Annotated in this window: 96 protein-coding genes, 3 pseudogenes and 1 riboswitch (2 of these 100 only partly in view); of the genes and pseudogenes, 41 read left to right on the top strand and 58 right to left on the bottom strand. The window is 70.0% G+C overall.

What is annotated here, in order from left to right:
* From ACWDEX_RS03980 to ACWDEX_RS03965, 4 genes are all read right to left on the bottom strand, one after another.
* Positions 1-137: the beginning of an NAD+ synthase gene (locus ACWDEX_RS03980; protein ID WP_450461582.1), read on the bottom strand. 1618 nt of this gene lie to the left of the window's left edge; only the first 137 of its 1755 coding nucleotides appear in the window; it begins with the start codon at positions 135-137; its stop codon lies off the left edge, out of view.
* A 144-nt stretch (positions 138-281) separates the two neighbouring features.
* Positions 282-2213 (bottom strand): S53 family peptidase, encoded by a 1932-nt coding sequence (locus ACWDEX_RS03975; protein ID WP_450461581.1) that lies wholly within the window; start codon positions 2211-2213, stop codon positions 282-284.
* A gap of 296 nt (positions 2214-2509) precedes the next feature.
* Entirely contained in the window at positions 2510-3133 is a 624-nt protein-coding gene (locus ACWDEX_RS03970; RefSeq protein ID WP_450461580.1) for a DUF305 domain-containing protein, read from the bottom strand.
* The gene (locus ACWDEX_RS03965) at positions 3130-3816 is read right to left on the bottom strand and encodes a DUF3105 domain-containing protein (protein WP_450461579.1); all 687 of its coding nucleotides are present in this window, start codon (positions 3814-3816) and stop codon (positions 3130-3132) included. Before ACWDEX_RS03965 ends, ACWDEX_RS03970 begins: the two co-directional genes overlap by 4 nt.
* Positions 3817-4013: 197 nt before the next feature.
* Between ACWDEX_RS03965 and ACWDEX_RS03960 the strand changes: the two genes are divergently transcribed.
* Positions 4014-4454: an RrF2 family transcriptional regulator gene (locus ACWDEX_RS03960; RefSeq protein ID WP_450461578.1), complete on the top strand. Its 441-nt coding sequence runs from the start codon at positions 4014-4016 to the stop codon at positions 4452-4454.
* Positions 4455-4577: 123 nt separating this feature from the next.
* Here the strand turns inward: ACWDEX_RS03960 and ACWDEX_RS03955 are convergent, their stop codons facing one another.
* Positions 4578-5756 carry a globin domain-containing protein gene (locus ACWDEX_RS03955; protein WP_450461577.1) on the bottom strand — a complete coding sequence of 393 codons (1179 nt, stop codon included), beginning with the start codon at positions 5754-5756 and terminating at the stop codon, positions 4578-4580.
* Between the two features lie 340 nt (positions 5757-6096).
* Here ACWDEX_RS03955 and ACWDEX_RS03950 point away from each other — a divergent pair, with 340 nt between their 5' ends.
* Positions 6097-7458: a glutamine synthetase family protein gene (locus tag ACWDEX_RS03950; protein WP_450461576.1), complete on the top strand. Its 1362-nt coding sequence runs from the start codon at positions 6097-6099 to the stop codon at positions 7456-7458.
* 206 nt (positions 7459-7664) lie between these two features.
* On the opposite strand, the gene ACWDEX_RS03945 is transcribed toward ACWDEX_RS03950, so the two are convergent.
* Complete coding sequence (locus tag ACWDEX_RS03945) at positions 7665-7994, bottom strand: hypothetical protein (RefSeq protein WP_450461575.1); 330 nt, start codon at positions 7992-7994, stop codon at positions 7665-7667.
* Between the two features lie 8 nt (positions 7995-8002).
* Positions 8003-8147, bottom strand: a pseudogene (locus tag ACWDEX_RS03940) (peptidoglycan-binding protein); the annotation flags it as partial.
* Between the two features lie 402 nt (positions 8148-8549).
* On the opposite strand from ACWDEX_RS03940, the gene ACWDEX_RS03935 reads away from it, so the two are divergent.
* Positions 8550-11549, top strand: a complete 3000-nt coding sequence (locus ACWDEX_RS03935) for a bifunctional [glutamine synthetase] adenylyltransferase/[glutamine synthetase]-adenylyl-L-tyrosine phosphorylase (RefSeq protein ID WP_450461574.1) — start codon at positions 8550-8552, stop codon at positions 11547-11549.
* Between the two features lie 40 nt (positions 11550-11589).
* On the opposite strand, the gene ACWDEX_RS03930 is transcribed toward ACWDEX_RS03935, so the two are convergent.
* Together ACWDEX_RS03930 and ACWDEX_RS03925 are read right to left on the bottom strand one after the other, a co-directional pair.
* A complete protein-coding gene (locus ACWDEX_RS03930; RefSeq protein WP_450461573.1) occupies positions 11590-12462 on the bottom strand; it encodes a phosphatase PAP2 family protein in 873 nt (290 codons plus the stop codon).
* Positions 12463-12570: 108 nt separating this feature from the next.
* A complete protein-coding gene (locus tag ACWDEX_RS03925; protein WP_450461572.1) occupies positions 12571-13605 on the bottom strand; it encodes a LacI family DNA-binding transcriptional regulator in 1035 nt (344 codons plus the stop codon).
* A gap of 455 nt (positions 13606-14060) precedes the next feature.
* Here ACWDEX_RS03925 and ACWDEX_RS03920 point away from each other — a divergent pair, with 455 nt between their 5' ends.
* From ACWDEX_RS03920 to ACWDEX_RS03905, 4 genes are all read left to right on the top strand, one after another.
* Positions 14061-15335, top strand: a complete 1275-nt coding sequence (locus ACWDEX_RS03920; protein ID WP_450461571.1) for an extracellular solute-binding protein — start codon at positions 14061-14063, stop codon at positions 15333-15335.
* A gap of 110 nt (positions 15336-15445) precedes the next feature.
* Positions 15446-16450, top strand: coding sequence for a carbohydrate ABC transporter permease (locus tag ACWDEX_RS03915; protein ID WP_450461570.1), 1005 nt, complete (start codon positions 15446-15448; stop codon positions 16448-16450).
* A gap of 13 nt (positions 16451-16463) precedes the next feature.
* On the top strand, positions 16464-17372 hold the full coding sequence (locus ACWDEX_RS03910) for a sugar ABC transporter permease (RefSeq protein ID WP_450461569.1): 909 nt from the start codon (positions 16464-16466) through the stop codon (positions 17370-17372).
* 205 nt (positions 17373-17577) lie between these two features.
* A complete protein-coding gene (locus ACWDEX_RS03905; protein ID WP_450461568.1) occupies positions 17578-19242 on the top strand; it encodes a glycoside hydrolase family 13 protein in 1665 nt (554 codons plus the stop codon).
* 249 nt (positions 19243-19491) lie between these two features.
* Here ACWDEX_RS03905 and ACWDEX_RS03900 read toward each other — a convergent pair whose 3' ends face one another.
* Positions 19492-20712: a serine/threonine-protein kinase gene (locus tag ACWDEX_RS03900; protein ID WP_450461567.1), complete on the bottom strand. Its 1221-nt coding sequence runs from the start codon at positions 20710-20712 to the stop codon at positions 19492-19494.
* Between the two features lie 277 nt (positions 20713-20989).
* Between ACWDEX_RS03900 and ACWDEX_RS03895 the strand changes: the two genes are divergently transcribed.
* The 4 genes and pseudogenes from ACWDEX_RS03895 (at position 20990) to pulA (ending at position 29425) form a co-directional block, all read left to right on the top strand.
* Positions 20990-21886, top strand: a complete 897-nt coding sequence (locus ACWDEX_RS03895) for an aminoglycoside phosphotransferase family protein (protein WP_450461566.1) — start codon at positions 20990-20992, stop codon at positions 21884-21886.
* A gap of 183 nt (positions 21887-22069) precedes the next feature.
* A pseudogene (locus ACWDEX_RS03890) lies at positions 22070-22225 on the top strand (ATP-binding protein); the annotation flags it as partial.
* Between the two features lie 224 nt (positions 22226-22449).
* Positions 22450-23832: an alpha-amylase gene (locus tag ACWDEX_RS03885; protein WP_450461565.1), complete on the top strand. Its 1383-nt coding sequence runs from the start codon at positions 22450-22452 to the stop codon at positions 23830-23832.
* 181 nt (positions 23833-24013) lie between these two features.
* Complete coding sequence (gene pulA / locus ACWDEX_RS03880) at positions 24014-29425, top strand: pullulanase-type alpha-1,6-glucosidase (protein WP_450461564.1); 5412 nt, start codon at positions 24014-24016, stop codon at positions 29423-29425.
* 66 nt (positions 29426-29491) lie between these two features.
* Here the strand turns inward: pulA and ACWDEX_RS03875 are convergent, their stop codons facing one another.
* The 5 genes from ACWDEX_RS03875 to ACWDEX_RS03855 all read right to left on the bottom strand — a co-directional run bounded on the left by ACWDEX_RS03875 (position 29492) and on the right by ACWDEX_RS03855 (position 34824).
* Positions 29492-30208 carry a TetR/AcrR family transcriptional regulator gene (locus ACWDEX_RS03875; protein WP_450461563.1) on the bottom strand — a complete coding sequence of 239 codons (717 nt, stop codon included), beginning with the start codon at positions 30206-30208 and terminating at the stop codon, positions 29492-29494.
* 56 nt (positions 30209-30264) lie between these two features.
* Entirely contained in the window at positions 30265-31314 is a 1050-nt protein-coding gene (locus ACWDEX_RS03870; RefSeq protein WP_450461562.1) for a PDR/VanB family oxidoreductase, read from the bottom strand.
* Positions 31314-32192, bottom strand: a complete 879-nt coding sequence (locus tag ACWDEX_RS03865; protein ID WP_450461561.1) for a metal-dependent hydrolase — start codon at positions 32190-32192, stop codon at positions 31314-31316. Before ACWDEX_RS03865 ends, ACWDEX_RS03870 begins: the two co-directional genes overlap by 1 nt.
* A 98-nt stretch (positions 32193-32290) precedes the next feature.
* Positions 32291-34216 (bottom strand): hypothetical protein, encoded by a 1926-nt coding sequence (locus ACWDEX_RS03860; RefSeq protein WP_450461560.1) that lies wholly within the window; start codon positions 34214-34216, stop codon positions 32291-32293.
* A gap of 80 nt (positions 34217-34296) precedes the next feature.
* Entirely contained in the window at positions 34297-34824 is a 528-nt protein-coding gene (locus tag ACWDEX_RS03855) for a tetratricopeptide repeat protein (protein WP_450461559.1), read from the bottom strand.
* A gap of 433 nt (positions 34825-35257) precedes the next feature.
* Between ACWDEX_RS03855 and ACWDEX_RS03850 the strand changes: the two genes are divergently transcribed.
* Positions 35258-35749, top strand: coding sequence for a hypothetical protein (locus tag ACWDEX_RS03850; RefSeq protein ID WP_450461558.1), 492 nt, complete (start codon positions 35258-35260; stop codon positions 35747-35749).
* 67 nt (positions 35750-35816) lie between these two features.
* Here ACWDEX_RS03850 and ACWDEX_RS03845 read toward each other — a convergent pair whose 3' ends face one another.
* From ACWDEX_RS03845 to ACWDEX_RS03810, 8 genes and pseudogenes are all read right to left on the bottom strand, one after another.
* The gene (locus ACWDEX_RS03845; protein WP_450461557.1) at positions 35817-37259 is read right to left on the bottom strand and encodes a DUF1996 domain-containing protein; all 1443 of its coding nucleotides are present in this window, start codon (positions 37257-37259) and stop codon (positions 35817-35819) included.
* A gap of 155 nt (positions 37260-37414) precedes the next feature.
* Positions 37415-39394, bottom strand: coding sequence for an NHL repeat-containing protein (locus ACWDEX_RS03840; protein WP_450461556.1), 1980 nt, complete (start codon positions 39392-39394; stop codon positions 37415-37417).
* A gap of 157 nt (positions 39395-39551) precedes the next feature.
* Positions 39552-40040 carry a hypothetical protein gene (locus ACWDEX_RS03835; RefSeq protein ID WP_450461554.1) on the bottom strand — a complete coding sequence of 163 codons (489 nt, stop codon included), beginning with the start codon at positions 40038-40040 and terminating at the stop codon, positions 39552-39554.
* Positions 40041-40360: 320 nt separating this feature from the next.
* Complete coding sequence (locus tag ACWDEX_RS03830; protein ID WP_450461553.1) at positions 40361-41659, bottom strand: lanthionine synthetase LanC family protein; 1299 nt, start codon at positions 41657-41659, stop codon at positions 40361-40363.
* A gap of 189 nt (positions 41660-41848) precedes the next feature.
* Positions 41849-42292, bottom strand: a pseudogene (locus tag ACWDEX_RS03825) (SAM-dependent methyltransferase); the annotation flags it as partial.
* A 150-nt stretch (positions 42293-42442) separates the two neighbouring features.
* Positions 42443-43453, bottom strand: coding sequence for an SDR family oxidoreductase (locus tag ACWDEX_RS03820; RefSeq protein ID WP_450461551.1), 1011 nt, complete (start codon positions 43451-43453; stop codon positions 42443-42445).
* Positions 43454-43652: 199 nt separating this feature from the next.
* On the bottom strand, positions 43653-44681 hold the full coding sequence (gene glnII / locus ACWDEX_RS03815) for a glutamine synthetase (protein WP_450461550.1): 1029 nt from the start codon (positions 44679-44681) through the stop codon (positions 43653-43655).
* A 151-nt stretch (positions 44682-44832) separates the two neighbouring features.
* Entirely contained in the window at positions 44833-45315 is a 483-nt protein-coding gene (locus tag ACWDEX_RS03810) for a MarR family transcriptional regulator (protein WP_450461549.1), read from the bottom strand.
* Between the two features lie 74 nt (positions 45316-45389).
* On the opposite strand from ACWDEX_RS03810, the gene ACWDEX_RS03805 reads away from it, so the two are divergent.
* The gene (locus tag ACWDEX_RS03805) at positions 45390-46256 is read left to right on the top strand and encodes an alpha/beta fold hydrolase (RefSeq protein WP_450461548.1); all 867 of its coding nucleotides are present in this window, start codon (positions 45390-45392) and stop codon (positions 46254-46256) included.
* 24 nt (positions 46257-46280) lie between these two features.
* On the opposite strand, the gene ACWDEX_RS03800 is transcribed toward ACWDEX_RS03805, so the two are convergent.
* A complete protein-coding gene (locus ACWDEX_RS03800; protein ID WP_450461547.1) occupies positions 46281-46640 on the bottom strand; it encodes an arsenate reductase family protein in 360 nt (119 codons plus the stop codon).
* Positions 46641-46805: 165 nt separating this feature from the next.
* Between ACWDEX_RS03800 and ACWDEX_RS03795 the strand changes: the two genes are divergently transcribed.
* Complete coding sequence (locus ACWDEX_RS03795; protein WP_450461545.1) at positions 46806-47114, top strand: hypothetical protein; 309 nt, start codon at positions 46806-46808, stop codon at positions 47112-47114.
* 84 nt (positions 47115-47198) lie between these two features.
* On the opposite strand, the gene ACWDEX_RS03790 is transcribed toward ACWDEX_RS03795, so the two are convergent.
* Positions 47199-47819, bottom strand: a complete 621-nt coding sequence (locus ACWDEX_RS03790; RefSeq protein WP_450461544.1) for a DUF1269 domain-containing protein — start codon at positions 47817-47819, stop codon at positions 47199-47201.
* Between the two features lie 280 nt (positions 47820-48099).
* Here ACWDEX_RS03790 and ACWDEX_RS03785 point away from each other — a divergent pair, with 280 nt between their 5' ends.
* Positions 48100-48384: a hypothetical protein gene (locus ACWDEX_RS03785; protein ID WP_450461543.1), complete on the top strand. Its 285-nt coding sequence runs from the start codon at positions 48100-48102 to the stop codon at positions 48382-48384.
* A 15-nt stretch (positions 48385-48399) separates the two neighbouring features.
* On the opposite strand, the gene pspAB is transcribed toward ACWDEX_RS03785, so the two are convergent.
* The 3 genes from pspAB to glnA all read right to left on the bottom strand — a co-directional run bounded on the left by pspAB (position 48400) and on the right by glnA (position 51543).
* Entirely contained in the window at positions 48400-48984 is a 585-nt protein-coding gene (gene pspAB / locus ACWDEX_RS03780) for a PspA-associated protein PspAB (RefSeq protein WP_450461542.1), read from the bottom strand.
* Positions 48985-48990: 6 nt separating this feature from the next.
* Positions 48991-49911 (bottom strand): zinc metalloprotease HtpX, encoded by a 921-nt coding sequence (gene htpX, locus ACWDEX_RS03775; RefSeq protein ID WP_450461541.1) that lies wholly within the window; start codon positions 49909-49911, stop codon positions 48991-48993.
* A 222-nt stretch (positions 49912-50133) separates the two neighbouring features.
* A complete protein-coding gene (glnA, locus tag ACWDEX_RS03770) occupies positions 50134-51543 on the bottom strand; it encodes a type I glutamate--ammonia ligase (RefSeq protein ID WP_450461540.1) in 1410 nt (469 codons plus the stop codon).
* A gap of 199 nt (positions 51544-51742) precedes the next feature.
* On the opposite strand from glnA, the gene ACWDEX_RS03765 reads away from it, so the two are divergent.
* Positions 51743-52210 carry an RDD family protein gene (locus ACWDEX_RS03765; RefSeq protein ID WP_450461539.1) on the top strand — a complete coding sequence of 156 codons (468 nt, stop codon included), beginning with the start codon at positions 51743-51745 and terminating at the stop codon, positions 52208-52210.
* Between the two features lie 105 nt (positions 52211-52315).
* On the opposite strand, the gene ACWDEX_RS03760 is transcribed toward ACWDEX_RS03765, so the two are convergent.
* The 4 genes from ACWDEX_RS03760 to lipB all read right to left on the bottom strand — a co-directional run bounded on the left by ACWDEX_RS03760 (position 52316) and on the right by lipB (position 55606).
* On the bottom strand, positions 52316-53017 hold the full coding sequence (locus tag ACWDEX_RS03760; RefSeq protein WP_450461538.1) for a DUF4191 domain-containing protein: 702 nt from the start codon (positions 53015-53017) through the stop codon (positions 52316-52318).
* A gap of 207 nt (positions 53018-53224) precedes the next feature.
* Positions 53225-53419, bottom strand: a complete 195-nt coding sequence (locus ACWDEX_RS03755) for an SCO2195 family GlnR-regulated protein (RefSeq protein ID WP_450461537.1) — start codon at positions 53417-53419, stop codon at positions 53225-53227.
* Between the two features lie 270 nt (positions 53420-53689).
* Positions 53690-54670, bottom strand: coding sequence for a lipoyl synthase (lipA, locus tag ACWDEX_RS03750; protein ID WP_450461536.1), 981 nt, complete (start codon positions 54668-54670; stop codon positions 53690-53692).
* A 138-nt stretch (positions 54671-54808) separates the two neighbouring features.
* Complete coding sequence (gene lipB / locus ACWDEX_RS03745) at positions 54809-55606, bottom strand: lipoyl(octanoyl) transferase LipB (RefSeq protein WP_450461535.1); 798 nt, start codon at positions 55604-55606, stop codon at positions 54809-54811.
* Between the two features lie 295 nt (positions 55607-55901).
* On the opposite strand from lipB, the gene ACWDEX_RS03740 reads away from it, so the two are divergent.
* Positions 55902-57377, top strand: coding sequence for a regulator (locus ACWDEX_RS03740; RefSeq protein ID WP_450461533.1), 1476 nt, complete (start codon positions 55902-55904; stop codon positions 57375-57377).
* Positions 57378-57574: 197 nt separating this feature from the next.
* Here ACWDEX_RS03740 and ACWDEX_RS03735 read toward each other — a convergent pair whose 3' ends face one another.
* Both ACWDEX_RS03735 and ACWDEX_RS03730 read right to left on the bottom strand, forming a co-directional pair.
* Positions 57575-59008 (bottom strand): NAD(P)/FAD-dependent oxidoreductase, encoded by a 1434-nt coding sequence (locus ACWDEX_RS03735; protein WP_450461532.1) that lies wholly within the window; start codon positions 59006-59008, stop codon positions 57575-57577.
* Positions 59009-59166: 158 nt separating this feature from the next.
* On the bottom strand, positions 59167-60069 hold the full coding sequence (locus tag ACWDEX_RS03730; protein WP_450461531.1) for a TIGR01777 family oxidoreductase: 903 nt from the start codon (positions 60067-60069) through the stop codon (positions 59167-59169).
* Positions 60070-60140: 71 nt separating this feature from the next.
* On the opposite strand from ACWDEX_RS03730, the gene ACWDEX_RS03725 reads away from it, so the two are divergent.
* Complete coding sequence (locus ACWDEX_RS03725) at positions 60141-60629, top strand: N-acetyltransferase family protein (protein ID WP_450461530.1); 489 nt, start codon at positions 60141-60143, stop codon at positions 60627-60629.
* Positions 60630-60660: 31 nt separating this feature from the next.
* Here ACWDEX_RS03725 and ACWDEX_RS03720 read toward each other — a convergent pair whose 3' ends face one another.
* Complete coding sequence (locus ACWDEX_RS03720) at positions 60661-61845, bottom strand: MarP family serine protease (RefSeq protein WP_450461529.1); 1185 nt, start codon at positions 61843-61845, stop codon at positions 60661-60663.
* Between the two features lie 209 nt (positions 61846-62054).
* On the opposite strand from ACWDEX_RS03720, the gene ACWDEX_RS03715 reads away from it, so the two are divergent.
* On the top strand, positions 62055-62861 hold the full coding sequence (locus tag ACWDEX_RS03715) for a peptidoglycan recognition protein family protein (RefSeq protein ID WP_450461528.1): 807 nt from the start codon (positions 62055-62057) through the stop codon (positions 62859-62861).
* Between the two features lie 153 nt (positions 62862-63014).
* Here ACWDEX_RS03715 and ACWDEX_RS03710 read toward each other — a convergent pair whose 3' ends face one another.
* The 11 genes from ACWDEX_RS03710 to cobT all read right to left on the bottom strand — a co-directional run bounded on the left by ACWDEX_RS03710 (position 63015) and on the right by cobT (position 78743).
* Positions 63015-63989, bottom strand: coding sequence for a helix-turn-helix transcriptional regulator (locus ACWDEX_RS03710; protein ID WP_450461527.1), 975 nt, complete (start codon positions 63987-63989; stop codon positions 63015-63017).
* A 92-nt stretch (positions 63990-64081) separates the two neighbouring features.
* Positions 64082-66823: a pyruvate dehydrogenase (acetyl-transferring), homodimeric type gene (gene aceE / locus ACWDEX_RS03705; protein ID WP_450461526.1), complete on the bottom strand. Its 2742-nt coding sequence runs from the start codon at positions 66821-66823 to the stop codon at positions 64082-64084.
* A gap of 270 nt (positions 66824-67093) precedes the next feature.
* Positions 67094-67717, bottom strand: coding sequence for a GntR family transcriptional regulator (locus ACWDEX_RS03700; protein WP_450461525.1), 624 nt, complete (start codon positions 67715-67717; stop codon positions 67094-67096).
* A gap of 260 nt (positions 67718-67977) precedes the next feature.
* A complete protein-coding gene (gene sucB, locus ACWDEX_RS03695; RefSeq protein WP_450461524.1) occupies positions 67978-69780 on the bottom strand; it encodes a 2-oxoglutarate dehydrogenase, E2 component, dihydrolipoamide succinyltransferase in 1803 nt (600 codons plus the stop codon).
* 62 nt (positions 69781-69842) lie between these two features.
* A complete protein-coding gene (gene lpdA, locus ACWDEX_RS03690) occupies positions 69843-71231 on the bottom strand; it encodes a dihydrolipoyl dehydrogenase (RefSeq protein WP_450461523.1) in 1389 nt (462 codons plus the stop codon).
* A gap of 299 nt (positions 71232-71530) precedes the next feature.
* Entirely contained in the window at positions 71531-73060 is a 1530-nt protein-coding gene (locus ACWDEX_RS03685; RefSeq protein ID WP_450461522.1) for a leucyl aminopeptidase, read from the bottom strand.
* A 311-nt stretch (positions 73061-73371) separates the two neighbouring features.
* Positions 73372-73977 (bottom strand): RDD family protein, encoded by a 606-nt coding sequence (locus tag ACWDEX_RS03680; protein ID WP_450461521.1) that lies wholly within the window; start codon positions 73975-73977, stop codon positions 73372-73374.
* Positions 73978-74016: 39 nt separating this feature from the next.
* Entirely contained in the window at positions 74017-74799 is a 783-nt protein-coding gene (locus ACWDEX_RS03675; RefSeq protein WP_450461520.1) for an adenosylcobinamide-GDP ribazoletransferase, read from the bottom strand.
* Positions 74800-74957: 158 nt separating this feature from the next.
* Positions 74958-75659, bottom strand: a complete 702-nt coding sequence (locus tag ACWDEX_RS03670) for a hypothetical protein (RefSeq protein WP_450461519.1) — start codon at positions 75657-75659, stop codon at positions 74958-74960.
* A 10-nt stretch (positions 75660-75669) separates the two neighbouring features.
* Positions 75670-77481, bottom strand: coding sequence for a phosphatidylglycerol lysyltransferase domain-containing protein (locus ACWDEX_RS03665; protein WP_450461518.1), 1812 nt, complete (start codon positions 77479-77481; stop codon positions 75670-75672).
* A gap of 122 nt (positions 77482-77603) precedes the next feature.
* On the bottom strand, positions 77604-78743 hold the full coding sequence (cobT, locus tag ACWDEX_RS03660; RefSeq protein WP_450461517.1) for a nicotinate-nucleotide--dimethylbenzimidazole phosphoribosyltransferase: 1140 nt from the start codon (positions 78741-78743) through the stop codon (positions 77604-77606).
* A 176-nt stretch (positions 78744-78919) separates the two neighbouring features.
* Between cobT and ACWDEX_RS03655 the strand changes: the two genes are divergently transcribed.
* Positions 78920-79987 (top strand): class I SAM-dependent methyltransferase, encoded by a 1068-nt coding sequence (locus ACWDEX_RS03655; protein ID WP_450461515.1) that lies wholly within the window; start codon positions 78920-78922, stop codon positions 79985-79987.
* Between the two features lie 106 nt (positions 79988-80093).
* Here the strand turns inward: ACWDEX_RS03655 and ACWDEX_RS03650 are convergent, their stop codons facing one another.
* Together ACWDEX_RS03650 and ACWDEX_RS03645 are read right to left on the bottom strand one after the other, a co-directional pair.
* Positions 80094-80543, bottom strand: coding sequence for a hypothetical protein (locus tag ACWDEX_RS03650; protein ID WP_450461514.1), 450 nt, complete (start codon positions 80541-80543; stop codon positions 80094-80096).
* A 298-nt stretch (positions 80544-80841) separates the two neighbouring features.
* Entirely contained in the window at positions 80842-82041 is a 1200-nt protein-coding gene (locus ACWDEX_RS03645) for a bifunctional adenosylcobinamide kinase/adenosylcobinamide-phosphate guanylyltransferase (protein ID WP_450461512.1), read from the bottom strand.
* A gap of 160 nt (positions 82042-82201) precedes the next feature.
* On the opposite strand from ACWDEX_RS03645, the gene ACWDEX_RS03640 reads away from it, so the two are divergent.
* Complete coding sequence (locus tag ACWDEX_RS03640; RefSeq protein WP_450461511.1) at positions 82202-82414, top strand: hypothetical protein; 213 nt, start codon at positions 82202-82204, stop codon at positions 82412-82414.
* Between the two features lie 51 nt (positions 82415-82465).
* On the opposite strand, the gene ACWDEX_RS03635 is transcribed toward ACWDEX_RS03640, so the two are convergent.
* The 3 genes from ACWDEX_RS03635 to ACWDEX_RS03625 all read right to left on the bottom strand — a co-directional run bounded on the left by ACWDEX_RS03635 (position 82466) and on the right by ACWDEX_RS03625 (position 85022).
* Positions 82466-83536, bottom strand: a complete 1071-nt coding sequence (locus tag ACWDEX_RS03635; RefSeq protein WP_450461509.1) for a S1C family serine protease — start codon at positions 83534-83536, stop codon at positions 82466-82468.
* Positions 83537-83607: 71 nt separating this feature from the next.
* A complete protein-coding gene (locus ACWDEX_RS03630; RefSeq protein ID WP_450461508.1) occupies positions 83608-84309 on the bottom strand; it encodes a class I SAM-dependent methyltransferase in 702 nt (233 codons plus the stop codon).
* An 83-nt stretch (positions 84310-84392) separates the two neighbouring features.
* Positions 84393-85022, bottom strand: a complete 630-nt coding sequence (locus tag ACWDEX_RS03625) for a DUF3043 domain-containing protein (protein WP_450461507.1) — start codon at positions 85020-85022, stop codon at positions 84393-84395.
* Positions 85023-85310: 288 nt separating this feature from the next.
* Here ACWDEX_RS03625 and ACWDEX_RS03620 point away from each other — a divergent pair, with 288 nt between their 5' ends.
* The 5 genes from ACWDEX_RS03620 (at position 85311) to ACWDEX_RS03600 (ending at position 91914) form a co-directional block, all read left to right on the top strand.
* Positions 85311-86105: a PspA/IM30 family protein gene (locus tag ACWDEX_RS03620; protein ID WP_450461506.1), complete on the top strand. Its 795-nt coding sequence runs from the start codon at positions 85311-85313 to the stop codon at positions 86103-86105.
* Positions 86106-86145: 40 nt separating this feature from the next.
* Positions 86146-86424, top strand: coding sequence for a PspA-associated protein PspAA (pspAA, locus tag ACWDEX_RS03615; protein WP_450461505.1), 279 nt, complete (start codon positions 86146-86148; stop codon positions 86422-86424).
* A gap of 127 nt (positions 86425-86551) precedes the next feature.
* Positions 86552-87781 carry a sensor histidine kinase gene (locus ACWDEX_RS03610; protein WP_450461504.1) on the top strand — a complete coding sequence of 410 codons (1230 nt, stop codon included), beginning with the start codon at positions 86552-86554 and terminating at the stop codon, positions 87779-87781.
* 22 nt (positions 87782-87803) lie between these two features.
* Positions 87804-88484, top strand: coding sequence for a response regulator (locus tag ACWDEX_RS03605; protein WP_450461503.1), 681 nt, complete (start codon positions 87804-87806; stop codon positions 88482-88484).
* A 304-nt stretch (positions 88485-88788) separates the two neighbouring features.
* A complete protein-coding gene (locus ACWDEX_RS03600; RefSeq protein WP_450461502.1) occupies positions 88789-91914 on the top strand; it encodes an efflux RND transporter permease subunit in 3126 nt (1041 codons plus the stop codon).
* Between the two features lie 70 nt (positions 91915-91984).
* On the opposite strand, the gene ACWDEX_RS03595 is transcribed toward ACWDEX_RS03600, so the two are convergent.
* Positions 91985-92563, bottom strand: a complete 579-nt coding sequence (locus ACWDEX_RS03595; RefSeq protein WP_450461500.1) for a Uma2 family endonuclease — start codon at positions 92561-92563, stop codon at positions 91985-91987.
* A gap of 173 nt (positions 92564-92736) precedes the next feature.
* Positions 92737-93921, bottom strand: a complete 1185-nt coding sequence (nadA, locus tag ACWDEX_RS03590; RefSeq protein ID WP_450461499.1) for a quinolinate synthase NadA — start codon at positions 93919-93921, stop codon at positions 92737-92739.
* A gap of 313 nt (positions 93922-94234) precedes the next feature.
* Here nadA and ACWDEX_RS03585 point away from each other — a divergent pair, with 313 nt between their 5' ends.
* Positions 94235-94591, top strand: coding sequence for an iron-sulfur cluster assembly accessory protein (locus tag ACWDEX_RS03585; RefSeq protein WP_252422055.1), 357 nt, complete (start codon positions 94235-94237; stop codon positions 94589-94591).
* Between the two features lie 69 nt (positions 94592-94660).
* Here ACWDEX_RS03585 and ACWDEX_RS03580 read toward each other — a convergent pair whose 3' ends face one another.
* Positions 94661-96181 carry a hypothetical protein gene (locus ACWDEX_RS03580; protein ID WP_450461498.1) on the bottom strand — a complete coding sequence of 507 codons (1521 nt, stop codon included), beginning with the start codon at positions 96179-96181 and terminating at the stop codon, positions 94661-94663.
* 298 nt (positions 96182-96479) lie between these two features.
* Here ACWDEX_RS03580 and ACWDEX_RS03575 point away from each other — a divergent pair, with 298 nt between their 5' ends.
* The gene (locus ACWDEX_RS03575; protein ID WP_450461497.1) at positions 96480-97454 is read left to right on the top strand and encodes a carbohydrate kinase family protein; all 975 of its coding nucleotides are present in this window, start codon (positions 96480-96482) and stop codon (positions 97452-97454) included.
* Between the two features lie 66 nt (positions 97455-97520).
* Here the strand turns inward: ACWDEX_RS03575 and ACWDEX_RS03570 are convergent, their stop codons facing one another.
* Positions 97521-98897 carry an aminotransferase class V-fold PLP-dependent enzyme gene (locus ACWDEX_RS03570; RefSeq protein WP_450461496.1) on the bottom strand — a complete coding sequence of 459 codons (1377 nt, stop codon included), beginning with the start codon at positions 98895-98897 and terminating at the stop codon, positions 97521-97523.
* Positions 98898-99188: 291 nt separating this feature from the next.
* On the opposite strand from ACWDEX_RS03570, the gene ctaC reads away from it, so the two are divergent.
* The 4 genes from ctaC (at position 99189) to ACWDEX_RS03550 (ending at position 103717) form a co-directional block, all read left to right on the top strand.
* Positions 99189-100148, top strand: coding sequence for an aa3-type cytochrome oxidase subunit II (ctaC, locus tag ACWDEX_RS03565; RefSeq protein WP_450461495.1), 960 nt, complete (start codon positions 99189-99191; stop codon positions 100146-100148).
* A complete protein-coding gene (gene ctaD, locus ACWDEX_RS03560; protein WP_450461494.1) occupies positions 100145-101881 on the top strand; it encodes an aa3-type cytochrome oxidase subunit I in 1737 nt (578 codons plus the stop codon). The genes ctaC and ctaD overlap by 4 nt, the downstream gene beginning before the upstream one ends.
* Complete coding sequence (locus tag ACWDEX_RS03555; protein WP_450461493.1) at positions 101878-102276, top strand: cytochrome c oxidase subunit 4; 399 nt, start codon at positions 101878-101880, stop codon at positions 102274-102276. Before ctaD ends, ACWDEX_RS03555 begins: the two co-directional genes overlap by 4 nt.
* A 130-nt stretch (positions 102277-102406) precedes the next feature.
* Entirely contained in the window at positions 102407-103717 is a 1311-nt protein-coding gene (locus ACWDEX_RS03550) for an Ig-like domain-containing protein (RefSeq protein ID WP_450461491.1), read from the top strand.
* A gap of 46 nt (positions 103718-103763) precedes the next feature.
* Here ACWDEX_RS03550 and ACWDEX_RS03545 read toward each other — a convergent pair whose 3' ends face one another.
* Entirely contained in the window at positions 103764-104165 is a 402-nt protein-coding gene (locus tag ACWDEX_RS03545) for a hypothetical protein (RefSeq protein WP_450461490.1), read from the bottom strand.
* A gap of 179 nt (positions 104166-104344) precedes the next feature.
* On the opposite strand from ACWDEX_RS03545, the gene ctaE reads away from it, so the two are divergent.
* From ctaE to ACWDEX_RS03515, 6 genes are all read left to right on the top strand, one after another.
* Positions 104345-104965, top strand: a complete 621-nt coding sequence (ctaE, locus tag ACWDEX_RS03540) for an aa3-type cytochrome oxidase subunit III (protein WP_450461488.1) — start codon at positions 104345-104347, stop codon at positions 104963-104965.
* A gap of 88 nt (positions 104966-105053) precedes the next feature.
* Complete coding sequence (gene qcrC, locus ACWDEX_RS03535; RefSeq protein ID WP_450461486.1) at positions 105054-105866, top strand: cytochrome bc1 complex diheme cytochrome c subunit; 813 nt, start codon at positions 105054-105056, stop codon at positions 105864-105866.
* Positions 105863-106915: a cytochrome bc1 complex Rieske iron-sulfur subunit gene (gene qcrA / locus ACWDEX_RS03530; RefSeq protein WP_450461484.1), complete on the top strand. Its 1053-nt coding sequence runs from the start codon at positions 105863-105865 to the stop codon at positions 106913-106915. The genes qcrC and qcrA overlap by 4 nt, the downstream gene beginning before the upstream one ends.
* Complete coding sequence (gene qcrB, locus ACWDEX_RS03525; protein ID WP_450461482.1) at positions 106912-108549, top strand: cytochrome bc1 complex cytochrome b subunit; 1638 nt, start codon at positions 106912-106914, stop codon at positions 108547-108549. Before qcrA ends, qcrB begins: the two co-directional genes overlap by 4 nt.
* Positions 108550-108681: 132 nt before the next feature.
* Positions 108682-109746: an anthranilate phosphoribosyltransferase gene (trpD, locus tag ACWDEX_RS03520; protein ID WP_450461481.1), complete on the top strand. Its 1065-nt coding sequence runs from the start codon at positions 108682-108684 to the stop codon at positions 109744-109746.
* A gap of 137 nt (positions 109747-109883) precedes the next feature.
* Positions 109884-110000, top strand: a riboswitch (SAM riboswitch).
* Between the two features lie 187 nt (positions 110001-110187).
* Positions 110188-111642: an aminotransferase class V-fold PLP-dependent enzyme gene (locus ACWDEX_RS03515; protein WP_450461480.1), complete on the top strand. Its 1455-nt coding sequence runs from the start codon at positions 110188-110190 to the stop codon at positions 111640-111642.
* A gap of 136 nt (positions 111643-111778) precedes the next feature.
* Here ACWDEX_RS03515 and ACWDEX_RS03510 read toward each other — a convergent pair whose 3' ends face one another.
* Both ACWDEX_RS03510 and ACWDEX_RS03505 read right to left on the bottom strand, forming a co-directional pair.
* Positions 111779-112060: an Lrp/AsnC family transcriptional regulator gene (locus ACWDEX_RS03510; RefSeq protein ID WP_450461479.1), complete on the bottom strand. Its 282-nt coding sequence runs from the start codon at positions 112058-112060 to the stop codon at positions 111779-111781.
* Positions 112057-112788 (bottom strand): rhomboid family intramembrane serine protease, encoded by a 732-nt coding sequence (locus tag ACWDEX_RS03505; protein WP_450461478.1) that lies wholly within the window; start codon positions 112786-112788, stop codon positions 112057-112059. Before ACWDEX_RS03505 ends, ACWDEX_RS03510 begins: the two co-directional genes overlap by 4 nt.
* A 156-nt stretch (positions 112789-112944) precedes the next feature.
* Between ACWDEX_RS03505 and ACWDEX_RS03500 the strand changes: the two genes are divergently transcribed.
* The 3 genes from ACWDEX_RS03500 to ACWDEX_RS03490 all read left to right on the top strand — a co-directional run.
* Positions 112945-113184 carry a hypothetical protein gene (locus ACWDEX_RS03500; RefSeq protein WP_450461477.1) on the top strand — a complete coding sequence of 80 codons (240 nt, stop codon included), beginning with the start codon at positions 112945-112947 and terminating at the stop codon, positions 113182-113184.
* Between the two features lie 35 nt (positions 113185-113219).
* Positions 113220-114563 carry an NYN domain-containing protein gene (locus ACWDEX_RS03495; RefSeq protein WP_450461476.1) on the top strand — a complete coding sequence of 448 codons (1344 nt, stop codon included), beginning with the start codon at positions 113220-113222 and terminating at the stop codon, positions 114561-114563.
* Positions 114564-114903: 340 nt separating this feature from the next.
* Positions 114904-115343 carry the 5' portion of an NlpC/P60 family protein gene (locus tag ACWDEX_RS03490; protein ID WP_450461475.1) on the top strand. Its footprint extends 619 nt past the window's final position, so only the first 440 of its 1059 coding nucleotides appear in the window; it begins with the start codon at positions 114904-114906; the stop codon falls past the right edge of the window.

Here is a 115343-nt window from a genome sequence, read left to right as displayed (position 1 = left end):
GCCATCTCGGGGAACGCCACCAGATGCGCTCCCTGCTCGGCGGAGTGCCGGGTCCAACGGACGATCGCCTCGGCGTTTGCGGCGAGATCACCGACCGTCGAGTCGATCTGATTCAGGGCGAGGCGTAGTTGAGGCACGCGCCCCAGTCTAGACGCCAGTAATCGTCAGAGCGACACAATGGGGGTGTGGGCCGCCCCACGTGCGCCACCCCCATGACGAGGGCGCCCGCCCCCCGATGACGAGGGACGGGCGCCACGCGGCACACCGCGGTGAGCCGGTGGTCAGTGGCGGCGCCACGACTCGACGTAGCCGGAAGCGGGCGAGCCCACACCGGTGACGTTGTCATAGCCGCGGACGGCCTTCAGGGAGCTGTCCTGGCCAAGGGCGCGCACCGAGGTGAGCAGACCGTCGGATGCGTCGAAGGCGTTGACGAAGTCCACGCGGGCGACCGCGAGCTGCTTGCCGGTCGGCTGGTCCACCACGTCGTGGTAGACCTTCGAGCCGTAGCGGTCGTAGATCGCCGGGTTGGCGAAGCCGATCGCCTTGCCGCGCTCCTGCTGGGCGAGCGCCTGGACGGCCGCGATCACCGGAGCGGCGAGCGAGGTGCCGCCGATGCGGTACTCCGAGTACTGCTGGGACCCGTCCGGGAAGGTCTGCGTCTGGCCGACCTTGAATCCGGTGTTCGGGTCGGCGATGGCCGCGATGTCCGGGAGGACGCGGTTGCCGGCCCGGCTGTACGCCGTGGCGAGCGAGTTCGGCACGACGCCCTTCTGGTAGAAGGGCTGCGGCACGACCCTGCTGGTGCCGCCGCCCGCGCCCGAGTTGAACTGGAAGTTGGTCCAGCTCTTGCCGTTCGCGGCCAGCGTCGCCTTCTGGGTGCCCCAGCCGGTCTCCCACAGATACGTGTCGTCCTTGCCGACCGCCAGCGAGGTGCCGCCGACCGCCGTCACCCAGGCGGAGTTGGCCGGGGTGTCGACCTGCTTCGTCCCGGTGTTGGCGAGCTCGTCGCCGTCGTCACCGGAGGAGAAGTAGAAGCCGATGCCCTGGACGGCGCCGAGCTGGAAGATCTGGTCGTAAGCCGCGGCCACGTCCGGGGTCTCGTTGGCCTCGATGTCGCCCCACGAGTTGGAGACGATGTCCGCCAGATGCCCGTCGACGATCTTGCTCAGCGAGTCGATCAGGGCGTCGTCGTAGCAGGAGGCGGCGCCGACGTACACGATGTTCGCCTTGGGGGCGACCGCGTGCACGGCCTCGACGTCGAGGGTCTCCTCGCCGTACCAGCCGGCCGCCCCGCACTCCTCGGTGTCCGTGTAGTCGCTCGGCAGCACCTGGGTGAGCTGCCCCTTCGCGTAGCCCGCGTCACCGTGGCGGGCGGCGTAGGTGGCCGCGTCCTTGGCGATGGTCGGGGAGGCGTACGCGTCGGTGATCGCGACGGTCACGCCCTTGCCGGTCGCCTGGCCCGCGCCGTACGCGGCGCGCAGCTGCTTGCCGGTGTAGCCCTCGACCGCGTACGGGACCTGCTGGCCGTAGGCCTTGGGCAGCGTGGTGGCCATGTTCGAGCCGTGGTACGACGAGAACGGGCCCGAGTTGCGGAACACGTCGTCCGGCGGAGGCAGCGTGTCCTTGTGGCTCGCCTTGTGCGGGGCGTTGTCCAGGCCGGTGACGGTGAGGACCGCGCCGTCGAGCGCGGCGGGAACCGACGCCGTCCGCGCCGGGGCGCGGTAAGTGCGCTTGCCTTTGGCGTAGTTGTGCAGTCGGGCGCCGAACGCCTTCTCGACGGCGGCCGCGTCACCGGTGACGGTGAGGTAGTGCGCCGTGGTGTCGGTGACCTTCAGACCGGACGCCGTCAGCCAGTTGGTCACCGCGGCGATCTGCGCCTTCGTGGCCCCGAAGCGGGCCTGCGCGTCCTTGGCGCTCAAGTACTTGCCGTACATCGGCGACTTCGGGTCCGATACGGCCTTCGCGAAGGCGGTCAGCCCCGCCGCGTCGCGACCGGCCAGGTAGACCCGGGCGGTGACCTTGGTGCTGTCGCTCGTGGCGCCCCTGTCCGCCTGGGCTGTCGCCCACGCGGGCTTGGTGCCCGCGAGCGTGGCCCGGCCGGGGTTGTCCGCGGCGTGCGCCGCGGGTATGCCGAGCGCCAGTGCGCCGGCGAGCAGCGGCAGTGCCGCCGCCAAGCTCACCCCGGCGCGCGCCTTGGCGCGATTGGATCTCATAAAACCCCCTGCGATGCGGTTCGTCGCATGTAGTGGTCCGTCGGTGATCCGCGGAGAACGCCGCACGCTGAAGGCGCGGTGAATGGATCACGCGGTGGGGCCACTCTTGCGATGAACAGTTCATGTCAGGGGAATGGAAAGGCCAAGGAAACCTCAAGTAGCCACCCTCAGAGGCGGTTTGGGGCGCTTTCGATGGTTCCCTGATTATTGCGAGATGGTTGCGATCGGCGTGATGCGCTTGCGCCTGCGGTGATCAGGCACCGAGCGCGCGGCGCGGGGCGCGCCTGGCTGCACGGCTAGCCACGCGGCTTCGCGCCCCGCTCCTTGAGCATGGTGGTCATCAGCTCGATCTCCGACCGCTGTGCGTCGACCATGCCCTGCGCGAGTCTCTTCTCCACGCCGACCGTGCACTTGGCGACGCAACCCTCGGCCATGTGGACGCCGCCCTTGTGATGGTCGGTCATCAGCTGCAGGTAGAGGATCTCGGCCTGCCTGCCGTTCAGCGTGTCCAGCTTCTTCAGTTCGGTGTTGGTGGCCATGCCGGGCATCAGCGCACCGTCCTTGCCGGACGCCATGCCGCCCATGCCCATCCATGTCATCGGCGGGTCGGAGGACACCTTCGGCAGGTTCCACAGATCGAGCCAGCCCAGCAGCATGCCGCGCTGGTTGGCCTGCGTCTGCGCGATGTCGTACGCGAGCCGACGCACCTCCTCGTTCCTGGTGCGGTCGCGCACGATGAACGACATCTCGACGGCCTGCTGGTGGTGGACCGCCATGTCCCGGGCGAAGCCGGCGTCCGCGGGGCCGGCGAGGGGGGCTTGAGGTGTGGATCCGGCGTCCTCGGCGAGTGCGTAGGTGATCGTCCCGGCCGCGACGAGCGTTGCCGCCGCGGTTCCGGCGATCCAGCCGATGTGCCTCACCGGGGCATTCCTCCGGTGCACGCGGCGCCCGGCTCGGGCGTCTGGGGGCCCTGGACGAACCGGGCGAAGAACGCGTCGACGTTCGGGTCGCTCGCGCTCTTCACCGTGCGCTGGTGGGCCCAGGCGGAGAGCATGAGCGGGTCCTTCTGGTCCTTGACGGGACTCATCAGCGTGTACGGGGTATTCCTGACCTTGGTCGCGAGCGCGTCGACGTCCGCCTTGGACGCCTTGCTGTTGTAGGTGACCCAGACCGCGCCGTGCTCCAGCGAGTGCACGGCGTGCACGTTCGGGACCGGCTTGGTGTAGACATCGCCGTTGCAGTTCTGCCACACCGGGTGGTGATCGCCGCCGACCGGGGGCTCCATGGAGTACGTCACCGCGTCGGTGGTGTGGGTGCGGCCCAGCGTGCCCTTCCAGGTCTTCACGCCGTCGGTCCCGGTGACGAAGCCGCCCGGGCTCTTCGAATGGCTCGCCTTCGAGTCGCTCGCAGCGGCGGCCTTACCGCCGGACTGCGAGTCGATGAGGATGACGCCACCGACGGACAGACCGGCGACGACGACCACCGCGGATCCGATCGTGAGGATCCGGTTACGGCGAGCGCGGGCGCGCTCGGCATGGCGCATCTGTTCCACGTGCGCCTTGCGATCGGTGGAGCCGTTCCCGGTCTGGTGGGCGCTAGCCATTGGAGAGTCCTTCGGGGGAGGGGCGTGGAATGGACCGTGCGCGCGAAGCGTTCGTTCGGGGAGGGTGGGGGACAGGCGGGCCCGCTGATGGTAGTGGCAGGGAAGGTGCACTGTGGCGAGGGACACAGGAACGGCCGAAGGAGCGGCTTTCCTGCCGATAATTTGAACCACAGATGCGCATTATTTAGGCTGAAGCTATGCGGCTGCTGCGTTCCACCGATATCGCGCTGCGCGTCCTGATGCGACTCGCTGTCGCGGACGGCTCGACCCCCACGACCCGTGAGGTCGCGGAGCACATGGACGTGCCGTACACGCATGCCGCGAAAATCGTCGCCGAACTCCGGCACAGGGGACTGCTCGAGGCCCGGCGTGGCCGGGGCGGCGGGCTGGCGCTCACCGAGGCGGGTCGCACGGCGTCGATCGGTGCGATCGTGCGCGCCTTTGAGGGAAACGGCGACGTCGTCGACTGCGAGGGGGGCCCTACGCCCTGCCCGCTCAACTCCGCGTGCCGGCTGCGTGGCGCGCTGCGGCAGGCGCAGGAGGCGTTCTTCGCCTCGCTGGACCCGCTGACGATCGACGACGTGGCGGCGCCGCCGACCGGTCCGCTGCTACTGGAGATCTCGCGTAGGCGTCCTTGACCGGTTCGGCCCGGTGGTGATGCGCCAAAAGGCAACGTTCGGCTCGTCGCGGCGCCCGGCACACCCTTTCGGTGTGCCGGGCGCCGCGGCTTGACCGGCGAACGTTGCTTTTTGGGCTTTGGCTCAGGCGAGCCAGAGGTCCGGCCCGAAGACCTCGTAGTGGATGTCGGCGGGCGCCACGCCCTTCTCGATGAGCTGGGCGCGCACCGCCCGCATGAAGGGCAGCGGACCGCACAGGTACGCGCGCGTGCCCGACGCGATCGGCATGGTGGTCAGGTCGACGCGGCCGGAGTGCGCGGACTCGGGGGCGTCCTGCTCGTACCAGAAGTGCACGTCGGCGTCCGGCAGCTTGCCCGCGAAGGCCTCGTGGTCGCCGCGCAGGGCGTGCGTGGCGGGGGAGCGGTCGGCGTGGACGACCGTGACCGGGGAGCGGTGGCCGGCGTCGGCGAGCTGCTCCAGCATGGCGATCATCGGGGTCACACCGATGCCGGCGGAGGCGAGCAGCACGGGCGCGTCGGTGGCCTCCAGGACGAGGTCGCCGTACGGGGCGGAGAGCTGCAGGGTGTCGCCCTCGTGCACGTGTGCGTGCAGGTGGTTGGAGACCTCGCCGTCGGGGGCCGGGGCGTCACCGAGCACCCGCTTGACCGCGAACTGCCGCTCCGGCGAGCCGGGGGCCGCGGTCAGGCTGTACTGGCGGATCTGCCGGGCGCCGTCCGCGAGGTGGACGCCGACCGAGACGTACTGGCCCGCGCGGTAGCCGGGCACCGGCTCGTCGTCCACGGGGCGCAGCTTGAAGGTGGCCACGTCGGCGGTCTCGTCGATCCGCTCGACGACCTTCCACTCGCGCCAGTCCGTCTGCTCGCTCTGCTCGTACAGTCGCTTCTCGATGGCTATGAGGGCGTTGGCCATCAGCCAGTACACCTCGGTCCACGCCTCGGCGACCTCGGGGGTGACCGCTTCGCCGAGCACTTCGGCGATGGCGGCGAACAGGTGCTCGTAGACGATCGGGTACTGCTCAGGGGTGACGTGCAGCGAGGCGTGCTTGTGGGCGATGCGGTTCAGCATCACGTCGGGGCGCTCGTCGGGGTGGTTCACCAGGTAGGTCGCGAAGGCGGCGATGGAACCGGCGAGCGCCTGCTGCTGGGCGCCGGAGGCCTGGTTGCCACGGTTGAACAGGTCGCGCAGCAGCTCGGGGTGGGCGGCGAACATCTTGCCGTAGAAGCTCTTGGTGATCTCGCCGATGGCCGCGCCGACGGCGGGGAGAGTGGCGCGGACGGTGGCCGCGGACTGCTCGGACAGCATCGTGACTCCTGGGTGACTCAGTCGGACGTCTGAGCGAGACGCTATTGAAAGTGGCATTTGAGATGCAAATTAAACGGGGGTGTTGTCGCTCACGCGGGAAAGGTGCCGTCAGGCCCTTGCCAGAACGCGGTCGACCGTTACGGGAACGGGTGGGAGGGGGCAAGATGGGCGACAGGGCACCACACCCGCCGCAGGCGGGCGTTCGGCCGGGGCTCGCTCGGGCGGTCGTGGTCCGCACCGCACGTGAAACGCTGTGTGGTGTGATGCCCAGGTGCCCGACCGCCTCCCGCGACGACGGCGGACGCAGGCGGTCTGACCAGCAAGGATGGGGAAGCGGAAGATGGACAAGCAGCAGGAGTTCGTGCTTCGGACGTTGGAGGAGCGCGACATCCGGTTCGTACGCCTGTGGTTCACGGACGTGCTGGGCTTTCTCAAGTCGGTGGCCGTGGCGCCGGCCGAGCTGGAGCAGGCCTTCGACGAGGGCATCGGCTTCGACGGCTCCGCCATCGAGGGCTTCGCCCGGGTCTACGAGTCCGACATGATCGCCAAGCCGGACCCCTCGACCTTCCAGGTCCTGCCGTGGCGTGCCGAGGCCCCGGGCGCGGCCCGGATGTTCTGCGACATCCTCATGCCCGACGGCTCCCCATCCTTCGCCGATCCGAGGTATGTACTCAGGCGAGCCCTCGCCCGCGCCTCCGATCTGGGCTTCACCTTCTACACCCACCCGGAGATCGAGTTCTTCCTGCTGAAGAACAGGCCCCTCGACGGCACCCCGCCGATCCCGGCCGACAACTCCGGCTACTTCGACTACACACCGCAGAACGTCGGCCAGGACTTCCGCCGCCAGGCGATCACGATGCTGGAGTCGATGGGCATCTCCGTCGAGTTCTCCCACCACGAGGGCGCTCCGGGCCAGCAGGAGATCGACCTGCGCTACGCAGACGCGCTCTCCACGGCCGACAACATCATGACCTTCCGCCTGATCATGAAGCAGGTCGCGCTGGAGCAGGGCGTGCAGGCGACGTTCATGCCGAAGCCGTTCTCGGAGCACCCGGGCAGCGGTATGCACACGCATCTGTCCCTGTTCGAGGGCGACCGGAACGCGTTCTACGAGTCCGGTGCCGAGTACCAGTTGTCGAAGGTCGGCCGCTCCTTCATCGCGGGCCTGCTCAGGCACGCGGCGGAGATCTCGGCGGTCACCAACCAGTGGGTCAACTCCTACAAGCGCATCTGGGGCGGCTCCGAGCGCACCGCGGGCGCGGGCGGAGAGGCGCCGTCGTACATCTGCTGGGGTCACAACAACCGCTCCGCTCTGGTCCGTGTCCCGATGTACAAGCCGGGCAAGACGGGCTCGGCGCGTGTCGAGGTCCGCTCGCTCGACACGGGCGCGAACCCGTACCTGGCCTACGCGGTCCTGCTGGCCGCCGGCCTGAAGGGCATCGAGGAGGGCTACGAACTCCCGCCGGGCGCCGAGGACGACGTGTGGGCCCTGACGAACGCCGAGCGCCGCGCGATGGGCATCGAGCCGCTGCCGCAGAACCTGGGCGAGGCTCTTGGCCTGATGGAGCGCAGCGACCTGGTCGCCGAGACGCTCGGCGAGCACGTCTTCGACTTCTTCCTGCGGAACAAGCAGGCGGAGTGGCACGAGTACCGGTCCGAGGTGACGGCGTTCGAGCTGCGGAAGAACCTGCCGGTGCTGTAGACGCGGTCCGGAGCAGAGGTTCCGCTGCTTCGACGGCAGGGGCCGACGGGTGTGGACCCGTCGGCCGCCTGCCGACGCCCGAATCAGTGCCCCTCGCCGAGCGCCGGCGACATGCCGGTGAGCGCGGCCCGAGGTCGAGCCCGCGCTCACCATGCTCCAGTCGGTCCGTACTGCGCGTCGGTCAGCCGGACCTGCTCGTCATGCGCTCATGCCTGCTGGGCTACCCGGCGGTGATGGCCGTCGTGCTCGTCGCAACGGTCCCCGCCGTAGGACTTCCCGTGGCTGCCGTGATGCTTGCGGCAGTGCTCCTTCTCCTTCTCCTTTTCCTTCTCTTGCTTCTTCTCCACCTTCACGGTGATGGTGGCCGTGGCCTTGTTGCTGGTGACCTGGTTGCCCTGCGGGTCGGGTGCCGTCGCCTGCGCCGTGTTGGTGACCTCGCAGCGCATGACCTCATGCTTGCCGTTGCCGTGGTCTCCGCCGCGCTCCTTGACCTGCTTGCACGGGGTGACGGTGTTGGTGATGTGCCCCGCGTTCACGTCGGCGGCTCGTACAGTGCCTGACCGCGGGTGACCGTGGTGCCCTCCCGTGGCCGGGACCGTCACTGTGCCCGCGACCGCCGCCTTCACCGCACGACGCTGCGCGAAATCGATTTTTCCGTCGACCGTCTTCGACTGCACGAGGTCGGCCCGTGTGATCGTGGTGGTGGCCGCACTTCTGGCGACTCGAGTTCGACCCGGCCCCCATGCTCGTCGTCTACGAACTGGAAGCCGGCCGCTATGTGGAGCGGACAACCGCCCATTACCGACCCTCTGCTGACCGCTCCGACGTAGCCTCGCCGGCGCCACCAGTTCCGCTGCGACCGAATGCCTGGCCGCTGTAGAGCCCGATCTCGACCGCATGAGTTTCCGGCCTCGCCAGGTCCCACACCTTCTTCGGGTATCCGACCCGCTTCAGGTCCTCCTTCATGGCCGAGAGCAGCGAGGTGCTCCCGGTGCGGCCAAGGTGAAGGACAGGGCCCCGCGGCCGGGACCCGGGCCCGTCCCTCCGGATACGCTCTGGCCAGGACATGTGCGATTCGGCGGGAGGCCGCGATGACGGTGCCAGGGCGCAGGAGCAGCACCTTCACACGGCTGCTGCGGCACGGGTTCACCGCACCCTCCGCCGCCGAGCGGCTCCTGGAGAGCGTCGAGCTGGCGCCGGTGAGGTCCGACCCCGTGCTGCTCGACGCCCTGGGCGCGACCGCCGACCCCGATCTGGCGCTTCACGGCCTGGTCCGGCTCCTCGAGGCGCAGCCCGATCCCACCGCCCGGCGCGAGCTGCTCGACACGCTGATCTCGGCCAAGCCGCTGCGGGACCGGCTGCTCGGGGTCCTCGGCGCCTCCGCCGCGCTCGCCGACCACCTCGCCCGCCACCCCGGCGACTGGCAGGCGCTGGTCAACTACGAGCTACAGGACCTGCACCCCGGGGTGGAGGAGTTCGAGCGGCAACTCGCCGACGCCGCCGACCCCGTCTCGTTGCGCGTCGCCTACCGCCGCTGTCTGCTGTCGATCGCCGCACGCGACGTGTGCGGCACCATCGACGTCGCCCAGACGGCCGCCGAACTGGCCGACCTCGCCACCGCCACCCTGCGCGCCGCCCTCGCCATCGCCTGCGCCGCGGCCCCCGACGACGCCGTGCGCTGCCGGCTCGCGGTGATCGCCATGGGCAAGTGCGGCGGCCACGAGCTGAACTACGTCTCCGACGTGGACGTCATCTTCGTCGGCGAGGCCGCGAACGGCACCGACGAGAGCGAGGCCGTGCAGGCCGCGACCCGGCTCGCCTCGCACATGATGCGGATCTGCTCCGAGTCGACGGTCGAGGGCACCATCTGGCCGGTGGACGCCAACCTACGGCCCGAGGGCCGCAACGGCCCCCTGGTGCGCACCCTGAGCAGTCACCTCGCGTACTACCAGCGCTGGGCCAAGACCTGGGAGTTCCAGGCCCTGCTCAAGGCGCGCCCGGTGGCCGGCGACAGCGAACTGGGCGAGAAGTACGTCGCCACCCTCGCCCCCCTCGTCTGGCAGGCCGCCGAACGCGAGAACTTCGTCGCCGACGTGCAGGAGATGCGCCGCCGGGTCGTCGCGAACATCCCCGTGGGCGAGATCGAGCGGGAACTGAAGCTCGGGCCGGGGGGCCTGCGGGACGTCGAGTTCGCCGTGCAACTGCTCCAGTTGGTCCACGGCCGCTCCGACGTCTCGCTGCGCAGCGGCACCACACTGGACGCGCTGAAGGCGCTGGCGGCCGGCGGCTACATCGGGCGCGTCGACGCCGTGCAACTCGAGGACGCCTACCGTTTCCTGCGCGCCATGGAGCACCGCCTCCAGCTCTACCAGTTGCGCCGCACCCACCTCGTCCCCAAGAACGAGGCCGACCTGCGCCGCCTCGGCCGCTCCCTGGGCCTGCGCCCCGACCCGATCGGCGAGCTCACCCTCGAGTGGCGGCGGCACACCGGCGCCGTACGCCGCCTGCACGAGAAGCTCTTCTACCGCCCCCTGCTCGACGCCGTCGCCCAACTCGCGCCAGGCGAAGCCCGGTTGAGCACGGAAGCAGCCCGCGAACGCATGATCGCCCTTGGCTACGCGGACCCGGCGGCCGCCCTGCGCCACCTGGAGGCGCTGGCCTCCGGCGTCACCCGCAGGGCCGCCATCCAGCGCACTCTGCTGCCGGTGCTGCTCGGCTGGTTCGCCGACTCCGCCGACCCGGACGCGGGCCTGCTCGCCTTCCGCAAGGTCTCGGACGCGCTCGGCAAGACCCCCTGGTACCTGCGGTTGCTGCGAGACGAGGGCGCCGCGGCCGAGAACCTCGCCCGCGTGCTGTCCGCGGGCCGACTCGCTCCCGACCTGCTGATGCGCGCACCCGAGGCGGTGGCCCTGCTCGGCGACGGCGACGGCGGCGGGCTCGAACCGCGCGGGCGCGCCCACCTGGAGCAGGAGATCCTCGCCGCGGTCGGGCGCGCCGACAACGCCGAGCAGGCGGTCACGGTGGCGCGCGGCGTGCGAAGGCGCGAGCTGTTCCGTACGGCCGCCGCGGACATCGTCGGCAGTTACGACAACACCGTGGACGCGGCGGCCCGGCCGGACCAGGGCGCGCTGGTGGACCTGGTCGGCGGCGCTGTCTCGGACCTGACGGCGGCGACGCTGGCGGGCACGCTCCGCGCGGTCGTCCGCGAGGGCTGGGGAGACGTCCTGCCCACCCGGTTCGCGGTCATCGGCATGGGCCGCTTCGGCGGCCATGAACTCGGCTACGGCTCGGACGCGGACGTGGTGTTCGTCCACGAGCCGAGGGAGGGCGTCGACGAGCGGGAGGCGGCCGAGGCCGCCAACAAGGTGGTCGCGGAAATGCGCCGGCTGCTCCAGATCACGAGCGCCGACCCGCCGCTGCTGATCGACGCCGACCTGCGGCCGGAGGGCAAGTCGGGGCCGCTGGTGCGCACCCTGACGTCGTACGCGGCCTACTACCGGCGCTGGTCGCTGGTCTGGGAGTCACAGGCGCTGCTGCGGGCCGAGCCGGTCGCCGGGGACGAGGACCTGGGCCGCCGTTTCATCGAGCTGATCGACCCGCTGCGCTACCCGATGGAGGGTCTCGGCGACGACGCCGTGCGCGAGATCCGGCGGCTGAAGGCCCGCATGGAGTCGGAACGGCTACCGAGGGGCGCCGACAAGACACTTCACACGAAGCTGGGCCGGGGCGGCCTGTCGGACGTCGAATGGACGGTGCAGCTCCTGCAACTGCGGCACGGCTGGGCGGAACCGGGCCTGCGCACCACCCGCACCCGCACCGCCCTCGCAGCCGCGTGCGCCGCCGGGCTGATCCCGGCCGAGGAGGCGGCGATCCTGGACGAGGCCTGGGTCCTGGCGACGCGGGTGCGCAACGCCGTGATGCTGGTACGAGGGCGGGCAGGCGACACGTTTCCGTCCCAGAGCAGGGAACTCGCCGCGGTGGGCCGCTGTCTGGGCTACGGGCCCGGCCATGTGGGGGACATGCTCGAGGACTACCGGCGTACGACGCGCAGGGCCCGGGCGGTTGTGGAGGAGCTCTTCTACGGGGCCTGACCACGGGCTGAGGCCGACGACGGCACGGGGGCGCCGTCCCTCACACCTTCGCGGGCAGCAACGCCGGCGCGCCCGGCCCCGTCACCCACCGCGGCAGGGTGTACGGCAGGGCTCCGTACCACAGTCGCGACGCGGTGAAGCCGAACGTCAGGCACACCATGCCGCCCACCGCGTCCAGCCAGAAGTGGTTGGCGGTCGCGACGATCACCGCGAGGGTCGTCGCCGGGTACAGCACACCCAGTACCCGTACCCACGGCACCTTCGCCAGCGCGTAGATCATCAGGCCGCACCACAACGACCACCCGATATGCATCGAGGGCATCGCCGCGTACTGGTTCGACATGTGCTTCAGGTCGCCCGACGCCATCGAGCCCCAGGTCTGGTGCACCACCACCGTGTCGATGAAGTCGGTGCCGGTCATCAGGCGCGGTGGCGCGAGCGGGAAGAAGTAGTAGCCGAGCAGCGCCACCGCCGTCGTGGCGAACAGGGCCAGTCTCGCCGCCGTGTAACGGCCCGGATGGCTGCGGTACAGCCACACCAGCACACCCAACGTCACCACGAAGTGCAGTGTCGCGTAGTAGTAGTTCATTCCGACGATCAGCCAAGTGGCCGAGTTCAGGGCGCGGTTGACCGAGTCCTCGACGGCGATCCCCAGATGGTGCTCCAACCGCCACAGCCAGTCCGCGTTGTTCAGCGCCTCGGTCTTCTGCTCCGGCACCGCGTTTCGGATCAGCGAGTAGGTCCAGTAACTCACCGCGATCAGCAGGATTTCGAACCAGAAGCGCGGACGGCGAGGGATGCGCAGCCGGCGCAAGAGGCTCTGCCGCGCGCGCTCCTGCGCTGCCTTGTCCGTGACGGGTTGTGGAGCGGCCTGCCCCTGGCCCCCCAGTGTCGGCGCGGTCCTTTCAACCATAGGCACAGAGTCTGCCAGATGCGGCATTCGCCACCGTTCATCCCTCGGAACGGTTCCGGCGGCATGTTCTCCACCCTGCGACCCCCCGCGCAGCCGGGGAACTACTGCCTAGGTACGACTCCGGGCCCCAGGCGCCGATGCGGTCGAACCCCGCACCACCAGCTCCGGCATGAACACGAATTCGCTGTGCGGCGCGGGCGTCCCGCCGATCTCCTCCAGCAGCGTGCGCACGGCCGCCTGCCCCATCGCCGGCACCGGCTTGCGGATCGTCGTCAGCGGCGGGTCCGTGAAGGCGATGAGCGGGGAGTCGTCGAAGCCCACCACCGAGATGTCCGTGGGGACTTCCAGGCCCCGCTGCCGCGCCGCGCGTATCGCCCCCAGCGCCATCATGTCGCTCGCGCACACCACCGCCGTGCAGTCCCGGTCGATGAGCGCGGACGCCGCCGCCTGGCCGCCCTCCAGCGTGTACAGCGAGTGCTGGACCAGCCGTGCCTCGACATCCTCGGCACTCAGCCCGAGCTGCTCCTGCATCGCGCGTACGAAACCCTCGATCTTCCGCTGCACCGGCACGAACCGCTTCGGCCCGAGGGCCAGACCGATCCGGGTGTGCCCCAGGGACACCAGATGCGTGACCGCCAGTGTCATCGCGGCGCGGTCGTCGGGGGAGATGAACGGCGCCTGCACCTTCGGGGAGAACCCGTCCACCAGTACGAAGGGCACACCTTGGGCCCGCAGCCGCTCATAGCGCTGCATGTCGGCCGTGGTGTCCGCGTGCAGCCCGGAGACGTAGATGATGCCCGCGACCCCGCGGTCCACCAGCATCTCGGTCAGCTCGTCCTCCGTGGAGCCGCCCGGCGTCTGGGTCGCCAGCACCGGGGTGTACCCCTGCCGCGTCAGCGCCTGACCGATGACCTGGGCGAGGGCCGGGAAGATCGGGTTCTCCAGCTCCGGGGTGATCAGGCCCACCAGTCCCTCGCTGCGCTGGCGCAGACGGACCGGACGCTCGTAGCCCAGGACGTCGAGGGCGGCCAGGACGGACTGGCGGGTGGTCGCGGCGACGCCCGGCTTCCCGTTCAGGACGCGGCTGACAGTCGCTTCGCTGACCCCCGCTTGGGCTGCGATGTCGGCAAGCCGTGTGGTCACGGCACCGGACTGTACCGGCCGCCTCTCCGCTTGCCCACCAGACGGTCGCCGGGCCCGCCCGGTCGAACGGCCCGTTGCGGGTTGCTGCGTCATCGCGCTCCCTGGTGTTCTGGTCGGTATTCGGTTTGCAACGGGATGATTCCCCCGCCCGGCGCATGTGGCAAGAGCTTGCAGAGTCTTGCACAAGGGCCGAACGCCCCCCAGAGCAGCCCCGAGGTCAAGGCTACGGCCCCTTTCGACCAGGTCACAGGCGGGTAACTGTCATGACTTCTTGCACTTTTTTTCTGCAAGACCTTTCGCAATGGTTGCATCGCTGTTACGTTCACGTCGCCCGGCGGCCTCCCTCGCTCTCGGCTTCGCTCGAGCGGGGCACCGGCGCAGTCGGCAAGTCGGCAGAGGACGGCGGAGCGAACCGTCTCCTCGCCCCCACGGGCTTTCACCCTCAAGGAGAACTCATGCGGCGTGGCATAGCGGCCACCGCGCTGGTGGCGTCCGTCGCCCTCACGGCGACGGCCTGCGGCAGTGACAGCGGCAGCGACAAGTCGGACGGCCCGGTCACCATCACCTGGTGGGACACCTCCAACGCCACCAATGAGGCGCCGACGTACAAGGCACTGGTCAAGGACTTCGAGGCGGCCAACCCGAAGATCAAGGTCAAGTACGTCGACGTCACCTTCGACCAGGCGCAGAACAAGTTCGACACCGCCGCCGGCTCCAAGGGCGCCCCCGACGTGCTGCGCTCCGAGGTCGGCTGGACCCCCGCCTTCGCGAAGAAGGGCTACTTCCTGCCGCTGGACGGCACCGAGGCCCTCAAGGACCAGGCCAAGTTCCAGCCCAGCCTGATCAAGCAGGCCCAGTACGAGGGCAAGACCTACGGCGTGCCGCTGGTCACCGACACCCTCGCGCTGGTCTACAACAAGAAGCTCTTCAAGCAGGCCGGCATCACCAAGGCGCCCACCACCTGGGACGAGCTGAAGTCCGCCGCCGCGAAGATCAAGGACAAGACCGGCGCCGACGGCTACTGGGGCTCCGCCACCCAGGCCTACTACGCGCAGACCTTCCTCTACGGCGAGGGCACCGACACCGTCGACGCCACCGCCAAGAAGATCACCGTGAACTCGCCCGCCGCGAAGAAGGCGTACGGCACCTGGCTGAGCACGTTCTCCGGCAAGGGCCTGCACAAGGCCGACACCACCGCCGAGGCCTACGGCCACATCATGGACTCGTTCGTCAACGGCAAGGTCGCCGCGATCATCCAGGGCCCCTGGGAGATCACGAACTTCTACAAGGGCGACGCCTTCAAGGACAAGTCCAACCTCGGCATCGCGACCGTCCCGGCCGGTTCCACCGGCAAGGCGGGCGCGCCGACCGGCGGTCACAACCTCTCCGTGTACGCCGGTTCGGACAAGGCCCACCAGGAAGCGGCGCTGAAGTTCGTGAACTTCATGACCTCCGCCAAGACCCAGGAGGCCATCGCCCTGAAGAACTCCACGCTGCCCACGCGTGACGACGCCTACACCGACAAGGTCAAGGCCGACCCGGGCATCGCCGGCTACCAGGGCGTGCTCTCCGCCGCCCAGCCGCGCCCGGAGCTGCCCGAGTACAGCTCGCTGTGGGGCCCGCTCGACACCGAGCTGACCAAGGTCGCGGGCGGCAAGGAGTCGCTGGACAAGGGCCTGAGCAACGCGGAGATCGCGATCACCAAGCTGGTCCCGGACTTCAGCAAGTAAGTCCCGTGTGGCCGTCGGATCCTCCAGCAAGGGGGGAAGGATCCGGCGGCCACCGGCCTGTGCCCAGGCCCCCTCCTTGATCCGTAGATCTTGACGAAGGTTGTCGAACCATGACAGTCGCCATCGACCGCGCGACCGGCAAACGCCGAGGTGACCGCGCGCCGCGGCCCGGCCTGGGCCGGCGTCTGAAGCAGAGTTACCAGAAGCACTGGTACGCGTACGCGATGATCGCGCCCGTGGTGATCGTGCTCGGCGTCCTCGTGCTCTACCCCCTGGTGTACGGCCTCTACCTGACCCTCACCGACGCCAACAGCCTCAACACCGCCCGCACGATCGGCGTCAACCACATCGACGCCACGTACCAGTTCGTCGGCCTGGACAACTACAAGGACATCCTCTTCGGGCCGACCTCCTACGATCGCTTCTGGTCGCACTTCATCTGGACGATCGTGTGGACGGCCGTCTGTGTCGCCCTGCACTACTCCATCGGGCTCGGCCTCGCGCTGCTGCTCAACCAGAAGTTCCGCGGGCGCGTCTTCTACCGCATGGTGCTGGTCCTGCCCTGGGCCGTGCCCACCTTCGTCACCGTCTTCGGCTGGCGCTTCATGCTCGCCGACGGCGGCATCATCAACTCCGCCCTCGACTGGCTGCACCTGCCGACGCCGGCGTGGCTGGAGGACACCTTCTGGCAGCGGTTCTCCGCGATCATGGTGAACACCTGGTGCGGTGTGCCGTTCATGATGCTCTCCCTGCTCGGCGGCCTCCAGGCCATCGACACCTCGCTGTACGAGGCGGCCGAGATGGACGGCGCGAGCGCCTTGCAGCGCTTCCGCTACGTCACCCTGCCCGGCCTGCGGGCGGTCAGCTCCACCGTGGTGCTCCTCGGCGTCATCTGGACCTTCAACCAGTTCGCCATCATCTTCCTGTTGTTCGGCAAGACCGCCCCGGACGCCCAGATCCTCGTCACCTGGGCGTACTTCCTGGGCTTCGGACAGCAGCCGCGTGACTTCGCGCAGTCCGCGGCCTACGGCATCCTGCTACTGGCCATCCTGATCGTCTTCACCTCCTTCTACCGCCGCTGGCTGAACCGCAATGACCAGCAGCTCGCGATCTGAGGCAGGAGTTCCCATGAGTACCACCACTGTCGAGACCTCCGCCGAGGAGACAGGACCGACTCCCGCGGCCACCCCGCGCCGCAGGCGTGGCCGCAGTGAGAACGGCCCCCTCGCCACCCTCGCCTCGCACGCCCTGCTGATCGTGGCGAGCCTGATCGCGTTCCTCCCGATCGCCTGGCTGATCTTCCTGTCCCTCGGCCCGGACAAGGACGACTATCTGCACCCCGGGCAGATCTGGCACAAGATGACGTTCGACAACTACTCGTTCGTCCTCCAGCACACCGCCTTCTTCGACTGGCTGAAGAGCTCGCTCATCGTCACCCTGGGCGCCACCGCCATCGGTGTACTCCTCGCCGCCACCAGCGGCTACGCCGTCTCCCGCATGCGCTTCCCCGGCTACCGGAAGTTCATGTGGGTGCTGCTGGTCACCCAGATGTTCCCGGTCGCCGTTCTGATGGTGCCGATGTACCAGATCCTGTCGGACCTGGACCTCATCGACACCTACCTCGGCCTGATCCTCGTCTACTTCACGACGGTCGTGCCCTACAGCGCCTGGCTGCTCAAGGGCTACTTCGACACGATCCCCTTCGAGATCGACGAGGCCGGGCGCGTCGACGGGCTCACCCCGTTCGGTACCTTCCTGCGGCTGATCCTGCCGCTGGCCAGGCCCGGTCTCGCGGTCGCCGCCTTCTACAGCTTCCTCACCGCCTTCGGCGAGGTCGCCTTCGCCTCGACGTTCATGCTGTCCGACGACAAGTACACCTTCGCCGTCGGCCTGCAGAGCTTCATCAGCGAGCACGACGCGCAGCGCAACCTCATGGCCGCCACCGCGGTGCTGATCGCGATACCCGCCTCGCTGTTCTTCTACCTCGTGCAGAAGAACCTGGTGACCGGCCTCACCGCGGGCGGCACGAAGGGCTGACTCCTTCGTCGTACAGAGCTCCCGTGCGCCGTTGCCGCGCGAGTGGCGGCGGTGCCATTCTCGGAGCCCTTCAAGCAGGCTCCCCAGACCCTGCCGGCACCGTGGCCGCCTCGTCACCCGCAGCCGTACCCGACGCCAACGACCCGACAGCATCCCCGCTCCCGGCATCGTCCGGGCGGGGGACCCCCATCGCAGCAAGGACGCCATGAGCCAGCACTCCGCCGACCCGGCCCCGAACACCGCCCTCGCCACCGTCGCCGCCCACCGCGACTGGTGGCGGGACGCGGTGATCTACCAGGTCTATCCGCGCAGCTTCGCCGACAGCAACGGCGACGGCATGGGCGACCTGGAGGGCGTACGGTCCCGACTTCCCCATCTGCGCGACCTCGGCGTGGACGCCGTATGGATCAGCCCCTTCTACGCCTCGCCGCAGGCCGACGCCGGCTACGACGTGGCCGACTACCGCGCCGTGGACCCCATGTTCGGCAACCTCATGGACGCCGACGCGCTGATCCGCGAGGCCCACGAACAGGGCTTGAGGATCATCGTCGACCTGGTCCCCAACCATTCCTCCGACCAGCACGAGTGGTTCAAGCGGGCGCTCGCGGACGGTCCGGGCTCGCCCCTGCGAGAGCGCTACCACTTCCGGCCGGGCAAGGGCGAGATGGGCGAACTCCCGCCGAACGACTGGGAGTCCATCTTCGGCGGCCCGGCCTGGACCAGGGTCCCGGACGGCGAGTGGTACCTCCACCTCTTCGCTCCGGAGCAGCCCGACTTCAACTGGAACCACCCGGCCGTCGGCGACGAGTTCCGCTCGATCCTCCGCTTCTGGCTCGACATGGGCGTCGACGGCTTCCGTATCGACGTCGCCCACGGCCTGGTGAAGGCAGAGGGCCTGCCGGACCTCGGCGCCCATGACCAGCTCAGGCTCCTGGGCAACGATGTCATGCCGTTCTTCGACCAGGACGGCGTGCACGCCATCTACCGTCAGTGGCGCACCATCCTCGACGAGTACGCGGGAGAGAGGATCTTCGTCGCCGAGGCCTGGACCCCGACGGTCGAGCGCACCGCCAACTACGTCCGCCCCGACGAACTGCACCAGGCGTTCAACTTCCAGTATCTGGGCACCCATTGGGACGCTGCCGAGCTGCGTTCCGTCATCGACCGCACCCTCGACGTGATGCGCCCGGTCGGCGCCCCCGCGACCTGGGTGCTGTCCAACCACGATGTGACCCGGCACGCCACCCGCTTCGCCCACGCCCGCGCCCTCGGCACCCAGATCCGTGAGGCCGGCGACCGGGAGCTGGGCCTGCGCCGCGCCCGCGCGGCCACCCTGCTCATGCTGGCCCTGCCGGGATCGGCGTACCTGTACCAGGGTGAGGAGCTGGGCCTGCCCGACGTCGTGGACCTCCCCGACGAGGTCCGCCAGGACCCCGCCTTCTTCCGGGGTGCGGGCCAGGACGGCTTCCGTGACGGCTGCCGGGTGCCGATCCCGTGGACGCGAGCCGGGTCGTCGTACGGCTTCGGTAACGGTGGTAGCTGGCTGCCGCAGCCCGAGGGCTGGGGCGAGCTGAGCGTCGAGGCCCAGCAGGGCGCGCCGGGCTCCACCCTGGAGTTGTACCGCACGGCGCTCACGACCCGCCGGGACCACCCCGATCTCGGCGCCGGCGAGGCCGTGGAGTGGCTGACGGCCCCCGAGGGCGTCCTGGCGTTCCGCCGCGGCGAGTTCGTGTGCGTCGCGAACACCACGGGCGAGACGGTGACGATCCCGTCGTACGGCCGTGTCCTGGTCGCCAGCACGGAGGTGAAGGTCGCGGGCAGCGAGGCCGAGCTTCCTGCGGACACGACGGTGTGGTGGACCACCGGCTGACGCCACACGCGCGCTTCTCAGCGATGTCAGGGGCCCGCCGTCCGTGGGGGACGGCGGGCCCCGGCGTCTTTACCGGAAGACTTGCGGCCATCTATGGGATCGATCGTAGGTAGGGTCTCGCTTTATGCGGCTCCGCTACAACTACCGGGCCTACGGCCGGCGACCGGGAGCTGGGCCTGCGCCGCGCCCGCCCCTCGAAGGGTCACCCGACCCAGGTCGGAATCCCTGGACTTTAGGCCAGGGAGCACGTCAACCACGGCGGGTCTTGAAGTCGCGGTAGCAGTACGCTGCGATGCTCAGGAAGATCGCCGTGTTGAACAGCGGCAAGTTGTGGGCGAGTGTGGGCCCCGCTCCCAGGGTCACCCCCAGCACGAAGCCAGCGGCGTTGCAGGCCGCGAACACATAACCCACACCTCGGGTGACGCCTTTGGAGTGCGGCGTCAGTACTGCCGTGCATACGAGAAGGCCCACCATGAGAACGCGTACAAGCCAGATCGAGAAGAGCCAGCCCGTATTGGTCTCGGGGCGCGTGTACCAGAAGTCGGACGACACGTTGATGAGCACGAATACGGCCGCCGGCGGGCCGAACCGCTCCCACTGGGCCCAGGGTCCCGGAGCCTTCTGAGCCTTCTGAGCCTTCTGAGCCTTCTGAGCCGGCCTTGGCCGCGATGGTTCGGCCAGGGAGGGCACGTGGGACAACAGCGATCGCCCCAGCAGTTCCCGGCATTCGGCGGCGGCGGGGCGCTCACTCGGATCCAGGGCGGTCATTCGATCGAGCAGTGCGCGGAGGTCGGGAGGGAGGGCGGCCCGGTCAGGGGCAGGGAGCTGCGCGGCGGGGCCACGCTTGCCGGTGACCTTCTCGATCATGACCAAGCCCAGCGCGTAGACGTCGGAGGGGGCTGAGGCCGGTGCTCCCGCGAGCTGTTCCGGGGCCATATAGGCAAGGGTTCCAGGGGAAACGGTGGCAGTGACCGTGGTGAGGTTGGAGAACTCCCGGGCAATTCCCAGGTCCATCAGCACGGCCTTCCCGTCCGCGCAGATCATGATGTTCGCGGGCTTGATGTCCCGGTGCACAATGCCCTTCTCGTGCATGTGCGCGAGCGCCTCCGCCAGGCTTGCCCCCGTCCGGACGACCGATTCCGTCGATTCCACGGAGGAGCTCTTCTGCCAGGTCGCGCCGTGCAGCAGTTCCATGACTAGGTAGGGCACCGCGTGGCCGTCGTCGGTGACTGTTCCGGCGTCGTGGACGGTGACGACGCCGGGATGATGCAGCCGGGCGAGTTTGCGGGCCTCGGCGGTGAAACGGGCCACCGACTGCGGGTCATCGGCGAGCGAGGTGGCGAACTTGACCGCCACCTCACGTTCGAGAGTCAGATCCGTCGCCTTCCAGACCTGCCCGAAGCCCCCCGCGCCGAGCAGGTGCTGCAACCGGTAGCGGTCCTGGATGGTTGTGTCAGCGCGCACAGTCACCCCTGAAGTCCTCACTGTCGTGTTCTCAGATCATGACGGCTCCGACAGCCCCGCACAGTGCCTTCCCCGTTTCCCAGGTGGTCGCTCATGCAACAGTCCGGGGTGGTGAGCGACGACTTCAAGCACGTGGACGGGGAAGAGGCTGGGGCGGCTTCGGCAGGCGCGCGCGTGACGGAGGAGTTCCAGTCGAGAAAACCGATCGACAGACACGTCCAGGGGGCACTGTCATGGCTCCGACTGCCCGCCGCATGGAGCGGGCCCACCGCAGGAGTTGCTCTTGTCAACTGGTACCGCGGACCCCCGCCCCACGATCGATGCCGCACTGGCCAGGCGCCTGGTCGATACGCAGTTCCCGCAGTGGGCCGAGTTGCCTCTGAGGCTGTTCGAACCGGCCGGTTCGGACCACGTGATCTACCAACTGGGCGAGGACCTGTCCGTTCGGCTGCCCCGCCATGCAGGGGCCATCAGGCAGGCCATGAAGGAGTCCGAGTGGCTTCCCAGGCTCGCCCCGCACCTGCCATTGGCCATCCCAGTACCGGTGGGGGTGGGTGAGCCCGACTTCGGCTATCCGTGGCCGTGGGCGGTGTCCCGCTGGCTGGACGGCGAGGTGGCGACTACGGAGGCCCTGGCCGACTCGTCCCGGGCTGCCGTCCAACTGGCGGAGTTCCTCACTGCTCTTCAGGAATTCGTGCCTGAGGGTTTCCCCGTCGAGGACGCTAGCGAGGACCTCACCGGTCGGCCGCTGGCCGACCGGGACCGCGCGACGTGGGCCGCCATCGCGGACGTCGCCGGTACGTTCGACGCAGCGGCCATGACCGAACTGTGGGACGCGGCGCTGAGCGCCCCCGGATGGGATCGCCCTCCGGTCTGGTTCCACGGCGACTTCCACACCGGCAACCTGCTGACCGTCGACGGCTGCCTCAGCGCGGTCATCGACTTCGGCGAGCACGGTATCGGCGACCCGGCCTGCGACCTGACCATCGCCTTCACCTTGATGTCTGCCGGGAGCCGGGCTGCGTTCCGCGCCACGCTCGGCGTCGACGACGCCACCTGGGCCCGGGGCCGCGGCTGGGCCCTGGCCACGGGCCTGAACGCCTACACCTCCTACGCCGACGTCAACCCGCGGGTCGCCGCGCAGACCACTCGTCAGATCACTGAGGCTCTGATCGGCTGATCAACCGATTCCAGAACATGTGGCGCCCCGGGGGGAGGGGGTATCAGCTGGAAAGTGTGACAGATCCGGCAGAAGTGTCACGCTTTCGGAGCGTCGGTAGTCGACCGGGCGGCTGGCGGCCAAGGATCTTGACAACGATGGGGAGTCAGAACAGAGGACGGCTAACTCCAGGCCTGGGAGCGCGAGCCCCCCGTGCCGCTGGAGCAGCTCGGCGACATGGAGGAGGGGCGAGGGCTGGCACTGGTCCGGGCCTGCGCCGACGTGTGGGGCTGGCAGCCGCTGTCGCGCGACGGTAACCGAGGCAAGGTCGTATGGTGCGAACTGGCCGCAGTGGCCTGATCGGTCTTCTGACGACGGGGCCGCACGCCCCAACCGCCCGCGATGCGGCCCCCATTGGACATATGCGGCAGGAGTATGTCCGGGGGTTGACCCCCGAACTCAGGGGCTCGTACGGTCTGCTCCACTGCAAGCTCCTGAAAGTTTGCAGCAATTTCCTTCACGGGGTCCCAGCGCCCCGGCAGGCCCCCCACAGCAGATCCTTCAACAGAGAAGGAACCCCCCACATGGCCAAGAGAACCCTCTCCGGCGCCCGCGCCCTCGCGGCGGCCGCGACGGTCGCCCTCGCCGTCCCCGCCGGAACCGCACACGCCGCCCCACCCGGCACCAAGGACGTCACCGCGGTCCTCTTCGAGTGGAACTTCGCCTCGGTCGCCAAGGAGTGCACCAACACCCTCGGCCCGGCGGGCTACGGCTACGTCCAGGTGTCCCCGCCCGCCGAGCACATACAGGGCTCCCAGTGGTGGACGTCGTACCAGCCGGTCAGCTACAAGATCGCGGGCCGTCTCGGTGACCGCACGGCCTTCCAGAACATGGTCAACACCTGCCACGCGGCGGGTGTGAAGGTCGTCGCCGACACGGTCATCAACCATATGTCGGCCGGTAGCGGCACCGGCACGGGCGGCTCGTCGTACACCAAGTACAACTACCCGGGCCTGTACTCGTCCGCCGACTTCGACGACTGCACCGCCCAGGTCACCAACTACCAGGACCGCTGGAACGTCCAGCACTGCGAACTGGTGGGCCTCGCCGATCTGGACACGGGCGAGGAGTACGTCCGCAAGGCGATCGCCGGGTACATGAACGACCTGCTCACCCTGGGTGTCGACGGCTTCCGTATCGACGCCGCCAAGCACATCCCGGCGGCCGACCTGGCCAACATCAAGTCGAGGCTTACCAAGCCGTCCGCGTACTGGAAGCAAGAGGTCATCTACGGCGCGGGGGAGGCCGTCCAGCCGACCGAGTACACCGGTAACGGAGACGTCCAGGAGTTCCGCTACGCCTACGACCTCAAACGGGTCTTCAACAGCGAGAAGCTGGCCTACCTCACCAACTTCGGCGAGCCCTGGGGCTACTTGAACGGCGCGGGCGCGGGCGTCTTCGTCGACAACCACGACACCGAGCGCAACGGCTCGACCCTGAACTACAAGAACGGCGCCAACTACACCCTGGCGAACGTCTTCATGCTGGCCTGGCCCTATGGCGCTCCCGACATCAACTCCGGCTACGAGTGGTCAAATGTGGACGCGGGGCCGCCGAACGGCGGCCAGGTGAGCGCCTGCTGGCAGAACGGCTGGAAGTGCCAGCACGCCTGGCCGGAGATCAAGTCGATGGTCGCCTTCCGTAACGCCACCCGCGGCGCGGCGGTCACCAAGTGGTGGGACAACGGCAACAACCTCATCGCGTTCGGCCGCGGCAGCAAGGGCTACGTGGTGATCAACCACGAGAGCACGACAGCCGACCGGTCGTACGAGACATCGCTGCCCGCCGGCACCTACTGTGATGTGCAGGGCAACAGGACCGTGACGGTTGACAGCAGCGGCTGGTTCCAGGCGTCGCTCGCCCCGAACACCGCTCTCGCTCTGTACGCGGGCAAATCGAGCTGCTGACCGACCACTTCAGGCTCGACCACGCAGCTGCTGAAAGCTCTTGCTCTGTCTTTCACACCTCTTGCTGCAAGCCTTTCCTCGACGGTACGGTCGCGCGGGCGCCCGGCGACCGTACCGTCCCGCGGCGAGGGGTCGGACCCACGCGACCCCAACGAGCCGTCACCGCAAGGAGTTCTCGCCCGTGATACCGAGACCGCCCGCGCCCCAGGCGCGTCGCACCCCGTATCGAAGAAGGGTCGCGGCCACCGTCACCGCCGCGCTCACCGTCGCGCTCCTGCAGCCCTTCGCCGCGCGGGCCGCGACGCCGCCCGCGCCCCCGTCCGACGCGCAACTCGTGGCGCAGCCCGCCCGGCACGACGCCACCCGCGATCAGTTCTACTTCGTGCTGCCGGATCGTTTCGCCAACGGCGACACCTCCAACGACCGCGGCGGCCTGACCGGTTCACGCCTGGCCACCGGCTACGACCCCACCGACAAGGGCTTCTACCAGGGCGGTGACCTCAAGGGCCTGACGGACCGGCTCGACTACATCAAGGGCCTCGGTACCACCGCCATCTGGATGGCCCCGATCTTCAAGAACCGGCCCGTCCAGGGCACCGGCGCCGACGCTTCCGCCGGCTACCACGGTTACTGGATCACCGACTTCACTCAGGTCGACCCCCACTTCGGCACCAACAAGGACCTCCAGACCCTCATCTCGAAGGCGCACGCCAAGGGCATGAAGGTCTTCTTCGACGTCATCACCAACCACACCGCCGATGTCGTCGACTACCAGGAGAAGTCCTACGACTACCTCTCCAAGGGCGCGTTTCCGTACCTGACGAAGGACGGCCGGCCCTTCGACGACGCCGACTACGCCGACGGCACCAAGCGCTTCGCGGCGGTGGACGCCTCCTCCTTCCCGCGTACCCCCGTCGTGCCGCCCGCGCTGAAGAACGCCAAGGTCCCCGCCTGGCTCAACGACCCGACGATGTACCACAACCGTGGGGATTCCACGTTCGCCGGCGAGTCCTCCGCGTACGGCGACTTCTCCGGCCTTGATGACCTGTGGACCGAGCGTCCCGAGGTCGTCGCGGGCATGGAGAAGATCTACGAGCGCTGGGTGCGGGACTTCGGCGTCGACGGCTTCCGGATCGACACCGTGAAGCACGTGAACATGGAGTTCTGGACGCAGTGGGCGACCGCGCTGGACGCCTACGCCGCCAAGCAGGGCCGCAAGGACTTCTTCATGTTCGGCGAGGTCTACTCCTCCGACACCTCGGCCACCTCGCCGTACGTCACCCAGGGCCGCCTCGACGCCACCCTCGACTTCCCCTTCCAGGAGGCGGCCCGCCAGTACGCCTCCCAGGGCGGCGACGCCCGGAAGCTGGCCTCCGTCTTCGGTGACGACTACCGGTACACGACCGACAAGGCCAACGCGTACGAACAGGTCACCTTCCTCGGCAACCACGACATGGGCCGCATCGGGACCTTCCTGAAGCAGGACAACCCGAAGGCGACCGACGCCGAACTGCTGAAGAAGGACAGGTTCGCCAACGAGCTGATGTTCCTCAGTCGCGGCAACCCGGTCGTCTACTACGGCGACGAGCAGGGCTTCACCGGCTCCGGCGGCGACAAGGACGCCCGGCAGACGATGTTCGCCTCCAAGGTCGCGGACTACCTGGACGACGACGAGATCGGCACCGACCGCACCCACGCCAGCGACTCCTACGACACGAGAGCGCCGCTCTACCAGCAGATCAGTGCTCTCGCCAAGTTGCGCAAGGACAACCCCGCCCTCGCCGACGGCGTCCAGACCGAGCGGTACGCGGCCGACGGCGCGGGCGTCTACGCCTTCTCCCGCACCGGCACCGACGCGACCGAGTACCTCGTCGCGTTCAACAACGCGGACGAGGAGAAGACGGCGACCTTCGCGACCGGATCGGCACGGATGACCTTCCGCGGCCTGTACGGCACCGACGCATCCGTCACGAGCACAGCCGACAAGCAGGTCACGGTCACCGTCCCGGCCCGGTCCGCCGTCGTCCTCAAGGCCGAAGGCAAGCTCGACGCACCCGCCGCCAAGCCGACGCTCACCCTGAAGACCCCGGAGGCGGGCGCCACCGGCACCGTGGAGGTCTCCGCGGACGTCGAGGGCGGACAGCTGAACCGTGTCGTCTTCGCAGCCCAGGTCGGCAACGGCCCGTGGCGCATCCTCGGCTCCGCCGACCACGCCCCGTACAAGGTCACCGAGACCATCGGCAAGGACGTACCGGCCGGAACGGCCCTGCGCTACAAGGCGGTCGTGATCGACTCGGCCGGCCGGACCGCGAGCGCCACGGCCGCCACCACCGGCACCCCGCCCGCGCCCGAGGTCCCCACCGCCTCCTCCCGCGACTACGCGATCGTCCACTACAAGCGAGCCGACGGCGAGTACGGCGACTGGGGCCTGTACGCCTGGGGCGACCTCGCCGACGGCGAGTCGACGACCTGGCCGGACAGCCACCCGTTCACCGGCCGGGACGCGTACGGCGCCTTCGCCTACGTCAAGCTCAAGCCCGGCGCCTCCAACGTCGGCTTCCTCGTGATCGACAAGGACGGCACCAAGGACGTATCCGCCGACCGCACCATCGACGTCACCAAGACCGGCGAGGTGTGGGTCGAGCAGGGCAAGGAGGCCGTCCTCACCGAGAGGCCGGCGGCCGACTACCCGGCGCAGGACAAGACCAAGGCGGTCATCCACTACAAGCGCGCCGACGGTGACTACGACGGCTGGGGCCTGCACGTGTGGACCGGCGCCGCGAACCCCACCGACTGGTCGAAGCCGTTGCGGCCGACGCGGACCGACGCCTACGGCGCGGTCTTCGAGGTACCGCTCACCGACGGTGCCACCAGCCTCAGCTACATCGTCCACAAGGGCGACGACAAGGACCTCCCCACCGACCAGTCCCTCGACCTCAAGGCCAACGGCCACGAGGTGTGGCTGCTCAGTGGCCAGGAGAAGTACCTGCTTCCGCAGCCCGCGGGCAGCGCCGCCGCCCTGGACCTGACCACCTCCAAGGCGGTCTGGATCGACCGGAACACCCTCGCCTGGAACGGCGTCGAGGGTGCCGCCTCCACCCAGCTCGTGTACTCCCCGGGCGGTTCGATCACCGTCAAGGACTCCACGCTCACCAGCGACGACGAGCGCTGGCTGCGGCTGACGAAGACGACCTTGACCGACGCCCAGAAGGCGAAGTTCCCCCACCTGAAGGACTACACCGCCTGGTCCGTCGACCCGCGCGACCGCGACCGGGTGCGCGAGGCCCTGAGCGGCCAGATCGTCGCCTCCCAGCGGGCCGCGAACGGCGCCGTGCTCGCGGCGACGGGTGTCCAGATCGCCGGTGTGCTGGACGACGTGTACGACGCCACGAAGGCCGACCTCGGGCCGACCTTCCGGGGCGGCCGTCCCACGCTGGCCGTGTGGGCGCCGACCGCGCAGAGCGTCTCACTGGAGCTGGACGGTTCCACGGTCGCCATGAAGCGCGACGCCACCACCGGCGTCTGGTCCGTCACCGGCCCGGCGTCCTGGAAGAACAAGCCCTACCGGTACATCGTGAAGGTGTGGGCGCCCAGCGTCCGCAAGCTCGTCACCAACAAGGTCACCGACCCGTACTCCCTGGCGCTGACCACCGACTCCGAGCGCAGCCTGGTCGTCGACCTGAAGGACAAGTCCCTGGCCCCGAGCGGCTGGTCGACGCTGACCAAGCCCAAGGCCGTGCCGCTCAGGGACGCCCAGATCCAGGAGCTGCACATCCGGGACTTCTCCGTCGCGGACACGACCGTGCCGGCCAAGGACCGGGGCACGTACCTCGCCTTCACCGACAAGAACAGCGACGGCTCCGAGCACCTGCGTGAGCTGGCGAAGGCGGGCACCTCCTACGTGCACCTGCTGCCCGCGTTCGACATCGCGACGATCCCCGAGAAGAAGTCCGAGCAGGCCACCCCCGACTGCGACCTCGCGTCCTACCCGGCCGACTCCGACCGGCAGCAGGAGTGTGTCGCCGCCAGCGCCGCGAAGGACGCCTACAACTGGGGCTACGACCCGTACCACTACACCGTCCCCGAAGGCTCCTACGCCACCGACCCGAACGGCACCCGTCGCACCGTCGAGTTCCGCGACATGGTCAAGGCGCTGAACGAGGACGGCCTGCGGGTCGTCATGGACGTCGTCTACAACCACACGGCGGCCGCCGGGCAGGCGGACACCAGCGTTCTGGACCAGGTCGTGCCGGGTTACTATCAGCGTCTGCTCGCCGACGGCTCGGTGGCCAACAGCACCTGCTGCGCGAACACCGCGCCCGAGAACGCGATGATGGGCAAGCTGGTCGTGGACTCGATCGTCACCTGGGCCAAGGAGTACAAGGTCGACGGCTTCCGCTTCGACCTCATGGGCCACCACCCGAAGGCCAACATCCTCGCGGTCCGCAAGGCCCTGGACGCGCTGACCCTCAAGAAGGACGGCGTCGACGGCAAGAAGATCATCTTGTACGGCGAGGGCTGGAACTTCGGCGAGGTCGCGAACGACGCCCGCTTCGAACAGGCCACTCAGCAGAACATGGCCGGCACCGGCATCGCGACCTTCTCCGACCGCGCCCGCGACGCCGTACGCGGCGGCGGCCCCTTCGACGACGACCCGGGCGTCCAGGGCTTCGCCTCCGGCCTGTACACCGACCCCAACCCCGCCGCGGACAACGGGACGAAGGCCGAGCAGAAGGCCCGCCTGCTGCACTACCAGGACCTCGTCAAGGTCGGCCTCACCGGCAACCTCGCCGCCTACCGCTTCACCGACACCGGCGGCAAGAAGGTCACCGGCGCCGAGGTCGACTACAACGGAGCACCCGCGGGCTACGCGGACGCACCCGGTGACGCGCTCGCCTACGCCGACGCGCACGACAACGAGTCGCTGTTCGACGCGCTCGCCTACAAGCTGCCGAAGGACACCTCGGCGGCCGACCGGGCCCGTATGCAGGTCCTCGCCATGGCCACGGCCGGCCTCTCACAGGGCCCGTCGCTCTCCCAGGCCGGCTCCGACCTGCTGCGCTCCAAGTCCCTGGACCGCAATTCCTACGACAGCGGCGACTGGTTCAACGCCATCCACTGGGACTGCCGGGACGGCAACGGCTTCGGGCGCGGACTGCCGATGGCAGCCGACAACAAGTCCAAGTGGGACTACGCCAAGCCCCTGCTGGGCTCCGTCAAGGTGGGCTGTGACCAGATCGACGGCGCCTCGGCCGCGTACCGGGACCTGCTGAAGATCCGTACGACCGAGCCCGCCTTCTCCCTCGACACCACCGGCAAGGTGCAGTCGCAGCTCTCCTTCCCGCTCTCCGGGAAGGACGAGACCCCCGGTGTGATCACCATGGAGCTGGGCGACCTGGTCGTCGTCTTCAACGCGACGCCAGACAGCAGGCAGCAGACAGTCGCCTCCCTCGCCGGGAAGCACTACGCACTGCACCCGGTGCAGTCCGCCGGTGCGGACCCCGTCGTCAAGACGTCCTCGTACGCGGCGGAATCCGGCACGTTCACCGTGCCCGGCCGCACCGTGGCGGTCTTCTCCCGGGGCATGCGCTGACGCGGTGACGGGGCGGGCGGGCCCGGGACTCCGGGTCCGCCCCACCCTTCCCGTGCGCCGACCGGTTCAGGACGCGAGGGCGACGAGCCGGGTGACCAGGTCGGCGAAGGGCCCGTCGTTCGGCTCGTCCCGCAGGACGCCGCGCAGCAGCGCCGCCATCTCGTCGTCGTACGCGGCGCTGACCGCTACCAGCGCCCCGAAGTCATGCACGAGCTGTACCTCCAGCTCACCGCGCGGCACCCGCCGGCCGTCCAGCCAGATCAGCGCCGTCGACTCGACCAGCGAGATCCACGAGCGGATCACCAGCTCCAGTCGCGCCGGCGGATTCTGGACCCTCAGATGCGCGAGGATCTGGACGTACGCGGCCTGCCGCACCGAGTCGATCAGTACGGTCGTTCGCGACAGCGCGTCCTTGGCGCGGGCGCTGCCCGCGGAGACGGCGGGGCCGCCGCGCATCAGCGCCGCGAAACCGGGCCCGTGGTCATCGACGAAGTCGAAGAAGCGGCGCATCACCCGCAGCAGCCGTGCCCCCAGCGGGCCTTCCTCCGGCTCCACGAACCGCGCCGCGAGATCTTCCGAAGCACGCTTCAACGCCGCCTCGTACAGGCTTAGTTTCCCGGGAAAGTAGTGATAGAGCAGCGGCCGCGAGATACCCGCGGCCGACGCTATCTCGTCGATGGAGACCTCGTCGGGAGAGCGCCGGCTGAACAGGTCGAGCGCGACACCGATCAACTGCTGCCGCCGCTCATCGACTCCCATTCTGCGGCGCACCCCGGTAGTCATACGAACACCTTACCGATGGGATCCTGCCTGGAGCGGGACGGACCGGTTACGGCTGTTCACATGTCGAGGACGATGCGCTCACCCAGCGCCCGTGACACACAGATCAGCATCGAGTCACCGCGCTCCGTGTCCGTGAGCAGTTCGTCCCGGTGGTCGACGTCCCCCTCCAGCACCCGCTGCCGACAGGTCCCGCAGAAGCCCTGCTCGCAGGAGTACACGGTGCCCGGGAGCTCCGCGCGGACGGCGGCGAGCACGGAGGAGTCGGCCGGCACCTTCACCATCCGTCCGCTGCGCCGCAGTTCGACCTCGAAGCAGCGTTCGCCGTCTGCCGTGGCACGCGGCGCGAACCGTTCCATGTGAAGGGTGGCCCCCTCGGGGAGACGGGCCTCCACCGCCGTCATCAGTCCCTCGGGACCGCAGCAGTACACGGCCGCGCCCGCGGGCACGTCGGCGAACAGCGCGTCCAGGTCGGGGCGTCCGTCCTCGTCCTCGGCGACGACCGTGACCCGGTCACCTCCCAGCTTCTCGATCTCGTCCAGGAACGGCATCGAGGCGCGGCTGCGCCCGCAGTACAGCAGCCGCCGGTGCGCGGTGGGCGGAAGACCGCGCAACATGGGCAGGATCGGGGTGATACCGATACCACCGGCCACGAACACGTACGCGGGCGCCGCCACGAGCGGGAACCGGTTGCGCGGCCCGCGCACCTCCACCTCCGTCCCCTCGCGCAGTTGCTCGTGCACCTCGCGCGACCCGCCGCGCCCGTCCTCGACGAGCCGGGTCGCCACGGTGTACGAGGAGGTGTCCGCGGTGTCCCCGCACAGCGAGTACTGCCGTATGAGCCCCGAGGGCAGCACCAGGTCGATGTGCGCGCCCGGCTCCCAACGCGGCAACTCCCGTCCAGTCAGGCGCAGTCGTACGACACCGTCGGCGACGTTCTCGTGCCGGGCGACCCGTAGCCGCAGCGCGCGGGTGCGCGGCCGGCCGGAGATCGGCTCCTCCAGCGCGGGCAGCGGCCACAGCGGCGACACCTGGATCCGGCGGCGCAGCGCCCTGCGGACGAGCAGCGCGGCACCCGTGACGGCCGCGACCGTCCGCAGCCGGGGCATCACGCCATCCCCTTCTCGGCGGCGATCGCGGCGGGGGAGGAGGCGAGATAGGCGACGGCCTGCGCGGTGCAGCCCTCCTGCGAGGGATGGTACGAACGGCTCAGGTAGCGGGGTACGGATCTGACGATGGCGCCGGTCGACGGCAGCACGCCCTCCCGGCCCCGCCGGTGGAACTCCCGGAAAGTGGCCCGGCCCGCGACGAGCGTCGGGTCGTTCTCCATGAAGAACCGCGTCCCGCGCTGCCACAGGAACACCAGTGCGGCGAACGCGGCCGCCCAGGTCCGCGCCCGCCGCCGGTAGTCGCCGTCCAGGTGCATGAACAACTCGTAGGCCACCGACCGGTGTTCGACCTCCTCGGCGCCGTGCCAGCGCAGCAGGTCCAGCATGGTGGGATCGGCGCCGCGGCGGTCCAGCTCGTCGGCGTTCAGCACCCAGTCGCCGAGGAACGCGGTGTAGTGCTCGATGGCCGCGATGAGTGCCACCCGCTCCATCAGCCACCATCTGCGGGCCCGGCCCGGCGGCAGGGTCCGGTCGCCGAGAAGCTTCTCGAAGAACCAGTCGACCTGGGCGGTGTACGGGGTCGGGTCGAGGCCGAGCTCCCTCAGATGCGGCAGCACCTCGTCATGGGCCTGCGAGTGCACGGCCTCCTGGCCGATGAACCCGATGACGTCCTCACGGAGCCGCTCGTCCCGGATGTCCGGCAGCACCTGTTTGTAGACGTGCACGAACCAGCGCTCACCGGCGGGCAGCAGCAGATGCAGCACGTTGATGGTGTGCGAGGTGAACGGGTCCTCGGGGACCCAGTGCAAGGGGGTGCCCTCCCAGGAGAAGGACACTCTCCGCGCTTTGAGCGCCACCCGGGCCTGGTTATTAGACATGGCGTCAATGTACTGACGGGTAAGCCCGGGCAGAACCCCTCGGGTCGCTTTTTCCCGCGCGACAGCGCCCTGCCGCGACGGTGCGACGCTGCCGCGCCCTAACGCAGCCCGCTGACCGTCTTCCCGTTCGTCAGCGTCCCGGTCAACGCGGCCTGCGCACCGTGCTTCGTCCGCACCGCCAGCAGGTTGCCCCGCGCCGACCCGCTCACCCCGCCGGTAGCCCTGATCGACGCGGTGTCCTCGCTCCCGGCGGCGAGCAGGTACCAGCTCCCCGCCGCCGACTTCCACAGCACGCCCGCCAGCGCGTGCGGATCCTTGGCGCCGCACGCGGGAACGCCCTCGGCCTTCGCCGCCACCGCTCCGTACGCCCCGCCCGGTGTGTGGACCTGCGCCAGCACCCGAGGCCCGTCGCCCCGCCAGGTGTCGGCCCGTGTGCACACCCACGCCGCGGACCCCGAATCGTCAGGCAGCGGCTGCCGTGCGTACTCCCACGCGTTCACGGACCGGACTCCCTGCGACCGCACCGCCGCGAGCGAGCACGCGAACGGCGACCAGGTGCGCAGTGCCACCGCTCCGGACACCTCCCGCGGCGCGGTCGGCCGCCCCACGGTCAGGTGCGCCGGCGTCAGCTCCCCGAGGTCGGTCAGCAGCCGCGTCCCAAAGCCGTCGGTCAGCTCCAGCACGTGCCACGACGCGCATGAGCCGGTCTGCTGCGCCGGGCTGGCCAGGGGTGTGGTCACGCCGTCGGTCAGACCCAGGTCCATCGTCCCGGACGCGGGTTTCATCAGGTCCCGCTCGGTCGCCTTGGTCACCCAAGGGGCGGTCAGATAACGGACGTTGCCGTCGGCGCGGCCCAGCACCACCGCGTCCGCCTCGGCGCCGGTGGCCGCGTCGACCCGGGCGAGGTCGAGTGCGGCCCCGTCCGTGCCGTTCCTCGGCTCGGCGTAGCGCGCGACCCGCAGACCGTCGTAGAAGATCACCACACGCGCGGAGTCGACCTCACCCGCGTACAGCAGCTGCGGCGGTCCGGCCGGACCGCCCGAGGGCGTGCCGGGGGTCACCGAGACCTGGACGGATGCGCCCGGCCGCGCCCACACGGCGAGCGCTCGCCGCAGCAACGCCCTGTCGCCGGTGAGGGTGCCGCGTGCGGGCCACACGGACAGGTCGGTACGGGCCGCCGTCCTCCACGCGAGGGCCGGCACCCTGGTCACCTTCGCCGGATCCAGGGCGGCCTGCGCGGCCGGGTTCTGCGCGTACGAGGGGGCTGCCGCGCCGTCCGGGCCCCAGCCACCGCCCGGCAGCGTGAGCAGCGCGCCGCACACCGCGACGGCCGCCGCGGCGGCGAGGGCGGCCTTCGTGTGCTGTCTGCGCCGCCTCAGATCGGTGGGCCGTGCCTGCAGTGCACACGGGTCGAACCCGGGGGAGCCGAGCAGTGCGTCGTGCGCCGGTACCCGCGCGGCCGCGCGGACGGCCGCCGCCGGGTCCGCGACACCCGCCGCCGCGAGCACCTTGCGCACACCGTCCTCGGACAGCTTCTCCAGGCCCCGCAGCACATAGGCGGCGCGGGCCGGAGCGGGGAGTGCGGACAGCCACTGGTCCAGGACGAGTTCCTCGGCGCTGCCCGAGCGGGGGAAGAGCCGCATACCCCACACCTGGGGGAGCAGCGGCGGTAGCTGGGACCGCTTCGGCCAGGCGGCACGCCCCAGCGGACGGGCCGCCTCCAGCGCCGAACGCACCACCCGGAGGCGAACGAAGGAGTAAGCCGGGTCGCCGTTGCGGGCCTCCCCGCCCCCGGCCTGGGCAGGGATCACGGGCGCGGAGGCACGCCCGCGCGGCAGCGCCCGCTGGGTGAGGGCGTGCGCGCTCAGTACCCGCCGGTCGCGACCGAGGCCCGAAGGCAGCACCAGATAGGCGAGCCGGACAAGCCGCGGGTAGTGCTCGACGAGCGCGGCCTGAGCCTGCTCGATGTCGACGAGCGGTCGGGAGTGCGAGGTTCGGCGCGGGGCGACATGCTGTGGCTGCACGTCCAGCCAAACGAACGAGGCCGACGTTGGTCACCTGGACCCGGCCGGAGGGGGTGCGGTGCGGACGGCCCGCCGAAGGATCAGTCCTCCGGCTCGACCAGCAACCGCGCGTAGTTCGCCATCGACCGCTGGTAGCGCGGCAGATGGGGGGCGAGCGCACCGAGGACGAGGGACAGCCCCTCGCGGTCGCGGCCCAGGCTGGACAGGCAGAGGGCCAGGCAGGCGCGTACCGCGTCGTCCAACTCGTCCGATGGAGCGTCGAGTTCGGGAGTGAGCAGCTTGACGCCCTCCTCCGCCTGGCCGATGTTCCGCAGGGAGCTGGAAAGCTGGATCTTCGCCCGGCGCCCCCGGTAGCCGTCGAGGCCGCGCGCCAGCGCCTCCCGGTACAGGGGCACCGCCTTGTCCGAGTGGCCCGTGGAGTCCCAGGCGCAGGCACGCTCGAAGGGGCCGAGCGGGCTGTCGTCGGGCAGCTCGGCGACGAGGGCGTCGATCACCGCCCGGAAGTCCGCCTCTCCCGCGGCCACGTCGCCGGTGGATGCCGTCCCGACGTGGTCGTCGAAAGCCGCCCAGGCGGCGGTCACGCGATCCTCCCAGTCCCCGGTGCTCACGCGTCCCCCTTCGTTCCGGATCCTTGACGCGGCCCACCTTCGCACAGGTGTGCGCGCCAGGGCGGGAATTTTCACGATCTTGGCGGGGACCCGTAGTGCCCTTGAGCACAGGACGCACCGGAGCCGTACGGAAGGGCAAGGCCCTTTAGGGCCTGTTCTGAGTTGCCCGCCTGCGCCGTGACGCCTGGCACGGCACTCCCCCAAGCTCTTCGAGCAGGGGGGACCCTCACGCCGCGTTGTCGGGATCGCTTCCGCGTACGCCCAGTACGCGGGCGACCCTCCGCCTTGCGAGGCTCCCCCACTGCCTGAACGGCGTGGGAGGTGCCCCCAGCACCAGACGCCGCGACGCCCGCCCTCCGGGCGAACGACGGGCAACTCAGAACAGGCCCCTAGCGGGATCCCAGCGGCCCGGCCGCCACGACCGGAGGAACACATGAGGTGGACACGCGAGAAGCCGGTGCCCCGGCAGACGACGTCAGCCACGTCGTCTGCCGGGGCACTGACGGTCGGCGCGGTCGTCGTCCTGCTGGCACTGACCGGCTGCGGCGGACCGCACGACGCCCACGACACAGTCCCGGCGGCCGCGACCGGCAGCCTGGAGGACCTGGCGGCGGACGTGAACTGCGAGCCGAGTGTCCAGACCGACGCCGACGAGATCCGCCAGGGCGTCTGTGAGAACGCCGACGGCCGGTTCGTCCTCGCGACCTTCGCCACCGACCGCGGCCAGCGCGAGTGGCTGGGCGAGGCCAAGGACTACGGCGGTTGCTATCTCGTCGGCGCCAGATGGGTCGCCGTCGGGGAGCGGACGGTGGTCACGGCGCTGCGCGGCCGGCTCGGCGGGACCATCGAGGAGGGGGCCTCGCACCACTCGGGCACGAGCGGTGGTGGGGGGCGGGAGGCCACACACTCCGGTCACGGCGGCTGACCGCGCAGGTTCTGGGAGCCGAAGGCCGGCGGGGGGGGGGAGTGCCACCGCCGGCCTTCTCCACGGCTCACCGGCAGGTGCGGCCGGTGTTGACGCAGTTGACGACCTTGTTCATCAGGTTCACGGACATGACGTTGATGAAGTCGTCATGGTCGGTACTCGCCTTGTGGAGCTGCTCGGGGAAGCCGTCCACCGCGTAGGCGTTCTTCACCCGGCCGTTCCGGACGGTCGGCCGCGGCACGCTGTACACCAGGCGCATCGTCAACTGTGGGATCGCCCGGAAACCGCCTGGACAGGTGCCGTCCGCGTCGGCGAAGGCCACGTGCGTACGGTGGTTGGCGCTGTCGATGTTCTGGCCGTCCCAGCAGCTCTGGAAGGCGAACGTACGGACAACCTGGCTGCCTTGCGGGCAGATCGGGTACTGCTCCGTGAGCTGCACCTTGTTCTCGAAGCCGGTGCAGCTCCAGTGCGCGTTGGCGTTCCCCGGGCCGTTGGTGAGGGCCTTGGCGTCACCGGTGATGATGCGCAGGAACCGCGGCATCGCCACGACCTTGCTCGTCGGGCTGCCGACGAACGTGATCCGCGCCTGCCTGGCCGTCAGGATCCGGCCGACGTTGCCTTCCTTGCCACCGCCGTCGTCGTTCTGGTCGAAGTCCCGCGTGCCGTCCTGGGCGCGCAGCACCGGCCAGTAGTACGACGACTTGTCCTGCTGGTTCTGGCAACTGGTCCGGGCCGCCGCGAACGTGTTGTTGTCCGCGAAGGCGTCGTTCGACTGGTTGCCGACGTAGTCGTGCAGGTGGTGTGCGCCGTTCCGCACGCCCGGCGCCACGATCACGTTGTCGGTGTTGTGGTTCTTGTTGGCGTTCACACCGCACGCGGTGACGAACGTCCCGGTCGACGCGTTGCCGGTCCTGCGCGGTTTCGCCGGGACGTTCGGCCGGATCTTGGTGATGTCCACGAAGTCCGCCGCGGTCGGGCCGTTGCCGACCTGACCGCGGCCGTCGCGCCCACCCGCCGGGAGCTGGGCCTGCTGCGCGGTGGTTCCGGTGCAGGCGGCGAGGCTGTCGAGCGAGGAGGGGGCGGCGGTGCCCGCACGCCGGAAGTCGGTCTTGATCCGGCCGATGGCCTCCATCCGCTGGTCCTTGAGCGGGCCGAGAACGGTGTCCGGGACGAAGCTCGCGTCGCCGGCCTGCGCCTCGCGTGTCGAGGCCAGCCGGGCGTACGCCTCGGTGAGCTGCTGGTCGAGGGCCGCCAACTCCGTTTCGACGTCCGGCTTTGCGGCGCTCGGCACGTCGGTGAGCTGCTGACCGACGTCCGGGCAGGTGATGGTGGCCACCTGGGCACCGGCGGACTCGGCGCTGTTCCGCGTTGCGTTCGTCGCGCTTGTCTCGTCCGCCGAGGCGTAGTAGTTCGCCCAGATCAGCCCGCCCCCGCCGAGCGCCAGGGCGGCCGATGCGGCAACGGCCCTGACGGCCCACGACGTCCGGCGTTTTCGTGTGGTGCGTCCCATTGGATTGGAACCTCTCTGACTACCTTTCGGGCCGGAGGCGCCCGACAGGGATGAAGCGGCTCCCTCCTATACGGGTGGGGCTCGTGGGGTGTTCAGCACCAGGGCACGCCGGAACCGACAGGGCCGCCACACTTGCCGCAACCAGCCGCCGCGGTCTACTCGGGGCACGAATTCGGAGCCGCTGATGAAGGTCGTGTCGGTAGGGGGGTGAGAGGGGTGCAGACCGGGGCGGCGGCGCCGATGAGTTCCACAAGACCCACGCCGCCAGTGGGCGGGAGGATCCTCGACCAGTTGTTGGCCAGCCAGGCGTTGCCGGAGGAGTCGATCTGTACCGCCGTGAGGTGCTGGATGGCCTTGTTCTGGAAGCCTTGTTCGGGGGACAGGACGGTGCCGGCGGAAGAACCGCGCGGGCAGGCGGCGGAGTTCACGCCGCACAGGAGTGACACGGACGAGTTGCCGAAGCCGGCGACCCATACGCGGTCCTGACCGTCGATGGCGACAGACCAGGGAAAGATTCTCTTGAGCAGCCGGTAGACGCCCGCCACGGTTCCGTCGGGGCGGATCCGGGTGACCGCGCTGCTGAAGAAGTTGACGGTCCAGGCGTTGCCCTTCGAATCCAGGGCGAGCCCGATAGGCGCCTGGAGCGAGCTGTCGTGGATGGAGGTGAGCGGTTTGAAGTCGGGGCCGATGACGGTGACGCTTCCGCCGACCTGGCCAGGCCGCCGCGCTTCGAGGATCTCGGAGAAGGCCATGTGGCTGTTGGTGACCCAGGCCCGGCCCTTGCCGTCGATCTGGATGGCGAACGGGTGGTTGAAGCTCTTGTCTTTGATCGTGACGGCCTTCGAGGGGTCACCGTGCGGGTAGACGACGACGCTGCCCGCGCCGGCGGCGCCTTTGAGGCCGTAGGAGTTGGCGATCCATACGTTGCCTCGCTGGTCGACAGCGACACCCTGCGGTTTGACGAGGCCACCGTTCTTCCAGCCGGAGGGCTGTGACAGCGGAACGCCGGCGGCCGAGTACTTCGACATCGCGTTGCCGCCGTAACTGGGCGCCCAGACCGAGCCCTCGTGGTCGATTGCGAGGCCCCACGCTCCGCCCTTCATACCGCCGCCGCTGATGGGGCTGCCCAGGGTCGGCCGGCCGGCCGGGTCGAGGACGGTGACGAACGGACTGGGGTCTCGCGTTCCGGGCAGCCAGTTGTTGGTCGCCCACACGTTGCCCTTCGCGTCGAACGCGATGCGGCCCGGCGCGTAGAGGCCCGCAGCGGTATGGCGCACCGCCAGCATCCATCCGGCGGGAGCCGCGGGGAGCGCGGGGGTGAAGACCGTCGCCGTACGCGACAGGGTGAAGAGACCGGCTGGGGACAGCGTCGGGTTGTGGGCCAGGTTGAGAACCGCCTGCACCGTGTCAGTGGGCCGGGTGCCGCCGCGTGGTGTCGCCAGCCGGAGCAGTTCGTCGCAGCGCCGGGTGTCCGTCAGGCAGAGGGAGACGAGGTTGGCGAGCGAGTTCAGCGTGGCGAGGGTCTCGCTGTTGGCGTTGTCGCCCGTGACTGCCCTTCCCGGCTTGCCGGTGACCGGATCAGCGAGGTTGAAGGATGTCGCGGCGGCGTTCTGCAACCCGGGACCGGTACCGGCAATGCCGCGCCGGTCGCTGAACTGGGCGAGGGCGTACGTGGTGGCGACGGTGGTCAGTTCGTTGACGGTCACGGTGTTCTCGGTCCGCTGAGGTACACCGCCGCCCGCACCGACCCCCACGACCGAGCGCAGCCGGAATCGCCCCTGCGCCGACGTTGCCTCGACGTACAGCACTCCGTCGGCGGGCTTGGCGTAGGAGAGCCGGAAGGAGCCGTGTGTGTCGGTCGTGGCCCGGCCCAGCACCCTGGCGCCGGACGGTGCCCCGGCAAAGAGCGTGACCTGGGCTCCGCGCAGCGGCTTCCCCGCCCCGGTGGCTGTCCCCTGCAAGGCGTTCGTCCCCGCACCGACCGCCGATGCCGGGACGTCGACTGTCCCGAGGACGATGGCGGCCGAGGCCGCTGTGGCGATGAACGAAGCCAGTGGCAGGCTTCCGGCCCACGTCGGCGCGTGGCGCCTCTTTGGGGCGACGAGTCTGCGAGCACGTATGTCTGAGCTGGTCATGGCTTTCGGACCCTTCACTGTGCACAGTCGGACCGGTGGTGCTGGGGAGAGGGATCTTCCTGGCCGTCGAGAGTTTCGCGAGCACGTGCGCAGGCTGGTCATGTGCTCTGCGCGGGGCGGTTCCGGGGTAGGCCCAGGACAAGCAGCAGGAGACCGATCAACCTGGCTGCCCTGATGCGGCTCCCTCGGCTTCGACCGGACCGCCCTGGCTTTCGGGCACCCGCAGCGTGAACCAGCCAACTCTGGCTCCGAACAGCCAGACCACGCCCAGATACAGTCCCGGCTCGACTTCACGAATCTCGTCGCGGACCCCGCGAGCGACCAGAGAGGTCTTGGAGTAGTCGATGACGATGCAGTCCTGGTCGTCCATCAGGCTCTGCCCGATGTAGACCTGCGCCACGATGGCGAGCACGTCAAACGCGGTCATCCGATTGCTCAGATAACCCTCCTGGTCGAAGACCTTCCCTCGCCAGACGGTCAGGCGTATCAGCCGAGCGAGCGGCTGGGCCACCCAGCCGCCTCCCCACCGCACGATGCCCGTGCCCTCCATCGGACCCTTCGGAATGTCACCATGCGGACTGCTGCGGAACAGCTCTACCAGCCCGGCATCGCCGGTCTTGAGCAGATCCGTCTCGCGGAGTGCCATGGTCGTCCTCCTGGCGGTCATGAGAACCATCGCTGAACACGCGATGCGGCCGGCAAGACTCACCCTTGATACTTCCGAGAAGAAACGCCACAGCTGCTGGGCCGAATGGCTACCTCCGGCCGTCTGCGGGTCGTCCAAGGCCGCTCACCGGTGGCCAACGACGACCGATGACGACCACTCGGGCACACCGTAGCGCTACCCCGACCAGCGAAATCCCAGCTCCCCAAGGCCCACGGCAAGCCCCAGGGCAAGAAGAAGCAAGCCGAGCTGCAGAAGCCCTCCGTCTGCGCTTTCGCAGACAGGCGCGCACACCCGATCCATCACGACACGGCGTCGACGCCACAGTGGCGGACCGTTGCCTGAGCGGGCACCGGAAGCTGGTCCGGCCAGGCGAACGCGTACCGGGGATCGCCCCCGCGGCTCAGCCGTACGAAGCGCAGGAGTTCGCGGACGATGCCCGCGTTACCCATCGCCCAGCCGGTGCACGGTTCGAGATCGCTCGGGGTGGACCGGTGCTCGAAGTTCGACCAGCGAGCTCCGTCACTGTCCCGGATCGCACGGTCGGTGAGGTCGGCGACGAGGACGGAGGCGAAGTCATACGGGTCCCGCTGTTCGGCGATCCGGTCACAGGCCAGGGCGAGGACTCCCGCGGTGCCACAGCAGCGGCCGTTGTTGTCCCAGAAGCCGGGGCGCAGCCGCTGGGGCAGGCCGGAACGGGTGACCGTATGCCAGCAGCGGTCGGCGAGGGCGGACCAGACGGGGTCGGCCGTGACGTCCCGAAGCAGCCGGAAGACCTGGGCGTCACCGGCCGGGCCGTGGCACCAGCCGTAGCTGATGGGCTCGATCACATCGGGGCGGTACTGGGGGGTGGAGTGCGGCACCAGGAAGCCCTCCGGCCCCGCTTCGTCACGCGCCACGACGTCCGCAGCACCGGCCAGCGCCAGTTCGACCAGATCCGCACGTCCGGTGGCCCTGCCGACCCGGGCAAGCGCCAGGACGATGCCGAGCGTGCCGTGCGAGATGTGGTGCAGACGGGAGTCGACGCCCGTGCGAAAGGCCCAGTGGACACCCGTCGGGGTCTGCTCCGCCGTCCGCAGATACGGCTCCACGGCGAGGACGGCCAGTTCGGCGTCGCCGGCCAGGAGTGCCCCGAGGCCGATCCCCGCGTTGCCGCCCATCAGCTCGAACAGTTCGCCCCAGCGCGTGCCGTCGAAGCGTGACCGCACTAGGTCCAACGCGCGGTCGGCGGCCGCGCCGGCGGCCGTGTCGCCGAGCTCTTCGTGAAGGGTCCGCAGGACGAGCGCCATGCCGATGCGGCCGAAGTACAGGGAGTCGTCGTCGATGCCGTCGACGGACTCCACGAGGCTGCGGGCCGCGCGCAGGGCGGCGTCGGCGTAGGAGTCGTCTGCGAAGTGCCGCCACGCCTCCAGGAGCACGGGGACGTTCCCGGCCGTACCGTCGTAGAGCATTGGGCTGAGCTCGTCGTCCGAGGGCCTGGTCGTCCAGGCAAGGCCTCCTCCAGAGGTTTCTCGCGCCGCCTCGGTCAGCCACCGCAGCCCGTCCACCGCGAGTCCCTCGACCTCGTCCACCGCCACGGCCGTGGCTCCTGCTGCCGTCATGGGCCCACTCTTGCATGATCTTCCGGACCCGCCCAGAGGGCGATTGCGCTCCGCTCAGGTGACTCTTTGCCCTTCGAGCCCCCACCTGCGATTTTCCATAGGCAGGGGCTCTTCGGCGCCGGGTGCCTGGTGCGGGGCGCAGGGTGCCGGGCCTCGCGACAGGGCGAACGGTGCCTGATGCGGCACCAGTCAGACGCGGCGCCCCACAACCCGTGCGAAGCCCAGCGCGCGGCCCTCATCGGCGCGCAGCAGCTGCACCGATTCGCGGGCCATGTGTGCCATCCATTCGTACGGGCTCTCCTCGGCGCACACCTCGCTCCACAGCAGCCAGTCGCGCCAGCCGTCGGGCTGCCAGTCGGCGGCCTCCACCTGCACGGCTTTGCTGCGCGTCCAGTTGCGCCGCCACCAGGCGGGGGAGTGGAACGCCCAGAAGTCCGGCTCCCAGTACGGCTTCAGGTGCTCCGGGGGCTCGGTGCCCTCCGGTTCCTCCCGCAGCGCGGGAACGACGACACCGATGCGCCCGCCCGGCTTCAGTAACTGGGCGACGGTGGGCAGGTAGAGGTCGTTCGTGCCGAAATACTGGTAGGCGTCGATGCTCACGATCACGTCGAACGTGCCCTTTCCGAACGGCAGAACGCAACGCACCTGCTCGAGTCGGGGGGCGATACGCCCGGCTGCGGACTGCGGGACGCTACCAGCCGCCCCGCCCGCTCCGCATCCGTTTTCCCGGCCTTCCGAGGCGGAGCCACTCAGTGGCCTGACCGCCTCCTTCGGGCCCGGCGGTCAAAGCCCGAGCACCTTCGCCTCCACCGCGGAATCGAGGCCCATCGCGAACCGGCCGGGCCGCTGCCGCACCGGCGCGACCCCGCCGATGCCCTGCAGCCACGCCCAGGTGTCGCGCACGGTCTCCTCGACCGGCCGGCACCGCAGCCCGTCCCGCACCGCCCGGGACACGTCGATGCTGTGCAGGGCCGCCTCCTCCTCGCTGCCGGGCGGCACCCACACCGGGAGCTGCGTCCACGGCTGGATCCCGGCGTCGAGGATCACCTCGGGCGCCGTCCACCGCAGCTCCGCATCGCTCCCGGTGACCCGGACACACTCCTCCAGCAGCGCTCCCATCGTGGTGTGCCCGCGCGGGGAGACGAGGTTGTACGGCCCGCTCAGCTCCCGCTCCGCCGCCCCGAGGATCCACTCGGCGAGATCGCGGGCGTCGACGTACTGGACGGGCAGGTCCCGCGGTCCCGGCGCCAGGACCGGGCCCCCGCGAGCGATCCGGTTCAGCCACCACGGCAGCCGCCCGATGTTCTCGTACGGGCCGAGGATCAGCCCGCACCGCACGAGCACCGAGCGGTCCGCGCCGAAGGCGTCCATCGCGGCCAGCTCGCCGCCCCGCTTGTCCCGGCCGTAGTCGATCTGCTCCGCGTCCGGCGATGCCCCCTCCACGAGGGGCGCGTCCTCGTCGTAGCCGGGGTCCGGTGCCCACGCGTACACCGAGCAGGTCGACACGTACACATACCGCGCCGCGCGTCCGGCCAGCAGCCGCGCGGTGTCCCGGACCGCCCGCGGTGCCCCGGACCAGGTGTCGACGACGACGTCCCACTCTTCTCCGGCCGCGTCCTCCGCAAGCGCAGCGAGACCGTCGGGCGCGGTGCGGTCGCCCAGCAACTTCCGTACCCCGGGCGGTGCTTCGTGGTGACCGCGGTGGAAGACGGTCACCTCCCAGCCCCGCCCGAGCGCCGCCTCCACGACGGCCCGCCCCACGAACTCCGTACCGCCCAGCACCAGAAGTCTCATACCGGCCACTGTGCCCGCACGGAGCGCGGGGCGGAAGACGGATCTGCCGACAGAGAAGTCCGGAACGGTGCCACCACGTCAACGGCCCGCGCACGGCGCGTACTTGTAGCCTGCGAGGCGTCCCGTCCAAATCGCCTTGCAGACACCGCGAGGGGGCGCCCACCCAAGCGGTGGGCGCCCCCTCGCGAAGCGAGCGAGATCAGACCTGGCCGGCCTTCTCCAGCGCGGCGCAGCACGTGTCGGTGAGCAGGCGCGTGACCACGTACGGGTCGACGTTGGCGTTCGGGCGGCGGTCCTCGATGTAGCCCTTGCGGTCCCTTTCGACCTGCCACGGGATGCGGACCGAGGCACCGCGGTCGGCGACGCCGTACGAGTACTCGTCCCACGGGGCGGTCTCGTGCAGACCCGTCAGGCGGTCGTCGATGCCAGCGCCGTAGTTCTTGACGTGGTCCAGCGGCTTGGAACCCTCGCCGAGCGACTCGCACGCGGTGATGATCGCGTCGTAGCCCTCGCGCATCGCCTTGGTGGAGAAGTTGGTGTGCGCACCGGCGCCGTTCCAGTCACCCTTGACCGGCTTCGGGTCGAGGGTGGCGGAGACGTTGAAGTCCTCGGCGGTGCGGTACAGCAGCCAACGGGCGACCCAGAGCTGGTCGGAGACCTCCAGCGGGGACAGCGGACCGACCTGGAACTCCCACTGGCCGGGCATGACCTCGGCGTTGATGCCGGAGATGCCGAGGCCGGCCTTCAGGCAGTTGTCCAGGTGCGCCTCGACGACGTCCCGGCCGAAGATCTCGTCGGCGCCGACACCGCAGTAGTAGCCGCCCTGCGGGGCGGGGAAGCCGCCCTCGGGGAAGCCGAGCGGACGCGTGCCGTCGAAGAAGGTGTACTCCTGCTCGATACCGAAGATCGGCTGCTGTGCGGCGAACTTCTCCGCGACCTCGGCGAGCGCGGCACGCGTGTTGGACCTGTGCGGGGTCATGTCCGTGTTGAGGACCTCGCACAGCACCAGGATGTCGCCGCCCCCGCGGATCGGGTCGGGGCAGGAGAAGACCGGCTTGAGCACGAGGTCCGAGAAGCGGCCCTCGGCCTGGTTGGTGGAGGACCCGTCGAAGCCCCACAGCGGCAGCTGCGTACCCTCGGCGGCGCCTGCCAGGATCTTCGTCTTGGAACGAAGCTTGGCCGTCGGCTCGCTGCCGTCGATCCAGATGTACTCAGCCTTGAAGGTCACAGGTCTCATCCTTCGGGGGTGGGGCTCGACCGCGAGGTCGCGCTGCCGCGGGTGCGCGGCGGGGGTGCTGCCCTGCAGCCTGCCAACCGGCGATTTCCCGACCATTGCCCAAATGTGAACCCCGTGTTACGTGCGGCTTGTGTGCCGGGAATCACATGGTGGCCGGGGGGTGTCGCTCGGAGTCCGTCACAGCCTCGCGCACCCCGCTGAGAAACCTCCGCACCGCCGCCAGTTCCCGCTCGTCGTACGCCCTGAGCAGGTCCACCGTCCGCCCGATCAACGGCCCGAAGAACTCCCACCCCAGTTCCACCGCCCGCTCGTCCACCTCGACGAGCACCCTTCGCCGGTCACGCCCGTCCCGTACCCGTCGCACGTGTCCGAGCCGTTCGAGACGGTCGATCAGGGCCGTGGTCCCGGCGGAATTGAGGCCGAGGAGCGCGCCGAGGCGCCCCGCGGTCATGTCCTCCCCGGCGCGGGAGGCGTCCATGAGGGCGATCAGGGCGCGGACGTCCGTCGGGTGCATGCCGTTCCGGTCCGCGAACCGGCCGCTGTGCAGACCGAGTTCGACGGTCACCGCACGCAGGAGATGGACGATCTCCAACTCCGGTGCCGGTTCTGCTGCCTGCTCTGCCATATCCACCACCGCATCCTCGAGGTCCTGGTATATCTCGCTGGACAAGTATCTCGCTCAGCGAGAGGGTGAAGCTCATGGAGCCCTACACGTCCAAGGCGCACGACCAGGCGGACTTCCACGCGGCGTACGACAAGGTCCTGGGGAAGTGGCCCGCGGACACCGAACAGGGCACCGTTCCCACGCCCTTCGGCACGACATGCGTGACCAGTTGCGGCCCGCTGGACGGCCCGCCGCTCATCCTCCTGTCCGGTGGCGGCACGCCTTCGGTCTCCTGGTACGCCAACGCGACCGACCTCTCCCGCACCCACCGGATCCACGCCGTCGATCTGCCCGGCCAACCCGGCCGCAGTGTCCCGGACCGCCACCGCCCCCTGCGTACCGTCTCCGACCTGATGTCCTGGCTCGACGCGGTCCTCGACGGCCTGGGCATCGACTCGACCGCACTGGCCGGCCACTCCTACGGCGGTTGGATCGCCCTCCACTACGCGCTGCACGCGCCCGCCCGGATCACCCGCCTCGCCCTGCTCGACCCGACCCAGTGCTTCGCCGGATACCGGGCCTGGTACCTCCTGCACGCCCTGCCGATGCTGCTGCGCCCCGCCGCGCGTCGTATCCGTGCCTTCCTGGAATGGGAGGCGGGCGGGGCGGCACTGGACGGGGACTCGCTGCGGCTCCAGGAGGCGACGGCCGACTTCCCCACGGCAAAACCGGTCACCGGGCCACGCCCGAGTCCCGTAGCGCTGCGCTCGCTGCCCGTGCCGGTCCTGCTGCTCGTGGCCGCGAACAGCAAAACCCACGACAGTCGCCAAGTGGCCTCTCGCGCGGCCGAGTTGCTGCCGCGGGTGGAGACCGCCGTCCTGCCGGACATCTCGCACCACGCCCTCCCGCACACAAACCCGGCGGTCACGAACCGCCGCCTCTCGGAATTCCTGAGCGGCTGAGCGCACACCGTCGAGATATGTGACTTACCGGGTCAGAGCGTCCCGTACCGCCTCGTCCGTACGCGCGACGACGGCCGTACCGTCGTCGGCGGTGATGATCGGCCGCTGGATGAGCCGGGGGTGCTCGGCGAGCGCACGCACCCAGCGGTCCCGCGTCGCGGCGTCCCGCGCCCACTCCTTCATGCCGAGGTCCTTGGCGAGGTCCTCCTGGGTGCGCGTGATGTCCCACGGTTCGAGGCCGAGCCGGCCAAGGACGTCCCGGAGCTCGTCCTCGTTCGGTACGTCCTCCAGATAGCGGCGCACGGTGTAGTCGGCGCCTTCGGCATCGAGCAGCGTGAGGGCACTGCGGCACTTGGAACAGGCGGGATTGATCCAGATCTCCATGGCCTCACACGGTAGCCGAAACACCGTGGCCCACTCTCGACACGACCCCGCCCAAAGCCCTTGTGGCCAGCGGCTTTTGTCAGTGCCCGGCAGTAAACTAGAAGCAGTGTTCGAGGGAGTTGCCGGGATTTCCGGCGGCTCCCTGACCGCGACAGGAGGATGCCTGTGCCCGCTGCCGCAACCAAGCCGAAACCGACCCAGTCCACCGCCCGGCGACCGGTCCCGCTCGACCTGCCCTACGCGCCGGTGACAAAGCGCCCGCTCCCGCCGGGGCGGTCGCGCGAGTGGTACATCACCCACAACCGGCGCCTCAAGGCGATGCGTCTGGCCATCGCCCTGCTCGACTCCGGGGTCTACGTTCCGAACCAGGCCAGCAACGAGATGATCCACATCACGGCGCAGCTGATCGGGGTGCATCCGCCGTCGGACACGACGTGCCACATGGTACGCGCGCTGATCCGATACAGCCGCTGAGCCATGACGTCGGGCGCCCTCTCGCTGCGAGAGGGCGCCCGGCGTCGGCACGTCTCCGCCGATCAGGCGTGACGTGGCCGTGCTTCAGGACGCGGGCGTGCCGCTTCCGGTCTCCGGTTCGGTGGCAGGTGTGCCGCCTTCGGTCTCCGGCGCGGTGACGGGCGTTCCGCCTCCGGTCTCCGGGGCGGCGGCCGGCGTGCCACCTCCAGCTCCCGGCCTCTGGGTCGCCGCGATCGCCTCGCGCAACGCGTCCTCGTCCGCCTGACTGAGCGACGTCTGCACCAAGTGGCCACCGTACTCGGCGATCTGGGGAAAGACCTTGTCGGTGGCGGCCGTCTTGAACAGGGCGAAGAGAGCGGCGGCGCCCGGTCGCAGGTTGCGGCTGAGATTTCGCATGAAGTCGTCGTTGATGCCCGTGTCGGTGAGCGAGCCGCCGGCGGCACCGGCCGCCGCGCCCACCGCCGCTCCGAGCAGCGGCTGCAGGAACAGCAGCCCGATCACCCCACCCCAGAGCGCGCCCCCGGCCGCGCCGACGGCCGTGTTGCTGACCGCCTGGTGCAGCTTGATCTTGCCGTCCTCGCGCCGCTCGACGACCACCGCGTCCTCCAGGTCGACGAGATGCTCCCTGGACAGCTCGAACAGCTTCTCGCGCACCTGGTTCGCGGTGGCGAGCTCGTTGTAGGCGACGACGAAGAGATTGCTCATCGTCGGACCCCCTTACTGCGATCCGTACACCATTGCGGTTTTCGTGCTGTTTCGTTCGACTCTAGGTCCGGGGAAAAGGAGATGCACGCCGGGTGACGGCCTCCTTACGCTGGACACGCGATCCGGAACCCCACCACCGGGTTCCGCTGGGCCGGAATCACCCGGTGGACTCGCCGGGGCCACCCTTCACGCACCGACGGCGACAGCCAACGGCTCGCCGTTCGCACGCCTCCGACACACCCACCCGCTCATCCACTCACCCACGCCAAGGAGGACCGTTATGGGCACCATCGTCCTTGCCGCAGGCGTCGTCCTCGTCGTCCTGGGGATCAGCAACCACATCTGGTGGCTCGCCGCCGTCGCCCTGCTCTACCTGTACGCGCGCTACGGACGCAGTTCGTTCTCGGCGTCCCGGCCGGGCACGGGATCCGCCGCGGGCTCCCCGGGGGTCACCACCTACCAGCAGTACCGCGACCGCCGTGACCAGCAGGCCAAGTGGGAGCGCCGCTACCGCCGCGAGCGCCCCTTCGAGGCCCGCCGCCAGCAGCGGGAGAAGAACGGTTGACGGGAGCGCGCCCGCTCACAGACCGGGCGCGCCCCAGATCGGGAACCAGCGGCCGAGGTCCTGCTCGATCCGCAGGTCGTCGGCGAGCGCGGCCTTGATCTGCAGCTCCAGCGCGTTGTCGCGCCGTTCGCCCCGCCCGGCGAGCGGCGAGAACGGGTACCAGGTACCGCGTTTGTACAGATACACCATGCCGAGCCGTCGCCCGCCCGTGTCCTCGAAGCCGGCCACCGAACACAGCAGCTGTGGGCCGAAGCCGTTGATCTCCATCGCGCTGTTCACCGCGTGCAGATCGTTGACCAGGGCGGACAGCTGGTCGGGGGTGCGGTGCGACACCAGCCAGGAGTAGCCGTAGTCGTCCCGCCGCAGTTCGACGGGCGGTCCGTCGCGGTCGCTGTCCGCGTCGAGGAGCGCCTGGACCTCGCGGTGGGTCTGGGCGAAGGCACCGCCCTCGACCGTGGCGAAGCAGACCGCGCCGTTCCCCGTGGGGGTGAACCCGGCGGCGGCCTCGAGCGTGATGGCCGCCGACGGCAGGGCGAAGAGCTGGTCGAGGTCGGGTGCCACCGGCTTCGTACGGCCGAGCAGGATGTCCAGGAGTCCCATCGGTCCTCAGCCCGCCTTCCCCGGCTTCGCCGCCTCGCCCAGCTCCGCGGTGATGCCGGCGAGTTGCTGCAGCCGCTGCTCCAGGGTCGGGTGCGTCGAGAAGAAGCGGGAGAGGCCCGGCTCGGCGCCGAAGGCGGGGGTGAAGTAGAAGGCGTTGAACGCCTGTGCCGTGCGCAGGTCCTTTGACGGGATGCGGGCGATGTCCCCGGTGAGTTTCGTCAGCGCGGAGGCAAGTGCCGAGGGGCGCCCGGTGAGATGGGCGGCGGCGCGGTCGGCGGCCAGCTCGCGGTACCGGGACAGAGCCCGGATCAGGAGGAAGCTGAGGGCGTAGACGAGCGCCGAGACCCCCATGACGGCGCCCAGGACGGCGACGGTGTTCTGATCCCTGCGCCCCCGCCCGAAGAGCTCCGAGTAGAACGCGAACCGCACGACCAGCCCCGCGATCACCCCGAGGAACGACGCCACGGTGATCACGGCGACGTCCTTGTGCGCCACGTGCGACAACTCGTGCGCCAGCACACCCTCCAGCTCGTCGGGCTCCAGGCGGTGCAGCAGCCCGCTGGTCACGCACACCACCGCATGGTCGGGGTTGCGTCCGGTCGCGAACGCGTTCGGCATGTCAAGACCGGAGACGGCGACGAGCGGCTTGGGCATGTCGGCAACGGCACAGAGCCGGTCGACGACGCCGTGCAACTGCGGATACTCCTCCCGCTCCACGACCCGCCCGTGCATGGCGTACAAAGCGATCCGGTCGGAGAACCAGTACTGAGCACCGAGCACCGCCGCCGCGATCACGACGACCAGCACCCAGGACTTCAGCAACGCGATCAACGCGGCGACGAACGCCACGTACAGCAATCCGAGCAGAAACAGCGTGACCGTCATCCGTACGGTCAGCCGCCGATCGCTCCGGAACCGGCTCTGCATTCTGCATCACCCCGCAGTACCCCGTCGTCCAGGCGCGTCTCAGACTCCATTGTGCGCCCGGCGCCGCCCATGGACCGGTCCGGAAAGGCCCCACGGCAGGCAAAGAGTCACTGTGGGAAAGAGTCACTGTGGGAAGGGAACGACGGGAGCCCCGTCACCACCCGGGGGGCGGGGACGGGGCTCCATAGGGGTACTACGGGACGGGCAGGCTCACACTCGAACTCACACGTCGAAGTAGAGCTCGAACTCGTGCGGGTGCGGGCGCAGCTGCAGCGGCGCGATCTCGTTGGCGCGCTTGTAGTCGATCCACGTCTCGATCAGATCCGGCGTGAACACGTCGCCCTGGAGGAGGAACTCGTGGTCGGCCTCCAGTCGGTCGAGGACGGCGTCGAGGGAGGTCGGGACCTGCGGGACGCCCGCGTGCTCCTCGGGAGCCAGCTCGTAGAGGTCCTTGTCGATCGGCTCGGCCGGCTCGATCTTGTTCTTGATGCCGTCCAGGCCGGCCAGCAGCAGTGCCGAGAAGGCCAGGTACGGGTTGCCGGAGGCGTCCGGCGCGCGGAACTCCACGCGCTTGGCCTTCGGGTTGGCCCCAGTGATCGGGATACGCATCGCGGCCGATCGGTTGCGCTGTGAGTACACCAGGTTCACCGGCGCCTCGAAGCCCGGCACCAGACGGTGGTACGAGTTCACCGTCGGGTTGGTGAAGGCCAGCAGCGACGGGGCGTGCTTGAGGATGCCGCCGATGTAGTAGCGGGCCATGTCCGACAGGCCCGCGTAACCGGCCTCGTCGTAGAACAGCGGGTCGCCGTTGGTCCACAGCGACTGGTGGACGTGCATGCCCGAGCCGTTGTCGCCGAAGATCGGCTTCGGCATGAAGGTGGCCGTCTTGCCGTTGCGCCAGGCGACGTTCTTCACGATGTACTTGAAGAGCTGGAGGTCGTCGGCGGCGGCGAGCAGCGTGTTGAACTTGTAGTTGATCTCGGCCTGGCCGGCGGTGCCCACCTCGTGGTGCTGGCGCTCGACCTTCAGACCCGCCCGGTCCAGCTCCAGGGAGATCTCCGCCCGCAGGTCGGCGAAGTGGTCGACCGGCGGGACCGGGAAGTAGCCGCCCTTGTAGCGGACCTTGTAACCGCGGTTGTCCTCCAGCGCGCCGGTGTTCCAGGCACCGGCCTCGGAGTCGATGTGGTAAAAGGACTCGTTCTCGGCGGTCCGGAAGCGGACGCTGTCGAAGACGTAGAACTCGGCTTCGGGGCCGAAGTACGCGGTGTCGGCGATACCGGTGGAGGCGAGGTAGGCCTCGGCCTTCTTCGCCACGTTCCGCGGGTCGCGGGAGTACTGCTCGCCGGTGATCGGGTCGTGGATGAAGAAGTTGATGTTCAGCGTCTTGTCACGGCGGAAGGGGTCGACCTGGGCGGTCGACAGGTCCGCGCGCAGCGCCATGTCGGACTCGTGGATGGCCTGGAAGCCGCGGATCGAGGATCCGTCGAAGGCGAGCTCGTCGTCCGGGTCGAACGCCTCTGCCGGCACCGTGAAGTGCTGCATCACGCCCGGCAGGTCGCAGAAACGGACATCGATGAACTTGACGTCCTCGTCCGCGATGAACTTCTTGGCCTCGTCGGCGTTCTGGAACATCCGGCTCCTCCTACTCCCGGTCGTGACCGGCCGGGTTGGTAGTTCGTTCGTGCGGCCGTGGCGGTGGCACACGCTGGGGCCGACGATAGGGACGGGGGATTTCTCCAGCGTGACCCATTTGTTTCTCTCAGGTTAACCAGCCAGATCCCTGGTGACCCCACGTGCATGCCTGCCAAATCGGGCGCAGTACCGTGGACGGGTGGACAACAGGCAAGCAGTTGGATCGTGGCTCTCCGGGCCCCGCGCGGCCATGGAAGAAGCCGGGGCGGACCTTGGATACCGAGGTGAGCAACTCGGTCTGCCGGAGCAGGGCCCGGGCTCGATCGCCCGCCCCGGCCGACGCCTCGGTGCCCTCGCCGTGGACTGGGGCCTGTGCCTCCTGATCGCATACGGCCTGATCGCCGACAGCTACAACGAGGCGGCTCAGATCTGGGCGCCGCTCATCCTCTTCGCGTTGATCGTTCTCACCGTAGGGTCCATCGGGTTCACCCCGGGCAAGCGGCTCTTCGGCCTGCGGGTGGTTGCCCTGAACACCGGCCGCGTCAACCCGCTGCGCGCCCTGCTGCGCACGGTCCTGCTGTTCCTCGCCATTCCCGCGCTGATCTGGGACCGCGACGGCAGGGGCCTGCACGACCGCTTGGCCGGCACGGTCGAGGTCCGGATCTGAGGCCGCGCTGCGACGCCGGTCCTGACGCCGATATGCCGGTGGGCCGTCCCGGAATCCGAGGATTCAGGGACGGCCCACCGGCATATCGGATCAGTGGGTCTGGCTCTATCGGCCCTTCGGCCCGCCCCGAGGCATCCGCGCCCCCTTGGGGAGCGGCCCCTTCGGCAGCGGCATGTTGCTCATCAGATCGCCCATCGCACGCAGCCGGTCATTGGTCGCGGTCACCTGCGGACCGGTCAGCACCCGGGGGAACTTCAGCATCGTCGTACGGAGCTTCTTCAGTTCCACCTGGCCCTCGCCGCCGCCGACGATCACGTCGTGCACCGGCACGTCCGCGACGATGCGCGCCATCTTCTTCTTCTCGGCGGCCAGCAGGCTCTTGACCCGGTTCGCGTTGCCCTCGGCGACCAGCACGATGCCGGCCTTGCCGACGGCGCGGTGCACCACGTCCTGGCTGCGGTTCATGGCAACGGCCGGTGTGGTGGTCCAACCGCGGCCGATGTTGTCCAGGACCGCGGCGGCGGCGCCCGGCTGGCCCTCCATCTGCCCGAAGGCGGCGCGCTCGGCACGGCGTCCGAAGACGATCGCCATCGCGAGGAAGGCGAGCAGGAAGCCGAGGATGCCGAGATAGATGGGGTGACCGATCAAGAAACCGATCGCGAGGAAGACACCGAGGGTGATGATTCCGACAGCCGCGAGTACAAGACCGATCTTGGGGTCGGCCTTGCGGGTCATCTTGTAGGTCAGGGCGATCTGCTTCAGTCGCCCCGCGTTAGCAGCGTCCGCTGCAGTTTCCTTCCTCGCCATGCCACGAAGTCTACGTGGCCCGGCGAGCGGCTACGACGGCAGTGCCGGGTGCGGGCGTGAGCGGCACGGACCGGGGGTGGTGGCGCCGACGAGGGGAGAGGGCGTCGGGCGGGGAAGGTGCAGGTGGGGAGGGTGAGGCCGAAGGGAGTGGTGTGGAGAGAGCGGTGCGGAAGGGGCGGCGGGGGCGCTTCGGGAAGCGAGCGGTGGCTACGGGCGCGACGCGGCGTCGAGCACGCGCTGTGCCTCGAGTCGGTCCTTGGCGCGGCGTCGGTCCTCGAGGACGGAGGTCCAGGCGTTCCGGCGGGCGGTCTGCTGACCACCGCTCATGAGCAGCGACTCGATGGCACGGAGTGCATGGGTGAACGACGGGATCGCGGTGGCTCGAACGCGCGCGGCCTGCATGACGGGGGTCCCCCCTCGGATCGGCGGCTCTGGGCCAGGACTGTTCATACGGCCAGGCTCACTGTTTGGTGTTACCAGGACGTGACCGGCCGGTCAAACACCGATGAAGCCTTGATTGGCGGCGCCAAAAGCCCGACGCGGCCCCGACGGGGTCCCTAGCTGCGGGGACGGTCGGGGCCGCGTTCAACAGGCCATTACCGAACGGTAACTTCTTGTGAGCGGATTCACACGCTCGCGGTGGCGCGGGGTGCCAATCGGTGGGGGAGCGGGTCAGACGGCGACGCCTGCGCCATCCTGCCGCGGGGTGGCTGACTGACGCTGTTCGATGGCCATCCGGTACAGGCGCCCGGCGCGGTACGAGGAGCGCACCAGCGGGCCCGACATGACGCCCGAGAAGCCGATCTGCTCGGCCTCCTCCTTCAGCTCCACGAACTCCTGCGGCTTGACCCAGCGCTCCACGGGGTGGTGGCGGACGCTCGGGCGCAGGTACTGCGTGATGGTGATCAGCTCGCAGCCCGCGTCGTGCAGCTGACGCAGCGCCTCGACGACCTCCTCGCGGGTCTCGCCCATGCCGAGGATCAGGTTCGACTTGGTCACCAGGCCGTAGTCACGGGCCGCGGTGATGACCTGGAGCGAGCGCTCGTAGCGGAAACCGGGGCGGATGCGCTTGAAGATCCGCGGGACGGTCTCGACGTTGTGCGCGAAGACCTCGGGCCGGGCGGAGAAGACCTCTTCGAGCTGCTCGGGGATCGCGTTGAAGTCGGGGGCGAGGAGCTCGACCTTGGTGTGCCCGCCCTCGCGGCCGGCGGTCTGCCGGTGGATCTGCCGGACCGTCTCGGCGTACAGCCAGGCTCCGCCGTCTGCCAGGTCGTCGCGTGCGACACCGGTGATCGTGGCGTAGTTCAGGTCCATGGTGACCACGGACTCGCCCACGCGGCGGGGCTCGTCGCGGTCGAGCGCCTCGGGCTTGCCGGTGTCGATCTGGCAGAAGTCGCAGCGGCGGGTGCACTGGTCGCCACCGATGAGGAAGGTGGCCTCGCGGTCCTCCCAGCACTCGTAGATGTTCGGGCAGCCGGCTTCCTGGCAGACCGTGTGCAGCCCCTCGCTCTTCACGAGGTTCTGCATCTTCGTGTACTCGGGACCCATTTTCGCCCGGGTCTTGATCCACTCGGGCTTGCGCTCGATGGGGGTCTGGCTGTTGCGGACCTCCAGGCGCAGCAACTTGCGTCCGTCGGGTGCGACTGCGGACACGTCGGCTCCCTGTAGCTTCGATTCGTCGGCGTACATCAGGGTACGCCCGGACAGTACTCGGCCATGCCTGTGGGCAACCTTCGGGAGCGGGGGTGCATTCCCCGGCGCCGCCGCCCGCGGCCATGGTGGGCGTCGCCGCTACGCGGAGGCGCTCTCGGTCTCCCGCGGCTTCAGCTCGGCGTTCTCCAGGATGTCCCGCAGATGCCGTTCCGCCACCGGCAACACCTCAGCGATCGTCACGTCGCGCCCCAGTTCGTTCGCGAGCGAGGTGACGCCCGCGTCCCGGATCCCGCACGGGATGATCCTGTCGAACCAGGCGTTGTCCGGGTTCACGTTCAGTGCGAAGCCGTGCATCGTGACGCCCTTGGCGACACGGATGCCGATCGCCGCGACCTTGCGGTCCTCACGGCGCTGGCCGGCGTTGGAGGGGGCGTACTCCGGGCCGTTCAGCCGCGGGTCGAACTCCTCGTCGCGCAGACGCGGGTCGAAGTCGAGGGAGAGTCCGCCGAGCAGGGGGCGCTGCTCCACCGGGTCCCCGAGCACCCAGACACCGCTGCGGCCCTCCACCCGCGTCGTCTCCAGGCCGAACTCCGCGCAGGTGCGGATCAGGGCCTCCTCGAGACGGCGTACGTGGGCGACGACGTCGACCGGGCGCGGGAGTTTCTGGATGGGGTAGCCGACCAACTGGCCGGGGCCGTGCCAGGTGATCTTGCCGCCGCGGTCCACGTCGACCACCGGGGTGCCGTCCAGCGGGCGCTCGTCGTCCGCCGTGCGTCGGCCCGCCGTGTAGACCGGAGGGTGTTCCACGAGCAGGCAGGTGTCGGGGATCTCGTCCGCGAACCGGGCGGCGTGCACCCGGCGCTGCTCGTCCCAGGCCTCCTGGTACTCGACGGCATCGGCCCCGAATCCCATATGGACGAACCGCACCTCAGCCACGGCAAGCGCCTCCCTCAGAAGCTCGTAAGGCGCGAAAGGCGCCCACGCAACTGTACGTCCCGCGGGTGGCGACCATCGTCCGTCGTCCCCGTCAGCCCGACGGCTAATCCTCACACGATCGGATGAATGGATGCAGAAGCGTGCAACCGGTTGCTCACTCTCCGCTACATTCACGCCGTTCACGAGGCCATTAGGGCTGTTCACAGGCGATCCGGGTATCGCGACGCCCCGGGGAGGCACCTGCCCCTCCCCGGGGCCGTCGTCGAGGCCCGAAAGGCAGGAGACCGCACCGCAGATGACGGAACGACCCGCGCAGCGCCCCCCCAACCGCCAGCTCGCCGCGCTCATCGCAGAAGCGGGGTTCTCCAACGCAGGGCTCGCCCGTCGCGTCGACCAGCTCGGCCTCGAACACGGGCTCGATCTCAGATACGACAAGACGTCCGTGACCAGGTGGCTGCGCGGACAGCAGCCGCGCGGCACCACGCCCGCGCTCATCGCCGAGGTCTTCACGCGGCGGCTCGGGCGCAGGCTCACCGCGCAGGACCTCGGGCTCGACGCCTGCGCCCCGGTGTACGCGGGCCTGGAGTTCGCCGCCACCCCGGAAGAGGCCGTCGACATCGTCGGCGGGCTGTGGCGCAAGGACTCGGGCAGCCACGCCGAACTGCGCAAGATCGCGTTCACCGCGGCCGGTCTCGTCGTGCCCAGCCGGGACTGGCTGATCGGCCGGGCCGACGAGACGGTGGCCCGCACCGAGGCCGCCCCCCGCATCCCCGCGCAAGGTCGCCCCATTCCCCCCAAGGTCTCGGCCGTGCTCGAACCGGCGGTACCCCCATCCCGCCGGCGCAGCCAGTCCGAGCGCGGCCCCGGCCAGAAGGTGACCGGCGGCGACATCGCCGCCCTGCGCTCGGTCTGCGAACTGTTCCGCGCCCTCGACCACGCCTACGGCGGCGGCCACGCCCGTCAGGCCCTTGTGCGCTACCTGGAGCACGAGGCCGAGCCGATGCTGCGCGGCAGCTACGGCGAGCAGACGGGCCGCCGTCTGTTCGCGGCGGCCGCCGATCTGACCCGGCTCGCGGGCTGGACGTCGTACGACATCGCCGCGCACGGTCTTGCCCAGCGCTACTTCGTCCAGGCGCTGCGGCTCGCGCAGGCCGCCGGGGACCGGATGTACGGGGCGTACGTGCTGGCCACGATGAGCCGGCAGGCCGTCCACCTCGGCCATGGGCGGGAGGCCGTGCAACTGGCCCGCGTGGCGCAGCAGGGCACCGGCACCTCGGCGCCGCCCGTCGTCCAGGCGCTCCTGTACGCCGTCGAGGCGCGCGGCCACGGCGTGCTCGGCGAAGTCCGGTCGTGCACGGCCTCGCTCGTGCGGGCCGAGCGCGCGCTGGAGTCCGCCCGGCCCGGCGACGACGTCCCGCACTGGGCGCGGTTCTTCGACGAGGCGCAGCTCGCCGACGAGTTCGGCCACTGCCACCGGGACCTGCAGCAGTACCGGGCCGCGGTCCAGCATGCCGAGCGCTCGCTGCGGCTGCGCGCGCCCGGCTTCGCCCGTAGCCGGCTGTTCTGCCGGGTCGTGCTCGCCTCGGCGCGGCTCGGCCTCGGCGAGCTGGACCAGGCCTGCCAGCTGGCGGCCGAGGCCGCAGGGCAGGCCTCGGAGATGCGGTCGGCGCGGGCGGTGGAGTACGTACGGGACTTCGAGCGCCGCCTGGAGCCGTACAAGGACGCGGCGCCCGTCCGCGGGTACCACGACCGGGTCGCCGCCTTGCGGTAACGACCTGGGGAGCAATAGGGAGCGGCGTCGCGACGCCCGGTACGGCCTCCCCCAAGCTCTTCGAGCAGGGGGGACCCCCAGCGGCGTTGCAGGAAGGCCCTGGTAGCTCCGCTACAAGGACCTTCCGGCGCCTTGCGAGCGGCCGCACCGGACGCCGCTCCTTCACCCGCTCCCTATTGCTCCCCAGGTCGTACGCCTCAGGCGGCCGTGGGCAGCGGGTCCGCGATGTGCGTCGGACCCGCGCCCAGGTCCGCCAGGACAGCGGCCGCCGCCCGGTGACCGGAGTGCAGCGCGCCCTGGACCGTACTGGTGTCGCGGTGGTCGCCGCACACATAGAGCCCGGCCAGGAGGCGCACCGGCCGACGCAGATCGTGGGGCGGCGGCATCGCCGGGACGGCTCGCGCGGTGTGGTGCACGGCGAGCGTCTCCCAGCGTGCGGTCGAGGTGCCGTACAGGCGCGCCAGATGGGACCGTACGGCGTCGTCGACGTCGTACGGTGGCGTGCCCAGGACCGTGGAGGAGACCAGCGCGCGGCCCGCGGGGGCACGCGAGGGGTCCACCTGGCTGACGACCGCCGTGTGGGCCACCGGGCCGCCGCGGTCCGCGTCGAGCAGCAGTGACGCACCCGTCGACGGTGGTTCGTCCATGGTGTGGTGGACGACCGTGACGGGGTGGAAGTCCGGTACGCGCAGACCGGGCAGCAACTCGGCGGCGGCGTGTGCGTCGGTGGCCACCAGGACGGCACGGCAGCGGAGCTCACCGTGTTCGGCGGTGGTCACCGAGGTCGTTGAGACAGAGGTGGCGCGGACCCCGGTGTGCACCGTGCCCGGCGGCAGCGCCTGCGCCAACAGCTCCGGAAGGACCTCCGCCCCGCCCTCCGGTACGCACAGCCGGCCGCTCGCGAAGGCGTGCAGCGCGAGGTCGGCGCAGCGGCTCGACGTGGTCAGCTTCGGGTCGCACAGCAGCGCGGACAGTAACGGCCGCAGAAACCCGTCGACGGTACGGGCGGGGATCCCGCGCAGCGGGAGCGCGCGGGCCGCGGTCGACTCGGGCCGGGCCAGCAGCCGTTCCACGGGCGTGGCGGCGATCCGCGCGAGCGCCGCACCCAGCCGGGCCTGGTCCACGGCACCGCCGAGCGGGACACCGGACCGCGGCCCCGCCGCCCTGGACCGGGCGGTCCGCGGCCCGGGAAGTCGGATCCCCGGAGGCCGTACGCCCGGCGTGCCATCGCCCGCTTCCGGTGCGGAGGTTGCGCGGGGAGCGCTGGCAAGGGCGCGTACGACGCTGAGCGCGCTCCGTGCGCTCCCTGCGCCCCCTCCGGTCGGGGCAGCGCCCGCGCGGCGGCGGCGCCCCTCGCTGTGCACCAGGACGCCGGGGGCGAAGGGACGCAGGACGAGCGCGTCGAGCCCCGGGGCCAGGCGCAGTTCGGGATACGACGTGGACAGGAACTGCCCGATCCGGTCGAGCCGGAAGCCGTCGACCTTCTCGGTCGACATGCGGCCGCCGGCACATGCGGCGGCCTCCACCACGACGGTCGTCACTCCTGCGCTGGTCAGCCGGTGGGCCGCCGCGAGGCCGGCGATCCCGGCCCCCACGATGACGACGTCCGCCTGATACACGGGCTCTAGCACGTGCCCCTCCTTCGAGGTTGTGCGGCCGGTGGAGACGTCATGCCCCCAACAGGCATGAGAAATACCCGAGTTCGCGTCGAGGGTAGGTCCGGCGACGCTCAGGACAAGTCGCGCACGAACAGGGCACGGTCGCACGGTGGTCGCACTCTTGTGCGTGGCTACTCCCGCAGCGCCGCCTGCAGTGCTTCCTCGATGCCCGGGAAGGCGAACGAGAACCCGGATTCCGCAAGCCGCCTCGGCAGCACCCGCGCACTGCCGAGCACATCCCCGGCCATCTCCCCGAGCGCGAGCCGCAGCACCGGCTCGGGCACGGCGAAGAGCGTCGGCCGGTGCAGCACGCGCCCCATCGCCGCCGTGATCTCACGGTTGGTCAGCGGCTGCGGAGCCGTCAGGTTGAACGGCCCGGACAGCCCCTCGGTGTCGATGAGATGACGGATCGCCGCCACCTCGTCGTGCAGTGAGATGAACGACCAGTACTGGTTCCCGTCGCCCATCCGCCCACCGAGCCCCGCCCTGAAGATCGGGAACAGCCGCCCCCAGGCCCCGCCCTCACGGGCCACCACCAGTCCCGTCCGCGCGAGCACCGTCCGTACGCCCGCCTCCCGCGCGGCTGCCGCGGCCTCCTCCCACTCCACGCACAACGAGGGCAGGAACCCGTCCCCGGGCGGCGCCTCCTCGTCGACCGCCCGGTCCCCGGTGTCGCCGTAGTAACCGATCGCGCTGCCGTTCACGAAGACACGCGGCGGCTCCGGCAGCAGGGCGACGGCCTCCGCGAGCGCCGCCGTGCCCAGCACCCGGCTGTCGCGCAGCGTCTTCCTGTACGCGTCCGTCCACCGGTGGTCGCCGACGCCGGCCCCGGCGAGATTCACCACGACCTCGCATCCGACCAGCCCGGCCGTGTCCACGTACTGCCCCTCGGGGTCCCAGCGGACCTCGTCGCGGCTTCGGGCCGTACGGCGTACCAGGCGCACCACCTCGTGCCCCTCCGCGACCAGCGATCGGACCAGGGCACTGCCGATGAGACCGGACGCACCGGCCACCGCGATGCGGGAACGCTCCATGCGCCCATCCTGCCCGGTGCCCCTGAAAAACACCGGACGGCTCCCCATACACCTGCCGTACAGTGCTCCGCATGCCCGCTCCGTACATACGTCACGCCACGCTCGACGACGAGGAGACGCTCGGCCGTCTCGACCGCGCCGTCTGGTCCCCGCTGCACGCCGTCATGCCGCGTCCCCAGCCGCCTCACGAGCCCTTCTTCAGCAAGCGGTGCGAGCCGCGGGACCATCTGGTCGCCGAACTGGACGGCGCCGTCGTCGGATACATCCGGCTGGGCTTCCCGACTCCTCTGAAGTGCAACTCCCACGTCCGCCAGATCCAGGGGCTCGCCGTCGCCGACGAGGCACGGGGAGCCGGGGTCGGCCGGGCACTGCTGCGGGCCGCGCAGGACGAGGCCCGGCGGCTGGGCGCACGGCGTATCACCCTGCGCGTCCTCGGGCACAACGCCCCGGCCCGGGGGCTCTACGAGTCCGAGGGATTCGTGGTGGAGGGGATCCTGCCCGAGGAGTTCCTGCTCGAGGGCGAGTACGTCGACGACGTGTTCATGGGCCGCTCCCTGTAACGCCCGCGAGGCGATGAGTTCGTCGTGACGCTCACGACGAGACGAGTTCGCCCGTGTCCACCGCGGCCGTGGCGTACGCCGCGCGCTTCGCGTCCGCCCGGACCTCGTCCGCCGTCAGGACGTACCCGGTCCTCTGGTCGGAGGTGGAGCGCGCGAAGACCACCCCGAAGACCCTGCCGTCGGTGGTCAGCAGCGGGCCGCCGGAGTTGCCGGGCAGCACGGTCGAGCGGATGGAGTAGATCTCCCGGGTGACGGTGCCGGTGTTGTAGATGTTCTGGCCCGTGGCACGGATCCGGTTCGCGACCGTGGCCGCCCGCAGCGTCAGCCCGCCGTCTTGCGGATAGCCCGCGACCACCGCCGCGTCGCCACGCGACGCGCCGTCGTAGAAGTGCAGGACGGGCGCACGCAGATCGGGCACGTACAGCACCGCGACGTCCCGGCCCGGGTCGAAGAGCACCACCCGTGCTGAGTACGCGGGACCGACGCCGCCGACTCGTACGGTCGGGTGGTCGATGCCCGCCACCACGTGAGCGTTGGTCATCACGCGTCGTGTCGCGTACACGAAGCCGCTGCCCTCGCGGCCCTCGTTGCCCACGGCGCCCTCGATCTTGACGGTGCTGAGCCTGGCGGCCTGCGTCGCACGCTCCGTGACGCTGTCCCCGGAGGGCTCGGCAGCCGCGGTCGCCGGTTCGTTCTCGAACGGGTTGAAGACCTGTGGGAAGCCCGCCTGGGTGAGCGCGGACGTGGCGCGTGAGAACCAGGTCGGGGTGGTGTCCGGCATCGTGTTCTGCACGGCGCCCAGCAGCCTGGATTCCCGGATCGCCTGGGTGAGCAACGGGGACGAGGAGGCGCCCAGGACGCTCGCGGCCACCCAGGCGACGACCAGCACCGCGACCGTGTTCGCCGCGGCCCCGCCGATCCCGTCGGGCACCCGCAGCGGCCCGCGGTCCAGCTCGCGGCGCAGCTTCAACGCGAGGCGGCCGGCCAGCGCGTGGCCCACCGCCGCCGGAACCAGCACCGTGAGCACGGCGGTCACCGTGGCCGTCGTCGTCCCGCGCGTCACCAGGTTCATCACCCATGGCAGGACCCACACACCGACGACGGCACCACCCACGAAACCGGCCAGGGAGACACAGCCGGCGACCAGTCCGCGCCGGTAGCCGGACGCCGCGTAGGCCAGGACCACCAGCATCAGCAGGATGTCGAGCAGGTTCACCACGAGCCGCCTTTCTCTTGGACCCCCTGGGAGCGCTGGCACGCGCCGCGGGAACCCAGTGATCAGCCACGTGCGCGCGGCGCCGGAAACCGGCCACGCGCGCACGCATGCGACGAGCACTGAGGAAAACGTGTCCCACCCGGATGATGGTTCCACCAGGTGGCACAGCGCACATCGCGGGCGCATCGGAACAGACGGACAGTGGGTCCATGCGTGTCATCCGACGAAAGCACCGGACACGGAAAAGACATCCGGTACGGATTCCCGTCGCCGCCCTGCTGACACTCGGCTGTCTGCCCGGACTCGCCGTCCTCCTCGCGCTGATGCTGAGCGCGTCCGGCGCCGAACACCCCGTGGCGCTCCGCACCCCGCGACCGGTCCAGGTCCGGTCCGCCGTTCTGCACCAGGCGCCCAAGCCGCGCATCGTGCCGAGGACGGCATGGGCGCGGGACGACTCCCGGCCCCAGCCGCCACCGCGCTACGACGACAAGGTCGTCGCGGTCTTCGTGCACCACACCGCCTCGCCCAACGGCTACCGGTGCGCTGACGTGCCCCGCATCATCCGGGCCCTGTACACGGGGCAGATCGGCAAGCGCCGGTGGGACGACATCGGCTACAACTTCCTGGTCGACCGCTGCGGCACCCTCTACGAAGGCCGCGCGGGCGGTGTCGAGCGTCCCGTCACCGGCGCCCACACCCAGGGCTTCAACCACCGCACCGCGGGCGTCGCCGCGATCGGCACCTTCGCCGCGGGCACGACGGTGCCCCGGGCGATGACCGACGCCATCGCCGCCCTGGCCGCATGGAAGCTGGGCCTCGCGGACATCGATCCGCGCGCCCGGGTCCGGCTCGTGTCCAGCCACGGCGGGGGCCGGTACCGCACAGGCGCCACCGCCCTGCTGCCCGCCCTTACGGGCCACAACGACGGCTACCGGACCCACTGCCCGGGCGCGGCCCTCAGCACCCTCCTCCCGGCGGTCAGGGAGCGAGCGGCACGGCTGCAGGGCAGGCGGTGACACACCCGCCGTGAGGGCGAGCAGTGCCGAAGCGCCCGGCCCGGGAGCCGGCGGACGCGAGCCGTGCGGCCGCCGCAGACGACCCCGACGAGCAGGGCAGCCAACTGGTCGAACGGCTGCGCTGAACGGGTGTGGATGGCAGGCCGCGGACCGTCAGGGGCGGTACAGCCCCGCGAGCCGTATCGCGTCGCTCGCGAAACGTGCGCGCAGCCCCTCGGGAGACAGCACCTCGACCTCCGGCCCCAACGCGGTGAGTTGCGTGTGCGCGACCTCCTCCGACTCCACCGGCAAGGTCACCGTCACCCACCCGTGCTCGTCCGGGGCACCCGCCGCGCTCAGCGCCTCCCGGGCGGACGCCGGATCGACGGCGTACGGCAGTCTCCGCACGCCGTCCTCGGTCAGCCGCACCACGACCTCGGCCCGCAGGATGGACCGCGCGAACTGCTCGGCCCGCTGCTCCCAGAAGCCGGGCAGATCGAACTCCTCGTCCCGCGCGAACCGCTCCTCGCCCGCGGCCACGGCGGTGAAGCGGTCGATGCGGTACACCCGGAAGGCCCCGTCACCGGCCACCCTGGCGCACAGGTACCAGGCACCCGCCTTGAGGACGAGCCCGTACGGCTCCAGTTCCCGTTCCACCATGTCCTCGCCGCGCCGATAGCGCGCGGTGATCCGCCGGTCGTCCCAGACCGCGTCCGCGACCGTCGGCAGCAGCCGCGGGGTACCGGGCTTCGTGAACCAGGCGGGTGCGTCCAGGTGAAAGCGCTGCGCCGCCGTACGGGACGCGTCGCGCAAGGAAGGCAGGAGGGCCGCGGACACCTTCAGCCGGGCCGCGGAGGCCGCGTCCTGAAGTCCCATCTCGCGCAGCGCCCCGGGCACACCGCTGAGGAACAGCGCCTCGGCCTCGGTGCGCGCGAGCCCGGTCAGCCGCGTGCGGTACCCGCCGATCAGCCGGTAACCGCCCGCCCGCCCCCGGTCGGCGTACACCGGAACCCCCGCCTCCGACAGTGCCTGCGCGTCGCGGGTGACGGTCCGCTCTGACACCTCCAGCTCCGTGGCGAGTTCGGCGGCGGTCATGGAGGGCCGGGACTGGAGCAACAGCACCATTTTGATCAGGCGGGCGGCACGCATGCATCCATGATGCCGGGGCCCACCGACAGCGAAGGGGCACGGCGGATGCCGTACCCCTTCAGCCACCGGAAGCCTGCGCCTGGCGAGAACTCCTACCGGCCGTAGCGCTCCCGCGCCTCCTTCACGGTCGTGGCCTTGACCTCGCCGCGCCGGGCGAGCTGGGCCAGGGCCGCGATGACGATCGACTGGGCGTCGACGCCGAAGTGGCGACGGGCCGCCTCGCGGGTGTCGGAGATACCAAAGCCGTCGGCGCCCAGCGAGGAGTAGTCCTGCTCGACCCACTGCGCGATCTGGTCCGGGACCTGGCGCATGTAGTCGGAGACCGCGAGGACCGGACCCTCGGCACCCTGGAGCGCCCGTCGGATGTACGGCACCCGCTCCTCGCCCTCCAGCAGCGCCGCGTCCGCCTCCATGGCGTCGCGCCGCAGCTCACCCCACGACGTCGCCGACCACACGTCCGCCGCGACGCCCCACTCCTCGGCGAGCAGCTTCTGCGCATCGAGCGCCCAGTGGATCGCCGTACCCGAACCCAGCAACTGGATCCGCGGGGCGATGGGGGTACCACCCTGCTCGAGCGAAGTTGAGAGCTTGGGGGACACGGGCGACAGGCCCGCCGACTCCGCCGTGTTGAAGCGGTACAGGCCCTTGACGATGCCCTCGTCGATACCGGCGACCACCGGCTTAGCGGGCTGCGGCAGTGGCTCGTTGTAGACGGTGAGGTAGTAGAAGACGTTCTGGTCCTCGCCCTCGGCCGCCTCGCCGTACATGCGGCGCAGGCCCTCCTTGACGATGACCGCGACCTCGTACGCGAACGCCGGGTCGTACGTCAGCGCCGCCGGGTTGGTGGCCGCGATCACCGGCGAGTGGCCGTCGGCGTGCTGCAGGCCCTCACCGGTCAGCGTCGTTCGGCCGGCTGTGGCGCCGACGAGGAAGCCGCGGCCGAGCTGGTCGCCGAGCTGCCACATCTGGTCGGCCGTGCGCTGCCAGCCGAACATCGAGTAGAAGATGTAGAAGGGGATCATCGCCTCGCCGTGCGTCGCGTACGACGTCGACGCCGCGATGAAGTCCGCCATCGAACCGGCCTCGGTGATCCCCTCGTTGAGGATCTGGCCGTTCGTGGCTTCCTTGTAGTACATCAGCTGGTCGCGGTCGACCGGCTCGTACGTCTGGCCCTTGGGCGAGTAGATGCCGAGGGAGGGGAACAGGCTCTCCATGCCGAAGGTGCGCGCCTCGTCCGGGACGATCGGCACCCAGCGCTTGCCCGTCTCCTTGTCGCGGACCAGGTCCTTGACCAGGCGGACGAAGGCCATCGTGGTCGCCACGTTCTGCGAGCCCGAGCCCTTGTCGAAGGCGGCGAACGCCTTCTCGGCCGGGGCCGGCAGCGGCGCCACCGGGTGCACCCGGCGGGCCGGGGCCGGACCGCCCAGGGCCGCGCGGCGCTCCTGGAGGTAGCGCACCTCGGGAGAGTCGGCGCCCGGGTGGCCGTAGGGCACCACACCATCGTCGAACTGACTGTCGGAGATGGGCAGCCCCAGCAGATCGCGCATCGTCTTGAACTCGTCCACCGTCAGCTTCTTCATCTGGTGGTTGGCGTTCTTCGACGCGAAGCCCTCGCCGAGCGTGAAGCCCTTGACGGTCTGCGCCAGGATGACGGTCGGCGCGCCCTTGTGCTCCAGGGCCGCCTTGTACGCGGCGTAGACCTTGCGGGCCTCGTGGCCGCCGCGGGAGAGGTGGAAGCACTCGAGGATCTTGTCGTCGCTCAGCAGCTTCGCCATCTCGACGAGCGCCGGGTCCTTGCCGAAGAAGTCCTCGCGGATGTAGGCGGCGTCGCGCGTCTGGTACGTCTGCACCTGCGCGTCCGGTACCTCGCGCAGACGGCGTACGAGCGCGCCGGTGGTGTCGAGGGCGAACAGCTCGTCCCAGGCCGTGCCCCACAGCGTCTTGACGACGTTCCAGCCGGAGCCGCGGAACCGGGCCTCCAGCTCTTGCACGATCTTGAAGTTGGCCCGCACCGGGCCGTCAAGGCGCTGGAGGTTGCAGTTGATGACGAAGGTGAGGTTGTCCAGCCCCTCACGCGAGGCCAGCGTGAGCGCCGCCGTGGACTCCGGCTCGTCCATCTCGCCGTCGCCGAGGAAGGCCCAGACGTGGGAGTTCGACACGTCCTTGACACCGCGGCTGGTCAGATAGCGGTTGAACCGGGCCTGGTAGATGGCGGAGAGCGGGCCGAGGCCCATCGACACCGTCGGGAACTCCCACAGCCAGGGCAGGCGCCGCGGGTGCGGGTAGGACGGCAGGCCGTTGCCGCCGGCCTCCTGACGGAAGTTGTCCAGATGCTGTTCGGACAGCCGGCCGTCGAGGAAGGCACGGGCGTAGATACCGGGGGAGGCGTGGCCCTGGATGTACAGCTGGTCGCCGGAGCCGTCGCCCTCCTTGCCACGGAAGAAGTGGTTGAAGCCGGTCTCGTACAGCCAGGCCGCGGAGGCGAAGGTGGCGATGTGGCCGCCGACGCCGTGCTTGCTGCCGCGGGTCACCATCGCCGCCGCGTTCCAGCGGTTCCACGCGGTGATCCGGCGCTCCATCTCCTCGTCACCGGGCACAGCCGGCTCGGCGGAGGTGGGGATGCTGTTGACGTAGTCGGTCTCGAGCAGCTTGGGCAGTGCCACGCCGGCGTCCTCGGCACGCTCCAGCGTGCGGCGCATCAGGTACGCGGCACGATGCGGCCCGGCTTCCCTGGCAACGGCGTCCAGGGAGGCCTGCCATTCGGCGGTCTCCTCCGGGTCGCGGTCCGGGAGCTGGTCGAGCTCGCTCGGCTGGATGGCGTTGGGGTCGGTCATGTCGCCGCCTTCCTCAGTCGAAGGGGGTTCCCTCATCGGTAAGGGTTCGGGGTTGCCCTTGGTCTTTGGCAGGACAGGGCTCGAGGCTCGGGTGAGAGCCCGTCTGTGACTGTAACCCCCTGATCGATGATCGATCAAAGGGGCGGGGGCCAAAAGGTCTTGACTTCGAAGAAAGTCGGCACGCGGTGCCTTCGATGGGGGCACCCCGTGCCGCATTTTAGGCTGAATTTCGCAGGTGGGGCTGCGTCTGAGCGGCAGGGTGCTCTGCTGTTACGCGCGGGGCGCGCACCCGAGCACATGGGCCTTGACGATCTCCGCGATGCGCGGGTCCCGCCTGCGGAACGCGGCCACCAGCTCCTCGTGCTCCTCCGCGTACGACTGCTGCACGGTCCCCAGCCACCGGATCGAGAGTGCCGTGAACACCTCGATGCCCAGCCCCTCCCAAGTGTGGAGCAGCACCGAGTTCCCGGCCGCCCGCACCAGCTCCCGGTGGAAGGCCACCGTGTGCCGCACCTGCGCCGTACCGTCGGACTTGCGGTCGGCCTCGTACAGCGCCGCCACGTGCGGTTCGAGGGCCGAGCAGTCCTCCGCCAGCCCCGCCGCCGCCAGCTCCGCCGCGATGGCCTCCAGACCGGCTCGTACGGGGTAGCTCTCCTCCAGGTCGGCCGCCGTCAGATTCCGGACCCGCACGCCCTTGTTCGGCGCCGACTCGATCAGCCGCAACGACTCCAGCTCCCGCAGCGCCTCCCGGACCGGTGTCTGGCTGACCTCCAGCTCGGTGGCGATCCGCCGCTCCACGATCCGCTCGCCCGGCTTCCAGCGCCCGCTGACGATCCCCTCCACAATGTGCTCGCGGATCTGTTCGCGCAGCGAGTGGACGACGGGCGCGGTCATGAGGGCTCCTTCTTAGGAGGGGTGAATCCTGTGCGGCGACCTGAAGGGCCTCGTTGAGGGGCGGTGGATCGGGCGACCGGCGGGACCCCAAGGCGTCTGCCGTTTAGACAATAAGGCCGCCAGGCGGTTCCGTAAGGGCGCGTGGGGGCGCTTTTGCGCAGGTGAGACGAGGCTTACACGATCTTGCGGGCGACAAAAACGGCGCCCCCGCCCGGAACTGTCCGGGCGGGGGCGCCGTGCATACGTACAGGCAGGGAAGCCTACAGGCCGAGCTCGACCTCGAACTCGCCCGCCTCCAGGATCGCCTTGACCGCGGTCAGGTAGCGGGCGGCGTCGGCGCCGTCCACCAGACGGTGGTCGTACGACAGCGTCAGGTAGGTCATGTCGCGGACGCCGATGACCGTACCCTCCTCGGTCTCGATGACGGCCGGGCGCTTGACCGTGGCGCCGATGCCGAGGATCGCGACCTGGCCCGGGGGCACGATGATCGTGTCGAACAGCGCGCCGCGCGAACCGGTGTTGCTGATGGTGAAGGTCGCGCCGGACAGCTCGTCCGGGGTGATCTTGCTGGCCCGGACCTTGCCCGCCAGGTCGGCCGTGGCCTTGGCGATACCGGCGAGGTTGAGGTCGCCCGCGTGCTTGATGACCGGGGTCATCAGGCCCTTCTCGGAGTCCACCGCGATACCGATGCTCTCGGTGTCGAAGTAGGTGATGGTCCCCTCGGCCTCGTTGATCCGGGCGTTGACGACCGGGTGGGCCTTCAGCGCCTGGGCGGCGGCCTTGACGAAGAACGGCATCGGGGAGAGCTTGACGCCCTCGCGGGCCGCGAACGCGTCCTTGGCCTGGGCGCGCAGGCGCATCAGGCGGGTCACGTCGACCTCGACCACCGAGGACAGCTGGGCCTGCTCGTGCAGGGCCTTGACCATGTTGTCGCCGATGACCTTGCGGATGCGCGGCATCTTGACGGTCTGGCCGCGCAGCGGGGAGACCTCCAGGACCGGCGCCTTCCGGGCCGTCGCAGTGGCGGCGGCCGGGGCGGGAGCCGGAGCGGCGGGGGCCTTCGCGGCCTCGGCGGCGGCGATGACGTCCTGCTTGCGGATACGGCCGCCGACGCCGGTGCCCTTGACGGTGGCCAGGTCGACGCCGTTCTCGGCGGCGAGCTTGCGCACCAGCGGGGTCACGTACGCGCCCTCGTCGGTGGCCTGCGCGGCCGGCGACGGGGCCGGGGTGACCGGGGCGGGCGCGGCCGGAGCCGGGGCCGCGGGGGCCGGGGCCGCGGGGGCAGCGGCCGGAGCCGCGGGCGCGGCCGGGGCCGGGGCCGGAGCCGGGGCCGCGGGGGCAGCCGGGGCGGGAGCCGGGGCCGGGGCCGGAGCAGCCGCCGGAGCCGGAGCTGCCGGGGCCGGGGCAGCCGCCGGAGCGGCACCCGGAGCGCCGATGACGGCCAGCTTGGCGCCGACCTCGGCGGTCTCGTCCTCGGCGACCACGATCTCGAGCAGCACACCGGAGGCGGGGGCCGGGATCTCGGTGTCGACCTTGTCCGTGGAGACCTCGAGCAGCGGCTCGTCGGCGTCGACGGTGTCGCCGACCGACTTCAGCCAGCGGGTGACGGTGCCCTCGGTGACGGACTCGCCGAGCGCGGGCAGGACCACGTCCGTGCCTTGGGCGCCACCGGCCGGAGCGGCCGGAGCAGCGGCGGGGGCCGGGGCCGCAGGGGCCTCGGCGACCGGGGCCGGAGCGGGCTCGGCGACCGGGGCCGGAGCGGGCTCGGCGACCGGGGCGGGAGCCTCGGCGGCGGCCGGGGCCGGGGCGGCAGCAGGGACACCCGTGCCGTCGTCGATGATGGCCAGCTCGGCGCCGACCTCGATCGTCTCGTCCTCGGCGACCTTGATGGAGGACAGCACGCCGGAGGCGGGGGCCGGGATCTCGGTGTCGACCTTGTCCGTCGAGACTTCGAGCAGCGGCTCGTCGGCCTCGACGCGCTCGCCCTCGGCCTTCAGCCAGCGGGTGACAGTGCCCTCTGTGACGCTCTCACCGAGCGCCGGAAGGGTTACGGAAACCGCCATGGTTTCGGTTTCTCCTTACGAATTGCGGAAGTCTGTGTCGTCGCGCCCGAAGACTGAAGGCGTCAGTCGTGGGAGTGAAGGGGCTTGCCGGCCAGGGCCAGGTGGGCCTCGCCGAGCGCCTCGTTCTGCGTCGGGTGGGCGTGGATGAGCTGGGCCACCTCGGCCGGCAGCGCCTCCCAGTTGTAGATCAGCTGGGCCTCGCCGACCTGCTCGCCCATGCGGTCGCCGACCATGTGGACGCCGACCACGGCACCGTCCTTGACCTGGACGAGCTTGATCTCGCCGGCGGTCTTGAGGATCTTGCTCTTGCCGTTGCCCGCCAGGTTGTACTTGAGAGCGACGACCTTGTCCGCGCCGTAGATCTCCTTGGCCTTGGCCTCGGTGATACCGACGGAGGCGACCTCCGGCTGGCAGTAGGTCACGCGCGGCACACCGTCGTAGTCGATCGGAACGGCCTTCAGACCGGCCAGACGCTCCGCCACCAGGATGCCCTCGGCGAAGCCGACGTGCGCGAGCTGGAGGGTCGGGACCAGGTCACCGACGGCGGAGATGGTCGGGACGTTCGTGCGCATGTACTCGTCGACGAGGACGTAGCCGCGGTCCATGGCGACCCCGGCCTCCTCGTAGCCCAGGCCCTGGGAGACCGGGCCGCGGCCGACGGCGACGAGCAGAACCTCGGCCTCGAACTCCTTGCCGTCGGCGAGGGTGACCTTGACACCGTTCTGGGTGTACTCGGCCTTCTGGAAGAACGTGCCGAGGTTGAACTTGATCCCGCGCTTGCGGAAGGCACGCTCGAGGAGCTTGGAGGAGTTCTCGTCCTCGACCGGCACGAGGTGCTTCAGACCCTCGATGACGGTGACGTCCGCACCGAAGGACTTCCAGGCGGAGGCGAACTCGACACCGATGACGCCGCCGCCGAGGATGATCGCGGACTGCGGCACACGGTCCAGGACGAGGGCGTGGTCGGAGGAGATGATGCGGTTGCCGTCGATCTGCAGACCCGGCAGCGACTTCGGCACGGAGCCGGTCGCCAGCAGGACGTGGCGGCCCTGGATCCGCTGACCGTTCACGTCGACGGAGGTCGGGGAGGACAGTCGGCCCTCACCCTCGATGTAGGTCACCTTGCGGGAGGCGATCAGGCCCTGCAGACCCTTGTACAGGCCCGAGATGACGTCGTCCTTGTACTTGTGGACGGCCGGTACGTCGATGCCCTCGAAGGTGGCCTTGACACCGAACTGCTCGCTCTCGCGGGCCTGGTCGGCGATCTCGCCCGCGTGCAGCAGGGCCTTGGTGGGGATGCAACCCCGGTGCAGGCAGGTACCGCCGACCTTGTCCTTCTCGATCAGGGCGACGTCCAGGCCCAACTGCGCTCCGCGCAGGGCCGCGGCGTAACCGCCGCTACCGCCGCCGAGGATCACTAGGTCGAAAACGGTGCTGGCGTCGTTCGCCACGTCACGTCCTCCATGCATCTGCGCCGTGTGCCCGGTCTGCGGTGACCGGTCGGCGGCTGGTGTCCGGCCGCTTTGCTTCGGCCCTTCGGGTGGGGCCCTGTCCTGCCGAGCCCCATCTTCGCACTTGTCGGCGGTGGAATGGACGCCGGGCCGGTGTGTGAAACGTCGGATCCATCACGTCCTGAGGTAGCGGGCACGGAGGGTCGTACGGATTTCGTCGAGGGCGAAACCCGGGAACGGCCGGGAGGGCGGCCCCGGTGTCCTGTCGAACCCGGGGCCGCCCTCCCGCGCGCGTGGGATCAGCCCAGGTCGCCCGCCGCCGTGAGCTCCGCGAGCCGGACCAGCGTGCGCACCGCCGAGCCGGTGCCGCCCTTCGGCGTGTAGCCGAAGGGGGCCTGCTCGTTGAACGCCGGACCCGCGATGTCGAGGTGGGCCCAGGTGATGCCCTCGCCGATGAACTCCTTCAGGAACAGGCCGGCGACCAGGCCGCCGCCCATCCGCTCGCCCATGTTGGCGATGTCGGCCGTGGGGGAGTCCATGCTCTTGCGCAGGTGCTCGGGCAGCGGCATCGGCCAGGCGTCCTCGCCGACCTCCTCGGCGGCCTCGTGGATCGCGGTGCGGAACGCGTCGTCGTTCGCCATGATCCCGAAGGTGTGGTTGCCGAGCGCCACCATCATCGCGCCGGTCAGGGTCGCGACGTCGACGATCGCGTCCGGGTTCTCCTGCGAGGCGGCCCACAGGGCGTCCGCGAGGACCAGCCGGCCCTCGGCGTCGGTGTTGAGGACCTCCACGGTCTTGCCGCTGTACATGCGCAGGACGTCACCCGGGCGGGTGGCGGAACCGGAGGGCATGTTCTCGGCCAGGGCGAGCCAGCCGGTGACGTTGACCTCGAGACCGAGGCGCGCGGCGGCCACGACTGCGGCGAAGACCGCCGCCGCGCCGCTCATGTCGCACTTCATGGTCTCGTTGTGGCCGGCCGGCTTGAGGGAGATACCGCCCGAGTCGTAGGTGATGCCCTTGCCGACGAAGGCCAGGTGCTTGTCCGCGTCGGGGTGCGTGTACGACAGCTTCACCAGGCGGGGAGCGGCGGCCGAGCCTGCGCCGACGCCGAGGATGCCGCCGTAGCCGCCCTTGGTCAGCGCCTTCTCGTCGAGGACCTGAACCTTGAGCCCGTGCTCCTTGGCGGTGGTCTGCGCGAGGGCTGCGAAGGCCGCCGGGTCCAGGTCGTTGGGCGGCATGTTGATCAGGTCGCGAGCCCGGTTGAGCTCCTCGCTGACGGCGACGACGCGCTCGACGGCGGCCTTGAACGCCTTGTCGCGGGGCTTGCCGCCGAGCACGGCGACCTCGGCGAGCGGGGGCTTGCCGTTCTTGGCGTTCTTGGCGTTCCTGCCGTTTTCCTTGTACGCGTCGAAGGTGTACGCGCCGAGCAGCGCGCCCTCGCCGATGGCGCCGGCGTCGGCGGCCTCGGTGACCGGCAGGGCGAAGACGGCCTTCTTGGAGCCGGCCAGCGCCCGTGCGGCGCAGCCGGCGGCGCGGCGCAGCGACTCGGCGGTGAACGCCTCGTCCTTCTCCGGCTCGGCACCGAGGCCCACCGCCACCACGACGGGCGCCTTGAAGCCGGAGGGCGCGGGCAGCTTCGTCACCTCGCCCTCGGCGCCCGTGGCGCCCAGGGTCTCCAGGGTGGCGGCGAGCTTGCCGTCGTACGCCTGGTCCACGGCCTCGGCGCCCGGTGCGACGACCGGGCCCTTCGCGCCCTTCGCGACACCGACCACGATCGCGTCGGCGCGCAGGCCGGCCGCCGCGGCGGTGCTGAGAGTGAGAGCAGTCACGGTGGTGAAATCTCGCTTCCAATTGAGTTTCGGTGGCCGATTGAGTTCGGTGGCCGAACGGGTGGGGTCGACCAGCCCGGGAACCGACCCTAGATCCCTCCGGCGGTGCGGTCTCTACCTGGGGCAGGGGGAACACCTGGCACGAGCCTACGCGCGGGGTCCGGTTCGCTCATTCCTCCGGGTGCCCGTCCCTCCGCAAGCCCTGGCCATCTTCCCCCAGAAACCCCCGCTGGTGAGGGAGTTCGTCTCCACGGTCGACGAACGGTGTGCGCGGTACGGCGAGCGCGGGGGGCCGAAGCCGAGTTCGGCGCTCAGGAAGAACGAACCGGGGGCGTGGCGGCGGACCTGCCGAACCGGAGGCTCTCCACCGTCGTCCCGGCCACCCGGTCCGCCAGCGAGCGGCGACCGGTGGAGAGGACGGGCAGCGCGTTCAGGAAGAACACCACCACGGCCAGCGTCCAGACCAGTACCGACACCATGAACTCGCCCTCGACCAGCAGCACACAGGCCACCGCGTACAACGCCACGTCCGCGGTCGTCGTCACGGTCGCCCGCAGCGCTGCTCGACGCATGGGGCTCGGGGTGACCTTGAGGCCGGTCAGCGCCTTGCCCACGGTGCGCCCGGCGAGGGCGAGCGACGCCCACTGGTAGAGGAAGATGGCGAGTATCAGCAGCCCGAAGCCCTGTTCCACGTACAGCACCGTCTTGTGCCACATGAAGGTCCCAAGGCTCGCGGAGCTGCCCACGACGTCGCCCCGCGAGGTGAGCAGAGCGAAGCCGCTCCTGGTGGCCAGTTCGGGCACATCGGTGAAGAGCGCGGAGATGCGGTGGAAGGTCAGCACGGCGAGCGCCGCGGCTGTCGCGACCACCAGCGCGAAATCGATGCACCAGGCCAGGACGCGGCGCGTCTTGTGCACAGTTTCCCCCGAGAACCAGTGAGTGATCCGGGCGTCAGACTAGCCGAGCGACAACACCACCAACGCCGTTGTCGCGGCGGTCTCGGCCAGACCTCCGAACACATCGCCCGTCACCCCGCCGAAGCGGCGGGTGCAGTGCCGCAGCAGCAGTTCGGCGGCGACCAGCGCGAGCAACACCGCGGCCGCCGTGCGCACCACGCCGGACGTCCCCGGCAGTGCGCCCCCGGCTGCCGCCGCCATGGTGACCGGGACGGCCACCGCCAGCGCGCCGCGTACCGGAACCACCCCCGCGACCGCGGCGCCCAGCCCCTCCGGCCGGGCGGCCGGCACCCCGCTTCGCGCGGCCAGCGTGAGTGCCAGCCGAGCCGCGGTGGCCGAGACGACGACAGCCAGCGCACCTCGCGCCCAGGAGCCGCCGTACGCCTGCGCGAGCGCCGCCACCTGCGCGAGCAGCACGAACAACAGGGTGATCACACCGAACGGCCCGATATCGGACCGTTTCATGATCCGCAGTGCCTCTTCGGCGGGCTTTCCGCTGCCGAGCCCGTCCGCGGTGTCGGCGAGCCCGTCCAGGTGCAACCCCCGGGTGAGCACGGCGGGTACGGCGACGGAGGCCACGGCGGCGAGCAGGGGTCCGGCGCCCAACTCGAGCAGGACCGCGCCGAGCAGGGCCGCGCAGGTGCCGACCACCGCTCCGGCCAGGGGCGCGCACAGCATCCCGCCGCGCGCGGCCTCCCGGTCCCACCGGGTCACCCGGACCGGGAGAACGGTGAGGGTGCCGAAGGCGAAGCGAAGGCCGTGGAAGGACGGGATCTTGGACACGGCCGAAGGGTACGTGACCGCTGCCGTGACCCCTTTCGGCCCCTGAGGCGCGCGACCAGGCAGCTCAGTGCTGATGTCCCGGCTCACCGTGGGCAAGGCGGCTCCGCCGCCGCCCGCGTCCGGGCCACGCCCTTCGCTGACGGGCCTGACCGTGGACATCAGGGCTGGACCGGCGGCGGATCCGTCCGGCATTCCACGCGCCCGACCGGCCTCCGGCGATGACGCAGCGCCGACAACCCGCACAGCACCAGTACCGCCCCGATCGCGGCGAGGTGCTCCTTGCCCGCCAGGTTGTCCTTCAGCACGAGTTCCCCGACTATTGCCGCGATCACCACACCTCCGGTGAGGTAGGCGCGGTACCGCCAGCACAGGAACAGGGCGAGTCCGATCACCGCCGCCGACGGGCCGGTGTCGACGACCTGGGCGTCCGTCGCGGGCAGCCCCAGTGGATGGTGCGGGTCCAGGCCGGTGCCCAGGCGCGCGTACAGCGTGCCGGCCAGTGTGACGGCGTACGCGATGACGAGCGTGCGCCACCAGCCCAGACAGATCTCGGCGATCCCGAACACGAAGAGGATCTGCAGGAGAGCGCCCCACACCGGCAGGTCGAGGGCCGGTACGAACAAGGAGAGCGGGGTGCGCAGAAGGGCGAGCCACAGCGGCTCCTCGGCCCGTACGGACCCGATGTTCTGCACGAACTGGAAGCCCCATGACTGGTTCTGCACGAACTGCAGGACTGATGTCAGGCACACGGCCGTGAGCGTCATCGGGACCGCCCGCCAGTTCCGCCGCGCGAGGGCCTGACGCACGGTGACGTACGACGGTGCCCATTCGGCGCGGGCCAGGCGGGCGATGCGCTTCATCCAGCGGTCCTCATCTGTCGGGCACCCCTGACCTGTGCGATTCGAGGTGCTTTCGGTGCATCCACTTCGGCAGTCCCGGAGCCTCCAGGAATCCCTCGGCGCGCGCCGAGGCGACGCCGATGCGCAGCAGGTCCGCGCTCTTCTCGAAGAGCAGGAACCGGGGTTCCCAGATCGGCCGGTACTTCGCGTTGGCCCGGTACAGCGACTCGATCTGCCACCAGCGGGAGAAGAAGCTGAGCAGCGAGCGCCACAGCCGCAGCACCGGTCCGGCGCCAAGGCGCCCTCCACGTTCGAAGACGGACCGGAACATCGCGAAGTTGAGTGAGACCTGAGTGATGTCGATTTCCCGGGCGCGGCGCAGCAGTTCGATCACCATGAACTCCATGAGCCCGTTCTCGGAGTCACGGTCGCGGCGCATGAGGTCCAGGGAGAGCCCGTGCGGGCCCCAGGGCACGAAGGACAGCAGCGCTCTCAACTCGCCTTCGCCGTCCGAGCACTCGAGCATGACGCACTGCCCGTCCTCGGGGTCGCCGAGCCGCCCCAGTGCCATGCTGAAGCCGCGCTCGGTGGCTCCGTCGCGCCAGTCGTCGGCCTTCTTCAGGAGAAGCGTCATCTCGTCGGCCGGAATGTCCGCGTGGCGCCGGATGCGGACCGTGTACCCGGCGCGCTTGACACGGTTGTAGGCCTGGCGGACGGTGCGCATGGCCCGCCCCTCGAGGGTGAACTCGTCGACGTCCACGATGGCTTCGTCACCGAGCTCGAGCGCGTCAAGACCGTGTCGCGCATACACGGTCCCTGCCTCCTCGCTCGCGCCCATCACGGCCGGGATCCAGCCGTGCGCACGTGCCTCGGCGAGCCAGGGTTCGATGGCGCCCGGCCATGCCTCCGGGTCACCGAGCGGATCACCGGAGGCGAGCGAGACCCCGCCGACGACGCGGTACGCGACCGCCGCCTTGCCGGTGGGCGACCAGATCACGCTCTTCTCCCGGCGCAGCGCGAAGTACCCCAGCGAGTCCCGGTCACCGTGTCCGTCGAGCAGCGCCCGCAGCCGCTTCTCGTCGTCCTCGCTGATCGGGTCGACGGCGCGCCGGGAACGGAAGGCGGCGTACAGGACGGCGAGGAAGAGCAGCGTGCTGAAGACGTTGATCGCGACGTTGACCCAGCTGGGCGTGGAGATCCCCAGGTAGTGCGAGTCGTCGACGGTGACCGACACGAGCCGCAGGGCGCCGTAGCGCCAGCGCTCCGGGAAGGACGAGCGCTGCGCGTCGGGCGAGATGTTGGTGACGGTCACCAGGAGCGCGGCGAGCAGCGAGGAGACGAGCAGGCCGCCGACGGCGACAGCGGCGGCGAGCCGGGGATTGGACCGGTCGCCCTTGGCGTAGAACTCCCGCCGCCCGACGATCAGCGCGCCGACGAAGCCCGCAGTGAGGAGCAGGGAGACCCAGTTCTGTGCGTAGTCCCGGATCTCCGGGAAGGACATGGCGAAGGCGAACAGCAGCAGGAAGGACCCGCTGAGCGCGAGGTTGAGGATCCAGGCGGCACGCTTGCGGCGCCGCATCGTGACGGCGAGGAACAACGTGAACACGCCGGAGGCGAAACCCGCGGTCAGCAGGTACGGCGTGAAGAGGTCCTCCTGGTTGTGCCGCCGTACGTCCTGTCCGAGGGAAACCCACGCGGCGGAGAGGAAATTCACGAACATGACGGCGCGCAGGTACCAGACGGCGCACCAGGCGGCCCGCCGGGAAGCCGGACTGGACCGCCGTGGCCCGCCCCCCGTCCGGATCGCGCGTTCCTGTTCCTCGGTAAATCGGGCATCTCCCATGAAGGGTGATGATATGGGTCCGCTGGGATTGTCGGGGGAGCGAGACGAGGCAGAGACCGGCCGGTCGGCCTGAGAGCCCTGCCCCTTGACACGGCGAGGAAGGGACTACCGACCGTGGACGGCTATTCGTTCTCGGTGGCCTCGGTGGCCTCGGTGGCCTCGGTGGCCTCGGTGGCCTCGTTGGCCTCGGTGGCCTCGTTGGCCTCGGTGGCCTCGGCCGGCTTCTCCGGAAGCTCCGCGGCCAGTGCCGCCGCGGCCCGGACCAGCGGCAGCGCCAGCAGCGCACCGGTGCCCTCGCCGACGGTCACCCCCTGGTCCAGCAGCGGCTCCAGCGTCAGCCGGTCCAGCGCCTTCGCCTGCGCCGGCTCCCCGCTGCTCTGCCCCGCGAGCCACCAGTCCGGCGCGCGGAACGCGATCCGCTGCCCCACCAGCGCACACGCCGCCGACACAACCCCGTCCAAGATCACCGGAGTCTTGCGCACGGCGCACTGCAGCAGGAAGCCGGTCATCGCGGCCAGGTCGGCACCGCCCACCGCCGCCAGCAACTGGAGCTGATCGCCCAGCACCGGCCTGGCCCGCCGCAGCGCGTCCCGGATGGCAGCGCACTTGCGCATCCACGCGAGGTCGTCGATCGCCAGGCCGCCCCGCCCGGTCACCACGGACGCGTCCGTCCCGCACAGCGCCGCCACCAGCACGGCCGCCGGTGTCGTCCCGCCGACGCTCACATCGCCGAGGACCACCAGATCCGTCCCGGCGTCCGCCTCCTCGTCCGCGACCGCGATCCCCGCCCGGAACGACGCCTCCGCCTCTTCCGGCGTCAGCGCGTCCTCGATGTCGATGCGTCCGCTGCCGCGCCGCACCCGATGCCGTACGACCTCCGCCGGCAGTCCGTCCGGATCGCAGTCGAGTGCCATGTCGATCACGCGCACGGGTACGTTCAGCTGCCGCGCCAGGATCGAGGCCGGGCCGGCGCCCTCCAGTACCGCTCGCACCAGCCGGTCCGCACTGCCCGCGGGGCGCGCCGACACATCGAGTGCGGCGACCCCGTGGTCGCCGGCGAACAGCACCATGCGAGGCCGCTCGATCGGCCGCACCGGTACGGCGGACTGCGCGGCCGCCAGCCACTCACCGAGGTCGTCGAGGCGGCCCAGTGCCCCGGGCGGCACGATCTGACGTTCCCGGCGCGCCTCCGCGTCGCGGCGCACACCGCCGTCGGGGCGCTCGATCAGATCGGTGAAGTCGTCGAGATTAAGCGAGCTCATTCGCCGAACAGTACCGGCAGGGCTCGAACGCGGCGGTGCCACATCGATGGCACGTCATTGCATCCGTGAGAGGGATCCCGTACGTACCGTTTGGTCACGTATTGTCGCGCCTCAGGTCACTGTCGTGCGCCCCGGTCGCCCTGGGCGTACGCCGTCCCTCGTGTCAGGAGCCGCCCATGCCCTCCACCCCGGACCAGGACGCCGCACGCCGTGCCGAGTGCCTCGGTGAACTCGCCCAGGGCATCGACCGGTTCCACGAGCCGCGCCGCGCGGACTGCCCCTGGTGCGGTTCGACCCGACTGCACACCCGGCTGCGCACCCAGGACCTGGTGCGGCACAAGCCGGGCACCTTCGTCGTCGACCAGTGCCGGGACTGCGCCCACGCCTTCCAGAACCCCCGCCTCAGCGCCGAGGGGATCGCCTTCCACCACCGCGACGGCCACGGGGACCACGCGGGAGGCGACCGCCTCGCCGAACGCGTCCTTGCCGCCCGTGGCAGCGCTCGGCGCCACCGGGCTGCGGCTCGCGCGATACTGCCCTTCCCGGAGCCGGAGAGCTGGCTCGACGTCGGCACCGGGCACGGCCGGTTTCCCCAGGTGGCCAAGGAAGTTCACCCGTACACGTCCTTCGACGGCCTCGACCCGACCTGGCGCATCGAGACGGCATATGCCGCAGGTCGCGTCGAGGAGGCCCACCGCGGGCACCTCACCGACCCCGAGATCCTCGCGCGGCTGCGCTCCCGTTACGACGTCGTCAGCATGGTCCACCACCTGGAACACACTCCCGACCCGCGCGCCGAACTGCGCGCCGCCCTGACGGTCCTGCGCCCCGGCGGCCATCTCCTCATCGAAGCCTTCGACCCCGCCTGCGCGTTCGGCACGCTGCTCGGCAAGTGGTGGGTGTCCTACGACCAGCCACGCCACCTCCAGCTGATGCCGCTGGACAACCTGCAGGCCGAACTGCGGACCCTGGGCTGCGCGATCGTCACCACGAACCGCCGCGAGCCGCACACGCCGTACGACATCGCGGGCGCCCTGACCCTGGCGCTGGGCCGCGTCCTGCCGGCCCCGGACGCCCCGTGGCGGGCGACGCCGCCGACGCGGTTGCAGCGCGGGGTGCGCACGGTCCTGGCGGGGGCGACGGCACCCTTGACGGCGGGGGCCGCGGCGTTGGACCACGCGGGGGCGCCGCTGCTGCGGCGTACCCGCTTCTCGAACGCCTACCGGGTCATCGCGCGCCGCTAGCCGGGCTCAGGGGTCGGAAGGACGGCCCCGCTCCAGCGGCTGGTGCCGACAGGAAAGCGCCCGCCCCTTCCGGTCGTGCCGGGGACGGGCGCTTCGCGCAGGGGGGTCAGCCCTGGAGCTTCATTCCCTTGGGGGAGGTGAGGCCCTTTTCGGGGTGGGCACGGAACGTCGCCGTCCATGCGGTGGACGGGCACGAGGTGCCATTGGGGTGCTGCTCCGTCAGCTTGGCCCGGGTGCTGTCCTCGACGACCGTGGCACCGCTCTTCGCGGAGGTCACGGTGAGCCGTACCGGGACGGTGGTCGCGCCGACGTCGTCGGGGAGTCGGACCGCCAGCGTGGTGAATGGGTCATCGGGGTTGCCCGATGACCGCTCCTCGCAGGTGTCGTCCACGCACAGCCGGATCTTCACCTGATCCTGGCCGCCGAAGTCGGCGGGCCGCCACACGGCGGACACCTGTGAGTTCGCGTCGGCCTGCTGGCACGGTGTGTCCTGGCCGAAGACCGAGCATCCGGTCAGAGCCACCGCCAGCAGCGGGATGAGAAGGGCACGACGCATGTCAATACCTCGCTACTGTGCCGGGGAAGGCGCTGTTGGCCAGGCCGATTGGGGGATCTTAGGTCTGCGCATGTCATGCCCACAAAGGGAATGAGTCCCTCCGATGTTGGCGGACTGCACGTAACGAGTCATTCTCGTGTCACCCAGGGTTCAACTCATCTGCCCTGGTCGGCTGTTGGGGCGGTTCGCCATGCGCTGCGGTGAGCCCCGTCGTGTCCACGGCGAGCAGCTTCAGTGTCCGTTTCTGATATCGCTGAAGTGATCTCTTGTGAGGCCTGGTGTCGCTGCGGCACCAGGGTCACCCGCGTAGCGTCAGTGCCTGCCCGGCCACCACCAACAGCACATGCTCGCACTCCGCCGCGAACGCCGTGTTCAGGCGCCCGAGTTCGTCACGGTAACGGCGGCCCGACGGGGTCGCCGGGACGATGCCGGAGCCGACCTCGTTCGAGACGGCCACGACGATCCGGCGCGTGCGGCGCACCGCCGCCGCCAGCTCCGCCACCCGCGCCCGCAGCGCCCGCTCGCCGCCGCCCGCCCACTCCGCGTCGTCCCAGGCGCCGACCGTGTCCATCGCCTCGGTCAGCCACAGCGACAGACAGTCGATCAGCAGCGGCGGCCCCTCCTGCGCCAACAGCGGCACGAGATCACAGGTCTCGGCGGTGCGCCAGGACCCGGGCCGCCGCTCCCGGTGCGCGGCCACCCGCGCCGCCCATTCCGTGTCCCCGCAGCGCGACCCGCCCGTCGCCACGTACAGCACGTCCGGGAACGCCTCCAGTCGCCGCTCCGCCTCCACCGACTTGCCCGACCGCGCCCCGCCCAGCACCAGCGTGCGCCGCGGCACGTCCGGTACGTCCTCAAAGCCGCCCACGACCAGCGTCGTCCCGTCCGGCACCGGCCGTGCACCGGCCGTCGCGAGCCGTCGGCGCAGCTCGGCACCCGGCGGCACGTCGTGGTCGAGGTGCACTGCGACGACGTCCGTGGTCGGCCCGAGCGCCCCCACCGCCCGCAGCTTCGCCAGCGCGTCCGGCCGACCCAGGACATCGGCCAGCACCATGTCGTACGGCTCCGCCGGCGCCTCGAGGCCCGCGGGCGCCGCGCCCGGCGGCAGATAGAGCAGCCGCAGCCCGTCCGGTCCGGTCACCGCGTACCCGGTGCCCGGCGCGTCCATCGCCAGTGCCCGCACCCGGTGCCCGGTCAGCAGCGCCAACTCCCGCCCGTCCGGTACCCGTCCGGGCCGCGGCAGCCCCGCCGGGACCTCGACCACCGGCCCGTCGTGCGGATGCGTCAGCAGCACCTGCCGTACGCCGGCCAGCGACCTTCCGGCACGCGCCGCCGCGAACGCCGCGCCCGGTGTGAGGTCCAGCAGCAGCGCCCCGTCCACGAGCACCGCGGTCGCCGCGCGTGCCTCCTGGCCGAGCGCGCACGCGCAGGTCGCGCAGGGACAGTCGGGGCGGGGCAGTCCCGCCGGGGCTCCGGTGCCGAGCAGTGTCAGTTCCACGGACCCGATTTTCCCGGGTCCCCCCAGGAGGCGCGCGTCCAGGTACGGCCCCGCACCCGCGGTCTTCTCCCCCCTGACCGGCGGAGCGCATAGGCTCGGGGCAGCAGCCGGACCGCAATCCGGGTGCGGCTTCGCGTGTGCTCACATCTGGGAGGCGTACATGGCGGCATGGACGTGGCGGTTCGAGAAGGCCGACGGGGCGGAGGTCCAGCCCGCGATCGTGCCCGAGGAGTTCACCACGCAGGGGGACGCCGAGTCCTGGATCGGGGAACACTGGAAGGACCTTCTCGACGGCGGCGCCGACCAGGTACGGCTGTTCGAGGACACGACGGAGATCTACGGGCCGATGAGTCTGCACGCCGCGGACGCGTAGGCCGTAGTCCGTAGCCTGCGGGAGGGGTGCAGCCGTCCCCTCCCGCCGCCCTCACTGCTCGCTCAGGGTCACGTCGGCGGTCTTTCGGCTGCCGTCGCGCAGATACGTCACCGTCGTCCGCTGCCCCGGCTTGTCACCGGCGAGCGCCTCGGCGAGGGACGTGATCGTGGTGATGTCCTGGTCGCCCACCTTGACGATGATGTCCCCGGCCCGCAGGCCCGCCCGGTCGGCCGCGCCGCCGTGCTTGACCTGGACCACCGCGACCCCGACCGGCCGGTAGCCGACGTTCACCACGGTACGGCCGGTGATGCCGAGCGCGGCCCGTCCCGACTGGGTGACCCGGCCCGTCCTGACGATCTGGTCGGCGATCGTCTTCACCATGTTCGCCGGGATCGCGAACCCGATGCCGGGCGCCGCGCTGTTCCCCAGGCCGGGGTCGATCGCGGCGAGCGTGGGGATACCGATGACCTGGCTGTCGAGGTTGACGAGCGCGCCCCCGCTGTTGCCGGGGTTGATCGCCGCCGAGGTCTGCACCATGTTCGCGATGGTGGCGCCCGTACCGCCCTCTGTGCCGCCCTCGCTGACGGTCCGTCCGGTCGCCGACACGATCCCCTGGGTCACGCTCGACGACAGGCCGAGCGGCGAGCCCATGGCGAGGACGATCTGCCCCACGTCGACCTTGGCCGAGTCCCCGAAGGCGGCCGCCTTCAGCCCCCGGGGCACCTTGTCCAGCTTGATGACGGCGAGGTCCTGAGCCGGGTAGGAGTAGACCAGACTCGCGGTGAGCGCGTGCTCGCTGTTGGCGGTGGTCACCTGGAAGGTCCTGCCGTTCCCGATCACGTGCGCGTTGGTGACGATGTGACCATTGTCGTCGTACACCACGCCGGACCCGAGAGCATCGCCGGCGCGGATCTGCACGACCGACGGCAGGACGTCCTTGATGACCCTCTGGTACTCGCTCTGCAGATCGGTGGCCGCCCTGGAGGAGACGCTCCGCGTGCTCGTCGCGCCGTCCGGCTTCGCCGGGGCGCCGGAGCCGGTGCAGCCACCGAGCAGCAGTACCGCGGAACAGATGACAGCGGATGTGGGCAGCCGAAGGGCACGGATACGGGAAGCGTCCATGCCCCCGAGTGTCCCTTCGGGCCGAGGGCCCGGCTTTTCCGATGCGTCCGAACGGGTTCGGTCCGGCTTCGTCAGCCGCGCACTCCGCACAGGTGCAGCAACGCCGCCACCCGCCGGTACGGATCCGTACGACCCGCCCGTTCCTCCACGTCCAGAAGTGTCTGCATGTCCGGGGGGATCTCCGCCCCGTCGGCGGCCGTGTCCGTGAAGACCCGCACCCCGTACCAGGCGTGCAACGGCGCCCCGATCCCGGCGAGCGTCGCGGTCAGCGCCTCCAGCCGGTCGGCCCGTACCTGGAGCCCCAGCCGGTTCGTGTAGGTGGTCGTGTCGAAGGCGGCGAGCGCCGCGCCCCAGTCTCCCGACAGGCCCGGCCGCATCGCCAGCCCGTCCCCGTTCCGCACGAGCAGCGACAGCAGTCCGCCGGGCGCGAGCATCCGGGCCAGCCCCGCCACCAGCGGATCGGGTTCCTCGACGTACATGAGCACTCCGTGGCACAGCACCACGTCGAAGCTGCCCGGCAGGAAGTGGACTCCCGTGTCCCGTCCGTCGCCCTCGATGATCCGCACGCGCTCCCGGATGCCCTCCGGCTCGGCGGCCAGTGCCTCCCGGGCCACGGAGATCATCTTCGGATCCTGCTCGAGCCCGGTGACCCGGTGCCCGGCCCGCGCCAGACGCAAGGCCTGCGTGCCCTGGCCCATCCCCACGTCGAGCACCCGCAGCCGCTGTCCGACCGGGTAGCGCCCGGCTATCTGCTCATCGAGCTGCCGGGCCACCAGCTCCTGCCGTACCACCTCACGCAGACCGCCGAGACGGCTCAGCCAGGCGTCTGCCGCACCCCCGGAGAAGGAATCCGTGCTCAGGGCCGCTCTCCGCGCTTGACCTGCGGCTTCGGAAGCCTGAGTCGGCGCATCTGCAGGGAGCGCATCAGCGCGTAGGCGACCGCGCCCCTCCTGTTGTGGTCGGGGAAGCGCTCGGCGAGCCGCTTGCGCAGCCGGAACGCGGAGACGATCGAGTCGAGCACGATCAGCACGATCACGACGAGCCACAGCAACAGCGCGGTGTTCTGCAGCTGAGCCACCCGCACCATGCTCATCACGAGGATGACCACGGCCAGCGGCAGGAAGAACTCCGCGATATTGAAACGCGAGTCGATGAAGTCGCGGGCGAACTTGCGCACCGGGCCCTTGTCACGCGCGGGCAGGTACCGCTCGTCACCGCTGGCCAGCGCTTGGCGCTGCTTCTCCAGCTGGACGCGGCGCTCCTCGCGCTGCCGCTTGGCGGCTTCCTTGCGCGTCGTCGGCGTATTGGCGACGCTGCGGCGCTGGGCCTGGGCCTCACTGCGCTTGGGCGTCGGCCGACCCTTGGGGGCCTGCGGGTCACGGGGCTGCTTGGAGTCGGTCACCGGCGCCTTGTCGGCGGCCGGGGCCTTCTCTTCCTTGGCACGGCTACGGAACACAAAACCCAAGGGTACGGGTTGCGCCCGCATGGACCCCAGCCGAGTGGGGAACGATCCGGCAACACCGGTCGTCTGTACTGGGACAGAGGGGTCCGAAAAGGGAGGACCGCCGACGTTCTTCCGCGAGATTCCGGGCGCCCTCTGTATGTAACCTTGGGGGGACACCTCCTCCCTGCGCCGGAGCGGGATCGTGGGCAGTCGTCCTTGGGGATGACCGCATCCGTCCCCGAACAGTGCGGTAATGGTTGCGGGGCCCGTACTGTGGGTTCTGTTGCAGAGCTGGAGCTGGAGTCCGTCAGAAGGGGGCGCGCGAAGCCCATGAGCGGTGTCATGAAGCGTATGGGGATGATCTTCCGCGCGAAGGCGAACAAGGCCCTTGACCGGGCCGAGGACCCGCGCGAAACCCTCGATTACTCGTACCAGAAGCAGCTGGAGCTGTTGCAGAAGGTGCGTCGCGGTGTCGCGGACGTGGCGACGAGCCGCAAGCGCCTGGAGCTGCAGCTCAACCAGCTGCAGAGTCAGTCCTCCAAGCTCGAGGACCAGGGCCGCAAGGCGCTCGCGCTCGGTCGCGAGGACCTGGCCCGCGAGGCGCTGTCCCGGCGCGCCGCGCTCCAGCAGCAGGTGACGGACCTGGAGACCCAGCACCAGACCCTGCAGGGCGAGGAGGAGAAGCTCACCCTGGCGGCGCAGCGCCTCCAGGCCAAGGTGGACGCCTTCCGTACGAAGAAGGAGACCATCAAGGCGACGTACACGGCCGCCCAGGCGCAGACCCGAATCGGCGAGGCCTTCTCCGGCATCTCCGAGGAGATGGGCGACGTCGGCCTGGCGATCCAGCGGGCCGAGGACAAGACGGCCCAGCTGCAGGCCCGCGCGGGTGCCATCGACGAACTGCTCGCCTCGGGTGCGCTGGACGACCCCTCCGGCATGGCCAAGGACGACATTCAGGCCGAGCTGGACCGGCTCTCCGGTGGTACCGATGTGGAGCTGGAGCTGCAGCGGATGAAGGCGGAGCTGGCCGGCGGCTCGTCCGCGCAGCAGCAGGCGATCGAGGGCGGCCAGGGCCAGGGACAGCAGTCCCAGCCGCAGGACACCCCGCGCTTCGACAAGCAGTAACCCAGTCATCCCACCGGGTCCCATGCCTCAGGAGGGCAACGTGATCGTACGGATCATGGGCGAGGGGCAGGTGAAGCTGGACGACGCCCACTTCACCGAGCTGAACAGGCTGGACGACGATCTGCTCCAGGAGATGGAGAGCGGCGACGAGCAGGGTTTCCGCCGCACTCTGAACGCCCTCCTGGAAGCGGTCCGCCGTCTGGGCACCCCGCTGCCGGACGACGCCCTGGAGCCGTCGGAACTGATCCTTCCGGCACCGGACGCCGACCTGGAGCAGGTCCGCCAGATGCTGAGCGACGACGGCCTGCTCCCGGGTTGACCATCGCCTGTTCAGCCCGGCCCGGGCACGGTCGGCCTGCCGGGGGCCCGAGGCGGCAGCCCCCGGACGGACCGCGCGGCACGGGTACGGGCAGCACCGGTTCCGCCTCCTGCAAGGTTGGGCTGACGTGAGCATCCTGGAACGCGCCAGGGACGGCCTGAGAGCCCACCCCCTGGCACTGGACGCCGTCCTCGCGGCCGGCGTCCTCATCTGCATGACGGCAGCCTCCTTCGTCAATCCGCATTCCGATACCGGGCCCACCTGGGGCACCCGCACCCCGGACGCCCTCGGCATCGTCCTCACGGTGCTCGGCGCTGCCGCGCTCGTCCTCCGCCGCCGAAGGCCGATGGCCGTCCTCGCGGTCACCGCCGCCCTCTCCCTGGTGGATCTCGTCGCCGCCGACCCCCGTACGCCGGTCACGATGTCCACGGTCGTCGCCCTCTACACCGTCGCCGCCACCACCGACCGCCCCACCACTTGGCGCGTGGGCATGCTCACCATGACCGTGCTCACCGGCACCGCCATGCTCGTCGGCCCCCTGCCCTGGTACGCGCAGGAGAACCTCGGACTGTTCGCCTGGACGGGTATGGCCGCTGCCGCGGGTGACGCGATCCGCAGCCGCCGTGCCTTCGTGCACGCCATCAGGGAGCGTGCCGAGCGGGCGGAACGCACCCGCGAGGAGGAGGCCCGCCGTCGCGTGGCGGAGGAGCGGCTGCGTATCGCCCGTGATCTGCACGATGTCGTCGCCCACCACATCGCCCTGGTCAACGTGCAGGCCGGGGTCGCCGCACACATCATGGACAAGCGGCCCGACCAGGCGAAGGAGGCCCTCGCCCACGTCCGCGAGGCCAGCCGCACCGCGCTCGACGAACTCCGTGCCACCGTCGGTCTGCTCAGGCAGTCCGGTGATCCCGAGGCCCCCACCGAGCCCGCACCCGGCCTCGCCCGGCTCGACGAACTCGCCGACACCTTCCGCAATGCCGGCCTCCCCGTGGAGATCGCCCGCGCCGACCACGGCACCACCCTGCCCGCCGCCCTCGACCTGGCCGCGTACCGGGTCATCCAGGAGGCCCTCACCAATGTGCGCAAGCACGCGGGGCAAGGGGCGAAGGCCGAGGTCAGCGTGGTACGCGTGGGACCGAACGTGGAGATCACGGTCCTCGACGACGGAACGGACGACGACGCCGGACCCGGGGACACCGGCGGACCGGGCGGCCACGGACTGCTCGGCATGCGGGAACGCGTCACCGCCGTCGGCGGCACCCTCACCGCGGGTCCCCGCTACGGAGGCGGCTTCCGTGTCCATGCGATCCTGCCGCTGATGAACCACGCGACGACAGCCGGGGAGCGCGCGTGACCACCGCCCAGGGAGGGCCCGCATGACCATCCGCGTCCTGCTCGCGGACGACCAGGCGCTGCTCCGCAGCGCCTTTCGCGTGCTCGTCGACTCCGAGCCGGACATGGAGGTGGTGGGCGAGGCGTCGGACGGCGCCGAGGCGGTCAAGCTGGCCGGGGAGCGGCGCGCCGACATCGTCCTGATGGACATCCGCATGCCCGGCACCGACGGGCTCGCCGCGACCCGGCTCATCAGCGCCGACCCCGCCCTCGACCGCGTCCGCGTGGTCATACTGACGACCTTCGAGGTCGACGACTACGTGGTGCAGTCGCTGCGCGCCGGGGCTTCCGGTTTCCTCGGCAAGGGGGCCGAGCCCGAGGAACTGCTGAACGCCATCCGGATCGCGCACGACGGAGAGGCGCTGCTCTCGCCCGCCGCCACCAAGGGGCTCATCAGCCGGTTCCTGGCCCAGGGCGACGGAGACGACGGGCGTGACCCCGCCCGTTCAGACCGGCTCGACACGCTCACCGGCCGTGAGCGCGAGGTCCTCGTCCAGGTCGCCGGCGGTCACTCCAACGACGAGATCGCCGAACGCCTGGAAGTCAGTCCGCTGACGGTGAAGACACACGTCAACCGGGCGATGGCCAAGCTGGGTGCCCGTGACCGGGCGCAGCTCGTGGTGATCGCCTACGAGTCAGGGTTGGTACGTCCGAGGCAGGACTAGGGGCGCCCCACGAGGCGTCCTGGCAAGCCACAGGCGCTGTGGGGGTGCTCGCGTCCTGGCTGGTGCCGCACCGGCTCTCGAACGAATAAGCGAGCTATGCGGGGTCCGGGCCGGTGGTTCCGCCGGTACGTCCATGGGTGTACCGGCCTCGGGGGGCCGTACTGCGCCCGCAGTAGGCGCCGTGTAAGAAATGGACCAGGGGGCGACGGAACGGCACCCGTCGATGGCCCAGGGTGTAGGGGTGGGCGCTCGTCTGCGTCCCAATCCTTATCCTTCCGCTCAGCCAACAGAAAGACGCCGACCCATGTCCTGGCTGTCACGCTTCAGCCTCGCGCAACGGGCCCTGATCGGTCTGATGTCGATCGTCGCGATCGTCTTCGGGGCGATCGCGATACCCCAGCTCAAGCAGCAACTCCTGCCCACCATCAACCTGCCCGTCGTCTCCGTCCTCGCGCCGTACCAGGGTGCGTCCCCCGACGTGGTCGAGAAGCAGGTCGTCGAGCCCCTCGAGGACAACCTCCAGGCCGTCTCCGGCATCAAGGGCGTCACTTCCACGGCGAGCGAGGGCAACGCCGTCATCATGGCGTCCTTCGACTACGGCATCGACACCCAGCAGCTCGTCGCCGATGTCCAGCAGGCCGTCAACCGGGCCCGCGTCCGGCTCCCCGACTCGGTCGACCCGCAGGTCGTCGCCGGCTCGACGGACGACATGCCCACCGTCGTCCTCTCCGTCGCCTCGGACAAGGACCAGCAGGCCCTGTCCGACCAGCTCGACACGACGGTGGTGCCCGCGCTGAAGAACATCAGCGGCGTCGGCCAGGTGACCGTGAGCGGCGTACGCGACCTCCAGGTCACCGTCACGCCCGACGACGCGAAGCTCGCGCGGGCCGGGGTCACCCCGGCAGCGGTCGGCGAGGCCCTGAGGGCGGGCGGGGCGACGGTCCCCGCGGGCTCCTTCGACGAGGACGGCGGCAACCGCACGGTCCAGGTCGGCGGCGGCTTCACCTCGCTGAGGCAGATCGAGAACCTGATGGTCACGGGGGAGCCCGGCAAGAAGCCGGTGCGCCTCGGTGACATCGCCAAGGTCCGGCAGGAGGAGGCCAAGGCCGACTCCCTCACCCGTACGGACGGCAAGCCCAGCCTCGCCGTGGTCGTCACCATGGACCACGACGGCAGCGCGGTCGCGATCTCCAAGGCGGTCAAGGACAAGCTGCCGGACCTGCGCAAGGACCTCGGCTCCGGCGCCACCCTCACGGTGGTCAGCGACCAGGGCCCGGCGGTCTCCAAGGCCATCAGCGGTCTGACGACCGAGGGCGGGCTGGGCCTGCTTTTCGCGGTCCTGGTGATCCTGGTCTTCCTGGCGTCGATCCGCTCCACCCTCGTCACGGCGGTCTCCATCCCGCTGTCGGTGGTCCTGGCCCTGATCGTGCTGTGGACGCGTGACCTGTCGCTGAACATGCTGACGCTCGGCGCGCTGACCATCGCCATCGGCCGGGTCGTCGACGACTCGATCGTGGTCCTGGAGAACATCAAGCGGCACCTCGGCTACGGCGAGAAGCGTCAGACGGCGATCATCGCCGCGGTCCGCGAGGTGGCCGGCGCGGTGACCTCGTCCACGCTGACGACGGTCGCCGTCTTCCTGCCGATCGGCCTGGTCGGTGGCATGGTGGGCGAGCTGTTCGGCTCGTTCTCCCTCACCGTGACGGCGGCCCTGCTGGCCTCGCTGCTGGTGTCGCTGACGGTCGTTCCGGTCCTGTCGTACTGGTTCCTGCGCGCGCCCAAGGGCACGCCCGAGGACGCGCAGGAGGCTCGTCGCGTGGCGGAGGAGAAGGAGGCCAAGAGCCGTCTTACGCGCCTGTACGTGCCGGTGCTGCGCTTCGCCACCCGCCGCCGTCTCACCAGTGTGGCCATCGCCGTGGTCGTCCTGATCGGCACCTTCGGCATGGCGCCCCTGCTGAAGACGAACTTCTTCGACCCGGGCAAGCAGGAAGTCGTCAGCATCAAGCAGAAGTTGAAGCCGGGTACGAGCCTGGCGACGACGGACGCCTCGGCGCGGAAGGTCGAGAAGATGCTCGCCGGGATCAAGGGCGTCAAGGACTACCAGGTCACCGTCGGCTCGTCCGGCTTCATGGCGGCGTTCGGCGGCGGCACGGACACCAACCAGGCCTCGTACTCGGTCATGCTGGACGACAACGCAGACGACAAGGACGTACAGAACCAGATCGAGGACGGGCTGGCGAAGCTCTCCGGGATCGGTACGACCACGGTGTCGGCAGGGGACGGCTTCGGCAGCCAGGATCTCAGCGTGGTCGTGAAGGCGGCTGACGCGAACGTCCTGCGCACGGCGTCGGAGCAGGTCCGTGCCGAGGTCGCGAAGATCAAGGACGTCACGGATGTGTCCAGCAACCTGGCGCAGAGCGTGCCGCGCGTCTCGGTCAAGGCCAACTCCCGTGCGGCGTCGGCCGGTTTCAACGACCAGACGCTGGGCCTCGCGGTCGCCCAGGCCGTGCAGGGCACCAAGACCGGCAAGGCGGTCCTGGACGACTCCGAGCGCGACATCGTCATCAGGTCGGCGAAGCCGGCGAAGACGCTGGAACAGTTGAGGAACCTGCGCCTCGGCGCGGTGAAGCTGGGCGACATCGCGGACGTGAAGCTGGTGGACGGCCCGGTGTCGATGACCCGGATCGACGGCCAGCGGGCGGCGACCATCACCGCACGCCCGACCGGTGACAACACGGGCGCGGTGAGCGCGGACCTCCAGTCGAAGATCAACGCGCTGAAGCTGCCGGCGGGCGCGAAGGCGGAGATCGGCGGTGTCTCGCAGGACCAGAGCGACGCGTTCAAGAACCTGGGTCTGGCGATGCTGGCCGCGGTGGCGATCGTGTTCATGCTGCTGGTCGCGACCTTCCGCAGCCTGGCCCAGCCGCTCATCCTGCTGGTCTCCATCCCGTTCGCGGCCACGGGCGCGATCGGCCTCCTGGTCGCGACGGGCACCCCGATGGGCGTTCCGGCGATGATCGGCATGTTGATGCTGATCGGCATCGTGGTGACGAACGCGATCGTGCTGATCGACCTGATCAACCAGTACCGCGGGCAGGGCTATGGCGTCGTCGAGGCCGTGCTCGAGGGCGGTCGGCACCGTCTGCGCCCGATCCTGATGACGGCCCTGGCCACCATCTTCGCGCTGCTCCCGATGGCCCTGGGCATCACGGGCGAGGGCGGCTTCATCGCTCAGCCGCTGGCGGTGGTGGTGATCGGCGGACTCGTCACGTCCACCTTGCTGACCCTGCTCCTGGTGCCGACCCTGTACGCCATGCTGGAACTCCGCAAGGAGCGCCGCGCCAAGAAGAAGGCGGCGAAGAAGGCGAAGAAGGCGGGCGGACCCGCACAGCCCACGAAGTCGGGCGAGTCGGAGCCCGCCGGCGTGTAGAGGGGTCCCTGGAAGGGACGGAAAGGGGCCGGGCGGGCGAAAAGCCTGTTCGGCCCCTCTTTCGTGGACGTCAGAGGAAGTCCGCGGTGTCCAGGTCGAAGGCGAACGGTTCCGGGAGAGCGAGCGGCTTACCGAACGGAAGCGTGCAGTGCTGGCGGTAGTCGTCGTTCTCCGGATCGCTGAACAGGGTGATGGAGGAGGCGTCGCGGTCGATGAGCAGGTAGAGGGGAATGCCGCCCCGGGCGTAGCAGCGGCGTTTCGCCTCGCGGTCCGTCTGGGGCTTGGTGGATGTCACTTCGAGCACCATGGCGACGCCGTCGCAGGGCATCCAGGAGTCCGCGCCGCGGTAGAGCCGCAGGGCCCTGGGGGCGAACGTGCCATCCGGGATCACATGGTCCCTCGGGCAGGCGCCTCCGCTCTGCAGCTTCAGGCCCTTGTTGCCCGAGAACTGCATGCGTGTCCGGGACCGCCCATACACCTGCTCCACGATCAGCTCGATGTAGTCCTCGTGGTCCCCGTCCGGCGGCGGTGTCACAACGATCTCCCCTTCGATCAGCTCCGCCCGGAAGCCTTCTGGGGTCTCGAGACCCAGAAAGGTCTCCAGCAAGCCCTCGGCGGCCGTGATCGGCTCATGCGCAACAACAGTCATGTCACGCCCCTCCTTCTGTCGCTTGCCAGACTGGGCCATCGGAAGATCACCTGCCCATGAGATCGGGAACCGTTCCCTCGATCGTGGCACAGAGCCATGATCGTCGTCAGGAACACAACGAGGGGCGCCCCGCGGACAGGGCGCCCCTCATCGTCGTGTGCTCGCAGAAGGAGTTACGGCAGCGCCAGCATCCGCTCCAGCGCCAGCTTCGCGAACGCCTCCGTCTCCTTGTCCACCTCGATGCGGTTGACCAGGTTCCCCTCGGCCAACGACTCCAGCGCCCACACCAGATGCGGCAGGTCGATGCGGTTCATCGTGGAGCAGAAGCAGACCGTCCTGTCGAGGAAGACGACGTCCTTGCCCTCGGGCGCGAAACGATTCGCCAGTCGGCGGACCAGGTTCAGTTCCGTGCCGATGGCCCACTTGGAACCCGCCGGAGCGGCCTGAAGAGTCTTGATGATGTGCTCGGTCGAGCCCACGTGGTCGGCCGCCGCCACCACCTCGTGCTTGCACTCGGGGTGCACCAGCACGTTCACGCCGGGGATCCGCTCGCGCACGTCGTTCACCGAGTCGAGGTTGAAGCGCCCGTGCACGGAGCAGTGGCCCCGCCACAGGATCATCTTCGCGGCGCGCAGTTCCTCGGTCGTCAGCCCGCCGTTCGGCTTGTGGGGGTTGTAGACGACGCAGTCGTCGAGCGACATGCCCATGTCCCGCACGGCCGTGTTGCGGCCCAGGTGCTGGTCCGGCAGGAACAGGACCTTCTCGCCCTGCTGGAACGCCCACTCCAGGGCCCGCTTGGCGTTCGACGAGGTGCAGATCGTGCCACCGTGCTTGCCGGTGAACGCCTTGATGTCCGCGGAGGAGTTCATGTACGAGACCGGCACGACCTGCTCGGCGATCCCCGCCTCGGTCAGCACGTCCCAGCACTCGGCGACCTGCTCGGCCGTGGCCATGTCCGCCATGGAGCAGCCGGCCGCCAGGTCCGGCAGGACCACCTTCTGGTCGTCGGATGTCAGGATGTCAGCCGACTCCGCCATGAAGTGCACACCGCAGAACACGATGTACTCGGCCTCCGGTCGCGCCGCCGCCTCCCGCGCCAGCTTGAAGGAGTCGCCCGTGACGTCCGCGAACTGGATGACCTCGTCGCGCTGATAGTGGTGCCCGAGCACGAAGACCTTGTCCCCGAGCTTCTCCTTGGCCGCGCGGGCGCGCTCGACCAGGTCCGGATCGGAGGGCGAGGGCAGCTCACCGGGACACTCGACACCCCGTTCGCTCCTCGGGTCGGCCTCACGGCCGAGCATCAGGAGGGCGAGGGGCGTCGGCTGTACGTCGAGCTCCTGGGTTTGGGCGGTGGTCACGGCACCCACCCTTTCTGTTCTGCGGCTCGCCGGTCCTGAGTCGGCCGGCGGGACATGCGGGACAATCCTTTTCGTCGAATTGACGCTATCTATCATATCCCGTTCACGTCAGCTTGACGATGTCCATAACGTCGATGTGACGTGAATCCCGCCCCGTCTGTCGTCCGGACGCCGGTGTCCGGACTTCGGGGCATGTGCGAGCATGAAGGAAGGCAGAAGCGAGAAGAAACGCCTTCGGCCCGGAATGAATCCGCGGCCGCGCCGGTTGCAACTCGTCGGCAAGCCGTCTCCGTACAACCCGGGAGAGATGTAGATGTCCGTACAGGACGAGAAGACCACCGTCACCGACGGCATCATCCTGACCGACGCCGCTGCGGCCAAGGTCAAGGCCCTGCTCGACCAGGAAGGCCGGGACGACCTGGCGCTGCGCGTCGCGGTTCAGCCCGGCGGCTGCTCCGGCCTGCGTTACCAGCTCTTCTTCGACGAGCGTTCCCTCGACGGCGACGTGGAGAAGGACTTCGGCGGGGTCAAGGTCGTCACCGACCGGATGAGTGCTCCGTACCTCGGTGGCGCCACCGTCGACTTCGTGGACACCATCGAGAAGCAGGGCTTCACGATCGACAACCCGAACGCGACGGGCTCCTGCGCCTGCGGCGACTCCTTCAGCTGAGCACGCACCTCCCCGAGGCGTACACATACGACGGCGGCGTCCCCTCCTGACGGGGGGCGCCGCCTTCGCCTATTCGTGAGCGGTCCCCAGCGGCGGCTGCGGCGCCCTGGGGCCGCCGGAGACCGCCTCGGGCAGCGTGCCCGCCGTCTCCCGCGGGATCCGCCTGCCGTCCGAGCCCACCACCTCGCGGTCGCCGAGCGGCGCCTTCAGGTGCAGCGTGCGGTGGTAGACCTTGGCGATCGTGATGCAGACCTTGCCCTGCCAGGGCGTCTCGGCCACAGCCACCGTCACCTTGTCGGCGCTCTCGCTCACGGATGCCGCGTAGTCCGCGCACACCCCGCCCTGATAGGCGATGGTCAGGCCCTTGCCGTCGGCGGTGTAGCCCGTCACCGTCACATCGCGCCGCTCCGGCGCCGACGGCGGCGTCCCGCCCGGTTCACCCGTTCGCGTACCAGGCGCCTCGCCCGGCTGCCCCGGAGGCTGGGGTGTGGTCAGATACCTCGGGTCGACCGCCGGACGCGTCACCGTGAAGGTCCGCCCGCCCCCGGCGGCGGGCCGCACCTCGAACAGCCACGACGGAACCAGCACCGCCGTCCCGTTCGCGTTGTGCACGGCCAGCCCGAACACCGCACCCTCCACGTCCACCGGCGTCCGCTTCGGCGCCACGGTGGACGCCCCGCACGGTGCCTCGTCCCGGTCCTTCAGCGGTACGGGGCTCGCGCAGCCACCGATGCCCTTGCGGCCGTACGACGTGGTCGCGCCGTTCATCAGCTCCAGGGTCTTGCGCGCGCCGAGGACGGGATACACAGCGCCCTTCACCGGCGTCGTCAGATTGCCGCTGCCACCGGTCACCCGGCCGTCGGCGGCCACCTGGAGGCCGGTCGACCAGCCGTGTGTGGGCAGTCCACCGACCCTCGGATCGGCGTTCACCATCCGGACGGAGCCCATGAGCCGATGCGCGTCGAGCGCGGCGTCGGCCTGACCCAGCGCCTTCAGCACGGGCGCGGCGGCCTTCCTCGCGGCGGCCTCGCTCACGGGCTCGGCGGACGTGTCGGAGCCGGGCGCGGAGCGGCTGAACGTCCACGCTCCCGGCGACTGTACCGTCACCCGAAGAACCGGCCCCGAACCGTCCTCCGCGGCCCCGACGCTCCACGCCCCGCCGGCCCGCTTCGGTGTGCCGGCCACGTCGAGGGCGCGGGCGAGCCGGGCCACCTCGTCCCGCGTCACCTCGCCCTTCGTCCAGTACACCGGCGCCGACGCCGGGCCGTCGGGAAGCCTGCCCGTGGCACGGTAGGCCGCGCCGTAGGGGGTGGGCTCGCCCACCGCAATGCCCGGCGAACCGCCCTCGGCGACGCCCTCCAAGGCCAGCGCCGGGGGAGTGCCGCCACCACCCGGAGCCGAGCCGCCCGAGCCGCCTGAGCCGTCGGAGGCAGCGGTGGCGAGATACGCACCGCCGCCGCCCACCAGCAGGACCGCTGCCGCGACCGAGGCGACGACCATCGGGGAACGTCGCCTCGGAGGTACGTTCCCCTCCGTGGTCCCGGTGACTTCGGTGGCGTCACTCGCGTCGTCGGGTCGCTCGGTGCTCACCGCATCGCTCCTTTGGCTCCGCTGCTGTCCCAGGAGACCCCCGCTGTGCCGGAAGAAGGGCACACGAGGTCGTACCCCGCCTCCCCCTTACAGGGGACAGCGATGGGACGCGGCGGGGGAGCGCACGGTTCCCTGGTGCGGCGACCGGGAAGGTCCGCCGGGCGCCCCCGACCGCGAGGCGTGCCCGGTCGCACGACGAAACAGCTACTATCAGGTAGTTTCGTCCGCTTCGAAGGGGCGTTCCGAACGGGTAGCGTGAATTGTCAATCCCTCTCCTCCCTGGGAGCGTGTCCTCGCCGTGCGTATCGCAGTCTCCGGCTCCATCGCCACCGACCACCTCATGACCTTCCCCGGCCGTTTCGCCGACCAGCTCGTCGCGGACCAGCTCCACACGGTCTCGCTCTCCTTCCTGGTCGACCGTCTCGACGTACGCCGCGGCGGCGTGGGCGCGAACATCGCCTTCGGCATGGGGCAGCTGGGCACCAGGCCGATCCTGGTCGGCGCGGCCGGCGAGGACTTCGACGAGTACCGGGCGTGGCTGGACCGCAACGGGGTGGACACCGAGTCCGTCCGCATCTCGGAGACCCTGCACACGGCCCGGTTCGTCTGCACCACCGACGCCGACCACAACCAGATCGGCTCCTTCTACACCGGCGCGATGAGCGAGGCCCGGCTGATCGAGCTGAAGACGGTCGCCGACCGGGTGGGCGGGCTCGACCTGGTGCTGATCGGCGCGGACGACCCCGAGGCGATGCTGCGCCACACGGAGGAGTGCCGCTCCCGGTCCATCCCGTTCGCCGCCGACTTCTCGCAGCAGATCGCGCGCATGAACGGCGAGGAGATCCGGATCCTGCTGGACGGGGCGACGTACCTGTTCTCCAACGAGTACGAGAAGGGCCTCATCGAGGCCAAGACGGGCTGGTCGGACGCCGAGATCCTGGCCCGGGTGGGCCATCGAGTGACGACGCTCGGCTCGCGGGGCGTGCGCATCGAGCGGGTCGGTGAGGACCCGATCGAGGTCGGCGTGTGCGAGGAGACGGCGAAGGTCGACCCCACCGGTGTCGGGGACGCCTTCCGTGCGGGCTTCCTGTCGGGTCTGGCCTGGGGCGTCTCGCTGGAGCGCGCGGCCCAGATCGGCTGCATGCTCGCGACGCTGGTCATCGAGACGCTCGGCACCCAGGAGTACGAGCTGCGCCGCGCCCACTTCGTGGAGCGCTTCACCAAGGCGTACGGCGACGAGGCCGCGACGGAGATCAAGAAGCACCTGGCCTGAGAGCGCCGGTGACTCCTCGTCCTGAGGGGTCCCGACGGGTCCTGAGGGGCGCCGCTACGGCGCGCCTCAGGACTGCCGCCGCACCACGTAGGCCGCGCCCCGGTCAGCCGGTTCCTCCCCTACGTACTCCTGTCCTCGCATCTCGCACCACGCGGGGATGTCCAGCCGCGCCGCCTCGTCGTCGGCGAGGACGCGTACCGTGGCGCCGACCGGGACGTTCTCGATGACCTTCGCCAGCTCGATCACCGGGAGCGGGCAACGCTTGCCGAGGGCGTCCACGACGAGGGCGTCCTCGTGCGCGGTCGTCCGCACGGACGGCGCGCCCAGCTTCTCGCGCACCCCCGCCACCGCGCCCGGCAGCACCGAAAGGAACCGGTCGACTTCCTCCGCCGGTGTCGCAGGCGGCAGTGACACCCGGACGTTGCCCTCGCTCAGCACCCCCATCGCCTTCAGTACGTGGCTCGGTGTCAGCGTGCTGCTCGTGCAGGACGATCCGGACGAGACCGAGAAGCCCGCGCGGTCCAGCTCGTGGAGCAAGGTCTCTCCGTCGACATAGAGACAGGAGAAGGTGACGATCCCGGGCAGACGGCGGACCGGGTCACCCACCACCTCCACGTCCGGGACCAGCTCAGGCACCCGTACCCGGATCCGTTCCGTCAGCTCCCGCAGCCGTACCGCCTCCTCGGCGGCCTCCGCCCGCACCGCCCGCAACGACGCCGCGGCCGCCACGATCGCCGGGATGTTCTCGAACCCCGCGACCCGTCCTGACTCCCGCTCGTCCACAGGTCCTTGGGGCGCGAAGCGCACTCCCTTACGTACTACGAGAAGTCCGACACCCGACGGTCCGCCCCATTTGTGGGCACTGGCCGTCAGGGCCGACCAGTCACCCTCCACCGGACCCCAGCCCAGCGACTGCGCCGCGTCCACCAGCAACGGCACCCCGACCGCACGGCACAGGGCGGCCACCTCGGCCACCGGCTGCGCCGTACCCACCTCGTGGTTGGCGGACTGGAGGCAGGCCAGCGCGGTGTCCGGGCGCAGCGCTTCCCCGTACGCCTCAGGGGTGACCGCGCCCGCGCGGGAGACCGGCACCCGGGTCACCGTCCCGCCGTCCGCCTCGAACGCCTCCGCCGCATGGAGAACCGAGGAGTGTTCGACCGAGGACACGATCAGGTGACGTCCGACCCGGCGTCGGCCCGCCAGCACGCCCGCGATCCCGGAGTGCACCGCCCGTGTGCCGGACGGGGTGAAGACCAGCTCGTCAGGGCGGCAGCCCACCGCCTCGGCGGCCGCCTCGCGTGCCGCGTCCAGTAGGAGCCGGGCCCGGCGCCCCTCGCGGTACAGCCGGGCGGGATCGGCCCATCCCTCGTCGAGCGAGGCCTGCAGGGCCTGGCGGGCGACGGGGTGGAGCGGGGCGGCGGAGGCGGCGTCGAAGTAGGACACACCGCAACGCTAACTGCTGAGGTCGCACGGCCCCGTGAAGGGGCCCGAGCCTCCGTCAGAGGCATGCCGCCGTCGGCGTTTCAGGGGCCCGGGAACCGTCTCCCTGAGGGTGCGGTCGCTCCTTCGGGGTGTCCGGCGGCGCGTTGGGTACCCTCCCCGCGCGACCCCAAATGGCGTCCAGTAGGGTTTGGTCCGCATAAACATCCAAACCCCTGCCCGACGCAGGGCGGCAGCCGACCTGCGAGAAGGCCGCAGCCAACCGCGCGGGCGAGACTCTCGGGAAGGCGCTACGTGAGTCCCAACGGCTCCGACCGCTCGCCGCGGCGCCCGATGCGGCGGAAGCTGCTGCAGGCGCTGACTGCGGGCCTGGTCCTGGCGACCGCGACCGGTTGCACATATAAGGACTTCCCCCGGCTTGGCATGCCGACCCCGACCACGGAGGAGGCTCCCCGGATCCTCTCCCTGTGGCAGGGGTCCTGGGCGGCCGCGCTCGTCATCGGCTGCCTGGTCTGGGGCCTGATCCTGTGGAGTGCGTTCTTCCACCGGCGCAGCCGCACCAAGGTCGAAATCCCCGCGCAGACCAGGTACAACCTGCCCATCGAGGCGCTGTACACCGTGGTTCCGCTCCTCATCGTTTCGGTGCTCTTCTACTTCACCGCGCGTGACGAGTCGAAGCTCATGGACATCTCCAAGAAGCCCGACGTCACCGTCAACGTCGTCGGCTACCAGTGGAGCTGGGGCTTCAACTACGTCACCCCGCTCCCCGGGGTGACGGGTGACGCCAAGACCGATCCGAACCTCAACGCGATTCCGGACCGGTACAAGAAGGACTTCCCGGCGAACGCCGGTGGTGTCTACGACTTCGGCGTGCCTGCCACGCGGAACCCCCAGACCGGCAACCCTGGCCCGACGCTCTGGCTGCCCAAGGGTAAGACGGTCCGGTTCGTCCTCACCTCGCGTGACGTCATCCACTCCTTCTGGGTGGTGCCGTTCCTGATGAAGCAGGACGTCATTCCGGGCCACACCAACGCCTTCCAGGTGACCCCCAACCAGGAGGGCACCTTCCTGGGCAAGTGCGCCGAACTCTGCGGCGTCGACCACGCCCGGATGCTGTTCAACGTGAAGGTCGTCTCGCCCGAGCGCTACGAGCAGCACCTCAAGGACCTTGCGAAGAAGGGGCAGACCGGTTACATCCCCGCTGGCATCGCGCAGACGAGCCACGAGAAGAACCGGAAGGCGAACACACTGTGAGCATCCTCAACGAACCCCAGGGTGCCGCCGCAGCTGAGGACTCGTACGAGAACGAGCTGCCGGTACGGCGCAGGCAACCGGGCAACGTCGTCGTCAAGTGGCTGACCACCACCGACCACAAGACGATCGGCACGCTGTACCTGGTCACGTCCTTCGCGTTCTTCTGCATCGGCGGCGTCATGGCGCTCCTCATGCGCGCCGAGCTCGCCCGGCCGGGCATGCAGATCATGTCGAAGGAACAGTTCAACCAGGCGTTCACGATGCATGGCACGGTCATGCTGCTGATGTTCGCGACGCCGCTGTTCGCCGGCTTCGCGAACTGGATCATGCCGCTGCAGATCGGCGCGCCCGACGTGGCGTTCCCGCGGCTGAACATGTTCGCCTACTGGCTCTACCTGTTCGGCTCGCTCATCGCGCTCGGTGGCTTCCTCACCCCGAACGGTGCGGCCGACTTCGGCTGGTTCGCCTACAGCCCGCTGACGGACGCTGTCCGCTCGCCCGGCATCGGCTCCGACCTGTGGATCATGGGTCTGGTCTTCTCCGGATTCGGCACGATCCTCGGCTCGGTCAACTTCATCACCACGATCATCTGTATGCGTGCCCCCGGCATGACCATGTTCCGCATGCCGATCTTCGTGTGGAACGTGCTGCTGACCGGTGTGCTCGTCCTGCTGGCCTTCCCGGTCCTCGCTGCGGCGCTGTTCGCCCTGGAGGTGGACCGCAAGTTCGGTGCGCACGTCTTCGACGCGACCAACGGCGGCGCCCTGCTGTGGCAACACCTCTTCTGGTTCTTCGGCCATCCAGAGGTGTACATCATCGCCCTGCCGTTCTTCGGCATCGTTTCCGAAATCATCCCGGTCTTCAGCCGTAAGCCGATGTTCGGCTACATGGGCCTGGTCGCCGCGACCATCTCCATCGCCGGTCTGTCGATCACTGTGTGGGCGCACCACATGTACGTCACGGGTGGCGTGCTGCTTCCGTTCTTCTCCTTCATGACGTTCCTCATCGCCGTACCCACCGGCGTGAAGTTCTTCAACTGGATCGGAACGATGTGGAAGGGCTCGCTGTCCTTCGAGACACCGATGCTCTGGGCGACCGGCTTCCTGGTCACCTTCACCTTCGGTGGTCTGACCGGTGTCATCCTGGCCTCGCCGCCGCTGGACTTCCACATCTCGGACTCGTACTTCGTGGTGGCGCACTTCCACTACGTGGTCTTCGGTACGGTCGTCTTCGCGATGTTCGCCGGCTTCCACTTCTGGTGGCCGAAGTTCACCGGCAAGATGCTCGACGAGCGCCTCGGCAAGATCACCTTCTGGACCCTGTTCGTCGGCTTCCACGGCACCTTCCTGGTGCAGCACTGGCTGGGTGCCGAGGGCATGCCGCGTCGTTACGCGGACTACCTCGCGGCCGACGGCTTCACCGCCCTGAACATGGTCTCGACGATCTGCTCGTTCCTGCTCGGCCTGTCGATGCTGCCGTTCTTCTACAACATCTGGAAGACGGCCAAGTACGGCAAGCCGGTCGGCGTCGACGACCCGTGGGGCTACGGCCGTTCACTCGAGTGGGCGACGTCCTGCCCGCCGCCGCGGCACAACTTCCTCACGCTGCCGCGGATCCGCTCCGAATCGCCCGCCTTCGACCTGCACCACCCGGAGGTCGCCGCGCTGGAGCACCCTGAGCTCGCCGGTGTCGGCGGCAAGGGCATCGCTGGTGGCAAGGAGGCCGGCAAGTGAAGATCCAGGGCAAGATGTTCATCTGGCTGGCCGTCTTCATCCTCGCCACCGCCATCGTCTACGGCGTGTGGTCGAAGGAGCCGGCCGGTACCACCGCGCTCTTCCTGGCCTTCGGCCTGAGCATCATGATCGGCTACTACCTGGCCTTCACGGCCCGGCGGGTCGACACGGGCGCTCAGGACAACAAGGAGGCCGATGTCGCGGACGACGCCGGTGAGCTGGGCTTCTTCAGCCCGCACAGCTGGCAGCCGCTGGCCCTCGGTTTCGGTGGCGCGCTCGCCTTCCTGAGCGTCGCGATCGGCTGGTGGCTGATGTACTTCTCGATTCCCATCATCCTCATCGGTGTGTGGGGTTGGGTCTTCGAGTACTACCGCGGCGAGAACCGCACCCAGTAACACGCGCTGAGCGCACGGGAGCCCGGACACTCCGACAGGAGCGTCCGGGCTCCCTCTTTTGGCCTCCGCCGCCTCCCTCGGACGGCCCACTCGGCGTGCCGCGACGGGTGGGGCTTCCTAGCGTGAGGGCATGAGCCACTCAGTGTTCTTCCGGCGCGCCGCAGCGCCCGATCCGCGCCCGCCGGCGCGGGGCCCGCGGCACCGTACAGTCGTCAACTGCGCCCTGCTGGTGATCGCCCTCGGCGTGGGTCCCGTCGCCTGTGGGACCGGAGGCGACCCGCTCTCGGAGAAGCCGTACGACGCGGCCGACGACATCGACTTCAACGTGCCCGTCGGCGACGGCAAGAAGGCCGACCCCACCAAGCCCCTGGAGATCTCCCTTTCGGGCTCGGACGGGCGCATCACGGACGTCACGGCCACCGACGCCCGAGGACGCCATGTGGCCGGTGAACTCTCCGCGGACGGCGGCCGCTGGCACAGCACCTCACCGCTGGCCGCGAACACCCACTACACGGTGCAGGTGAGCACGGAGGACGACGACGGTGCCCCCGGCCGCAAGGTCTACGACGTAGAGACCAACACGCCGAAGACCAAGAAGCGGCTGAACATCAAGTTGGGCCCCAAGACCGGCACCTACGGCGTCGGCCAGCCGGTCACCGCCGAACTCAGCGAGCCCGTCAAGGACAAGGCGTCCCGGGGCATCGTGGAGCGCGCCCTCAAGGTGGACTCCGAGCCCGCTGTCGACGGCTCCTGGTACTGGGTCGACGACAAGACGCTCCACTACCGACCCAAGGAGTACTGGCCCGCCCACGCCACCATCACGGTCCACAGCAACCTCGCGGACGTGAAGGTCGCCGAGAACCTCTGGGGCGGCGACACGAAGCCCCTGAAGCTCACCACGGGAGACCGCGTCATCGCCGTCACGGACGCCGCCGCACACGTGCTGACGGTCTACAAGGACGACAAGCCACTCAAAACGATCCCCGTCACCACCGGGCGGCCCGGCTACGCCACCCGTAACGGAATCAAGGTCATATTGGACAAGCAGGCCACGGTACGGATGCGCGGCGCCACCATCGGCATCTCCGAGGGCTCCTCGGACTCGTACGACCTGTTGGTCCACTGGGCGGCCCGGGTCACCTGGAGCGGCGAGTACGTGCACGCCGCCCCCTGGTCCGTCGGCTCCCAGGGGTACGCCAACGTCAGCCACGGCTGCACCGGGATGAGCAACGGCAATGCTCAGTGGTTCTTCGACACGGTGCGGGTGGGCGACATCGTCAAGGTCGTCAACTCCGGGGGTACGGACATGACCCCGTTCGGCAACGGCTTCGGCGACTGGAACCTCGACTGGGCGAAGTGGCGCAAGGGCAGCGCCCTGGTCGGCTCACCCAACGGACCGAGCCCCCAGGACCGTGCGCGACTGCGCCCGCAGGCGGCCTGAGTTCGGGCCTGCGGAGCTCCTGCCTCCCGGACAGGGCGTGGGGCGCTCAGACGCTCGAGAGGGCCTTACGTCGCAACAACGCAGCCAACGACGAGGCGAACTCCGCAGGCTCGACCGGCAGCGTCACAGCGGCGTCGGCCCGGCTCCATGTCGCCAGCCACGCATCCTGCGGTCGCGCGATCAGCAACAGCACCGGCGGGCAGTCGAAGACCTGGTCCTTGATCTCCCGGCAGACGCCCATCCCGCCCATCGGCACGGCCTCGCCGTCCAGGACGCATACGTCGATGCCGCCCTTGTCCAGCTCCCTGAGGACGGCGCCCGGCGTCGCGCACTCCACGAACTCGACCACGGGGAGGTCCGGAGCGGGCCTGCGCCCGGTCGCGAGCCGCACCTGTTCTCGGGTGGTGGAGTCGTCGCTGTAGACCAGCACCGTGGCGGTCGGCTGCATGCTTCCCTCCGGGACATCAGTGTCGTACGGAATGGACCGTTGGGGCGGATGGTACTCCGTCGGGTACCCCGTCAACAGCGGTTCGGACACGCCTTTGATGCGCCATCCGGGCACTACACACGGTACGGACACCCCGAACAGCACCCCCCGGGGTGAGGGCGGGATAAGCGACCGACATAATGTCGGTCGTGGCGACAGCAACGACAGTAGAAACCGGGCACGCGCACCCGTCGGTCAATCGACCGAACCTCACCAGCGTCGGAACCATCATCTGGCTGAGTTCCGAGCTGATGTTCTTCGCGGCCCTCTTCGCGATGTACTTCACCCTGCGATCGGTGACCGGGCCGGCTCACTGGAAGGAGATGGCGAGTCATCTCAACTTCCCGTTCTCGGCGACGAACACCACGATCCTGGTGCTTTCCTCTCTGACCTGTCAGCTCGGCGTCTTTGCCGCCGAGCGCGGGGATGTGAAGAAGCTCCGGGGTTGGTTCATCGTCACCTTCATCATGGGTGCGATCTTCGTCGGCGGTCAGATCTTCGAGTACACCGAGCTGGTGAAGAAGGACGGCCTCTCGCTGTCCTCGGACCCGTACGGCTCGGTGTTCTACCTGACCACCGGATTCCACGGCCTGCACGTGACGGGCGGTCTCATCGCCTTCCTGCTGGTCCTTGGGCGCACCTACGCGGCGAAGAGGTTCACCCATGAGCAGGCGACCGCTGCCATCGTCGTGTCCTACTACTGGCACTTCGTCGATGTCGTCTGGATCGGCCTCTTCGCCACGATCTACATGATCAAGTAATCGGTCGCCGACGGGTGACGATCACCCGCGACGACACGATCAATTTCCAGAAGCATCGACGCAGAAGATCCTGACACCGGGGTAATCCGTGAAAAAGCTCTCCGCACGACGACGCCATCCGCTGGCGGCTGTCGTCGTCCTACTCCTCGCGCTGGCGGCCACCGGGGGGCTGTACGCCGCGTTCGCGCCCGCGAGCAAGGCGCAGGCCGATGAGACCGCCCAGTCCCTCGCCATCGAAGAGGGCAAGAAGCTCTACCGGGTGGGCTGCGCCAGCTGCCACGGCACCAACGGTCAGGGCAGCTCCGACGGTCCGAGCCTGGTGGGCGTGGGCGCCGCGGCCGTGGACTTCCAGGTGGGCACCGGCCGTATGCCGGCAGCCACCTCCCAGGGCGCTCAGGCGCCGCGGAAGAAGACCGTCTACACGCAGGCCCAGATCGACCAGCTCGCGGCCTACGTCGCCTCCCTCGGCGCCGGCCCGGCCGTGCCGACGAAGGACGACTACAGCCCCGCGGGTGCCGACCTGGGCAGGGGCGGCGAGCTCTTCCGCCAGAACTGCGCGCAGTGCCACAACTTCACCGGTAAGGGTGGCGCTCTGACGCACGGCAAGTTCGCGCCGACCCTTGAGGGTGTCGCCCCGAAGCACATCTACGAGGCCATGCAGACCGGCCCGCAGAACATGCCGTCCTTCCCCGACACCACGCTGTCGTCGGAGAACAAGAGGGACATCATCGCGTACCTCGACGCGGTCAACAGCGATGAGACCAAGAACCCGGGCGGTCTGGAGCTGGGCGGTCTCGGCCCGGTCTCCGAGGGCCTGTTCGCGTGGATCTTCGGACTCGGTGCGCTGATCGCGGTCGCCGTCTGGGTCGCCGCTCGGACCGCAAAGGCCAAGAAGTCATGAGTAGCCAAGACATTCCAGAAGAGAACCTGCCCGCTGAGCAGGTAACGGCGCCCGGTACGGTCGCGGACGAGGTTCACCCGTTCGCCGACCCCGGTCTCCCGCCCCACGAGCCTCGTATCCAGGACATCGACGAGCGGGCAGCCAAGCGCTCCGAGCGCACGGTCGCCCTGCTGTTCACGGTGTCGATGCTGGCCACCATCGCCTTCATCGTGGCGTACCTCGCCCTCCCCACTGACAAGTCGATCTACGTCTTCCCGCTCGGCCACATCAGCGCGCTCAACTTCGCGCTGGGTCTGACGCTGGGCGTGGCGCTGTTCGCGATCGGCGCGGGCGCGGTCCACTGGGCCCGCACCCTGATGTCCGACGAGGAGGTCGCCGACGAGCGTCATCCGATCGAGGCGGCCCCCGAGGTCAAGGCCAAGGTCATGGCCGACTTCCGTCAGGGCGCCAAGGAGTCCGCGATGGGTCGGCGCAAGCTGATCCGCAACACGATGTTCGGCGCGGTGGCCCTGGTGCCGCTCTCCGGCATCATGCTGCTGGGCGGCCTCGGCCCGAAGCCCGGGACGAAGCTGCGCCACACTGCCTGGCGTAAGGGCAAGCTCCTCGTCAACATGAACACGAACCAGCCGATGCGTCCTTCGGACGTCGCGGTCGGCTCGCTCACCTTCGCCAAGCCCGAGGGCCTGGAGGAGCACGACGAGAACTTCCAGAACGAGATCGCCAAGGCGGCCCTGATGCTCGTCCGGCTGGAGCCGGACAACATCAAGGACAAGAAGGAACTCGAGTGGTCCCACGAGGGCATCGTGGCCTACTCGAAGATCTGCACCCACGTCGGTTGCCCGATCTCCCTCTACGAGCAGCAGACGCACCACGTCCTCTGCCCGTGTCACCAGTCCACCTTCGATCTCTCCGACGGTGCCCGAGTCATCTTCGGCCCGGCCGGTCACGCCCTGCCGCAGCTGCGCATCGGCGTCAATGCGGACGGTTACCTCGAGGCGCACGGCGACTTCGAAGAGCCCGTCGGTCCTGCTTTCTGGGAGCGCGGATGAGCACTACGACGACCAACGACTCCGGCGCGCGCCGAGCGGCGCCGGCCGGCGAGCGCGTGGCGGACTGGGCCGACGGCCGCCTGGGGATCTACTCCCTGGCCAAGGCCAACATGCGCAAGATCTTCCCCGACCACTGGTCGTTCATGTTGGGTGAGGTCTGCCTCTACAGCTTCATCATCATCATCCTCACGGGTGTGTACCTGACGCTGTTCTTCCACCCGTCGATGAACGAGGTGGTCTACGACGGCAGTTACGTGCCGCTGCAGGGCCAGATGATGAGTGAGGCGTTCAAATCGACGCTGCACATCAGCTTCGACGTCCGCGGTGGTCTGCTGATCCGGCAGATCCACCACTGGGCGGCGCTGATCTTCCTCGCCGGCATGTTCGTGCACATGATGCGCGTGTTCTTCACGGGCGCGTTCCGCAAGCCGCGTGAGATCAACTGGCTGTTCGGCTTCCTGCTGTTCGTCCTGGGCATGTTCACCGGCTTCACCGGTTACTCGCTCCCGGACGACCTGCTCTCCGGCACCGGTGTCCGCTTCATGGAGGGCGCGATCTTGTCCGTGCCGATCGTCGGTACGTACATCTCGATGTTCCTCTTCGGCGGCGAGTTCCCGGGGCACGACTTCGTGGCCCGCTTCTACTCGGCCCACATCCTGCTACTGCCGGGCATCATGCTCGGTCTGATGGTCGGTCACCTGATCCTGGTCTTCTACCACAAGCACACGCAGTTCGCGGGTCCCGGCAAGACGAACAACAACGTCGTCGGCATGCCGCTGCTGCCGGTGTACATGGCCAAGGCCGGAGGCTTCTTCTTCCTGGTCTTCGGTGTCATCGCGGCCATCGCGGCGATCGCCTCGATCAACCCGATCTGGGCCATCGGCCCCTACCGGGCGGACCAGGTGTCCACGGGCGCCCAGCCCGACTGGTACATGGGCTTCGCCGAGGGCCTGATCCGAGTGATGCCGGGTTGGGAGATCAACGTCTGGGGTCACACGCTCGTCCTGGGTGTGTTCATCCCGCTGGTGATCTTCCCGCTGGTCCTCGCCTCGATCGCGGTCTACCCGTTCATCGAGTCGTGGGTCACCGGCGACAAGCGCGAGCACCACATCCTGGACCGCCCGCGCAACGCGCCGACGCGTACCGCCTTCGGTGTCGCGTGGATCACCGCGTACATGGTGATGCTGGTCGGCGGTGGCAACGACCTGTGGGCCACGCACTTCCACCTGTCGATCAACGCGATCACCTGGTTCGTGCGGATCGCGTTCTTCGCCGGCCCGGTCCTCGCGTTCGTCGTCACCAAGCGGGTCTGCCTCGGCCTTCAGCGCCGCGACCGCGACAAGGTGCTGCACGGCCGTGAGTCGGGCATCATCAAGCGGCTGCCGCACGGTGAGTTCATCGAGGTGCACGAGCCGCTCAGCCAGGAGCAGCTGCACACGCTCACCGCGCACGAGCAGTACACGCCGGTCGAGATCGGTCCGCTGGTCGACGAGAACGGCGTCGAGCGGAAGATCAAGGGCTCGGAGAAGCTCCGCGCCAAGCTGAGCAGCGCCTACTACGGGGATCTGAACCAGATCCCCAAGCCCTCGGCTGAGGAGTACAAGGAGATCACGAGCGGCCACGGCCACCACTGATCGCTGCGCGCCACGCCACGGCCGAAGGACCCCGTCCAGTTCCCGGACGGGGTCCTTCGCCGTCTCCCACGCTGGATAGGCTGGACATACAAGACTCGTGTCCCGTTCGGGACACCGACCCAGGAGCGGCTTATGACTGCTGTGACCCCCGCTGGAGGCGACACCGCGGCGGGCCGTTCCTGGCCCGCCCTGCTGAACGGCCTGCTGGAGGGCCGAAACCTCACGTCGGACGACACCGCCTGGGCGATGGACCTGATCATGCGCGGCGAGGCGACCGACGCACAGATCGCCGGATTCGCGGTGTCGCTGCGCGCCAAGGGGGAGACCGTAGAGGAGATCTCCGGCTGTGTGCGTGCGCTGTACGAGCACGCGAGCGTGATCGAGGTGCCGGGGCGCACGGTCGACATCGTCGGCACGGGCGGCGACGGCGCGAAGACGGTGAACATCTCCACCATGTCCTCGATCGTCGTCGCCGGCACCGGCGCGAAGGTCGTCAAGCACGGCAACCGGGCCGCGTCCTCGGCGTCCGGGGCCTCCGACGTCCTGGAGAAGCTCGGCGTCAGTCTGGAGCTGACGCCGCGCCGGGTCGCGGAGGTCGCGGAGGAGGCCGGGATCACCTTCTGCTTCGCCGCGAGGTTCCATCCGGCGCTGCGGCATGTCGCCGCTGCCCGAGGGCAGTTGGGGGTGCGGACCGTGTTCAACTTCCTCGGTCCGCTGGCCAACCCGGCACAGGTGAAGGCCCAGGCAGTCGGTGTCGCCGATCCGCGGATGGCGCCGATCATGGCGGGAGTCTTCGCGGCACGCGGTAACTCGTCGCTGGTGTTCCGCGGCGACGACGGTCTGGACGAGCTGACGACGACCTCCACGTCCCGGGTGTGGATCGTGCGCGACGGCAAGGTCACCGAGGAGTCCTTCGACCCGCGGGACGTCGGTATCGAGCTGGTGCCGGTGGAGGCGCTGCGGGGTGCGGACGCCTCGTACAACGCGGATGTCGCGCGGCGAGTGCTCGCGGGCGAAGAGGGGCCGGTGCGGGACGCGGTGCTGTTGAACTCGGCGGCGGCCCTGGTGGCGCTGGAGCCCACCGAGGCACCCCTCGCCGAGCAGATCCGCGTCGGGATGCGGAAAGCGGCGGAGTCGATCGACTCGGGGGCGGCCCGGCGGACGCTGGAGCGCTGGGTGGCCGCGAGCAACAAGTAGCGTTCCGTGGTGTGCGGAGCCCGGCACGGCCGGGCTCCGCGGCGTCGTCGCGCGTCGCGATGCCACAGGGCGCCTGTACGTCCCGGGATCCGGACAGAGGTTGCGGTCGGTGATCACGTCACGTACGGTCCTGAACAGGTCATGAGCGACAGTCATTCGGCCCCGGCCGACTGTCCGGCAACCCTCCGTCCGTGGCGGGGTGCCCCGGGTGAAGACCAGGCCGTGGGCAGCGAGGTCCGCGGCAAGCGCGGACCCCTCGCGTCACCAGGGGTCCTGGTCGTTCGAGGGAGCCTTCCCGTGAGCAAGCGAATGCGTTAGGGCCGCAGAGCCCCACCCTCGCATCCCCTTCTCCTTTCACCCGCCCTGTGCCGCTGACGCAGGCGCGCCCTGTCGCGCGCCGCCCGGCACGGCGATTCCGCCTGCTTTCACGGGAGTGCACTCATGTCCGTCTCCACCGCTGCCGTCGACCGGTCCGATCGCGCCCCTCTGCCCGTTCTGGGCAGGGACGTCACCGTCCCGCTCGTCACCGGCGGCGAGGTCACCTACGCCGCGCTCGACTACGCCGCCAGCGCCCCGGCCCTGCAGCGGGTCTGGGACGACGTGGCGGCGTACGCGCCGTACTACGGCAGCGTCCACCGCGGTGCCGGGTACCTCTCGCAGTTGTCCACCGACCTCTACGAGAACGCCCGCAGGACCGTGGCCGACTTCCTCGACTGCGACATCGAAGGCAGCCTGGGCGAAGCCCAGTCCGGCAAGGGCGGTGGTGGGCGACGGGAGGGACACGAGGTGATCTTCACCCGGTCCACCACCGACTCGCTCAACCTCCTCGCCGCCGCCCTACCGGCCGACTGCCGGGTCTTCGTCTTCGAGACCGAGCACCACGCCTCCCTGCTGCCCTGGCGAAAGGCCCAGGTCACCTACCTCGACGCGCCGCGCACCCCGCGCCAGGCCGTCGAGACCCTGGAGCGTGCCCTCGCGGACCGGGACCCTTCCCCAAGCTCTCGACTTCGTTCGAGCAGGGGAGGCCCCAATGGCCCGGCCCTCGTCTGCGTCACCGGCGCCTCCAACGTCACCGGCGAGCTGTGGCCCGTACGCGAACTCGCGGCGGCCGCCCACGCGCACGGAGCCCGGATCGTCCTGGACGCCGCCCAGCTCGCTCCGCACCACCCGGTGTCCGTCCGCGACCTCGATGTCGACTGGGTCGCCTTCTCCGGCCACAAGCTGTACGCCCCCTTCGGCTCCGGAGTCCTGGCCGGGCGTGCCGACTGGCTGCGCGAGGCCGAACCGTACCTCGCGGGCGGCGGTGCCAGCCGCAGGGTCAACCGGCGCGCGGACGGGGGAGTGGACGTCGAGTGGCACGAGACCGCCGCCCGGCACGAAGCGGGCTCGCCCAACGTCATCGGCGCCTACTCCATCGCCGCGGCCTGCAAGGCCCTCACCGAGGCCGGCTTCGAGTCGCTGGTCGCCCGCGAGCAGTACCTGGTCCGCAAGGTCAGGGAAGGGCTCGCCGAGCTACCGGAGGTCAGGGTGCTCTCCCTGTTCGGCGACGACGCGCCCCGCGTCGGCGTGATCTCATTCGTCGTCGACGGCTGGGACAGCTCCCACTTCGCCGCCGCGCTCTCCGCCGAGTACGGCATCGGTGTGCGGGACGGCCTGTTCTGCGCCCATCCGCTGGTGCGCACCCTGCTCGGCGGCGACCCGCAGGCACCGGGCGAGTGCGGCGCCTCCGAGGCCGCGCCCGGTGAGAAGTCCCTGAACGCGATCCGCGTCAGCTTCGGCGCGGGTACCCCCGACGAGCACGTGGAGCGCTTCGTCCGCGCGGTCGGGGAGCTCGTCGACGGTGGCGCGCAGCGGCGGTACCGGACGGAGGAGGGTCGCCGTGTCCCCGCGGTCTGATACGGGCTGAGGGCGGGTCGGCCGGGGCCACGGGTGGGCGTGGCCGCGGGAGGGCGGGCGGAGCGCACGGTCGTCCGTGGGCCCGCACCCGACCGGGCGGCCCGGTCTGGTCAGGGCTGGTCCGAGCGAGGGCCCCTCAGTTGTCCAGGCCGATCGCGAACGCTGCCTCCAGGTCGTGCTGCGAGTACGTCCGGAAGGCCACGTGGGTGTCCGTGCCCAGGACGCCCGGGATCTTGCTGATCCGGCCGGGGATGACGTCCGCGAGGTCGTCGTGGGCCTTCACGCGGACCATGGCGATGAGGTCGTACGTACCGGTGACGGAGAAGACCTCGCTGACGCAGTCCAGCGCGGCGATCGACTCGGCGATCTCGGGGATCCGGTCCACGCTGGTCTTGATGAGCACGATCGCGGTGATCACGGCTGGTGTTCTCCCTCGGGGGCCTCGGCTGGGGTTTTCACCCTACTCGTACGGCCGTAGCGCACCCACGCGTAGAGGAAGCCCAGCGAGAAGCCGATCAGGTGGGCGAGGTAGGCGACCCCGGGGCTCTGCGTGGCGCGGCCCGCCGCCAGCCATTGCAGGGTCGCCCAGAAGGGCAGCACCACCCAGGCCGGAAAGCGCAGCGGAAGGAAGAGCAGGAACGGGAAGAGACTGGTCACCCGCGCCCGGGGGAACAGGAAGAGGAAGGCGCCGAGGACGGCGGAGATCGCCCCGGACGCCCCGACCAGCGACTGCGTCGAGTCGGCGTTGGCCGCCGCGTATCCCAGCAGCGCGAGAAAGCCGCAGCCCAGGTAGAAGAGGGCGAACTCCAGGCGGCCCATCCGCTCCTCTGTCATCGCCCCGAAGACATGGAGGAAGAGCATGTTGCCCAGCAGATGCACCCAGCTGCCGTGCACGAACAGTGCCGTCGCGGGCGTGAGCCCGGCCCGTGGCGCTCCGCTGAACAGTTCCACGGGCACCACGCCCCAGCGGGCGAAATAGGCCCGCTGAGCGGCGAGCAGCGCGTCCCCGGTGCCGTACGTGGGGTTCAGGCTTGCGGCCGGTCCGATCAGGAAGATCAGACAGCACAGGGCGATCAGTCCGTGTGTCATCGGCGCCGACGGTGCCCGCAGCGCTCTGGCGGCAGCCCTGCTCCAGGTGCTGATCATGGGACAGAGCATGGCGTAACCGGACGGATACGCACAGAGTGCCTCGCCGTTGGGGACGGGCGGGCGTGGAGTGCCCGCCAGGCCGTAGGGTTACGACCCACACGCTCCGGGGAAGCTGGCGCATCACGGAGACTGGAAGAAAGAAGAGTAGCCACGATGACGGTTCCCCTGCCGACCGAGACGACCCGGTGGCGCTGCACGCTCTGCGGCAACCTCACACGTTTCGACGTGACCCGCTCGTCGAAGGTCGTCGAGTACGTGCACCTCGATCTGTCCGGTGAGCCCAAGGTCGAGGAGCGCGAGGTGGTCAGTGAGACCATCGAGTCGGTGCGTTGCCGCTGGTGCAACGCCGTGGACCAGGTGGAACTCGTGGACAGGCCGGGCGCCGGCTCCTGAAGGAGGCGGCTCCCGCACAGGTATTGGGGTGACGGATGGTGGAGACCGCGGGCGGGGAGCCGGTCGACGGCGCCGCTGAGGTGCTCGACCGTCCGCTGCCCGACGGCGTGCGCCGCCGGGTCATGCAGATCGTCGCCGACGGCTTCGGCGGGCTGACCCTCGGCGAACTGCCCGCACAGCTAAGACAGTACGCCCGGTTCACCCCGAACCGCCGGGCCAAGTTCGCCGGTAACGCCATGGCGGCGGCCGTGGAGACCGATGCGGTGTTCCGGCAGCGCATCGGGGAGAAGCTCAAAGAGGCCCAGCCGGAACTCACCGGTGCCCTCGACTCCGGCTCGCCACCCCCGGCCGCGGACCCGCTCGACGTGGCCGCCGCGGCGTATGTGCTGCGCCCCGCGGGCTGGGTGAAGCTGGTGACCGCCGTCGGCGAGGAGGTCCAGCGCGCGGACGCCGAGCGGGCCGACGAGGAGAGCCGCGCGGAACTGGAGCGGCTGCGAGCGGAGTTGACGGCCGCCCGCGCCCACACCCGCGCCGAGACCGAACGGCTGCGTACGGAACTGGAGTCGGCACGCAAGGAAGCCGAATCGCTTCAGCGCAAGCTGCGCGCGGCTCTCAGTGACGTCAAGCGCGGTGAGTCCGCCCTGCGCAAGACGCGGCACGAGGTCGAGGCCATACGGGCCGAGGGCCAGTCGCAGGTGTCCGCCGCCGAGAGCGAGACCCGGCGGCTCAAGGCGCGTCTCGGGGAGGCGGAAGCCGCCCTGGAGGCCACGCGCAGGGCGGCGCGTGAGGGGCGCAGCGTCGAGGACATGCGCGTACGGCTGCTGCTCGACACCGTGCTGGAAGCGGCCCAGGGGCTACGGCGGGAACTCGCGCTGCCGCCGGTGTCCGCACGGCCGGCGGAGACCGTGGACGCGGTCGAGCCGGGGCGAATGACCCCGAAGGACATCGCGGCCCGCGCACTGTCCGAGAACGATCCCGCGATTCTCGACCAGTTGCTCGCGCTGCCACAGGTGCATCTGGTCGTCGACGGCTACAACGTCACCAAGACCGGCTATCCGCAGATGCCGTTGGAGAAGCAGCGTCTCAGGATCCTCGGTCAGCTCTCGCAGCTCGCCGCGCAGACCGGTGCCGAGGTCACGTGTGTCTTCGACGGGGCCGAGCTGGTCGCGCCCGTCCTGCTGGCCCCGCCGCGTGGAGTACGGGTGCTGTTCTCCAAGCCGGGCGTCACCGCCGACGAGTTGATCCGGCAACTGGTGCGCGCGGAACCGCCGGGCCGGCCGGTCATCGTCGCCTCCACCGACCGCGAGGTGGCTGACGGCGTCGCCAGGGCGGGTGCGCGCCCGGTCGCGTCCGCGGTCCTGCTCAAGCGTCTGTCCTGACGCCGACGACCCGTCTTCGCCGAACGCGGCACTCTTGGCTCCGGCCCGTACGCCCCATGGGCCCCGTACGCGTCAACCGCAACATCCGTCGGGAATGCCCGAATTAGCGGAATCTTCACGCAACGTAGTGTCAAGCGGGCATCACTGCACGTGAGTTGAGTGCAAAGAATGCACACGGTGACTGAGATTTTTCACGTCAGGATTTGAACTGATCACAGGAGGGTCACTATGGTCGGGCCTCGAACCTCCGCTCGGGTGATCACTCATTGGGAGTGACGGCGGAGGGTCACCGCCCGCCGGCGTGTCGGTAGGCGGCTGAAGGAAGAAGGAGCTCGCCTTCGTGGCGTCCCACCGTCGACCCAAGCAGCCGAGCCGCACGCGTGTGACCGTGCTCACCACCGTCGCCGCGGCCGCCGTGGCCCTCAGCGCGCAGGCCGCCAACGCCGCGCCCAGTGCGAAGCCGAACAAGGACGAGGTCAAGTCCAAGGTCGACAAGCTCTACGAAGAGGCGGAGAAGGCCACCGAGAAGTACAACGGGGCCAAGGAGAAGCAGGAGAAGCTGGAGAAGCAGATCTCCACCCTCCAGGACACCGTCGCCCGGGGTCAGGAAGACCTCAACAAGCTGCGCGACGGGATCGGCTCGATGGCCAGCGCCCAGTACCGCACCGGCAGCATCGACCCGTCCGTCCAGCTGTTCCTTTCCTCGGACCCGGACGACTTCCTCGACAAGGCGTCCACCCTCAGCCAGCTGAGCGGTCAGCAGGTCGAGGCGCTGAAGAA

Source organism: Streptomyces sp. NPDC001020 (assembly GCF_053599115.1).
Note: the sequence above shows the minus strand (reverse complement) of the source record. Positions and strands in the feature narration are given on the sequence as shown.

What these genes read in the sequence shown, in the direction of transcription:
- ACWDEX_RS03975 (WP_450461581.1), bottom strand. Translation starts at nt 2,213, where the DNA reads ATGAGATCCAATCGCGCCAAGGCGCGCGCCGGGGTGAGCTTGGCGGCG.
- ACWDEX_RS03965 (WP_450461579.1), bottom strand. Translation starts at nt 3,816, where the DNA reads ATGGCTAGCGCCCACCAGACCGGGAACGGCTCCACCGATCGCAAGGCG.
- ACWDEX_RS03960 (WP_450461578.1), top strand. Translation starts at nt 4,014, where the DNA reads ATGCGGCTGCTGCGTTCCACCGATATCGCGCTGCGCGTCCTGATGCGA.
- ACWDEX_RS03955 (WP_450461577.1), bottom strand. Translation starts at nt 5,756, where the DNA reads ATGCTGTCCGAGCAGTCCGCGGCCACCGTCCGCGCCACTCTCCCCGCC.
- ACWDEX_RS03950 (WP_450461576.1), top strand. Translation starts at nt 6,097, where the DNA reads ATGGACAAGCAGCAGGAGTTCGTGCTTCGGACGTTGGAGGAGCGCGAC.
- ACWDEX_RS03935 (WP_450461574.1), top strand. Translation starts at nt 8,550, where the DNA reads ATGACGGTGCCAGGGCGCAGGAGCAGCACCTTCACACGGCTGCTGCGG.
- ACWDEX_RS03930 (WP_450461573.1), bottom strand. Translation starts at nt 12,462, where the DNA reads ATGGTTGAAAGGACCGCGCCGACACTGGGGGGCCAGGGGCAGGCCGCT.
- ACWDEX_RS03920 (WP_450461571.1), top strand. Translation starts at nt 14,061, where the DNA reads ATGCGGCGTGGCATAGCGGCCACCGCGCTGGTGGCGTCCGTCGCCCTC.
- ACWDEX_RS03915 (WP_450461570.1), top strand. Translation starts at nt 15,446, where the DNA reads ATGACAGTCGCCATCGACCGCGCGACCGGCAAACGCCGAGGTGACCGC.
- ACWDEX_RS03910 (WP_450461569.1), top strand. Translation starts at nt 16,464, where the DNA reads ATGAGTACCACCACTGTCGAGACCTCCGCCGAGGAGACAGGACCGACT.
- ACWDEX_RS03905 (WP_450461568.1), top strand. Translation starts at nt 17,578, where the DNA reads ATGAGCCAGCACTCCGCCGACCCGGCCCCGAACACCGCCCTCGCCACC.
- ACWDEX_RS03885 (WP_450461565.1), top strand. Translation starts at nt 22,450, where the DNA reads ATGGCCAAGAGAACCCTCTCCGGCGCCCGCGCCCTCGCGGCGGCCGCG.
- ACWDEX_RS03875 (WP_450461563.1), bottom strand. Translation starts at nt 30,208, where the DNA reads ATGACTACCGGGGTGCGCCGCAGAATGGGAGTCGATGAGCGGCGGCAG.
- ACWDEX_RS03870 (WP_450461562.1), bottom strand. Translation starts at nt 31,314, where the DNA reads ATGCCCCGGCTGCGGACGGTCGCGGCCGTCACGGGTGCCGCGCTGCTC.
- ACWDEX_RS03865 (WP_450461561.1), bottom strand. Translation starts at nt 32,192, where the DNA reads ATGTCTAATAACCAGGCCCGGGTGGCGCTCAAAGCGCGGAGAGTGTCC.
- ACWDEX_RS03850 (WP_450461558.1), top strand. Translation starts at nt 35,258, where the DNA reads ATGAGGTGGACACGCGAGAAGCCGGTGCCCCGGCAGACGACGTCAGCC.
- ACWDEX_RS03845 (WP_450461557.1), bottom strand. Translation starts at nt 37,259, where the DNA reads ATGGGACGCACCACACGAAAACGCCGGACGTCGTGGGCCGTCAGGGCC.
- ACWDEX_RS03840 (WP_450461556.1), bottom strand. Translation starts at nt 39,394, where the DNA reads ATGACCAGCTCAGACATACGTGCTCGCAGACTCGTCGCCCCAAAGAGG.
- ACWDEX_RS03835 (WP_450461554.1), bottom strand. Translation starts at nt 40,040, where the DNA reads ATGGCACTCCGCGAGACGGATCTGCTCAAGACCGGCGATGCCGGGCTG.
- ACWDEX_RS03830 (WP_450461553.1), bottom strand. Translation starts at nt 41,659, where the DNA reads ATGACGGCAGCAGGAGCCACGGCCGTGGCGGTGGACGAGGTCGAGGGA.
- ACWDEX_RS03820 (WP_450461551.1), bottom strand. Translation starts at nt 43,453, where the DNA reads ATGAGACTTCTGGTGCTGGGCGGTACGGAGTTCGTGGGGCGGGCCGTC.
- ACWDEX_RS03810 (WP_450461549.1), bottom strand. Translation starts at nt 45,315, where the DNA reads ATGGCAGAGCAGGCAGCAGAACCGGCACCGGAGTTGGAGATCGTCCAT.
- ACWDEX_RS03805 (WP_450461548.1), top strand. Translation starts at nt 45,390, where the DNA reads ATGGAGCCCTACACGTCCAAGGCGCACGACCAGGCGGACTTCCACGCG.
- ACWDEX_RS03800 (WP_450461547.1), bottom strand. Translation starts at nt 46,640, where the DNA reads ATGGAGATCTGGATCAATCCCGCCTGTTCCAAGTGCCGCAGTGCCCTC.
- ACWDEX_RS03790 (WP_450461544.1), bottom strand. Translation starts at nt 47,819, where the DNA reads ATGAGCAATCTCTTCGTCGTCGCCTACAACGAGCTCGCCACCGCGAAC.
- ACWDEX_RS03785 (WP_450461543.1), top strand. Translation starts at nt 48,100, where the DNA reads ATGGGCACCATCGTCCTTGCCGCAGGCGTCGTCCTCGTCGTCCTGGGG.
- pspAB (WP_450461542.1), bottom strand. Translation starts at nt 48,984, where the DNA reads ATGGGACTCCTGGACATCCTGCTCGGCCGTACGAAGCCGGTGGCACCC.
- htpX (WP_450461541.1), bottom strand. Translation starts at nt 49,911, where the DNA reads ATGCAGAGCCGGTTCCGGAGCGATCGGCGGCTGACCGTACGGATGACG.
- glnA (WP_450461540.1), bottom strand. Translation starts at nt 51,543, where the DNA reads ATGTTCCAGAACGCCGACGAGGCCAAGAAGTTCATCGCGGACGAGGAC.
- ACWDEX_RS03760 (WP_450461538.1), bottom strand. Translation starts at nt 53,017, where the DNA reads ATGGCGAGGAAGGAAACTGCAGCGGACGCTGCTAACGCGGGGCGACTG.
- ACWDEX_RS03755 (WP_450461537.1), bottom strand. Translation starts at nt 53,419, where the DNA reads ATGCAGGCCGCGCGCGTTCGAGCCACCGCGATCCCGTCGTTCACCCAT.
- ACWDEX_RS03740 (WP_450461533.1), top strand. Translation starts at nt 55,902, where the DNA reads ATGACGGAACGACCCGCGCAGCGCCCCCCCAACCGCCAGCTCGCCGCG.
- ACWDEX_RS03730 (WP_450461531.1), bottom strand. Translation starts at nt 60,069, where the DNA reads ATGGAGCGTTCCCGCATCGCGGTGGCCGGTGCGTCCGGTCTCATCGGC.
- ACWDEX_RS03725 (WP_450461530.1), top strand. Translation starts at nt 60,141, where the DNA reads ATGCCCGCTCCGTACATACGTCACGCCACGCTCGACGACGAGGAGACG.
- ACWDEX_RS03715 (WP_450461528.1), top strand. Translation starts at nt 62,055, where the DNA reads ATGCGTGTCATCCGACGAAAGCACCGGACACGGAAAAGACATCCGGTA.
- ACWDEX_RS03710 (WP_450461527.1), bottom strand. Translation starts at nt 63,989, where the DNA reads ATGCGTGCCGCCCGCCTGATCAAAATGGTGCTGTTGCTCCAGTCCCGG.
- aceE (WP_450461526.1), bottom strand. Translation starts at nt 66,823, where the DNA reads ATGACCGACCCCAACGCCATCCAGCCGAGCGAGCTCGACCAGCTCCCG.
- ACWDEX_RS03700 (WP_450461525.1), bottom strand. Translation starts at nt 67,717, where the DNA reads ATGACCGCGCCCGTCGTCCACTCGCTGCGCGAACAGATCCGCGAGCAC.
- sucB (WP_450461524.1), bottom strand. Translation starts at nt 69,780, where the DNA reads ATGGCGGTTTCCGTAACCCTTCCGGCGCTCGGTGAGAGCGTCACAGAG.
- ACWDEX_RS03670 (WP_450461519.1), bottom strand. Translation starts at nt 75,659, where the DNA reads ATGAAGCGCATCGCCCGCCTGGCCCGCGCCGAATGGGCACCGTCGTAC.
- ACWDEX_RS03665 (WP_450461518.1), bottom strand. Translation starts at nt 77,481, where the DNA reads ATGGGAGATGCCCGATTTACCGAGGAACAGGAACGCGCGATCCGGACG.
- cobT (WP_450461517.1), bottom strand. Translation starts at nt 78,743, where the DNA reads ATGAGCTCGCTTAATCTCGACGACTTCACCGATCTGATCGAGCGCCCC.
- ACWDEX_RS03655 (WP_450461515.1), top strand. Translation starts at nt 78,920, where the DNA reads ATGCCCTCCACCCCGGACCAGGACGCCGCACGCCGTGCCGAGTGCCTC.
- ACWDEX_RS03650 (WP_450461514.1), bottom strand. Translation starts at nt 80,543, where the DNA reads ATGCGTCGTGCCCTTCTCATCCCGCTGCTGGCGGTGGCTCTGACCGGA.
- ACWDEX_RS03640 (WP_450461511.1), top strand. Translation starts at nt 82,202, where the DNA reads ATGGCGGCATGGACGTGGCGGTTCGAGAAGGCCGACGGGGCGGAGGTC.
- ACWDEX_RS03635 (WP_450461509.1), bottom strand. Translation starts at nt 83,536, where the DNA reads ATGGACGCTTCCCGTATCCGTGCCCTTCGGCTGCCCACATCCGCTGTC.
- ACWDEX_RS03625 (WP_450461507.1), bottom strand. Translation starts at nt 85,022, where the DNA reads ATGCGGGCGCAACCCGTACCCTTGGGTTTTGTGTTCCGTAGCCGTGCC.
- ACWDEX_RS03620 (WP_450461506.1), top strand. Translation starts at nt 85,311, where the DNA reads ATGAGCGGTGTCATGAAGCGTATGGGGATGATCTTCCGCGCGAAGGCG.
- ACWDEX_RS03605 (WP_450461503.1), top strand. Translation starts at nt 87,804, where the DNA reads ATGACCATCCGCGTCCTGCTCGCGGACGACCAGGCGCTGCTCCGCAGC.
- ACWDEX_RS03600 (WP_450461502.1), top strand. Translation starts at nt 88,789, where the DNA reads ATGTCCTGGCTGTCACGCTTCAGCCTCGCGCAACGGGCCCTGATCGGT.
- ACWDEX_RS03595 (WP_450461500.1), bottom strand. Translation starts at nt 92,563, where the DNA reads ATGACTGTTGTTGCGCATGAGCCGATCACGGCCGCCGAGGGCTTGCTG.
- ACWDEX_RS03585 (WP_252422055.1), top strand. Translation starts at nt 94,235, where the DNA reads ATGTCCGTACAGGACGAGAAGACCACCGTCACCGACGGCATCATCCTG.
- ACWDEX_RS03550 (WP_450461491.1), top strand. Translation starts at nt 102,407, where the DNA reads ATGAGCCACTCAGTGTTCTTCCGGCGCGCCGCAGCGCCCGATCCGCGC.
- ACWDEX_RS03545 (WP_450461490.1), bottom strand. Translation starts at nt 104,165, where the DNA reads ATGCAGCCGACCGCCACGGTGCTGGTCTACAGCGACGACTCCACCACC.
- ctaE (WP_450461488.1), top strand. Translation starts at nt 104,345, where the DNA reads ATGTCGGTCGTGGCGACAGCAACGACAGTAGAAACCGGGCACGCGCAC.
- qcrA (WP_450461484.1), top strand. Translation starts at nt 105,863, where the DNA reads ATGAGTAGCCAAGACATTCCAGAAGAGAACCTGCCCGCTGAGCAGGTA.
- qcrB (WP_450461482.1), top strand. Translation starts at nt 106,912, where the DNA reads ATGAGCACTACGACGACCAACGACTCCGGCGCGCGCCGAGCGGCGCCG.
- trpD (WP_450461481.1), top strand. Translation starts at nt 108,682, where the DNA reads ATGACTGCTGTGACCCCCGCTGGAGGCGACACCGCGGCGGGCCGTTCC.
- ACWDEX_RS03515 (WP_450461480.1), top strand. Translation starts at nt 110,188, where the DNA reads ATGTCCGTCTCCACCGCTGCCGTCGACCGGTCCGATCGCGCCCCTCTG.
- ACWDEX_RS03505 (WP_450461478.1), bottom strand. Translation starts at nt 112,788, where the DNA reads ATGATCAGCACCTGGAGCAGGGCTGCCGCCAGAGCGCTGCGGGCACCG.
- ACWDEX_RS03500 (WP_450461477.1), top strand. Translation starts at nt 112,945, where the DNA reads ATGACGGTTCCCCTGCCGACCGAGACGACCCGGTGGCGCTGCACGCTC.
- ACWDEX_RS03495 (WP_450461476.1), top strand. Translation starts at nt 113,220, where the DNA reads ATGGTGGAGACCGCGGGCGGGGAGCCGGTCGACGGCGCCGCTGAGGTG.